This is a genomic window from Kineococcus sp. R86509 (genome assembly GCF_042466365.1).
GTDB lineage: Bacteria > Actinomycetota > Actinomycetes > Actinomycetales > Kineococcaceae > Kineococcus.
The window spans coordinates 1718246-1833588 of record NZ_JAXHCE010000001.1 but is presented as its reverse complement, the minus strand read 5'-3'; the positions used below and the strand labels follow the sequence as shown (position 1 = coordinate 1833588).

Sequence of the window (115343 nt, the reverse complement as noted above, 5' to 3'; positions counted from 1 at the left end):
CGCCGTCCGGCACACCCCGGGGGTCACCGGCTTCGTGGGCAACACCCACCAGCCGGTCCCGCTGTCCAACGACGAGATCTTCTCCATGCTCGCGCCGACGTTGCCGTCCAGCGAGAAGGCCGGCGAGAAGAGCGCCGGTGGTGGCGCCGCCGCCGCCCCGACGAAGACCGTCGACTTCGAGGTCGGCGAATCGGTCACCGTCATGGAAGGCCCCTTCGAGACCCTCCCCGCGACGATCTCCGAGATCTCCACCGACCGCGCGAAGCTCACGGTGCTGGTCTCGATCTTCGGCCGCGAGACGCCGGTCGAGCTGAACTTCAACCAGGTCGCCAAGATCTGACGCACCGCTCTCCCGCGAGACGCCCTCACCCCGAGCCGGGGTGGGGGCGTCCCGTTTTGGGGGCAGGGGGAGTCCTCCCGTAGACTGATCGACGGCCACAACACGTCGTCGCCCGAACCGCGGGCACCGAACGGCCGTCACGCATCCGAGGAAGGGATCGCTCATGCCCCCCAAGAAGAAGGTCTCCGGGCTCATCAAGCTCCAGATCAAGGCCGGCCAGGCGACCCCGGCCCCGCCGATCGGGCCCGCGCTCGGTCAGCACGGCGTGAACATCATGGAGTTCTGCAAGGCGTACAACGCGCAGACCGAGTCCCAGCGCGGCAACGTCATCCCGGTCGAGATCACGGTCTACGAGGACCGCTCGTTCACCTTCATCACCAAGACCCCGCCGGCCGCCGAGCTCATCAAGAAGGCTGCGGGCGTGGAGAAGGGCTCCGGCGAGCCCCACGTGAAGAAGGTCGCGAACCTCACCAACGCCCAGGTGCGTTCGATCGCAGAGCAGAAGCTGCAGGACCTCAACGCCAAGGACGTCGACATGGCCGCTCGCATCATCGCGGGCACCGCTCGGTCCATGGGCATCACCGTCTCCGACTGAGCTGTCGCACCCGGCACTCAGCGGTAGTTCCAGTGGCAGGGCCGCGCGCGGTCCGTTCGACCACGACCCTCAACGATCCAGAGGAGCAGAAGTGAAGCGCAGCAAGGGTTACAAGGCCGCAGCCGAGAAGATCGACTTCGACGAGCTGTACGCACCGCTCGACGCCGTCAAGCTCGCCCGCGAGACGTCGCTGGTGAAGTACGACGCCACCGTCGAGGTCGCGTTCCGCCTCGGTGTGGACCCCCGCAAGGCCGACCAGATGGTCCGCGGCACCGTCAACCTGCCGCACGGCACCGGCAAGACCGCCCGCGTGCTGGTCTTCGCCGTCGGTGACCGCGCCGCGCAGGCCGAGGCCGCCGGCGCCGACATCGTCGGTGGCGACGAGCTCATCGACGAGGTCGCCAAGGGGCGCCTCGACTTCGACGCCGCCGTCGCGACCCCGGACCTCATGGGCAAGGTCGGTCGTCTGGGCAAGGTGCTGGGCCCCCGTGGTCTGATGCCGAACCCGAAGACCGGCACCGTGACCATGGACGTCGCCAAGGCCGTCACGGAGATCAAGGGCGGGAAGATCGAGTTCCGCACCGACAAGCACGCCAACCTGCACTTCGTCATCGGCAAGGCGAGCTTCGACGACACCCAGCTCGTCGAGAACTACTCCGCCGCGCTCGACGAGGTGCTGCGCCTCAAGCCGTCCTCCTCCAAGGGCCGCTACCTGCGCAAGGCCACCATCACCACCACGATGGGCCCGGGCGTGCCGGTCGACCCCGCGCTGACCCGCAACCTCACCGGAGAGGCGACCGTCAACTGACGCGTCGCTGAACCACCCCGCAGGGGCGGGATCCCGTTCCGGGGTCCCGCCCCTGCGTCGTGCGGTCAGGACCACCCGTCCACGGCGTGTAGTCTTGTCCAGTACCGAAGACCGCCGGTCGCTACCCACACCTCTGGTGCAGAACCTCTGGTGCTGGTAGCTGAAGGCCCCGCAGTGCGGGCGACCTGCGCAGGTGAGCAAGAGCTTCGATCGTGGCCCTGGTGGCCGCCCTCCGACGCCCCGCGCACCTGCGCCGGGGCGTTTCGTGCTTTCGGGGTCGACCGGTTTCCCCCGAGACGAGGAAGGAGGGCACACATGCCGAAGCCCAGGAACATCGCCGCCGTGAAGCAACTCACGGCTCTGTTCCAGGAGTCCAACGCCGCGGTGCTCACCGAGTACCGGGGGTTGTCCGTCGCGCAGCTCACGAACCTGCGGACGGCGCTGGGTCCTGACACGACCTACGCGGTCCTGAAGAACACGCTGACCAGCATCGCCGCGAAGGAGGCCGGAGTCACGGCCTTCGAGGGGCAGCTGTCCGGCCCCTCCGCGATCGCCTTCATCACCGGTGACCCGGTGGAGGCGGCCAAGGGTCTGCGTGACTTCGCCAAGGCCAACCCCCAGCTGATCGTCAAGAGCGGCGTGCTCGACGGCCGCGCGATCAGCGCCGACGACGTCAAGGCCCTGGCCGACCTGGAGTCCCGCGAGGTTCTCCTCTCCAAGGTCGCCGGTGTCCTCAAGGCCACCCAGTCGAAGGCCGCGTCGCTGTTCCAGGCGCCGCTGTCCAAGACCGTCCGCACCGTGGAAGCGTTGCGGGAGAAGCAGGCTGCGGGCGCCCCCGCAGAGGCTGCTGCGGACGAGGCCCCCGTGGCCGAGACCGTGGACGCCTGAGCTCCCAGCTCCCACCCCCCTGCCCGCGCAGCGAACCGCGGGACCCACACACTCAGGAAGGACCGCCCTCATGGCGAAGCTCAGCACCGACGAGCTGCTCGACGCGTTCAAGGAACTCACCCTCATCGAGCTCTCCGAGTTCGTGAAGAAGTTCGAGGAGACCTTCGACGTCACCGCCGCCGCCCCCGTGGCGATGGCCGGTGGCCCGGTCGCCGGCGCGCCGGCCGAGGCTGCTGAAGAGCAGTCCGAGTTCGACGTCATCCTCGAGGCCGCTGGTGACAAGAAGATCGGTGTCATCAAGGAGGTCCGCGCGCTGACCTCCCTCGGCCTCAAGGAGGCCAAGGACCTCGTCGACGGTGCCCCCAAGCCCGTCCTCGAGAAGGTCGCCAAGGACGCTGCCGAGAAGGCCAAGGCCCAGCTCGAAGCCGCTGGCGCCACCGTCACCCTCAAGTGACCCCCGCCCGGGGCTGACCCGGGTCGCTACGCCCCAGGGGCGGTCGGACCTCGGTCCGGCCGCCCCTGCGGCGTTCCCGGACGACTTCCGGGGCTGGTTCGGCGAGTTGCCCACACGCCCGGGGGGTCGCCTTGACGCGGACGCGTCGGGGGGACATCCTCATCTCGGTCGTCAACACGACCGCCTGCTCGTCCCGACACCGTCGTCGGGGCCGACGTCGCTGTCGGGGGGCTCGCGGTCACCGGCGCGCGGCGCCCGGATCGCCAGATCCGGGGGTTGGACAGTCGTGCCCATCGGGGGTACTCTGCTGTTTTGCGCTGCCCAGAGTCATATAGCCGGTCGTCGCCGTGGGAACGACCGAGCGGGGCGGGTAGTGCACAGAGTTCGCAGGCCCGTGGAAGGACCACTCTTGGCTGCCTCGCTTCCAGCGTCCGCACCGAACCGCACGTACATCGGCAACAAGGCACCGCGCACGATCTCCGGTCGATACTCCTTCGGCAAGATCCACGAACCACTGGAGGTCCCCGACCTCCTCGCGCTCCAGACGGACAGCTTCGACTGGCTGCTCGGCAACAAGCGTTGGCAGGACCGGGTCGAGGCCTCCACCAACGGTGGGCTCGCCGTCCCGACGACCTCCGGTCTGGAGGAGATCTTCGAAGAGATCTCCCCGATCGAGGACTTCTCGGGCTCCATGTCGCTGTCGTTCCGCGACCACCGCTTCGAGCCGCCGAAGTACTCCCTCGACGACTGCAAGGAGCGCGACCTCACCTACTCCGCGCCCCTGTTCGTCACGGCGGAGTTCATCAACGGCAACACCGGTGAGATCAAGTCGCAGACCGTCTTCATGGGCGACTTCCCGCTCATGACCGAGCGCGGCACCTTCGTCATCAACGGCACCGAGCGCGTCGTCGTGTCGCAGCTGGTCCGCTCGCCGGGCATCTACTTCGAGCGCGTGCCGGACAAGACGTCCGACCGCGACACCTGGACCGCGAAGATCATCCCTTCGCGCGGTGCCTGGCTCGAGTTCGAGATCGACAAGCGCGACACCGTCGGCGTCCGCGTCGACCGCAAGCGCAAGCAGTCGGTCACGGTCCTGATGAAGGCCCTGGGCTGGAGCGAGTCCCAGATCCGCGAGGAGTTCGCCGACTACGAGTCGATGATCTCCACGCTGGAGAAGGACCACACCTCGGGCGTCGAGGACGCGCTGCTGGACATCTACCGCAAGCTGCGTCCGGGTGAACCGCCGACGCAGGAGGCCGCGCGCAACCTGCTCGACAACCTGTACTTCAACCCCAAGCGCTACGACCTGGCCAAGGTCGGCCGCTACAAGGTCAACAAGAAGCTGGGCACCGAAGAGCCGCTGTCCGACAGCGTCCTCTCCGTCGACGACATCGTGCGCACCATCAAGTACCTGGTGAAGCTGCACGCCGGCGAGGTCACCATGCCGGGCGTCAAGAACGGGCAGCCCATCGAGGCGCGCGTCGAGGTCGACGACATCGACCACTTCGGCAACCGCCGTCTGCGCAGCGTCGGCGAGCTCATCCAGAACCAGGTCCGCACCGGCCTGTCCCGGATGGAGCGCGTCGTGCGCGAGCGGATGACGACCCAGGACGTCGAGGCGATCACGCCGCAGACGCTGATCAACATCCGTCCCGTCGTGGCCTCCATCAAGGAGTTCTTCGGGACGTCGCAGCTGTCGCAGTTCATGGACCAGACCAACCCGCTCGCGGGCCTGACCCACAAGCGCCGTCTCTCGGCGCTGGGCCCGGGTGGTCTCTCCCGTGAGCGCGCCGGCATGGAGGTCCGCGACGTCCACCCGTCGCACTACGGCCGCATGTGCCCGATCGAGACCCCGGAAGGCCCGAACATCGGCCTGATCGGTTCGCTCTCGTCCTACGGGCGCATCAACCCGTTCGGCTTCATCGAGACCCCGTACCGCAAGATCAAGGACGGGATCGTCTCCGACGAGGTCGAGTACCTCACCGCCGACGAGGAGGACGCCTTCGTCATCGCGCAGGCCAACGCCCCGCTCGACGAGGACTCCCGCTTCGCCGAGGCCCGCGTCCTGGTGCGCGCCAAGGGTGGTGAGACCGAGTTCGTCCCGCGCGACGAGGTCGACTACATGGACGTCGCCGCCCGGCAGATGGTCTCCGTCGCGACCGCGATGATCCCGTTCCTCGAGCACGACGACGCGAACCGCGCGCTCATGGGCGCGAACATGCAGCGTCAGGCCGTCCCGCTGGTCAAGTCCGAGGCGCCGCTGATCGGTACCGGCATGGAGTTCCGTGCCGCGGTCGACGCCGGTGACGTCGTGGTGGCCTCCAAGGCCGGTGTCGCGACGGACGTGTCCGCCGACATGATCACGACGACGAACGACGACGGCACCTCGACGACCTACAAGGTCGCGAAGTTCCGCCGCTCCAACCACGGCACCGCCTACAACCAGCAGGTCGTCATCAACGAGGGCGACCGCGTCGAGGTCGGGACGGTCCTCGCGGACGGTCCCTCGACCGAGGGCGGCGAGATGGCGCTCGGACGCAACCTGATGGTCGCGTTCATGCCGTGGGAGGGCCACAACTACGAGGACGCGATCATCCTGTCGCAGCGCCTCGTGCAGGACGACGTCCTCTCCTCGATCCACATCGAGGAGCACGAGGTCGACGCCCGCGACACCAAGCTCGGGCCCGAGGAGATCACGCGGGACATCCCGAACGTGGCCGAGGAGGTGCTGGCCGACCTCGACGAGCGCGGGATCATCCGCATCGGCGCCGAGGTCCGTGACGGCGACCTGCTCGTCGGCAAGGTCACGCCCAAGGGCGAGACCGAGCTCACCCCGGAGGAGCGCCTGCTGCGCGCCATCTTCGGCGAGAAGGCCCGTGAGGTCCGCGACACCTCGCTGAAGGTGCCCCACGGCGAGACCGGCACCGTCATCGGCGTCAAGGTCTTCGACCGCGACGAGGGCGACGAACTGCCCCCGGGCGTGAACCAGCTGGTCCGCGTCTACGTGGCGAACAAGCGCAAGATCACCGACGGTGACAAGCTCGCCGGTCGTCACGGCAACAAGGGCGTCATCTCGAAGATCCTCCCCGTCGAGGACATGCCCTTCCTCGAGGACGGCACGCCCGTCGACGTCATCCTCAACCCGCTCGGTGTCCCGTCCCGCATGAACGTGGGTCAGGTCCTCGAGCTCCACCTCGGCTGGATCGCCAGCCGCGGCTGGAAGATCGAGGGCGAACCGGACTGGGCGAAGCTCATCCCCGAGGAGATCCGCTCGGCCCCGGCCGGCTCCCGCATCGCGACCCCCGTCTTCGACGGTGCGCGCGAGGAGGAGATCACCGGTCTGCTCAGCTCGACCATCCCGACCCGGGACGGGGACCGTCTGGTCCAGGGCGACGGCAAGGCGCAGCTGTTCGACGGTCGCTCCGGGGAGCCCTTCCCGGAGCCGGTCGCGGTCGGCTACATGTACATCCTGAAGCTCCACCACCTGGTCGACGACAAGATCCACGCCCGTTCGACCGGTCCGTACTCGATGATCACCCAGCAGCCGCTGGGTGGTAAGGCGCAGTTCGGTGGACAGCGCTTCGGCGAGATGGAGGTCTGGGCCCTCGAGGCCTACGGCGCCGCCTACGCCCTGCAGGAGCTGCTGACGATCAAGTCCGACGACGTGCTCGGCCGCGTGAAGGTCTACGAGGCCATCGTCAAGGGCGAGAACATCCCCGAACCGGGCATCCCCGAGTCCTTCAAGGTGCTCATCAAGGAGATGCAGTCGCTCTGCCTGAACGTGGAGGTCCTCTCCTCCGACGGCATGGCCATCGAGATGCGCGACAGCGACGAGGACGTCTTCCGGGCGGCCGAGGAACTGGGCATCGACCTGGCCCGGCGCGAGCCCAGCAGCGTCGAAGAGGTCTGACGGGGTGCGGGCCGGGGGAGTACCCCCGGCCCGCCACCGCCGGACGAACGGAGCCCCTGAGGGGTTCCACGGACAGAGTCAGACCTCGGAACACACGACAGAAAGAAGATTCCGTTGCTCGACGTCAACTTCTTCGACGAGCTGCGCATCGGGCTTGCCACCGCGGACGACATCCGCACGTGGTCGCACGGTGAGGTCAAGAAGCCCGAAACCATCAACTACCGCACCCTGAAGCCCGAGAAGGACGGACTCTTCTGCGAGAAGATCTTCGGCCCCACCCGGGACTGGGAGTGCTACTGCGGCAAGTACAAGCGCGTCCGCTTCAAGGGCATCATCTGCGAACGCTGTGGTGTCGAGGTCACGCGCGCCAAGGTGCGTCGTGAGCGCATGGGCCACATCGAGCTCGCCGCTCCCGTCACCCACATCTGGTACTTCAAGGGTGTCCCGAGCCGTCTGGGCTACCTGCTCGACCTCGCGCCGAAGGACCTCGAGAAGGTCATCTACTTCGCCGCGTACATGATCACGTCGGTCGACGACGAGGGACGTCAGCGCGACTTCTCCTCGCTCGAGGCCCAGATCGAGGTCGAGAAGCGTGAGGTCGAGAACCGTCGCGACTCCGACGTCGAGACCCGCGCCAAGACGCTCGAGACCGACCTGGCCGAGCTCGAGGCCGAGGGCGCGAAGTCGGACGTGCGCCGCAAGGTGCGCGAGTCCGCCGAACGCGAGATGGCGCAGATCCGCCGTCGCGCCGACGCCGAGATCGACCGTCTGACCACGATCTGGGACCGCTTCCGCACCCTCAAGGTCCAGGACCTTGAGGGTGACGAGGTGCTCTACCGCGCCATGCGCGAGCGCTTCGGCCTGTACTTCGAGGGCGGCATGGGTGCGGCGGCGCTGCAGAAGCGTCTGCAGGACTTCGACCTCGAGGCCGAAGCCGAGTCCCTGCGAGAGACCATCGCCACCGGCAAGGGTCAGCGCAAGACGCGTGCGCTCAAGCGCCTCAAGGTCGTCTCGGCGTTCCTCACCACCCGGAACTCGCCCGAGGGCATGGTCCTCGACTGCGTCCCGGTCATCCCGCCGGACCTGCGCCCGATGGTGCAGCTCGACGGTGGCCGCTTCGCGACGTCGGACCTGAACGACCTCTACCGCCGCGTCATCAACCGCAACAACCGGTTGAAGCGCCTGCTCGACCTCGGGGCTCCCGAGATCATCGTGAACAACGAGAAGCGCATGCTGCAGGAGGCCGTCGACGCGCTGTTCGACAACGGCCGCCGCGGCCGGCCGGTGACCGGGCCGGGCAACCGCCCGTTGAAGTCGCTGTCCGACATGCTCAAGGGCAAGCAGGGCCGGTTCCGCCAGAACCTGCTCGGCAAGCGCGTCGACTACTCGGGCCGTTCGGTCATCGTCGTCGGCCCGCAGCTGAAGCTGCACCAGTGCGGTCTGCCCAAGCAGATGGCCCTGGAGCTCTTCAAGCCCTTCGTCATGAAGCGGCTCGTCGACCTCAGCCACGCGCAGAACATCAAGTCGGCCAAGCGCATGGTCGAGCGCGCCCGCCCGGTGGTCTGGGACGTCCTGTCCGAGGTCATCACCGAGCACCCCGTGCTGCTCAACCGCGCGCCCACGCTGCACCGCCTCGGCATCCAGGCCTTCGAGCCCCAGCTGGTCGAGGGCAAGGCCATCCAGATCCACCCGCTCGTCTGCACCGCGTTCAACGCGGACTTCGACGGTGACCAGATGGCCGTGCACGTGCCGCTGAGCGCGGAGGCGCAGGCCGAGGCCCGCATCCTCATGCTGTCGTCGAACAACATCCTCAAGCCGGCGGACGGTCGCCCGGTGACCATGCCCACCCAGGACATGATCATCGGTCTGTACCACCTGACCGCCGACCGGGACGACGTCGCCGGTGAAGGCCGTCAGTTCTCCTCGCTGGCCGAGGCGATCATGGCCTTCGACGGCAAGCAGATGAACCTCAACGCCAAGGTGCGCATCCGCCTCTCGGGTGTCGTCCCGACGGCGAACATGGCGCTGCCCGAGGGCTGGGAGCAGGGCCAGGACCTCGACGTGGAGACCACGCTGGGTCGGGCGCTGTTCAACGAGACGCTGCCCGTCGACTACGAGTACGTGAACGTCGTCGTGGACAAGAAGCAGCTCTCGACGATCGTCAACGACCTCGCCGAGCGCTACCCGAAGGTTCAGGTGGCGGCGACGCTGGACGCCCTCAAGGAGGCCGGTTTCCACTGGGCCACCCGGTCGGGCACCACCGTCTCCATCGCCGACGTCGTGACCCCGCCCAACAAGCAGGCGATCCTCGAGCGCTACGAGGCCAAGGCCGAGAAGGTCCAGCAGCAGTACGAGCGCGGTCTGATCACCGACGACGAGCGTCGCCAGGAGCTCATCGAGATCTGGACCCAGGCCACCAACGAGGTCGCGAAGGACCTCGAGGCGGCGATGCCGACGCACAACACGATCCACCGCATGGTGAGCTCGGGTGCGCGAGGCAACTGGATGCAGATGCGTCAGCTCGCCGGCATGCGTGGCCTGATGGCGAACCCGAAGGGCGAGATCATCCCCCGCCCGGTCAAGGCCTCGTTCCGCGAGGGCCTGACCGTGGGTGAGTTCTTCATCACCACGCACGGCGCCCGCAAGGGGCTGGCGGACACCGCGCTGCGGACCGCCGACTCCGGGTACCTGACCCGTCGTCTCGTCGACGTCTCCCAGGACGTCATCGTCCGTGAGGACGACTGCGGCACCTTCCGCGGTCTGGCCATGCCCATCGCGGAGAAGAACTCCGACGGCACCCTGCGTCGCCACGACGACGTCGAGACCAGCGTCTACGCACGCACGCTGGCCACCGACGTCACCGTCGACGGCGAGGTCGTGCTGCCGGCCGGTTCCGACCTCGGTGACGTGGTCATCGACGCCCTGGTCGCCCAGGGTGTCGAGAGCCTCAAGGTCCGCTCGGTGCTCACGTGCGAGTCGCGCGTCGGGACCTGCGCCCGTTGCTACGGCCGTTCGCTGGCCAGCGGCAAGCTCGTCGACATCGGCGAGGCCGTCGGCATCGTCGCGGCCCAGTCGATCGGCGAGCCCGGCACCCAGCTGACGATGCGTACCTTCCACACCGGTGGTGCCGCGTCCGAGGCCGGTGACATCACGCACGGTCTGCCGCGCGTGGTCGAACTCTTCGAGGCCCGTACCCCCAAGGGGAACGCGCCGATCTCCGAGGTGTCGGGACGCACCCGCATCGAGGACACCGACAAGGGTCGCAAGATCGTCGTGACCCCCGACGACGGTGCCGAAGAGGTCGAGTACCCCGTGACGCGTCGTCAGCGGCTCCTGGTCGAGGACGGCACGCACGTCGAGGTCGGGCAGAAGCTCGTCCAGGGTGCGGTCGACCCCAAGCAGGTGCTGCGCATCCTCGGCCCGCGCCGGGTGCAGATGCACCTGGTCGACGAGGTGCAGGAGGTCTACCGCTCCCAGGGCGTGTCGATCCACGACAAGCACATCGAGGTCATCGTCCGCCAGATGCTCAAGCGGGTGACGATCATCGAGCAGAACGGCTCCGAGCTGCTGCCCGGTGAGCTCGTCGAACGTGCGCGCTTCGAGGAGGAGAACCGTCGGGTCATGGCCGAGGGCGGTCAGCCGTCCTCCGGTCGTCCGGAGCTGATGGGGATCACGAAGGCGTCGCTCGCGACGGACTCGTGGCTCTCCGCCGCCTCCTTCCAGGAGACGACGCGCGTCCTCACCAACGCCGCCATGGAGGGCAAGAGCGACCCGCTCCTGGGCCTCAAGGAGAACGTCATCATCGGCAAGCTCATCCCGGCCGGCACGGGGCTTCCCCGCTACCGCAACGTCCGGGTCGAACCCACCGAGGAGGCCAAGGCGCAGATGTACTCGGTGCCCGGCTACGACGACGTGGACTACGCGCAGTTCGGTGTGGGCTCCGGCCAGGCCGTCCCGCTCGAGGAGTTCGACTACGGCTCCAGCGACTACCGCTGAGCAGTCCCACCGGGCCGTTCCCCTCCCCCCGCAGCGGGGGAGGGGAACGGCCCCTCGGTGGGGGCTGCCCGAGCGTCCCCCACCTCGTTTTGACCATCGCCAGACGCGGCGGGTAGTCTCGTGTCCGCTTGACACGAGCGCGCCCGCAGCCCGGTGACAGGACGTCACCACCGCGGGACCTCGACCGAACGACACGCCCGACCTCGTGGGTCGGCGGGGGTCGAGCGCCGCCCACGACGGGTAGCGCGTCCCGATGACATCAGCCGACACACAAGATCGAAAAAGACGGAGACAGGGTGCCCACCATCCAGCAGCTGGTCCGCAAGGGCCGGGAGGACAAGGTCGTCAAGACCAAGACGCCCGCCCTGAAGGGCAGCCCGCAGCGACGCGGCGTGTGCACGCGCGTGTACACAACGACCCCGAAGAAGCCGAACTCGGCTCTGCGCAAGGTCGCCCGCGTCAAGCTGACGAGCGGCATCGAGGTCACCGCCTACATCCCGGGCGTCGGCCACAACCTCCAGGAGCACTCGATGGTCCTGGTGCGTGGCGGTCGAGTGAAGGACCTCCCCGGTGTCCGCTACAAGATCGTCCGCGGGTCGCTCGACACGCAGGGCGTGAAGAACCGCAAGCAGGCCCGCAGCCGCTACGGCGCGAAGAAGGAGAAGAGCTGACATGCCGCGCAAGGGCCCCGCACCCAAGCGTCCCCTCGTGGTGGACCCCGTCTACCAGTCTCCCCTGGTGACGCAGCTCGTGAACAAGATCCTCCTCGACGGGAAGAAGTCCGTCGCCGAGTCCATCGTCTACGGCGCGCTCGAGGGCGCCCGTGAGAAGACCGGTGGCGACCCCGTCGTCGTGCTGAAGCGAGCGCTGGACAACGTCAAGCCTGCGATCGAGGTCAAGTCCCGCCGCGTCGGTGGTTCGACCTACCAGGTGCCCATCGAGGTGCGCCCCACGCGTTCCACGACGCTGGCGCTGCGCTGGCTCGTGGGCTACTCGCGTCAGCGTCGCGAGAAGACGATGACCGAGCGTCTGCTCAACGAGATCCTGGACGCCTCGAACGGCCTCGGTGCCGCGGTGAAGCGTCGCGAGGACACCCACAAGATGGCCGAGTCGAACCGGGCCTTCGCGCACTACCGCTGGTGACCCCAGCGCCTGGCACGGTCGGTTCGTCCGACCGTGCCGGCCGACTCACCCCCTCGATCCCAGGGAAGAGGCAGTAAACCGTGGCACAGGACGTGCTGACGGACCTGACCAAGGTCCGCAACATCGGCATCATGGCTCACATCGACGCCGGCAAGACCACGACGACGGAGCGGATCCTCTTCTACACGGGGATCAACTACAAGATCGGCGAAGTGCACGACGGCGCGGCCACGATGGACTGGATGGCGCAGGAGCAGGAGCGGGGCATCACCATCACCTCCGCAGCCACCACCTGCTTCTGGGAGGGCACCCAGATCAACATCATCGACACCCCGGGCCACGTGGACTTCACGGTCGAGGTCGAGCGCTCGCTGCGCGTCCTCGACGGCGCGGTCGCCGTCTTCGACGGCAAGGAAGGTGTCGAACCGCAGTCCGAGACGGTGTGGCGGCAGGCGGACAAGTACGACGTCCCCCGCATCTGCTTCGTCAACAAGATGGACAAGCTGGGCGCCGACTTCTTCTTCACCGTCGACACCATCAAGGACCGCCTCGGTGCGGAACCCCTCGTGATGCAGCTCCCGATCGGTGCCGAGAACACGTTCTCCGGCATGATCGACCTCGTCTACATGCGTGCCCTCACGTGGCACGGTGAGGTCCAGATCGGTGCGGACTACACCGTCGAGGAGATCCCGGCCGACCTGCAGGAGCAGGCCGAGGAGTACCACGCGAAGCTCGTCGAGCGCGTCGCGGAGACCGACGAGGCCCTCCTGGAGAAGTACCTCGGCGGCGAGGAGATCACGCCCGAGGAGATCAAGGCTGCGGTTCGCAAGCTGACGATCAACTCCGAGCTGTACCCGATCTTCTGCGGCTCCGCGTTCAAGAACAAGGGCGTGCAGCCCATGCTCGACGCGGTCATCGACTACCTGCCCTCGCCGCTCGACGTGAAGCCGATGGTGGGTCACAAGGTCGGCGACGAGTCCGTCGAGATCATCCGCAAGCCCGACGCGACGGAGCCGTTCTCGGCTCTGGCGTTCAAGGTCGCGGCACACCCCTTCTTCGGCAAGCTGACCTACGTCCGGGTGTACTCCGGCGTGGTCGCGGCCGGCTCCGCGGTCGTGAACTCGACCAAGGGGAAGAAGGAGCGCATCGGGAAGCTCTTCCAGATGCACTCCAACAAGGAGAACCCCGTGGACGAGGCCCGTGCGGGTCACATCTACGCGATGATCGGCCTGAAGGAGACGACGACCGGGGACACCCTCTCCGACGCCGCCCAGCAGGTCGTCCTCGAGTCGATGACCTTCCCGGAGCCCGTGATCTCGGTCGCCATCGAGCCGAAGACCAAGGGCGACCAGGAGAAGCTCGGTACCGCGATCCAGCGCCTGGCCGAAGAGGACCCGACCTTCCAGGTCGAGCTCGACCAGGAGACCGGTCAGACGATCATCAAGGGGATGGGCGAGCTCCACCTCGACATCCTCGTCGACCGGATGAAGCGCGAGTACAAGGTCGAGGCCAACGTCGGCAAGCCCCAGGTGGCTTACCGCGAGACCATCCGTCGGGCGGTCCTCAAGGAGGACTACGTCCACAAGAAGCAGACGGGTGGTTCGGGCCAGTACGCGAAGGTCCAGGTCTCGATCGAGCCGATGGACACCGCTGACGGCACGTTCTACGAGTTCGTGAACGCCGTCACCGGTGGCCGTGTCCCGCGTGAGTACATCCCCTCCGTGGACCAGGGCATCCAGGAAGCCATGCAGGAGGGTGTCGTCGCGGGTTACCCGCTCGTCGGCATCAAGGCCTCCCTCAACGACGGTGCGGCGCACGACGTCGACTCGTCGGAGATGGCCTTCAAGATCGCCGGCAAGATGGTTCTGCGCGAAGCTGTCCGCAAGGCGCAGCCCGTGCTCCTCGAGCCGGTCATGGCCGTCGAGGTGCGCACGCCCGCCGACTACATGGGCGAAGTCATCGGCGACCTGAACTCCCGCCGTGGGCAGATCGAGTCCATGGACGACGTCAGCGGGGCCAAGCTCGTCAAGGCCACCGTCCCGTTGTCGGAGATGTTCGGCTACGTCGGCGACCTCCGGTCCAAGACCCAGGGCCGCGCGGTCTACTCGATGCAGTTCTCCAACTACGCTGAAGTTCCGCGGAACGTGGCGGAAGAGATCGTCAAGAAGGTCCGCGGGGAATGACCCGCTCCTGACAGACCCGGGGGAGCGGTCCACCAGGACCGCTTCCCCACCCTGCACGACCCCTGGACCACCACCGCGTGGGCCAGTGACCAGCCAGGTCACCCACCCACCCGTTGACCGGGTCGGGAAGAAAACGATAGTCCGAGGAGGACCCCCAGTGGCGAAGGCGAAGTTCGAGCGGACCAAGCCGCACGTCAACATCGGCACGATTGGTCACATCGACCACGGGAAGACGACGTTGACCGCGGCGATCACCCGCGTGCTGCACGACAAGTTCCCGGAGCTGAACAAGGCCTCGGCGTTCGACCAGATCGACAAGGCCCCTGAGGAACGTCAGCGCGGCATCACGATCTCGATCGCACACGTCGAGTACCAGACCGAGGCGCGTCACTACGCCCACGTCGACTGCCCGGGTCACGCGGACTACATCAAGAACATGATCACGGGTGCGGCCCAGATGGACGGTGCGATCCTCGTGGTCGCGGCGACCGACGGCCCGATGCCGCAGACCAAGGAGCACGTCATCCTGGCCCGCCAGGTCGGCGTTCCCTACATCGTGGTCGCGCTGAACAAGGCCGACATGGTCGAGGACGAGGAACTCCTCGAGCTCGTCGAGATGGAGGTGCGTGAGCTCCTCACGTCCTACGAGTTCCCCGGTGACGACCTCCCCGTCGTCCGCGTCTCGGCGCTGAAGGCGCTCGAGGGCGACGCCGAGTGGGGCGAGAAGCTCATGGAGCTCATGGACGCGGTCGACACTGCGATCCCCGAGCCCGAGCGCGCCATCGACCAGCCGTTCCTGATGCCGATCGAAGACGTCTTCACGATCACCGGCCGCGGCACCGTCGTGACCGGGCGCATCGAGCGTGGCGTCCTGAACGTCAACCAGGAGGTCGAGGTCGTCGGCATCCGTCCGACGTCCGCCAAGACCACCGTGACCAGCATCGAGATGTTCAACAAGATGCTGGACAGCGGCCAGGCCGGCGACAACGCCGCCCTGCTCCTGCGTGGCCTCAAGCGTGACGACGTCGAGCGCGGCCAGGTCGTGGTCAAGCCCGGCAGCATCACGCCGCACACCGAGTTCGAGGGCCAGGCGTACATCCTGTCCAAGGACGAGGGTGGCCGTCACACGCCGTTCTACAACAACTACCGTCCGCAGTTCTACTTCCGGACGACCGACGTCACCGGCGTCGTCTCGCTGCCCGAGGGCACCGAGATGGTCATGCCCGGCGACAACACTGAGATGAAGGTCGACCTCATCCAGCCGATCGCCATGGAAGAGGGCCTGAAGTTCGCCATCCGTGAAGGTGGCCGCACCGTCGGCGCCGGCCGGGTCGTGAAGATCCTCAAGTGAGTTGATCCGTCGGGGGAGGTCCACCCTCTCCCGACGGGACGCTCCGCCAGACGGAGGGGCGGGTCCACTCGGACCCGCCCCTTCGTCGTGCAGCGCAACGCGTTGCAGACCACGCAGTAGCCACCACCGTTGCTGCCGCTGACTCGATTCGCCAACGGCCCCCTCCGTCTGGCAAACTGTCGGAGTTGCCGCGCCGCTGGTCCGCGCCTGGATCACGATTCCACCCGATCCGGGGACCGGACCAGGACCACGGAGCGTCAACCGCGAACGTCGAACGTCTCGTACGGGCGGCGGACGGTTCACCTGGACCTCCAGGGCAACCTGAACAGGACGACAGGACCAATCCGGGCAACCGGGAGACGGTGAAGATCGTGCGAAAGCGCGACACGCCCGACCTCGGGGGTCGGAGCACCAGCAGGTGCACCGCGCCGTGCGCGAGTCAGTAGCGGTACGAAGAGAGAGAGTCAGACGACGCCATGGCGGGACAGAAGATCCGCATCAGGCTCAAGGCCTACGACCACGAGGTCATCGACAGTTCGGCGCGCAAGATCGTCGACACGGTGACCCGGACGGGCGCATCGGTCGCTGGGCCCGTGCCGCTGCCGACCGAGAAGAACGTCTACTGCGTCATCCGCTCGCCGCACAAGTACAAGGACAGCCGCGAGCACTTCGAGATGCGCACACACAAGCGCCTCATCGACATCATCGACCCCACGCCGAAGACCGTCGACTCGCTCATGCGACTCGACCTCCCGGCCGGTGTCGACATCGAGATCAAGCTCTGAGGGATTCCAACACCATGAGCGACAGGCAAGTGCGAGGGGTGCTCGGCACCAAGCTCGGCATGACGCAGCTGTGGGACGCGGACAACCGCATCGTCCCCGTGACCGTCGTCAAGGTCGAGCCCAACGTCGTCACCCAGATCCGCACCACTACCGACGACGGCTACGAAGCCGTCCAGCTGGCCACCACGGCCATCGCGCAGCGCAAGGCGAACAAGCCTGCTGCCGGCCACTTCGAGAAGGCCGGCGTCGCGCCGCGCCGTCACCTGGTGGAACTGCGCACGACGGACGCCGCGGAGTACTCCCTGGGACAGGAAGTCACCGCTGAGGCCTTCGCGGCCGGCGCCACCGTCGACGTGGTGGGCACCACCAAGGGCAAGGGCTTCGCCGGTGTCATGAAGCGTCACGGCTTCCACGGCGTCGGCGCCTCCCACGGTGCGCACCGCAACCACCGCAAGCCCGGGTCGATCGGCGGCTGCGCCACCCCGGGTCGCGTATTCAAGGGCATGCGCATGGCCGGCCGCATGGGTGCGGCTCGCCAGACCACCCAGAACCTGACCGTGCAGGCCATCGACGTGGAGAAGGGTCTGCTGCTCATCACGGGCGCGATCCCCGGTCCCCGCGGCGGCCTCGTGCTCGTCAAGAGCGCGTCCAAGGCGCGCGTGAAGGAGGCCTGAGCCTGATGACAACCGAAACCGCTCAGACCGAGGCCATCACCGTCCCGCTGCGGACCGTCGACGGCGGCAGCAACGGCACCGTCGAACTCCCCGCGAAGGACTTCGGCCGCCAGGCGAACATCTCGCTGATCCACCAGGTCGTGACCGCGCAGCTCGCGGCGGCACGTCAGGGCACGCACTCGACCAAGCGTCGTGGCGAGGTCCGTGGTGGCGGCAAGAAGCCGTACAAGCAGAAGGGCACCGGCCGCGCCCGTCAGGGTTCGCTGCGCGCCCCCCAGTTCACCGGCGGCGGGATCGTCCACGGGCCCAAGCCCCGTGACTACTCCCAGCGCACCCCCAAGAAGATGAAGGCGGCCGCTCTGCGCGGTGCCCTCTCCGACCGGGTGCGTCACGACCGTCTGCACGTCGTCGAAGGCCTCGCCTCGGGTGACGCCCCCTCGACGAAGACCGCGCGGACGCTCATCGCCACGCTGTCGGGTCGCAAGAACGTGCTCGTCGTGCTCACCCGCGACGACGAGGTGGCGGTCAAGAGCCTCCGCAACCTCGACAACGTGCACGTCCTGCCCCAGGACCAGCTGAACACCTACGACGTCATGAAGAGCGACGACGTCGTCTTCACCCGCGCGGCGCTCGACGCCTTCGTCGCGGGGCCGCCGACGGGTCGCAGCGCGACCGCGGTGGCAGCGGAGTCGGAAGGGAGCACCCTGTGAGTGCCATCGGTGGAACCCAGAAGGACCCGCGCGACATCCTGCTCGCGCCGGTCGTCTCGGAGAAGAGCTACGCGCTCATCGACGAGGGGAAGTACACGTTCCTGGTCGACCCGGGCGCGAACAAGACCGAGATCAAGGTCGCGGTCGAACGCGTCTTCGGCGTCAAGGTCTCGTCGGTGAACACCGCGAACCGGCAGGGCAAGAGCCGGCGCACCCGGTACGGCACGGGTAAGCGCAAGGACACCAAGCGGGCCATCGTGACGTTGCGCGAGGGCACGATCGACATCTTCGGCGGCTCGGTCGCCTGAGCCTGCGGGCTCGCACGACTGCCGTAGACAACCTTCGAACCCGAGGAAACGCTGCAATGGGAATCCGCAAGTACAAGCCGACGACACCGGGCCGCCGCGGCTCGTCCGTCGCCGACTTCGTCGAGATCACGCGGAGCGAGCCTGAGAAGTCGCTCGTTCGCCCGCTGTCCAAGACCGGTGGTCGCAACTCGTCCGGCCGCATCACCACCCGCCACATCGGTGGTGGCCACAAGCGCGCCTACCGCGTGATCGACTTCCGTCGTCACGACAAGGACGGCGTGCCGGCCAAGGTCGCGCACATCGAGTACGACCCGAACCGCACCGCGCGCATCGCGCTGCTCCACTACGTGGACGGTGAGAAGCGCTACATCATCGCGCCGGCCAAGCTCAAGCAGGGCGACCGGATCGAGAACGGCCCCGAGGCCGACATCAAGCCCGGCAACAACCTGCCGCTGCGCAACATCCCCGTCGGTACGGTGATCCACGCGATCGAGATCCGTCCCGGTGGGGGAGCGAAGATCGCCCGTTCCGCAGGCGCCAGCGTTCAGCTGGTCGCCCGCGAGGGCCGCTTCGCCCAGCTGCGCATGCCGTCCGGTGAGATCCGGAACGTCGACGTCCGCTGCCGCGCCACCATCGGCGAGGTCGGCAACGCCGAGCAGTCCAACATCAACTGGGGCAAGGCCGGCCGCATGCGCTGGAAGGGCAAGCGCCCGACCGTCCGTGGTGTCGCCATGAACCCGATCGACCACCCCCACGGTGGTGGTGAGGGGAAGACGTCCGGTGGTCGTCACCCCGTCAGCCCGTGGGGTCAGCCTGAGGGCCGTACGCGGCGTCCGGGCAAGGAGAGCGACAAGCTCATCGTTCGTCGCCGCCGCACCGGCAAGAAGCGCTGATAGGGAGTTCAGGCCATGCCTCGCAGCTTGAAGAAGGGCCCGTTCGTCGACGACCACCTTCAGAAGAAGGTGGACGCTCAGAACGAGGCCGGTACGCACAACGTCATCCGGACCTGGTCCCGCCGTTCGGTCGTCACGCCGGACTTCCTGGGCCACACGTTCGCGGTGCACGACGGCCGCAAGCACACCCCCGTCTTCGTCACTGAGTCGATGGTGGGGCACAAGCTCGGCGAGTTCGCGCCCACGCGCACGTTCAAGGGCCACGAGAAGGACGACCGCAAGGGTCGTCGCCGCTGAGCCTCCCGGCTCCGCGAGACAACCTTTCGAGACCGAAACCAGGAAGCAGGACAAGGATGGAAGCCAAGGCGCAGACGCGGTACCTCCGCGTCACGCCCCAGAAGGCGCGCCGAGTCGTCGACCTCGTCCGGGGCAAGCAGGCCACTGAGGCCGTCGCTGTGCTCTCGTTCGCCCCGCAGTCCGCGGCGGAACCCGTTCGCAAGCTCGTCGAGAGCGCAATGGCGAACGCGAAGTTCCACGCTGACAAGCACTCTGAGGCGTTCGACCCGGCCGAGTACGTCGTCAAGGCGATCCACGTCGACGAGGGCCCGACGATGAAGCGCTTCCGTCCCCGTGCCCAAGGGCGCGCGGGGCGCATCTTGAAGCGCACCAGCCACATCACCGTGGTCGTCGCACCCGCCGTCAAGGGCGCCAAGAAGACGAGGAGGACCCGCTGATGGGACAGAAGGTCAACCCGTTCGGGTTCCGACTGGGCATCACCACCGATCACCGCAGCCGGTGGTTCGCCGACTCCACCAAGACTGGTCAGCGTTACGCCGACTACGTCAAGGAAGACGTCGCGATCCGCAAGCTCATGGCCAAGGGCATGGAGCGGGCCGGCATCTCCAAGGTGGAGATCGAGCGCACCCGTGACCGGGTCCGCGTCGACATCCACACCGCACGACCGGGCATCGTCATCGGTCGTCGTGGGGCGGAAGCCGACCGCATCCGGACCGAGCTGGAGAAGCTCACCGGCAAGCAGGTGCAGCTGAACATCCTCGAGGTGAAGAACCCCGAGACCGATGCTCAGCTCGTCGCCCAGGGTGTCGCCGAGCAGCTCGCCAGCCGCGTCTCGTTCCGTCGCGCCATGCGCAAGGGGATGCAGACCACGATGCGTTCCGGGGCCAAGGGCATCCGTGTCCAGTGCGCCGGTCGTCTCGGCGGCGCCGAGATGAGCCGTTCCGAGTTCTACCGCGAAGGCCGTGTGCCGCTGCACACCCTCCGCGCGAACATCGACTACGGCTTCTACGAGGCCCGCACCACCTTCGGCCGCATCGGCGTGAAGGTCTGGATCTACCACGGCGACATCACCAGCCGTGAGCTCGCCCAGTCGCAGGCCGCCAACCCGCGCGCCCCGCGTCGTGGCGAGCGCAGCGACCGCCCCGACCGTGGTGCGCGTCGTCCTCGTCCCACCAGCGACGCCCCCGCGGCGGAGGCGGCCCCGGCCGCTGCCGCAGCGCCGGCGACCACCGGATCGGAGGCCTGAGTCGTGCTCATTCCGCGCCGAGTCAAGCACCGCAAGCAGCACCACCCCACGCGGCGTGGTGCGGCCTCCGGCGGCACCCGGGTCACCTTCGGTGAGTACGGGATCATGGCCGTCGAGGGCGGTTACGTCACCAACCGGCAGATCGAGTCCGCTCGTATCGCCATCACCCGCCACATCCGTCGTGGCGGCAAGGTCTGGATCAACATCTACCCGGACCGGCCGCTGACGAAGAAGCCCGCCGAGACCCGCATGGGTTCCGGCAAGGGCTCGCCGGAGTGGTGGATCGCGAACATCAAGCCCGGACGGGTGATGTTCGAACTGTCCTTCCCGACCGAGAAGATCGCTACGGAGGCGCTGACGCGCGCCATCCACAAGCTCCCGGTCAAGTGCAAGATCGTGCGTCGCGAGGGTGGTGAATGATGGCCGTCGGGACGAAGGGCCTGGGCGCCGACGAGCTGCGTGAGTTCGAGGACGCGAAGCTGGTCGACGAGCTCAAGAAGGCCAAGGAAGAGCTGTTCAACCTGCGCTTCCAGTCGGCGACCGGTCAGCTGGAGAACAACTCCCGGCTGAAGGCCGTCAAGCGGGACATCTCCCGCATCTACACGACGATGCGCGAGCGCGAGCTCGGCATCACCGAGGCGCCGATCACGAAGGAGGCTGCGAAGTGAGCGAGCAGACCAGCGCCGCCAGCACCACCGATCGTGGCGACCGCAAGACGCGCCGCGGTTACGTCGTCAGCGACAAGATGCAGAAGACCGTCGTGGTCGAGGTCGAGGACCGCGTGAAGCACCCGCTCTACGCGAAGGTCATCCGCCGCACCACGAAGGTCAAGGCGCACGACGAGGTCGAGACGGCCGGTGTGGGCGACCTCGTCCTCATCGCCGAGACTCGTCCCACGTCGGCGACCAAGCGCTGGCGCGTCGTCGAGGTCCTCGAACGCGCGAAGTGATTCGCGCGCTCTCGAGCGCAGCGACTGACGTCGGGTGGGCCGCTGTCGCGGCCCACCCCCAGATTCCATGTCCGTTCGGCCAGGCTCGCCCCCTCAGCGGGTGGTCGAGAACCGGCGCGACGAAGGAGTAGAGAGTGATCCAGCAGGAGTCGCGGCTCAAGGTCGCCGACAACACGGGTGCCAAGGAGATCTTGTGCATCCGCGTGCTCGGTGGCTCCGGCCGCCGCTACGCCGGCATCGGTGACGTGATCGTGGCAACGGTCAAGGACGCCATCCCCGGTGGAAACGTCAAGAAGGGCGATGTGGTCAAGGCCGTCATCGTCCGTACCAAGAAGGAGCGTCGGCGCGCCGACGGTTCGTACATCCGATTCGACGAGAACGCTGCGGTGATCCTCCGCGCGGACGGCGACCCGCGTGGCACCCGAATCTTCGGGCCCGTCGGTCGTGAACTGCGCGAGAAGAAGTTCATGCGCATCATCTCGCTGGCGCCGGAGGTGCTCTGACCATGGGGAAGACCCGCATCAAGAAGGGTGACCTGGTCCAGGTCATCACCCGCGTTCGCGGTCGTCGCAACGAGGACGGGACCAAGACGTCCGACCTCGGCAAGCAGGGCAAGGTCCTGGACGTCAACGGGGAGACCCAGCGCGTCCTCGTCGAGGGTGTGAACCGCATCAAGCGTCACACCAAGGCTCGTCCGGGCACGGAGGGTGGCATCGTCGAGCGCGAGGCCCCCATCCACATCTCGAACGTGCAGCTCGTCGACCCGGAGACCAAGAAGCCGACCCGTGTGGGCATCCGCACGGAGCAGGTGGAACGCGACGGTCGCACCAAGACCAACCGCATCCGCGTCGCCAAGCGTTCCGGCAAGGACATCTGATGACCACGACGACTGAAACCCGTGCGTTGCCGCGTCTGAAGCAGCGCTACCGCGAAGAGATCAAGGGTCAGCTGCACGAGCAGTTCGCCTACCCGAACGTCATGCAGATCCCCGGCCTGGTCAAGGTCGTGGTGAACATGGGTGTCGGCGAGGCGGCTCGTGACTCCAAGCTCATCGACGGCGCTGTCCGCGACCTGACGGCCATCACCGGTCAGAAGCCGCAGGTCACCAAGGCCCGCAAGTCGATCGCGCAGTTCAAGCTGCGCGAGGGCATGCCGATCGGTTGCCACACCACGCTGCGGGGCGACCGCATGTGGGAGTTCCTCGACCGTCTGACGTCGCTGGCGCTCCCGCGCATCCGCGACTTCCGTGGTCTCTCGCCGAAGCAGTTCGACGGGAACGGCAACTACACCTTCGGTCTCAACGAGCAGTCCATGTTCCACGAGATCGACCAGGACAGGATCGACCGCGTCCGCGGTATGGACATCACGGTCGTGACGACGGCGAAGACCGACGACGAAGGCCGTGCGCTGCTGCGTGCTCTGGGCTTCCCGTTCAAGGAGAACTGACCGTGGCGAAGACCGCTCTGATCACCAAGGCCGCACGCAAGCCGAAGTTCAAGGTTCGTGGCTACACCCGTTGCCAGAAGTGCGGGCGTCCCCACGCCGTGTACAAGAAGTTCGGCCTGTGCCGAATCTGTGTGCGCGAGATGGCACACGCGGGCGAGCTGCCCGGTGTGACCAAGAGCAGCTGGTGAGTGGGATCGACCTGCTGGTGACTTCTGACATCATTTCGACGACGCCGAAGGTCCGGAGCGCACACCGCGCACCGGAAACCCCGGCGAGGAAGGGCGGACGAGCCCGATGACGATGACTGACCCCATCGCCGACATGTTGACGCGCTTGCGTAACGCCAACTCGGCGTACCACGACACCGTGTCCATGCCGTACAGCAAGCTGAAGTCGCACATCGCCGAGATCCTGCAGGCCGAGGGCTACATCGCCTCCTGGTCCGTGGAGGACGCCGAAGTCGGTAAGAAGCTGTCCATGGAGCTGAAGTTCGGCCCCAACCGCGAGCGTTCGATCGCCGGCCTGCGCCGTGTGAGCAAGCCCGGTCTCCGGGTGTACGCGAAGTCGACCAACCTGCCCCGCGTTCTGGGCGGCCTGGGCGTGGCGATCTTGTCCACCTCCTCGGGTCTCCTGACCGACAAGCAGGCCAACAAGAAGGGCGTGGGTGGGGAAGTCCTCGCCTACGTCTGGTGAGGGAGGAGGACTCATGTCGCGCATCGGTCGACTCCCGATCACCGTCCCCACGGGCGTGGACGTGACCATCGACGGCCTCGCCGTCACGGTCAAGGGCCCCAAGGGCGAGCTGAACCACACCATCGCGTCCCCGATCTCCGTCGAACGTGGCGAAGACGGCACGCTGCTGGTCAAGCGTCCGGACGACGAGCGCGTCTCGCGCTCGCTGCACGGACTCACCCGCACCCTGCTGGCCAACATGGTCGAGGGTGTGACGAAGGGCTACGAGAAGAAGCTCGAGATCGTCGGTACCGGTTACCGCGTGACGCCGAAGGGTTCGGACCTCGAGTTCGCCCTCGGCTTCAGCCACCCGGTCGTGGTGAAGGCTCCGGCCGGCATCACCTTCGCCGTCGAGAACAACACGCGCTTCTCCGTCGCCGGCATCGACAAGCAGCAGGTGGGCGAGATCGCCGCCAACATCCGCAAGCTGCGCAAGCCCGACCCCTACAAGGGCAAGGGCGTTCGCTACGCCGGCGAGCAGATCCGCCGCAAGGTCGGAAAGGCTGGTAAGTGACGATGGGTCTCTCCACTCAGCGCACCACGAAGGGCAAGGCGGCTTCGCTCAAGCGCCGTCACACCCGAGTGCGCAAGAAGGTCGTGGGCACCGCAGTGCGTCCGCGTCTCGTCGTCACCCGGTCCGCCCGGCACGTGTTCGTCCAGGTCATCGACGACGCACAGGGTCACACCCTCGCGTCGGCCTCGACCATGGAGACGGACCTGCGCGCGAGCAGCGACGACAAGTCGGCCAAGGCGAAGGCTGTCGGCGTCCTCGTCGGCGAGCGGGCCAAGGCGGCCGGCATCGAAGCCGTGGTCTTCGACCGCGGTGGGAACCGGTACGCGGGTCGAGTCGCGGCCATCGCCGACGGCGCCCGGGAAGCCGGGTTGGCCCTGTGACCCGAGCACTCGAAGAGATGAGGAACGTCTGATGCCTGGACCCCAGCGCCGAGGCGCCGGTGGCGCCGGTGCGGCCGGCGGCAACAACGACAACCGTGGTGGCGGCAGCGGCGACAACCGCGGCCGTCGCGACAACGCCGGTGGCGGTCGCGATCGCGGACAGGGTGGTGCGGGCGACCGCAGCAACTTCGTCGAGCGCGTCGTGACCATCAACCGCGTCGCCAAGGTCGTCAAGGGCGGCCGTCGCTTCAGCTTCACGGCCCTCGTGGTCGTGGGTGACGGCGACGGAACCGTCGGTGTCGGCTACGGCAAGGCCAAGGAGGTGCCCGCGGCGATCGCCAAGGGTGTCGAAGAGGCCAAGAAGAACTTCTTCCGCGTCCCACGGATCCAGGGGACCATCCCGCACCCCATCCAGGGTGAGAAGGCGGCCGGCGTGGTCATGCTGCGCCCGGCTTCCCCGGGTACCGGCGTCATCGCCGGTGGTCCCGTCCGCGCGGTGCTCGAGTGCGCGGGTATCCACGACGTCCTGTCGAAGTCCCTCGGCAGCAGCAACGCCATCAACATCGTGCACGCGACGATCGAGGCCCTCCGTGGCCTCGAGCGTCCCGAGCAGGTGGCGGCGCGTCGTGGTCTGCCCGTCGAGCACGTCGCCCCGGTCGCGCTGCTGCGCGCCCAGGCTGCGGGGGTGACCTCCTGATGGCTCGTCTCAAGGTGACCCAGATCAACTCGGGCATCGGCCGCAAGCAGAACCAGCGCGAGACGCTGCGCAGCCTCGGCCTGCACAAGATCGGGCAGTCGGTCGTCAAGGACGACAAGCCCGAGTTCCGCGGGATGGTCAACACCGTCTCGCACCTCGTGACCGTGGAGGAGGTCGACTGATGGCCAACCAGGGTGAACACGTCCTGAAGCTGCACCACCTGCGTCCGGCTCCGGGTTCGAACACCGCCAAGACCCGTGTGGGTCGCGGTGAGGGCAGCAAGGGCAAGACCGCCGGTCGTGGGACCAAGGGCACCAAGGCTCGTTACTCGGTGCCCGAGGCCTTCGAGGGCGGCCAGATGCCCCTGCACATGCGCCTGCCGAAGCTGCGCGGGTTCAAGAACCCGTTCCGCGTCGAGTACCAGGTCGTCAACCTCGACAAGCTCGGCTCCCTCTTCCCCGAGGGCGGCACCATCGGTGTCGACGAGCTCGTCGCCAGTGGCGCGGTCCGCAAGGGCCAGCTCGTCAAGGTGCTGGGCACGGGGGAGATCTCCGTGGCTCTGCAGGTGACGGCCGACAAGTTCTCGACGTCGGCGGCCGAGAAGATCGCGGCTGCGGGCGGTTCCACCACCGTTCGCTGACCCAGCGACGACACAGCCCACGCGGCGGTAGCGACGAGTGATCGTCCGCTACCGCCGCGTGTGCGTTTGTGGCGGGGTAGGGTCCTCTGTGGGCTGCGTGCGTGCGACGTGTCGCACGTCCGGCCCAACCGTCCGATCTGTCAGTGACGAACCCGCCCTCCCCGCGCACCGCGGGGGAGTGCGGTGCAGGAGGTTGTAGTGCTCACCGCAATCGGTCGCGCCTTCCGGACGCCCGACCTGCGCCGCAAGCTGCTCTTCACGCTGGGGATCATCGTGCTGGTGCGGCTCGGCTCGTTCGTCCCGGCCCCAGGGGTCTCCTACAGCGCCGTCCAGTCGTGCATCAAGGCGTCGCAGTCGGGCAACGACCTGCTGGGCCTGGTGAACCTGTTCTCCGGCGGCGCGCTGCTGCAGCTGAGCATCTTCGCGCTCGGGATCATGCCGTACATCACAGCGAGCATCATCATCCAGCTCCTGACGGTGGTCATCCCGCGCTTCGAGGACCTCAAGAAGGAGGGCCAGCAGGGGACGACCAAGCTCACGCAGTACACGCGGTACCTGACGATCGGTCTCGCGGTCCTGCAGTCGACCACCTACGTGACCATCGCCAAGGACCCCTCGCGGCTCTTCGGCACGGCGTGCAACGCCCAGGTCCTCCCCGACCAGAGCGTCCAGACGATCGTGCTGATGGTCATGACCATGACCGCCGGCACCGGCCTGATCATGTGGATGGGTGAGCTCGTCACCGAGCGCGGCATCGGCAACGGCATGTCCCTGCTGATCTTCGCCCAGATCGCCGCGGGCTTCCCCTCCGCGCTCTGGGGCATCCAGAACCAGCAGGGCTGGGGCACCTTCGTCGCGGTCCTCGCGATCATCGTCGTGGTGGTCGCCCTCGTCGTGGCCGTCGAGCAGTCCCAGCGCCGGGTGCCCGTCCAGTACGCCAAACGGATGATCGGCCGCCGCATGTACGGGGGCACCTCGACCTACATCCCGCTCAAGGTCAACATGGCCGGCGTCATCCCGGTGATCTTCGCGTCGTCGCTGCTGTACCTGCCGGCGCTGGTGGGCCAGTTCAGCGACCCGAACGCGGGCTGGGTCATCTGGATCAACGACAACCTGACCAAGGGTGACCACCCGCTGTACATGGTCACGTACTTCCTGCTCATCATCTTCTTCGCGTACTTCTACGTCGCGATCACGTTCAACCCGGACGAGGTCGCCGAGAACATGCGCAAGTACGGCGGTTTCATCCCCGGGGTGCGCGCCGGACGGCCCACCGCCGAGTACCTGGACTACATCCTCACCCGCATCACCCTGCCAGGATCGCTGTACCTGGGACTGATCGCCCTGCTCCCGCTCATCGCTATCGTGCTCTTCAACGCCAGCACGAACCTGCCCTTCGGGGGCACGTCGATCCTGATCATCGTCGGGGTCGGGCTCGAGACGGTGAAGCAGATCGAGTCCCAGCTCCAACAGCGCAACTACGAAGGGTTCTTGCGATGACTCGTCTCGTCCTCCTCGGTCCGCCGGGTGCCGGCAAGGGCACCCAGGCCAAGCTCCTCTCCGCCCGCCTGGGGGTGCCGGCCATCTCCACCGGCGACATCTTCCGGACCCACGTCGCGGAGCAGACCGAACTGGGCAAGACCGTCCAGGAGTACCTGGACGCCGGCAAGTACGTGCCGGACACCGTGACCAACGCGATGGTCCACGACCGCCTCGAGCAGCCCGACGCCACCGAGGGCTTCATCCTCGACGGCTACCCCCGCACGACGGACCAGGTCCGCGAGCTCGACGAGATGCTCTCCGGGTTCGGCGTGAAGCTCGAGCACGTGCTCGAGATCACCGCGGACACCGACGAGCTCGTCCGTCGGCTGACGCACCGCGCGCTGGAGCAGGGGCGCAGCGACGACACCGAAGAGGTCGTCCGCACCCGCCAGCAGGTCTACCTGGACCAGACGGCGCCCCTCGTGAAGGTCTACTCCGACCGCGGGCTGCTGCGCAGCGTCGACGGCCTCGGCGGGATCGCCGAGGTCACCTCGCGCCTGGTCGCCGCCCTCGGCCTCCCGAACTGACGCGCCGCCACCGTGCTCGGACGTGAACGGGTCGAGATCAAGACCCCCGAACAGATCCAGAAGATGCGTGCGGCGGGGCTGCTGACGTCCGCGGCCCTGGAGTCGGTGCGGGCCGCCCTGCGGCCCGGGATCACTCCGAAGGAGCTGGACGCCATCGGCGCGGAGGTCATCCACGCGGGTGGTGGGACGTCCAACTTCCTCGGTTACCACGGCTACCCGGCCACGCTCTGCATCTCGGTCAACGAGGTCGTCGTGCACGGGATCCCCGGCGACACCCCGCTCGTGGCGGGCGACGTCGTCTCGATCGACGGGGGAGCGGTGGTCGACGGCTGGCACGGCGACTCCGCCTTCACCGCGATCGTGGGTGAGCCGGACGACGCCGGCGACGCGGAACTGGTCGAGATCACCCGTCAGGCGCTCTGGGCGGGCATCGCAGCCCTCGACGCACGCGGGAGGGTCGGCGACGTCGGCGCGGCCGTGGAGGACGCCGTGGACGGCCGCCTGGGCATCGTCGACGGCTACACCGGCCACGGGATCGGCACGGCCATGCACATGGCGCCCGACGTCCTGAACTACCGGGTCCGCGAGAAGGGCCCCAAGGTCCGTCCCGGCATGGTGCTGGCCATCGAGCCGATGTGCACCCGTGGGGGGATCGAGACCGACGTCCTGCCGGACGACTGGACCGTGGTCACCTCCGACGGCACCCGCGCCGCGCACTGGGAGCACACCGTGGCCGTCCTCGACGAGGGCCTCTGGGTGCTGACCGCACCCGACGGGGGCGCCTCGGAGCTCGCGGCGTTCGGGGTCCAGGTCCCTTCCGCCTGACCCCGCCAGGGGCTGCGGCGCCGCCCCCCGCGGTCGGGTGCTGGAGCCGGCGCGCAGCGCCGGACGCGTCTTGTGTTGCGCCCCAGCCCACTTCAGCGGCATCATCGCCCGATTTCGTCTCAGGCGCGCCGTCACGTAAGCTTGCCCGTCGGTCCGCCATGCCTCCTCGTTCGCACGTTCTGTGCTCACGAGGGCCGGGCTGATCCCGAACCGACACTTGATGGAAAAGCGGAGGACATGCCGAAGAAGGACGGCGTCATCGAGATCGAAGGCACCGTGATCGAGGCCCTGCCGAACGCGATGTTTCGCGTCGAGCTGAGCAACGGTCACAAGGTGCTCGCCCACATCTCGGGGAAGATGCGCCAGCACTACATCCGCATCCTCCCGGAGGACCGGGTGGTCGTCGAGCTCAGCCCCTACGACCTGTCCCGCGGGCGCATCGTCTACCGCTACAAGTGACCCACCCACTGGCCGCCGATCCCCGCTCCGCGCGGGCGGGGTCAGCACGACCGGAGAAGCGATGAAGGTCAAGCCGAGCGTCAAGAAGATCTGCGACAAGTGCAAGGTGATCCGCCGTCACGGTCGGGTCATGATCATCTGCGACAACCTGCGTCACAAGCAGCGTCAGGGCTGAGCTCCGGCTCACCCAGCAGTCGATCCACGGAAAGGCCACCGCACGCAGACGGTGGCACCCAGCGCAGGACCCTCCGACCGCAGCACGAGCCGCGGTCGGTGACACCCCCGGTCGGAGGCCGGGGACCCGCAGGAGACGGCGGGGCAGGTCCTGCACCAGACCTCCGCGACAGATAGGGACCATCCCGCATGGCACGTCTCGTCGGCGTCGACCTCCCCCGCGAAAAGCGGCTGGAGATCGCGCTCACGTACATCTACGGCGTCGGTCGCACGCGAGCCCAGGAAACCCTGGCCGCGACGGGCGTGAGTCCGGACCTGCGCGTCCGCGACCTCACGGACGACGACCTGGTCGCGCTCCGCGACCACATCGAGGGCAACTACCGCGTCGAGGGTGACCTCCGCCGCGAGGTGGCCGCCGACATCCGCCGCAAGGTGGAGATCGGTTGCTACCAGGGCCTGCGGCACCGCCGCGGTCTGCCCGTCCGCGGGCAGCGCACCAAGACCAACGCGCGCACCCGCAAGGGCCCGAAGCGCACCGTGGCCGGCAAGAAGAAGGCCGGTCGCAAGTAACCGTCGCAGTCTGACGGCGCGGTCCGCCAGCGGGCCGCCTCGCGAACCCACGGGTTCGCCCTCGATCTCAGTCGCCGCAGTACACCAGGAGCCCGGAGAGCATGCCTCCCAAGAGCCGTACGGCCACGGCGACGCGCAAGCCGCGTCGCAAGGAGAAGAAGAACGTCGCGCACGGTCACGCGCACATCAAGTCGACGTTCAACAACACGATCGTCTCGATCACCGACCCGACGGGCGCGGTCATCGCGTGGGCGTCGGCCGGTCAGGTCGGGTTCAAGGGGTCCCGCAAGTCGACCCCGTTCGCTGCGCAGATGGCCGCCGAGGCGGCCGCGCGTCGTGCGCAGGAGCACGGCATGCGCAAGGTCGACGTCTTCGTCAAGGGACCGGGTTCCGGCCGCGAGACCGCGATCCGTTCCCTCCAGGCCACCGGCCTGGAGGTCGGCGCGATCCAGGACGTCACCCCCAGCCCGCACAACGGCTGCCGGCCGCCCAAGCGTCGGCGCGTCTGACGTCGGTGCGGTCCCGCAGGCCCAGGCCTGCGGGACCCACCTGATCGGACCAGTTCTCTGATCGAGTCAGACCCCGTCGGCGGACCGATGCTGACGGGCGTGCGGGGCGTCATATGGCGGACGCCCGCGGGAAGGAACCTCCGTGCTGATCGCACAGCGCCCCACCCTCACCGAGGACGTCGTCGACGAGTACCGCTCGCGCTTCGTCATCGAACCCCTCGAACCCGGCTTCGGGTACACCCTCGGCAACTCGCTGCGCCGCACGCTGCTGTCGTCCATCCCGGGCGCGGCCGTGACGAGCCTGCGGATCGACGGTGTGCTCCACGAGTTCACCTCCGTGCCGGGGGTCAAGGAGGACGTCACCGAGATCGTCCTCAACGTCAAGAACCTCGTGGTCTCCTCGGAGCACGACGAACCCGTCGTGATGTACCTGCGCAAGCAGGGGCCGGGCGCGGTCACCGCGGCCGACATCGCCCCGCCCGCGGGGGTCGAGGTCCACAACCCCGACCTGCACATCGCGACGCTCAACGGCAAGGGCAAGCTCGAGCTGGAGCTGACGGTCGAACGCGGCCGCGGCTACGTCTCGGCGGCGCAGAACAAGACGGGTGAGCAGGAGATCGGCCGCATCCCGGTCGACTCGATCTACTCCCCCGTCCTGAAGGTGACGTACAAGGTCGAGGCGACCCGCGTCGAGCAGCGGACGGACTTCGACCGTCTCGTCGTCGACGTCGAGACCAAGCACGCCATCACCCCGCGCGACGCCGTGGCGTCCGCGGGCAAGACGCTGACCGAGCTGTTCGGTCTGGCCCGTGAGCTCAACGTCGAGGCCGAAGGCATCGACATGGGTCCCTCGCCGACCGACGCCGCGCTGGCGGCGGACCTCGCGCTGGAGATCGAGGCGCTGGACCTCACCGTCCGGTCCTACAACTGCCTCAAGCGCGAGGGCATCCACACCGTCGGGGAACTGGTCTCGCGCAGCGAGGCCGACCTGCTCGACATCCGCAACTTCGGGCAGAAGTCCATCGACGAGGTGAAGGCCAAGCTGGTCGGCATGGGCCTGCACCTCAAGGACTCCCCGCCCGGGTTCGACCCGAGCGCCGTCGTCAACGACTTCGAGGACGACGACGCGTCGTTCGCCGAGGACGAGCAGCTCTGACCGTCCGTCGCCCCTCCCCCCGCTGACGCGGGGGAGGGGTAAAACCGAGGAGACAACAACATGCCCACCCCCACCAAGGGTCCGCGGCTCGGCGGCGGGCCGGCCCACGAGAAGCTGATCATCGCCAACCTGGCGACGGCCCTCTTCGAGCACCGCAGCATCACCACCACCGAGGCCAAGGCCAAGCGGATGCGTCCGTACGCCGAACGTCTGATCACCTTCGCGAAGAAGGGTGACCTGGCGGCCCGCCGCGAGGTCATGAAGACGATCCGCGACAAGTCCGTCGTGCACTTCCTCTTCACCGAGATCGCGCCGGCCATGGCCGAGCGCAACGGTGGGTACACCCGCATCGTCAAGATCGGGCCCCGCAAGGGCGACAACGCCCCCATGGCGGTGATCCAGCTCGTCATGGAGCCGGTCAGCGCCAAGCAGGGTGTCGTCCGCGAGGCGGAGCGCGCCGCCGCGGCGACCGCTCCGGCGGCCGACGAGGTCGTCGTCGGTGACGAGGCCCCCGCGGCCGAGTCCACCGACGCGAACCAGGTCGAGGCCGGCAGCGTGGACCAGCCCGACACCCTCCCCGACGCGGACGCCCCGGCGACCGCTGACGAGGGTGTCGAGGTCGACGCCGCCGAGGCCGACCCGAGCGACGAGAACACGAAGGACCAGGCCTGAGCGCCTCCCTTCACCCCGACGAGCCCGTCCTCCCCGACACCGGGGAGGGCGGGCTCGTCCGCGTTCCCCCCGGCGTCGTGCGGGTGCGACTGGACCTCGGCTACGACGGCACCGCCTTCTCCGGCTGGGCCGAGCAGCCGGGGTTGCGCACCGTCCAGGGCGAGCTGATCGCCGGGCTGGCCCGGGTCCTGCGCCTGGACCCCGCCCCCCGGCTCACCGTGGCGGGGCGCACCGACGCCGGGGTGCACGCGAACGGCCAGGTGGCCCACGTCGACGTCCCACGCGCCCGCTGGGACGCCGTCCCGGGCCGGTCGGGCACGGAGCCCGCAGCGGCCCTCGTGCGGCGCCTGGCGGGCGTCCTGCCGCCCGACGTGCGGGTGCACCGGGCCGGGCTCGCCCCCGAGGGTTTCGACGCCCGCTTCAGCGCCCTGCGCCGCCGCTACGCGTACCGCGTCTGCGACGACCCAGCGGGGCTCCCGCCGTTGCGGCGCTTCGACGTCCTGCACCACCGCCGCCCCCTCGACCTGGGCGCGATGGACCTCGCGGCGCGCAGCCTCGTCGGCCTGCGCGAGTTCGCCGCGTTCTGCCGGCCCCGGGAGGGCGCCACGACCGTGCGGACCCTGCTGGCGTACTCGTGGACCCGGGACGGTGACGGTCTGCTCGTGGCCGACGTGCAGGCGGACGCCTTCTGCCACTCGATGGTGCGCGCCCTCGTCGGCGCCGCGCTGGCCGTGGGTGACGGCCGTCGCGACGTCGCCTGGCCCCGGCTGGTGCAGGACGCCGCGGTGCGCGACCCCACCGTCGCGGTCGTCGCAGCGCAGGGACTGACCCTCGAGGAGGTCGTCTACCCCGCCGACGGGGACCTGGCCGCGCGCGCCCACGAGGCCCGTGCGGTGCGCACGCTCCCCTGAGCGGGTGGCCCGGGCGGCGCGCCCGGGTGGTCGTGGGGCAGGGTGGTGGGTGTGCCCACGCTCGTCGTCGTCCGCCACGCGAAGGCCGATTCGCCGGTAGGACTCCAGGACATCGCCCGCCCCCTCGCCGAACGGGGGAAGGCGGACGCCGTCGAGGCCGGTCGGTGGCTCGCGGAGAACGTCGGTGGCTGCGACCTGCTGCTGACCTCGCCCGCCCGCCGGACCGAGGAGACCACCGCGCGCCTGCTGGACGGGTGGGGCGTCGCTCCGGTCGTCGTCGACGAGGAGCGGCTCTACGAGGCCTCGCTCGGTGACCTGCTGCGCATCGTGCGGGGTCTGGACACCGACCGCCCCGACGCGACCGTCGTGATCGTCGCGCACAACCCCGGCGTGAGCTCCCTCGTCGAGGCCCTCACCGGTGAGGTGAGCCAGCTGCGCACCGGGGGCATCGCCGTCGTCGCGGTGCAGGGGGAGTGGGCCGACGCGGACACCACCAGCTGCAGCCTGACCCACCAGCACACCGCCCGCGCGGAAACCGGCGGCGAGCACTAGCCACCGCACGGCAGACTGGTCGCCCGTGGCGGGATCTGGGAACAGCGGTGGGCACGTCGACGTCTCGGGGGTCGGGCACGAACTGCCGGACGGGCGCCCCCTCCTCGACGGGGTGTCGTTCCGCGTCGCCGACGGGTCGACGACCGCGCTGATCGGTCCCAACGGCACCGGCAAGACCACCCTGCTGCGGCTCATCGCCGGGGACGAACCGGTGCAGGAGGGCGCGATCGCCCGCAGCGGCGGGCTCGGCGTGATGCGTCAGTTCGTCGGTTCCGTCCGCGACGAGACCTCGGTGGCCGAACTCCTCGTCTCCGTCGCCCCCGAGGCCCTGCGCCGAGCGTTCGCGGCCGTCGAGACCGCCGAGACCGCGATGGTCGAGGAGGAGTCGGAGAAGTCCCAGATGCGCTACGCGCAGGCCCTGGCCGACTTCGGTGACGCCGGCGGGTACGAGCAGGAGGTCCTCTGGGACGAGTGCACCTCGGCTGCGCTGGGGATGTCGTTCGAGGCCTGCCGGTACCGGCCGGTGCGGACGCTCTCCGGCGGGGAGCAGAAGCGCCTCGTCCTGGAGGCGTTGCTGCGCGGACCCGAGGGCGTCCTGCTGCTCGACGAACCCGACAACTACCTCGACGTCCCCGGCAAGCGCTGGCTGGAGGAACAGCTCCGCGCCACGACGAAGTCGGTGCTGCTGGTGAGCCACGACCGGGAACTGCTCTCCGCTGCGGCGGAACGCATCGTGACGCTGGAACCCGGTGCGCTGGGTGCGGTCTCCTGGACCCACGGGGGTTCCTTCGCCGACTACGGCGCGGCCCGCCAGGCCCGCGGGGAACGGCTGGAGGAACTCCGGCGGCGCTGGGACGAGGAACGCGTCAAGCTCCGCACCCTCGTCGTGACCCTGCGGGAGAAGTCGAAGTTCAACGACGGCATGGCCTCGCGCTACGCCGCCGCCCAGACCCGGCTCGCGAAGTTCGAGGAGGCCGGTCCGCCGCAGGCGCCCCCGGCGGCCCAGGACGTCCGGATGCGGTTGCAGGGCGGGCGGACCGGCAAGCGCGCCGTGGTCGTGGAGGGCCTGGAGCTGACGGGCCTCATGAAGCCCTTCGACGCCGAGCTGTGGCTGGGGGACCGGGTCGCGGTCCTCGGGGCGAACGGTTCCGGCAAGTCGCACTTCCTGCGGTTGCTGGCCGCCGGCGGCTCCGACCCCGACGCCGAGCACCGCCCGGTGGACGAGCACGTCCCCGACCCCGTCGCGCACCGCGGTTCCGCACGCCTCGGGGCGCGGGTGCGGCCGGGGTGGTTCGCCCAGACCCACGAGCAGCCCTCGCTGGTCGGCAAGACCCTGCTGGACGTCCTGCACCGCGGAAACTCCCACCGCTCCGGCCTGGACCGCGAGGCGGCCTCGCGGGCGCTGGACCGCTACGGCCTGGCCGAGGCCGCGGAACAGCGCTTCGAGCACCTCTCCGGGGGTCAGCAGGCCCGGTTGCAGATCCTGCTGCTGGAGCTGTCCGGGGCGACGCTGCTGCTGCTGGACGAACCGACCGACAACCTCGACCTGCACTCCGCGGAGGCGCTGGAGCAGGCGCTGGGGGTCTTCGAGGGGACGGTCGTGGCCGTCACCCACGATCGCTGGTTCGCCCGCGGTTTCGACCGCTTCCTGCTCTTCGGCGAGGACGGCCGGGTCGTGGAGACACCAGAGCCCGTGTGGGACGTCAGCCGGGTCGAACGGGCGCGCTGACCACGCGTCGACCACGCGCTGACCCCGCGCCGACCACGGCCGCGGCGGAGCCGTTTTGACCCGCGGCGTGGACGACAGGTACCGTCGGGAGTCGTTGTGCCCACGCAGTGCCTGCCGTCAGCGCCCGGTCTCATGACCTGCGCGCTGCAGGATCTCGAGCGCGGGCCGGTCCGCAATTCGTCTCGAGGAGATGGGCAACCCCCGTGCGCACGTTCACCCCGAAGCCAGGCGACATCGATCACCGCTGGCTCGTCATCGACGCGGAGGACGTCGTGCTGGGCCGCCTCGCGGTGCAGACCGCGACGCTCCTGCGCGGCAAGCACAAGGCGACCTACGCGCCGCACGTCGACGGTGGCGACTTCGTCATCATCGTCAACGCCGCCAAGGTGGCCCTCACCGGCTCCAAGCGCGAGCAGAAGGTCGCCTACCGCCACTCGGGCTACCCGGGCGGTCTGAAGGCCACCAGCTACGTCGACCTGCTGGAGAAGAACCCGGAGAAGGCCGTCGAGAAGGCCATCCGCGGCATGATCCCCCGGAACTCCCTCGGTCGTCAGGTCATGAGCAAGCTCAAGGTCTACGCCGGCCCGGAGCACCCGCACGCGGCTCAGCAGCCCGTGCCGTACACGATCCACCAGGTCGCGCAGTGAGCCGCGGCAGTCACACCGCCGCACACCCGGCAAACTGAGCGAGGAGCATCGTGAGCACCGATTTCACCCCTGAGGTCGTCGAGGACATCACCGAGTCCGACGAGTTCACCGGCACGTACACCTCCGAGTCGTCCACCCCGGCGACCGGTGGCAACAGCATCATCGCTCCCGGCGGGGCCACCGGCCGCCGCAAGGAAGCCGTCGCCCGCGTCCGCATCGTGCCGGGTACCGGCAAGTGGACGATCAACGGTCGTGAGCTGGACAACTACTTCCCGAACAAGGTGCACCAGCAGCTCGTCAACGAGCCGTTCCGCGTCACCGCGCTCGAGGGGTCGTTCGACGTCATCGCCCGCATCCACGGTGGTGGCTCCTCCGGTCAGGCCGGCGCGCTGCGTCTCGGTGTCGCCCGCGCGCTGAACGCGATCGACCTCGAGGCCAACCGCCCGTCGCTGAAGAAGGCCGGGTTCCTGACCCGCGACCCGCGCGCCATCGAGCGCAAGAAGGCCGGGCTCAAGAAGGCCCGCAAGGCGCCGCAGTTCAGCAAGCGCTGATCCAGCGCTCAGCGAGTACCGTCACGACGGCCCCGGGAGTCCTCCCGGGGCCGTCGTGTCACGTCCGGCCGCCTGCGGCCGTGTGGGGGAGGAACTAAGGGTGGCGCGGCTCTTCGGGACCGATGGTGTGCGGGGGCTGGCGAACGTCGACCTCACCGCCGACATGGCGCTGGGACTGGCGGTCGCCGCGGTGACCGTCCTGGTCGAACCGGGTGGGAGCGCGCACCCGCGGGCGCTCGTGGCCCGCGACCCCCGCGCGTCGGGGGAGTTCCTCTCCGCCGCGGTCGTGGCCGGTCTCGCGAGCGCCGGGGTCGACGTCCTCGACGTCGGTGTCGTGCCGACGCCGGCGCTGGCCCACCTGGTGGACACCTCCGGCGCCGACTTCGGCGTGATGCTGTCCGCCTCGCACAACCCCATGCCCGACAACGGGTTGAAGATCTTCGCCCGCGGCGGGGTGAAGCTCCCCGACGACGTCGAGGACGCCGTGGAGCACGCCTACCGCGAGGGCGGCGGGCGTCGTCCGACGGGGGCCGCCGTGGGCCGGGTCCACGCGGGACCGGACGTGGAGCAGGACGCGCAGGACACCTACGTCGCGCACCTGCTCTCCACCCTGCCGGGCGGACCGGGGTCGCTGGCCGGGCTGCACGTGGTCGTCGACTGCGCCAACGGCGCCGCCAGCGCGATCTCCCCGCGGGTGCTGGCCGAGGCCGGCGCCACGGTGACGACGCTGTACGCCGCGCCCGACGGGCTGAACATCAACGACGGCTGCGGCTCCACGCACCTCGAACCCCTCACCGAGGCCGTCCTGGCCCACGGTGCGGACATCGGCCTGGCCCACGACGGCGACGCCGACCGCTGCCTGGCCGTGGACGCCGCTGGTCACACGATCGACGGCGACCAGATCATGGCCGTCCTGACCCTGGCCCTGCGCGACCGCGGGCAGCTCGTCGAGGACACCCTCGTCGCCACCGTCATGAGCAACCTCGGTCTGCGCCTCGCGATGCAGCGCGAGGGAGTCACGATGATCGAGACCGGCGTCGGCGACCGCTACGTCCTGGAGGCCCTGAGCGCGGGGAAGTGGAGCATCGGCGGCGAGCAGAGCGGCCACGTCGTCCTGCCCGAGCACGCGACGACGGGCGACGGCGTCCTCACCGGTCTGCACCTGCTGGCGCGGATGGCCGAGACCGGCCGCACCCTGGAGGACCTCGCCGGCGTCGTCCAGCGGTTGCCGCAGGTCCTCATCAACGTCCGCGGGGTGGACAAGTCCCGCGCCGGCAGCGACGCGGAACTGCTCGCGGCCGTCGGCGACGCCGAACGCGAACTCGGCGAGACCGGCCGGGTGCTGCTGCGCCCCAGCGGGACCGAACCCCTCGTGCGGGTCATGGTCGAGGCCGCGCACACCGAGCACGCCCAGGACGTCGCCGGTCGTCTGGCCGAGGTCGTCCGGAAACGACTCGCGCTCTGAACCTCCGGTCTGGCTGACTGGACCGCGTGGAGCTCACCTCGACGACGAACGCCGCCCCCGACCGCGCCACGTGGGCGACGGAGTACTTCGACGACTGGTACGACGTCCTCGCCGCGGCCGAGGCGCAGGACCGCCCCGATCCCTCGACCTGGCGGCGCGGTGAGCTCCGGGCCGAGCTGGAGCGGGGGAGCACGGAGGAGGAGGTCCACCTCGTGCTGGCCCGCGAGGGCGGTGTCCCCGTCGGCGTCGCCGAGGTGCGCTTCACCCTGCTGGACAACACCCGCACCGCCTGGGTCCAGGTCGGCGTCGTGGCGGACCAGCGGCGACGCGGGGTCGGTACCGCGCTGCTGGAGCACGCCCTCGACCTCGCCGAGGCCGCCGGCCGCAGCACGGTGCGGATCTCCGTCGACCGTCCGGTGACCCACCCCGAGGAGACCTGGCCGGGGTCACGCGCCGCGCGGGCCTGGGGTTTCACCCGCGGTCAGCTCGAAGCCCGTCGCCAGCTCCCGCTGCCGGTGCCGCCGGAGCGACTGGCGGCGTTGGCGGCCGCGGCCCGCCCGCACGCGGCGGGGTACCGGCTGCGCAGCTTCGCCGGCTGGGTTCCCGAGGCGGACCTCGACGTGATGGCCGCCCTCACCGCGCGGATGAGCACCGACGCCCCGATGGGTGACCTCGAGGTCGAACCCGAGGTGTGGGACGGTGACCGGATCCGCGAGGTCGAGGCCGCCCGGGCGGCGCAGAGCCGGCACCAGTGGGTGGCGGTGGCCGAGGACCCGGCCGGTGCGGCCGTCGGCTACAGCGTCCTGGTGCGCTCCGACCACGAACCGGAACGGCTCATCCAGCTGGACACCCTGGTGCTGCGCGAGCACCGCGGACACCGGCTCGGGATGCTGCTGAAACTCGAGTGCCTGCGCACCGCACTGGCGGACAACCTTGCGGCGCAACGGGTCTCGACGTGGAACGCGGTGTCGAACACGCCGATGATCGCGGTCAACGAGCAGCTCGGTTTCGTCCTCGACGAACTCGTCGAGGAACTCGAGGCGCCCGTGACCGAGATCCGTCACACCCTGCGGGATCACACCTCGCGGGATCACACCTTGCGCAACCGCACCTGACGCACCGAGTGGTCGGGCCCCTTCTGCAGCACGCAGGTGGCCCGGCCCCGGGTGGGCAGGACGTTCTCGGCGAGGTTCGGACCGTTGATGTCGTTCCAGATCCGGCGGGCGCGTTCCACGGCCTCGTCGTCGGTGAGCGAGGCGTAGCGGTGGAAGTAGGACTGCGGCTTCGAGAACGCCGTCCGCCGCAGTTCCAGGAACCGGTCGACGTACCAGTTCCGCACGTCCTCGCTGCGGGCGTCGACGTAGAGCGAGAAGTCGAAGTAGTCGCTGACCGCGACGCCCTGCGTCCCGTCGGCGCGGACCCGGGCCGGTTGCAGGACGTTCAGGCCCTCGACGATGAGCACGTCGGGGCGGCGCACGACGACCTCCTCGCCGGGGACGATGTCGTACACGAGGTGGGAGTAGACCGGCGCCCGGACCTCGGGGACCCCGGACTTCACCGCCGCGACGAAGCGCAGCAGCGCCCGCCGGTCGTAGCTCTCCGGGAAACCCTTGCGGTGCAGGATCCCGCGACGTTCCAGCTCGGCGTTGGGCAGCAGGAACCCGTCGGTGGTGATGAGCTCGACCCGGGGGGTCTCGGGCCAGTGCGAGAGCAGTTCGCGCAGCACGCGGGCCGTCGTGGACTTGCCCACGGCCACCGACCCGGCGATCCCGATGACGAACGGGGTCCGCGCCACGGCTTCGCCCAGGAAGGTCGACGTCGCGGCGTGCAGCGAACCCGCGGAGCGGTCGTAGAGGGTCAGCAGCCGCGACAGCGGGAGGTAGACCTCCTCGACCTCGCGCAGGTCGACCCGGTCGCCGAGACCGCGCAGCCGGGTGACGTCCTCGGCCGTGAGGGTCAGCGGGGTCGAGGCGCGCAGCGCGCTCCAGTGCTCGCGGTCCAGGACCACGTAGGGGTTGGCGGAGCTCGGGTGTGAGTTCACGGGGACGTGCGTGGGTGCGCCGGTGCTCACCGGCGTGAGGGTACCGGGTGACGCGTCCCGTTCGGGTGACCAGGACTGCGCCGCCCGGACCGTACCCTCGATCCCATGTGCGGAATCGTCGGGTACGTGGGGGCAGCGCAGCACGGGAGCGAGGTCGTCCTCGAAGGGCTGCGTCGGCTGGAGTACCGGGGCTACGACTCCGCGGGCATCGCGGTGCTGACCCCCGGTGGTGTGCAGACCCGCAAGAAGGCCGGGAAGTTGGCCAACCTCGTCGAGCTCCTCGACGCCGACCCGCTGCCCGCGGCGGGCACCGCGATCGGGCACACCCGCTGGGCCACCCACGGCGGCCCCACGGACGGCAACGCCCACCCCCACGTCGGGCAGGGCGGCCGGCTCGCGCTCATCCACAACGGCATCGTCGAGAACTTCGCGACGCTGCGCACCGAGCTGCTCGGGGCCGGTGTCGAGTTCACCAGCGAGACCGACACCGAGGTCGTCGCGCACCTGCTCGCCCGGGCCTACGACGCGGACGCCGCGGGGGACCTGACCGCCGCCATGCGGGCCGTCTGCGCCCGCCTCGAGGGCGCGTTCACGCTGCTCGCGGTGCACGCCGACGAACCCGGCACGATCGTCGGCGCCCGCCGCAACTCCCCGCTGGTGGTGGGGCTCGGTGAGCACGCGAACTACCTCGGCTCCGACGTCGCGGCGTTCATCGCCCACACCCGCGAGGCGCTGGAGCTGGGCCAGGACCAGATCGTCACCATCACCCCCGACGACGTCGTCGTCACCGGCTTCGACGGCTCGCCCAGCCAGGGCCGTCGCTTCCACGTCGACTGGGACGCAGCGGCCGCCGAGAAGGGCGGGTTCCCGTCCTTCATGGCCAAGGAGATCCACGACCAGCCGCAGGCCATCGCCGACACCCTGCTCGGGCGGACCGACGCGAACGGCCGGCTGCAGCTGGACGAGATGAAGATCTCCGAGGCGCAGCTGCGCAGCATCGACAAGATCGTCGTCATCGCCTGCGGGACGGCCGCCTACGCCGGCCAGGTCGCGAAGTACGCCATCGAGCACTGGTGCCGCATCCCCGTCGAGGTGGAACTCGCCCACGAGTTCCGCTACCGCGACCCCGTCGTGTCCGAGCGCACCCTCGTCGTCGCGATCTCGCAGTCGGGGGAGACGATGGACACGATCATGGCCGTCCGCCACGCCCGCGAGCAGGGCGCGAAGGTGCTGGCGATCTGCAACACCAACGGCTCGACCATCCCGCGCGAGTCCGACGCGGCGCTCTACACCCACGCCGGACCGGAGATCGCGGTCGCCTCGACGAAGGCGTTCCTCGCCCAGATCACCGCCTGCTACCTGCTCGGCCTGTACCTGGCCCAGTTGCGCGGCAACAAGTTCGCCGACGAGATCGCCCAGGTCCTCGCGGAACTCCAGGAGATCCCGGCCCAGGTCCGCCAGGTCCTCGACGGGCTGGAGCAGGTCCGCGAGATCGCCCGCTACATGGCCGACACCCGCTCGGTGCTCTTCCTCGGCCGCCACGTCGGCTACCCGGTGGCGATGGAGGGGGCGCTGAAGCTCAAGGAACTCGCCTACATCCACGCCGAGGGTTTCGCGGCCGGTGAGCTCAAGCACGGGCCGATCGCGCTGGTGGAACCCGGGACCCCCGTGTTCGTCGTCGTGCCCAGCCCGCGCGGGCGGGACTCCCTGCACGCGAAGGTCGTCTCCAACATCCAGGAGGTCCGGGCCCGCGGCGCGCGCACCCTGGTCATCGCCGAACAGGGCGACACCGCCGTGGAACCCTTCGCCGACGTCGTGATCCGCATCCCGCAGACCTCGACGTTGCTGTCCCCGCTGCTGGCCGTGGTGCCGCTGCAGGTGTTCGCCTGCGAGCTCGCGACCGCCAAGGGCCTCGACGTCGACCAGCCCCGCAACCTCGCCAAGTCCGTCACCGTGGAGTGACCCCCCGCCGTCGGGCGTCACCCGCCCTCGTGGGACGGTGACGCCCGGCGGAGGGGGATCAACCAATGATCATCGGAGTGGGCATCGACGTCGTCGACGTCGCGCGCTTCAAACGTCAGGTCGAACGGACACCGTTGCTGCTGGAACGCCTCTTCGGCGACGGCGAGCGGAACCTGCCCGCGGAGTCCCTCGCGGCGCGGTTCGCGGCCAAGGAGGCCGTGGCGAAGTCGCTCGGCGCGCCCGTCGGGCTCGTGTGGCGCGACGTCGTCGTCGAACGCGAGGACGGCCACCGGCCGGAGATCATGGTCCGCGGGAGCGCCAAGAAGATCGCCGACGAGGCGGGAGTGTCGGTCTTCCACCTCTCGCTCTCCCACGACGCCGGGATCGCGACGGCCATGGTCGTGGCCGAGAGCCGCTGACGTGATCGCCGCGCACCGCGTCGCCGACGTCCGCGCCGCCGAGCGGGCGACGATGGCCGGGCTCCCCGAGGGCGCGCTCATGCAGCGGGCCGCGGCGGCCCTCGACGTCGAGTGCGCGCGGATCCTGCGCGAGGCGACCGGCGGGGTCAGCGGACGCTCGGTGCTCGTCCTCGCGGGCTCCGGCGACAACGGCGGCGACGCCCTCTACGCCGCGGCCCGCCTCGCCGCTCGTGGGGTCGGGGTCACCGCGCTCACGACCTCCGACCGCGTCCACGACGACTCGCTGCGCTCGGCCCGCCGGGCGGGCGTGCGCACCCGGCCGTGGCGAGCGGGCGACGAGGACGTCTGCGCCGCAGCGGACCTGGTCCTCGACGGGATCGCCGGCATCGGCGGTCACGGTGGTCTGCGCCCGGACTTCGAGGGGCTCAGCGCCCTCGACGGACCGGTCGTCGTGGCCGTCGACGTCCCCTCCGGTCTCGACGCCGACACCGGCGCGCTCACCGGCGAGCTGATGGCCGCCGACGTCACCGTCACCTTCGGCACGGCGAAGCCCGCGCACCTGCTGGCCCCGGCTGCGGCCCGCTGCGGCCGGCTCGTCGTCGTCGACCTCGGCACCTCCCACCACCTCCCGGAACCGGCGGTCCGGCGGGTCGAGCCGCAGGACGTCGCCGCCCGCTGGCGCCGCGCCGCCCCCGGCGACGACAAGTACTCCCGCGGCGTCGTCGGCGTCGTCGCGGGCGGGCCGGACTACACCGGCGCCGCGGTCCTCGCCGTCGAGGCCGCCGTCCGGGCCGGGGCCGGGATGGTGCGCTACCTCGGTCCGCGCCACCCCACCGAACTCGTCCGGCAACGGCGTCCCGAGGTCGTCGCGGGTCCGGGCCGGGTCCAGGCCTGGGTGCTGGGGCCCGGGGTCTCCCCGGACGACCCGGAGCAGCAGGACCGCATCCGCGACGCGCTTGCCTCGGGCGAACCCGCCGTCGTCGACGCCGGCGCCCTCGGCGGCCTGCCCGACACCCTCGGCCCGCAGCACGTCCTCACCCCCCACGCCGGGGAACTGGCCCGCCTGCTCGGGGCCGAGCGGCGCGACGTCGAGGCCGACCCGCTGACCCACGCCCGCCGCGTCCACGAGCGCACCGGGGCCACGGTCCTGCTCAAGGGCTCGGTCACCACCGTCGTCGGCGCGCACGGCGTGTTCACCGCCGCGTCCGCGCCGACCTGGCTCGCCACCGCCGGGGCCGGTGACGTCCTCGCCGGGATCCTCGGCGCAGCCCTCGCGGGTCGCCCCGACGAGGACCCCGCGCAGGTCGCCGCGGACGTCGCGGTGCTGCACGGCCGGGCCGCCGCCCTCGCCTCGGCCGGTGGTCCGCTCGCCGCCCTCGACGTCGCCGACGCCGTCCCCGCGGCGCTCACCTCCCTGCCTGGCTGGTGAACCGTGGGCGGGTACCGTCGAGTCGTGCAACCACGACCCGGGGTGCCCGCGGAGGCCGTCGTCGACCTCGATGCGATCGCGCACAACGTCGCCGTCGTGCGTGAGCAGGTCGGTCGCGGCGAGGTGATGGCCGTCGTGAAGGCCGACGCCTACGGCCACGGGCTCGTCCCCGTCGCCCGGGCGGCGCTCGCGGGCGGGGCGACGTGGCTGGGGGTGGCCCACGTGCACGAGGCCACGGCCCTGCGCGAGGCGGGCGTCGACGCCGACCTCCTCGCCTGGATCCTCACTCCCGGAACGGACCTCGTCCCGGCCGTGCGGGCCCGGGTGGACCTCTCAGTGGCCGCGGTGTGGGCGCTGGAGATGGTCGTCGAGGCGGCCCGCACGACCGGGACGACGGCCCGGGTGCACCTCGAGGTCGACACCGGGATGTCGCGCGGGGGAGCCTCCCCGGCCGAGTGGCCGGCGCTGCTGGACGCCGTGGCCAAGCACGTCGCGGACGGGACCGTCCAGGTCCGCGGGACCTGGGCGCACTTCGCCAGCGCCGACGTCCCCGGTGACCCCTCCGTCCCCGCCCAGCTCGAGGCCTTCGAGGCGGCGCTGCAGACCGCCCGCGACCACGGGGTCGACCCGGGCCTGCGACACCACGCGAACTCCGCCGCCGCGATGTTCGTCCCGGAGTCGCGCTACGACCTCGTCCGCGTCGGCCTCGCCGTCTACGGGCTCTCGCCCGCTCCCGAACGGGCCACCGGGGCCGAGCTGGGGCTGGTCCCCGCCATGACGCTGGCCGCCCGCCTCGCCCACGTCCGCCGCGTCCCCCGCGGGGCCGGTGTCTCCTACGGCCTGACCTACACCGCCGGGGCCGACACCACCCTCGGGCTGGTCCCGCTCGGCTACGGCGACGGCGTCCCGCGGCACGCCTCCTGGAACGGTGCCGGGTCGGGGGAGGTCCTCGTGGCCGGCGCCCGGCGGCGGATCGCGGGCCGGGTCTGCATGGACCAGGTCGTCGTCGACCTCGGCGACGACGTCGCCGCCCCCGGTGACCCCGCGATCGTGTTCGGCCCCGGCCTGGACGGGGAGGCCACCGCCGACGACTGGGCCCAGGCGGCCGGGACGATCTCCTGGGAGATCGTCACCCGCATCGGCTCCCGCGTCCCGCGCCGCTACACCGGCCGGCTCGCCGAGGTGCCCGCGTGAGGGCGGCGCTGCGTCCCGCCCGCCGGCACCGCCCCACGGTGCGCGGCGAGGAACTCCAGTCGCTGACCGGCGAACCCGTCGAGGTCGAGACCGACGACGGGGTCCGGCTGCACGTCGAGGTCGACCCCGCGGACCGCCCGGACGCGCCCACCGTCGTGTTCCAGCACGGCTACGCGCTGACCGCGGACAGCTGGCACTTCCAGCGCCTGGCGCTGCGCGGGCGGTACCGCCTCGTGCTGCCGGAACTGCGCGGGCACGGCCGCTCCGCCCGCGGCCCGGCCGGCCCGGTCACCATCGCCCGCCTCGCCGACGACCTCGGACAGGTCATCGACGCGGTCGCCCCGGAGGGGCCCGTCGTGCTCGTCGGGCACTCCCTCGGCGGGATGACGGTCATGGAGCTGACCGTCCGCCGCCCCGACCTGCTGGACCGCCTCGAGGGGGTCGCCCTCGTCGCCACCAGCGCCGGCGGGATGGCCGCCGTCGACCACGGACTGCCGATGCTCGGCCACCACCTCGTCCGCTGGGCCGAACTGGCCCTGGAACGCGCCGCGGGCCGGACCGACGTGCTCGAACGCAGCCGCCGCGTCGGCGGGGACCTCGAGCAACGTCTCGTGCGGCACTGGAACTTCGCCGGACCGGTCACCCCGGAACTCCTGCGGCTCGCGGCCCGGATGATGGCCGGGACCCCCGTCGACGTCATCGCGGACCTGCTGCCCGCCTTCGGCACCCTCGACGAACGCGAGGCGCTCGCCAACCTCGCCGGTCGTCCCGTCCTGGTGCTCGCCGCCGAACGCGACCTGATGACCCCCGCGGCCCACGGCCGGGAGATCGCCGAGGCCGTCCCCGGCGCCGAGCACGTCCTGGTCCGCGGGGCCGGGCACCTGTTGATGCTCGAGCACCCGAGCGTGGTCACCGCCCGGTTGGAACGGTTGCTGGAGCGGGTCGGGACCCGGCGGGGCCTGCCCGCCGACGAGGTCGTCGTCCCGGTGCCCGCACCCCGCACCCGCCGGAGGCGACGGTGAGCCAGCGGTGAGCGACGTGGAACTCGTCCTGGCCGCCCCGGAGGACACCGTCGCCTTCGGCGCCCGGGTGGGCGGCGCCCTGCGGGCCGGTGACCTCGTCCTGCTCTCCGGGGACCTGGGCGCGGGGAAGACGACGTTCACCCGCGGTCTCGCCGACGCCCTCGGCGTCCGCGGTCCGGTGACCTCGCCGACGTTCGTCATCGCCCGCGTGCACCCCTCCCTCGTGGGCGGGCCGGAACTCGTCCACGTCGACGCCTACCGGCTCGGCTCGCTCGCCGAGGTCGACGACCTCGATCTCGACACCGACGCGCAGGACGCCGTCACGGTGGTCGAGTGGGGCCGCGGGCTCGTCGAGGGGCTCACCGGCGACCGACTCGAGATCGACCTGCTCCGCCCGCACGGAGGGGTTCCCGGCGTCGAGGGCGAGGAACCCGTCGAACCGCGCCGGGTCCGCGTCCGGGCCGTCGGTGCCCGCTGGGTCGGGGTGGACCTCACGTGAACCTCAGCGAGACCACCGACGACGACCGCGTCCGGGGGTTCTCCCGCCGCCACGCCGCACGCCCCCGCGTCGGGGTCCTCGTCGTGCACGGGTTCACGGCGACCCCGCTGACCGTCGCCGGCTGGGCGGAGGAGTTCCACGCGGCCGGGTTCGACGTCGAGGTGCCGCTGCTGCCCGGCCACGGCACCACCGCGCACGACTGCGACGCGAGCACCTGGGCCGACTGGCTCGGTGGGGCCGCGGCGGCCCTGGCCCGGCTGGAGAACGAGTTCGTCGTGGTCGCCGGGATCTCGATGGGCGGCGGCCTCGTGCTGCGGTTGGCGCAACTGCACCCCGACCGCGTCCACGCCGTCGTCCTGGCCAACCCGGCCGTCGGGCTCGACCCGCTGCGGGCGCTCGCCGTCCAGACGCTGGGACGGGTCCTGCCGACCTGGCCCGCGATCGCGGGGGACCTCGCGGACCCCTCGGTGCGCGTCCTCGCCTACGACAGCACCCCGTTGCGGGCGTTGGTGTCGCAGGCCGCGGGCTGGCGCGACGTGCGCCGCGACCTGGCCCGGGTGCGGCAGCCGGTGCTGCTGCTGCGGTCCCGAGTCGACCACGTGGTGCCCGCGTCGTCGTCCCGGACCGTCCTGGCCGGGATCTCCTCCCGCGACGTCACCGAGGTGGTCTACGCCAACAGCTTCCACGAACTCACGTCGGACGTGGACTCGCCGTCGGTGTTCGCGGAATCGGTGCGGTTCGCTCGACGCGTCGGCGGCTGAGGCGTTCCAGGGGGAGGAACGCGGCCCAGCAGACGACCGTCGGCAGGAAGTGGATGCCGAGGGTCAGGTAGGTCGAGAGGTGGAACACCACCACGGCCCCCAGGGCCGCCCAGAGCAGTCGGCGCCGCAGGAAGAGGGCGACCGGGGCGAGGAACTCGCAGCAGAGCACCACCCACTGCACGGCGACGAGGAACTGCGGGACCTCCAGCAGCAGGCGCGACACCGCGTTCCCACGGCGGGTCAGTGCCCACACCGTGACGGCGCCGTCGGCCCACGCCGCGGGGGTCCCGCTGCGGACCCACTTGCTCACCGCGGAACCGGTGTAGGTCATCACCGTGGCGATCTGCACGCACCGCACCGCCCACCCGGCGCTCCGGCTGGGGCGCAGGTCGTCGGCGTCGGCGCGCCCCACGCTCAGCAGCGCGAACACCGCCACGACGATCGCCATGTGGTCGTGGGCGACGTAGCCGAACCCCATGCTCCAGAACACCCAGGGCAGGTAACCGACGGCGGTGCAGACCCATCCGATGTGCCCCAGCCGACGGGTGAGGCTCAGGGCGAAACCCGCGGCCATGAGGACGAGGGCGGTCGTGGCGGTCAGCGACGTCGGCGGCGGCAGGTGCAGGGTGCGCCCGACGATCCCCGGGTGCCAGAACGCGGCGACGTGGACGTGCTGCAGGACGTGGTTCGTGAGCAGCGTCGCGTCGAGGAGGACGAACCCCGCCAGGATCCGGCGCAACCACGCGACCCGGGCGGCCGGGACGGCCGGGACCAGCCAGTCGAGGACCGTCACCGCGACCACTGCGCCAGGACCGTCAGCTCCGGCGCGCCGGAGGCGGTCGCGTCGCGCAGCCGCTGGGAGGAGCGGACGAGCCGCAGCCCGTCCAGCAGCGGGGCCGAGGGGTGCAGGGCCGCGCGGGAGCGCGCGAGGTCGCCCAGGAGTTCCGGGTGGTCGATGACGCGCAGCTGCTGGCTCTCCAGTTCGGAACGGGAGAGCCCGACCGACCCGGGGCTGAGCGCGACCCGCACGACCTCGCCGTCGGCGGTGATGCCCTCGAGGTAGGTGGAGACGACGGTGCCGTCGCTCGCCCGGGGGGTCGCGTACTGCGACAGCGAACCGAGCGGGAACCAGTCGTTGGTGTCGCGCAGCTGCGCGCCGAGCAGGACGGCGAGGCCGACGACGAGGACGAGCACCCGCCACGCCGAACGCGGGACGGACAACCGCGGCGGACCCTCGACCACGAAACCCCCTGCTGCTGCTGCGTTCCCGACCGAGTTGCCGACCGAGCGGCCACTGTAGTGACCCGGCTACCCTGCTCGCGTGCTCCTGCTCGCGATCGACACGGCCACCGCCGGCGTGGCGGTCGCCGTCCACGACGGCGACCGGGTCCTGGCCGCCGCCCGCGCGGGGGACGCGCGCCACCACAACGAGGTGCTCGTCCCCACGATCGCCGCCGTCCTCGAGGAGGCCGGCCGGGAGCGGACCGACGTCACCGACGTCGCGGTGGGGGTCGGTCCCGGCCCCTACACCGGGCTGCGGGTGGGGCTGGCGACGGCGCGCACGCTGGCCCTGGCCTGGGGGGCCCGGATCCACGGGGTCTGCTCGCTCGACGTGCTGGCCGCGCAGGCCGTCGCCGAGGGATTGACCGGGGAGTTCCTCGTCGCCACCGACGCCCGCCGCCGCGAGGTCCACACCGCGCGCTACCTCGCCACGACCGAGGGGGTGCGGCGGACCGCCGGTCCCGACGTCGTCGCCCCGGCGTCGCTGACCCCCGACGTCCCCGTCGTGGGCGCCGGCACGCGGCTCTACCCCGACGTCCTCGGACCCGCCCGGGCCCCCTTCGACGCCGACGGTGCTGCGCTGGCCCACCTGGTCGTCGACACCCTCGCCGGCCGGGCGACGTGGGAACTGCTGCCCCCGGAACCGCTGTACCTGCGACGTCCCGACGCCGTGGAGCCGGGAGCGCGCAAGCGCGTCACAGCGTGACGGAGTACGACTCGGCGTAGCCTGTCGATCGATACAGCGGGAAGTCTCGACGAGGAGGTCTCCATGCCAGCGACGACGCCGGCCGCACCGTCCGGAACCGTGCTCGCCTCGGCCGTCAGCCGGGCGACCAGACGGCTGATGCCGATGATCGTGATCCTCTACGTCGTCGCGTTCCTGGACCGCACCAACGTGGGGTTCGCGACGAAGGGCCTCGAGCTGGACCGCGGCATCTCCACCGCGGCGTACGCGTTCGGGGCCGGGGTGTTCTTCATCGGCTACGCGATCTTCGAGATCCCCAGCAACCTCGCCCTGCAGCGGTTCGGCGCCAAGCTGTGGCTGGCCCGCATCGCCATCACCTGGGGCCTGGTGTCGGCGTCCTTCGCCTTCGTGCAGGGCGAGAAGTCGTTCATCGCCCTGCGTTTCCTGCTCGGGGTGACCGAGGCCGGGTTGTTCCCCGGCATCATCATGTACCTCTCGGAGTGGTTCCCCAACCGCGACCGCGTGCGGTTGTTCGCCATCTTCTACCTGGCCCAGCCGTTCTCGCAGATCATCGGTTCCCCGCTCTCGGGAGTCCTCATCGACGTGGGGAACGCCTCGGCCGGCGGCGTCACCGGGTGGCAGCTGATGTTCGCCGTGGAGGGCGCGCTGGCCGTGATCGCCGGCGTGGCCGCGATCTTCCTCCTGGTGGACTCCCCGGAGAAGGCGACGTTCCTGTCCGCGCCGCAGAAGACGGCCCTGCGCGAGGCGATGGCCGGTGAGGACGAGCTGCGCCGCAGCGACGGGCCCAGCGGGGTGTGGGCGGCCATGCGCAACGGCCGGGTCTGGTACTTCACCGTCATCTACTTCTGCCTGCAGATCGCGGTGTACGGGGTGACGTTCAACCTGCCGGACCAGGTGTCCAGCCTGGTGGGCCGCGACGTCGGCTGGCAGGTCGGGCTGATCGCCGCGATCCCGTGGACCGTCGGCATCTTCGCCTGCTACTTCACCGGCAAGAACGCGGTGACCGTGGCCCGCCGCCGGGTCTGGGGCGCGCTGCTGTTCGTCAGCACCGGGATCTTCGTCTTCGGTTCCGCGTGGGCCGGAGCCAACGGGTACGCGCTGCTGGGCATCCTCTTCATCACGATCGCGGTGTCGTCGTTCCTCAGCATCGGCCCCATCGCCTGGTCCTTCCCGACGGCGTTCCTCACCGGGCCGGCCGCCGCGGCCGGCATCGGGCTCATCAACTCCTTGGGCAACCTCGGGGGTTTCGTCGCCCCGAACCTTCGGGAGGGGATCGTCGGCGCCACCGGCTCCGACGCGCTGGGGATCGCCGCGCTGGGCGTCCTGCCGTTCCTGGCCGCGGTGATGATGCTGGGCACCAAGCGGTTCCGCACGAGTTCCGACCGGTTGCTGGTGGACGTGCGCGGGGAGCGTGCGGACCGCAAGGCCTGACCGGGAGGAGGGGAACGTTCGGCGGCCCGGACCGCCCCGGGAGCCGCCGAACGTTCCCCTTCCCGGACCGCGTCAGTGACGCGCGTCCCACCACTGCAGCACCCGGGTCCCGAGGAACGTGAGCCAGCGCGAAGGTTCCCCGACCTCGCCGTCGACCTCGAACCACGACCGCCCGGGGTGGCGGTGCTCCAGCAACCACGTCCCGTCCCCCCGGCGGTCCGCACGCACGACCTCGACGGCCTCGGCGAGTCGGGGGTCGGGGGCGCCCCCGTCGTGCAGGTTGGCCGCGCGGAAGTAGTCGGTGGCGCTGAGGGCGTTGTACTCCCAGCGCAGCGGGAAGGCGAAGCGGCTCACCCAGGGACCGACGCGTTCGCCGGTCGAGAGCCGGTGCAGCAGCCGGCGCTCCAGCAGGTACTCCTCCCCGGCGTGGCGGGCCGACCGGAGTTCCTCCGACCCTCCGGTGGCCTGCTCGTGGGCCAGCAACCCCTTGAGCGAGTTCAGCGTCGAGTGGAAGGAGGAGCGGGTGGAACCGTCCACCCAGGCGCAGTTCCAGCCGCCGTCGGGCAGTCGGTGCTCCACGAACCACCGCGCGATCCCGGACACGTCGGCGCCGAGCCACGCCCCGTTGGCCAGCGTCCACGCGTTGACGCAGCAGTCGACCTCGCCGCCCCAGTAGGCCAGGCCCTGGTACTCCCAGCGGGAGTTCTCGGCGAGGGCGTCGGCCGTGCCGGTCAACGCCGAGGCGTCCACCCCCCACTCGCGCAGGTCGTTCAGCGCCCACGTCGTGGCCGTCCAGGGTTGTCCGTCCTCCGCGGGGCTCGCGTCCGCCGGGAAGTACGCCCCACCGGCCCACTGCCCGTCGGCGTCCTGCGCGGCCAGCAGGCGCGCGCCGAAACCCTCGGTCGGCACCCGGTCGCGGGTCGCCTCCCAGACCTGCGGTGGAGCGTCGAGCAGGTCGCGTTCGACCTGCCAGCGCAGGGCGGGGTCGGAGTCGAGCAGCCAGTCCAGCGTCGCCCGGGGCAGCACCATGCGCCCAGGCTAGTCAGCGGGGCTCAGCCGGCGAGGCGACGCGCGGTGGCGAGGTGGAGGGCGCCCATCACGGCGGGGGCCAGCGCCATCCCGGGGTTGCGCCGCTGGATCCCCAGCAGGGAATCACCGAGCTGCACCGCACCGGCGATCGCCAGCAGGGTCGGGGTGGACCGGTCACCGCGGGCCAACGACACCAGCAGGGGGACGGCGACGGCCGCGGTGCGGACGGCCGAGGACGCGGCCCAGAACGATGCCAGCGGGTCGGCTGACCTGTTCGGCTGCACGTACTCCGGCCGCAGCGCACCCCGCACGGCGAAGCCCGCGGCCGCGGCAGTACCCATCGCGTTGAGCGCCAGGACCGATCTCCGCACCGAGGACACCCCGGGATCCAACCACCTACCCTGACCCGGTGGGAACCGTCGAACTGCACGAGATGCGCTGGTGGCACGTCGCCGACGTGCACGTCCTCGAACAGGACCTCTTCGGCTCGACGGCCTGGTCGCTGGAGTCGTTCTGGGGTGAGCTGGCGCAGCCGAACCGGAGCTTCCTCGTCGCCCTCGAGGACGGGCGTGTCGTCGGCTACGGCGGGGTCGTGGTGACCGGTGCCGACGCCGACGTGCAGACCCTCGGCGTCGCCCGCGACCAGCAGGGCCGGGGGACCGGCCGGACGCTGCTGCGGGCCCTGCGCGACGAGGTCGTCGCGGCCGGCGCGACGCATCTGCTGCTGGAGGTCCGCGCCGACAACACCCCGGCGCAGAACCTCTACCTCAGCGAGGGTTTCGTCCAGATCGCCCGCCGGGCCCGCTACTACCAGCCCGACGACGTCGACGCCCTGATCCTGCGGGCCGACGTCAGGCGTCCTGGGAACTGACCCGCGAGTGGTGGCGGCGGGCCTTCATCCGGTTGCCGCACACCGCCATCGAGCACCAGCGTCCCGTCCCGGCCCGGGAGCGGTCGACGAAGAACAACCGGCACTCGGAGTTCGCGCAGGGCCGCAACCGCCCCGGGCGCTCGCGTTCGAGGGTGTCCCAGGCCAGGACGGCGCGCACCACCGACGGGTTCGTGCCGGTCGTCCGCAGGACGCGCTCGATGCCCCGGGGGCCTACGGAGGCCGTCCAGGTGACGCCGACCAGCAGTTCCTGCAGCAGGGACGCGTCCCCGTCGCCGCGGACCACCGACTGCAGCAGGTCCCGCGCCCGCACCAGGGCGGGTCGTTCGCCCGCGTCCGTGGTGAGCAGGTCCTGCGGCCGGCCGTCCACCACCGGGGTGCTGTTCAGCAGGCCGAGCAGCAGTTCCTCGTCCGGATCGGTCATCTAACCTCCCTTATCGACTTGACAGGTTAGCAGTGCTGGGCAACTCTAACCGCTCCAGACCACGAAAGGGGTTAGATGATGACCACGCACCACCGCTACGCCGAGGTCGACGGGTTCCAGCTCTTCTACCGGGAGGCGGGCGCTCCCGACGCGCCCGTGGTCGTGCTGCTGCACGGCTACCCAACGAGCTCGTTCATGTTCCGCGAGCTGATCCCCCGCCTCGCCGACCGGTACCGGGTCATCGCCCCCGACCTGCTCGGGTTCGGGCTCTCCGACGCCCCCGCGGTCGAGGAGTTCGACTACTCCTTCGCCGCACTCGCGGACCTCACCGGCCGCCTGCTGGACCGTCTCGGCGTGACCCGGTTCGCGGTCTACGTCCAGGACTACGGCGCCCCCGTCGGCTGGCGCCTGCTGCTGGAGCGCCCGGACGCCGTCACGGCCGTCGTCAGCCAGAACGGCAACGGCCACGAGGCGGGATTCGTCGAGGAGTTCTGGGCGCCGATCTGGGCGCACGGCGAACTCCGGACGCGCGAGACGGAGGAGGCGCTCCGCCCGGCGCTGGGCGTCGACGCGATCCGCTGGCAGTACACCCACGGGGTTCCCGACCCGAGCGTGGTGAGCCCGGACACCTGGCACCACGACGCGGCCGCGCTGGCCCGTCCCGGCAACGACCGGGTGCAGTTGGCGTTGTTCGCCGACTACGCGAGCAACGTCCCCCTCTACCGACACGTCCAGGAACTCCTGCGCGCCCGGGGGATCCCGCTGCTGGCCGTGTGGGGGCGCGACGACGAGATCTTCGGGCCGGCCGGGGCCACGGCGCTGGCCGAGGCGGTCGGCGGAGAGGTCCGACTCGTCGACGGCGGGCACTTCCTGCTCGAGAGCGCCCTCGACGAGGTCACCGACCACGTGCGGGAGTTCCTCGCCCGCGTCACGGGGTGACGGGTTCCACCACCAGCACGCTCTGCTTCCCCGCGATCCGGGTCAGCACGATCGTCGCGGTGCGCGAGCCCTTGAGCGCCAACTGCCTGCGGAACTGGTCCGGGTCGACGGCCGTCCCGCGCTTCTTCACGGTCAGGGTTCCGACGTCGAGTTCGCGCAGCCGGGCGCGCAGGGGCTTCAGCCCGAACGGCATGACCTCCAGCACCCGGAACGCCCGGGTGAACGGCGAGGTCCGGGACGAGTCCGTGCTCACGTAGGCGATCGTCTCGTCGACCAGTCGCCCGTCCAGGTCGGCCGCGACCTTCGCCACCAGCCCCGAACGGATCACCGCCCCGTCGGGTTCGTGCAGGAACTCACCGACCGGCCCGACCGGGGCCACCGGGAGGTCGACGTCGTCGATCTCGTGGGCGGTGGCACCCCGCACGACGCGGGCGCTGCGCACGAGACCCGGCCGGGCCAGCGGTCCGCACCACAGCGCGCACTCGACGACCTCCCCGTCCACCGACGTCCACTGCGCCTCGGCGCCGGCCGGGACCAGCTCGTGCGGCAGACCGGGGGCGAGCTTCGCACCGGTCGCCGGGACCCGGGCGGCCGTGGCGAGGACGAAGGAGAGCGGGGGAGAGGTCGCCTCGGGGTCGAAGAGGCGCCGCCCCCCGGAGGTCCGCCGCGCCGGGTCGAACCAGGCGCCGTCCCCGGGACCGAGCTCGTCGACGACCCCGGCCGTGACGTCCGCGCAGCGGACCTCGCGCCCCAGGTTGTGCGCCGCCACCGCGACCGTCGTGGGGTCGGCGTCGACGGGCAGGACGTCGAGCCCGGCGTCCAGGAACGCCAAGGAGTCCGCGCCGATCCCGCAGCCCAGGTCCGCGACCCGGTGCACCCCGGCGGCGGCGAAGCGGCGGGCGTGCTCGGCCGCCACCACGGCACGGGTGGCCTGCTCGGCGCCGGCCGCCGTGAAGAGCAGCCCGTCCGCTCGGGGCCCGAACTTCGCGGCGGCCTTCGCGCGCAGTCGCGACTGCGTCGTGGCGAGCGCGGCGAGGGCGGGATCGTGCCCCGCGCGGCGCAACCGGGCGGCCAGCGCGACGGGGTCCTCGCCGGCCGTCCCCGCCAGCTCGGCCAGCAGGGCCCGTCCCTGCGGGGAGGTCAGGGCGTCGACGTCGGAAACGTTCACCCGGTCGATGCTGCCAGGAGGGGCACCGGATCTGGCACTCACCCGCCCTGAGTGCTAGCGTCTTGCGCAGCGTCGGTGGCACTCCCCCCTGGAGAGTGCCAACCGGGGCAGCGGCCGTCCGGCACCCGCGACGACGGTCGTCCGCTCCCCGAACCGACCGTCCGTGCCAGTTCGCTGAAGCAGAAGGGGAGGGCCGCACCAGTGTCGGTCTCCATCACTCCGCTCGAGGACCGCATCGTCGTCAAGCCGCTCGACGCGGAGCAGACGACCGCATCCGGTCTCGTCATCCCGGACACCGCCAAGGAGAAGCCCCAGGAGGGCGAAGTCCTGGCTGTCGGTCCGGGCCGCGTCGACGACAACGGCAACCGCGTGCCGATCGACGTCGCCGTCGGCGACAAGGTCATCTACTCCAAGTACGGCGGCACCGAGGTCAAGTACGGCGGCGACGAGCTGCTGATCCTCTCGGCGCGCGACGTGCTCGCCAAGGTCGCCAAGTAAGCGACTGACAGGTCCAGACGCCCCGGGCGCCCGCACTCCGGGTGCCCGGGGCGTCTCCTGTTCCCGCCCCGAAGCTCGCCACTGAACGGAAAGGTCCGCACACATGGCCAAGCAGCTGCTGTTCGACGACACCGCCCGCAAGGCGCTGGAGCGTGGCGTCGACGCGCTCGCCAACGCCGTCAAGGTCACCCTGGGGCCCAAGGGCCGCAACGTCGTGATCGACAAGAAGTGGGGTGCGCCGACGATCACGAACGACGGCGTCACCATCGCCCGCGAGATCGAGCTCGACGACCCCTACGAGAACCTCGGCGCCCAGCTCGCGAAGGAGGTCGCCACCAAGACGAACGACGTCGCCGGTGACGGCACCACCACCGCGACCGTGCTCGCCCAGGCCCTCGTGCACGAAGGTCTGCGCAACGTCGCCGCCGGTGCGGCCCCCTCGGGCCTCAAGCGCGGCATCGACAAGGCCGTCGACGCGGTGAGCGAGAAGCTCCTGTCGATGGCCCGCGAGGTCGACGGCAAGGGTGACATCGCGCACGTCGCGACCATCTCCGCCCAGGACGCGAGCGTCGGCGAGCTGCTGGCCGACGCGTTCGACAAGGTCGGCAAGGACGGCGTCATCACGGTCGAGGAGTCCTCCACGACCGCGCTGGAGCTGGACTTCACCGAGGGCATGCAGTTCGACAAGGGCTACATCTCCCCGTACTTCGTGACCGACGCCGAGCGCCAGGAAGCGATCCTCGAGGACGCCTACGTGCTGGTGCACCAGGGCAAGATCTCCACGGTCCAGGACCTGCTGCCGCTGCTCGAGAAGGTCCTCAAGGCTTCCAAGCCGCTGCTGATCATCGCCGAGGACGTCGACGGCGAAGCGCTGTCGACCCTCGTCGTCAACAAGATCCGCGGCACCTTCAACGCCGTCGCGGTGAAGGCTCCCGGCTTCGGGGACCGCCGCAAGGCGATCCTGCAGGACATCGCCACCCTCACCGGCGCGCAGGTCGTCGCCGAGGAGGTCGGCCTCAAGCTCGACCAGATCGACCTCGACGCGCTGGGCACCGCCCGCCGCATCACCGTCACCAAGGACGACACCACCATCGTCGACGGTGCCGGTACGTCCGAGGACATCTCGGGTCGCGTCGCCCAGATCAAGGCCGAGGTCGAGCGCACCGACTCCGACTGGGACCGCGAGAAGCTCCAGGAGCGTCTGGCGAAGCTCTCCGGTGGTGTCGTCGTCATCAAGGTCGGCGCGCACACCGAGGTCGAGCTCAAGGAGAAGAAGCACCGCATCGAGGACGCCGTCTCCGCGACGCGCGCCGCGATCGAGGAGGGGATCGTCGCCGGCGGCGGTTCCGCTCTCGTCCACGCGGTGTCCGTGCTCGAGGACAACCTCGGTCTCGTCGGTGACGAGGCCACCGGTGTCGCCCTCGTCCGCAAGGCGGCCTCCGAGCCGCTGCGCTGGATCGCCGAGAACGCGGGCCTCGAGGGCTACGTCGTCGTCGAGAAGGTCCGTGCGCTCGAGGCCGGTCACGGCCTCAACGCCCAGACCGGCGAGTACGTCGACCTGCTCGCCACCGGCGTCCTCGACCCGGTCAAGGTCACCCGTTCGGCCCTGCGCAACGCCGCGTCGATCGCGTCGATGGTCCTGACCACCGACACCCTCGTCGTGGACAAGAAGGAAGAGGACCTCGCCGTCAACGGCGGCGGCCACGGTCACGGCCACGGCCACTGACCGATCTCCCTGAACGACGAAGGGCCCGGCTCCCCCTCGGGGAGCCGGGCCCTTTCACGTTCTCCGCACGCCGCACCACACCGCGCACGGGTGGAGCAGGAGTCAGCTGGCGATGCGCAGTCCGCGACGACGTTCGGTCGCGTAGACGGCTTCGCGGTCGTCCTCGGTGAGGCCACCCCACACGCCGTAGGGCTCACGGACCTTCAGGGCGTGCTTGCGGCACATCTCCAGGACGGGGCAGCCACCGCACACGGCCTGGGCCGCAGCGTCGCGGTTGCGGCGGGCCGGGCCACGCTCACCCTCGGGGTGGAAGAACAGGTTCGGGTCGGCCTCGCGGCAGGCTCCGTCGAGCTGCCACTCCCAGACGTCGGCGACGGGTCCGGGGAGGCGGGAGATCTCGGCCATGGTGCGCTCCTGGTTCGGGAGGGATCTTGCTGACTGGTCATGAACGTACAACCGCGTCAGAAGTTGTTCAAGCCCCTGGTCGGAACTTGTTCACCCAATCTGCCCGTGCGGGGGCGACCGGGACGTGGCGCGGGGGTGAACAACCTCTGCCCAACACGCTGAACAAGGTGCAGATCCCCGGTGCCTCCGCCACCCGAACGCTCTGAACAAGGCTGGACAACCCTGACCAATGGCGCGAGTGGCGGGCGGCCCCCGACGTTGGGACACTGCAGCCATGTCCCCCGCCGCACCCTCCCAGGGAGCTGCCGTGCCTCCGGCCCCGCGCATGACGTTGACGGTGGCCGCCGTCGCGCGCCGCCTCGGGGTGGCCCCGGCCACGCTGCGGACCTGGGACCGGCGGTACGGCCTCGGCCCCTCCGAGCACACCGCGGGCGCGCACCGCCGCTACTCCTCCTCCGACCTGGCCCGCCTCGTCGTGATGCGCCGGCTGACCCTGGAGGGCGTCGCGCCGTCCGAGGCGGCGCAGCTGGCCGCGACCACCGCCGTCGCCGACGGGGGTTTCGCGCTGGCGAGCGTCTCGACGATCCCGGCGGCGGTCATCGAGGCCGCCGTGACCGACGCGGTGGCCATCGCCGGCCCCGGTTCCGGGCTCGACCCGGCCCGCGAGGTCACCACGGCGGAGGAGGCGCCCGCGCTCTCCGGGCCCGACGAGTCCGAGGACGCCGAGAGCCTGCCCGGGCACCACGGACGACCCACCGACGCCGTGGACTGGGCCGTCAGCAGCCTCGCCGACCGCTTCGCCGAGGAGATCCGCACCCGGGGGGTCGCGCCGGCCTGGGACGCCGTCCTGCGTCCCGCGCTCGCCACCCGCGACGCGGCCATGCACGCGGCCGTCGCCCGGGCGCTGGCCGCGCTGCCCGTCGCGACCGGGGACCGCGCGGTCCTGCTGGCCGCGCTGCACGACCCGGCCGCCCAGGTGGCCCGCGGTCCCGTGCTGCTCGCCGCGGCCGCCGCCCTGGCCGAGGCCGGCTCCGGTGCGCGCAGCGTGGGGGAGGGGGTCCCCGTGCGGATGCTCGCCGCCGCGGTGCGTCGGGTGCGCCCGCCCGCCCTCCTCCTGCACACCGACGCCGAACCCGCCGCCGACGTCGTCGAGGACCTGCTGGCCCTGGCCCGGGTCCGTCCCGCGCCGCTGGTCGTCCTCCTGGGGGACGGGTGGACGCCTGCGCTCAAGGACCGGCTGCGCGGCGCCGAGGTGGCCACGGGGCTCGCCGACGCCGTCGCGAGGTGCGTCGGGGCCTCGACCGCCTGACCAGCGGGTTCACCGGGACCGCCGTGCACCTGAACGCTCAGGTCGGCGCTCCCGCGTGCCGACAACTCTTCCTGTGGGGCACCCGACGTGCTTCACGGCGGGGCCACGGACGGCCGCGCTCCACCCACACAGGGAAGAGGTTTGTGGTGGCAACGGTTCTGGTCTGCGATGACCTTCCGCTGGCGCGCGAGGCCATGCGTCGCATGGTGGCTGCCGTCCCCGGCGTCACTCGGGTCGTGGGTGCGAGCTCGGGCGAAGAAGCGCTCCAGCGCTGGCCCGTCGAACGGCCCTCGCTGGTGATCATGGATGTCCGGATGCCCGGGATCGGCGGTGTCGAAGCAGCGCGCCGGCTGCTCGCCCGTCACCCCGAGGCGAACGTGCTCATGGCCACGATGGCGGAGGACGGTGACGGAGTGGCTCGCGCGGTCGCGGCCGGAGCCCGCGGGTACCTCGTCAAGGACGTCTCGCGCGAGGAGCTCGCCACCGCGGTGCTCCAGGCGCTGCAGGACGTCAGCCGTCGTCGTGGCGGCAACCGCACGCGTGCGGTGCTCACGGGCCGGGCGCCCGTGCTCACCGAGCGGGAGCAGCAGGTGCTCGTCGGCATGAGCCGCGGGCGCAGCAACGCGGAGATCGGGCGCGAGCTCTTCCTCTCCGAGGACACGGTCAAGACCCACGCTCGTCGGCTGTTCCGCAAGCTCGAGGCGGCCGACCGCGCTCAAGCGGTGGCTGTGGGATTCCGCTGGGGTCTCGTACGGTAGGTGGGTGAGCCCCGGGGGCGACGAGTCAGTCGGAGTTGGTGCCGGCGGCCGGCCCGACGCAGACGCCAGCAGGCGTGACGTCGGTGCTGCCGTCGCTCCCGACGTCCCCCGGGTCCAGTTCTCGGGGGACGACGACGCCGTCGCGCGCCCCGGGGCCGGTCCCACCGACCTCCGCACCGATCTTCCGGGTGACCTCGGCGACGCCGCCGAGGCCCCTGGCGGGGGCGACGGAACCAGGGCGGCGCAGGGTGTAACACCCTCGCGGCCTGCAGCGATGAACAGTTCGGATGCCGGGGGGCTCCAGGAACTGGCGACGCGCGCGTTGACGGGGGAGCAGGGCGCCGTCGCCGATCTCCTGGCAGCGGTGCGCCGCCTCGTCCACCGTTACTGCCGGGCCAAGCTCGGGCGACTGCCCGGAGCTGATCACGCCGCAGAAGATGCGGCACAGGAGGTCTGCATCGCCGTGTTGACGGCCCTGCCCCGCTACAAGGACACCGGACGTCCCTTCGAGGCGTTCGTGTACCGGATCGCGGCCAACAAGGTTGCGGACGCCCAGCGGGCCTCCTACCGCTCCCCGGTCCCGACCGAGGACGTCCCGGACGGCGCCAGCGCCGAACCGGGTCCCGAGCAACTCGCTCTCGACGCCTTCGACGCCGAGACCGTCGGCAAGCTGCTCGACACCCTGCCGCCCAAGCTGCGCGAGATCATCACGCTGCGCGTGGGGGCCGGGATGTCGGCCGAGGAGACCGGACGTGCGTTGGACATGACCGCCGGCGCCGTGCGCGTCGCCCAGCACCGCGCGATGCAGAAGCTGCGCAAGATCGCCAGCGAGGACCTCACGTTGCGGGTCGCCCCGTGAGCGACGACGACCGCCCGGGCCACGGGCCCGACGACGAGACCACCGCCGGCACCGGCGGGCGGGGACACCTGCGCGACGGTCACCTGCGGGCCGGGCACCTCCGCGGTGTCCGCGGCTCCGCTACGAACGACGCGAACGACGCGAACGACGTGAACGACGTGAACAGCCAGGGAGCGGGGGACGTGGACGACGCCTCCGTCTCCGTGCCCGACCTGCTGGCCACGGACGCCCTGCTGGACCGCCTCGGCAGCCACGACACCACCGACGCCGACCTGCGCGACGCCGTCGCCCGGCTGCTGGACTCCTACGCGCTGCACGCCGATCCCCTGACCGCCGGGGTGCGGCCGGTGCAGGTGCCCGACCTCGCCCTCGAGGTCGAGGGCCTCCCGGCCCCGGTACCCGCCCCGCGGGTGCTGCTCGCCTCCCGTCGCACCCTGCGCCGGATCGGTCACGGCGGTGCCGCCGCGGCCGCCGTCCTCGCCCTGCTCGGCGGTACCGCCGCCGCCGCGGCGACCGGCGCGGGCTCGATCGCGGGCCCGGACGGCCGGACCGGCAGCTCCGCGGCCGCGCAGCTGCCGGGCTGGTTCCCCGACACGGTGTTCCGCGCCTTCGGCGGCACTCCCGAGCAGCGGGTGGAGCGCGAGGTCGCGCAGGCGAAGCAGGAGGCGAGTGCGGGCGACAGCGAGGCCGCCATCGCCCGGATGACCAACCTGGCCAAGCAGATCGACGCGTCCGGCGACGTCGACCCCGCCGTCGCGGCAACCGTCACCCAGACGCTCACGGCCCTGCAGTCCGACGTCGACGGTGTCGCGGTGGCTCCGACGAGCGCACTCACGCCCTCGCTCGCCCCGCCCACGCCGACACCGTCGGGGACCTCGCTGACGGATGTCGTGAACGCCGCGTCGCCGACGGCCTCGCCGAGCTCCACGCCCTGGGTCCCGACCCAGACCCCGGTGCCCACCACCGCGCCCACCGGCGCCACCGGGACGGCGACGGGGACCTCGGGCGGCGCTCCCGGGGGCTCCACGTCCTCGCCGGGCCGGGGTTCCGGTTCCTCCTCGTCCTCTTCGTCGTCCTCGAACCCCGTGGTCCCGCCCTACGTCCCACCCGTCGTCACCGAGGTGCCGTCGGGCAGCGTCACCACGCCGCCGACGGTCACGCCGCCCCCGACGGACACCCCGACGCAGAGCCCGAGCGATCCCTCGACGGGCTCGCCGAGCGACCCGGGGACGTCGACGGCCCCCACGGAGACCACCACCAGCCCGGAGGCACCGCCGTCCACGACGACGGACCCGGTGGTCCCGCCGCCCTCGGACCCGGTGACCGACACCGCCTCGCCCGTGGTGACCGATCCGGTCGAGGTCGTGACCCCGACGCTGCCCGTCGTGGTGGAGCCCTCGCCCAGCGCGGGAGCCGAGCCGAGCCCCGGCGTCGTCGATGCCTCGGGGACGGCGTCCGGGACGGCGTCCGCCGGGTCGTAGCATCGGGGGGTGAGCGTGCGGTCCGAGGACAACCCTTCCGTCGAATCCCCTGCCGAGCACCACGACCCCTTCGGGTTCGTGGGTCTGACCTACGACGACGTCCTGCTGCTGCCGGGCGAGTCGGACGTCATCCCGTCCGAGGTCGAGACCTCGACCAAGGTGTCCAAGCGCGTCAGCCTGCGGATCCCGCTGCTGAGTTCGGCCATGGACACCGTCACCGAGTCCCGGATGGCCATCGCGATGGCCCGTCAGGGTGGTCTCGGCGTCCTGCACCGCAACCTCTCCGCCGAGGAGCAGGCCGCCCAGGTCGACCTCGTGAAGCGGTCGGAGTCGGGCATGGTCACCCAGCCCGTCACGACCACCCCGGACGCGACCCTCGCCGACGTGGACGCCCTCTGCGGGCGCTACCGCATCTCCGGCGTGCCGGTCGTGGACGCCGACGGCCGGCTCGTCGGCATCGTCACCAACCGCGACCTGCGCTTCGAGAGCGACTTCTCCCGCCCCGTGCACGAGGTCATGACGAAGCCGCCGCTGGTCACCGCGCCCGTCGGCATCTCCACCGACGACGCGATGCAGCTGCTGCGTCAGCACAAGATCGAGAAGCTCCCGATCGTCGACTCCCGCAACCGCCTGACCGGCCTGATCACGGTCAAGGACTACGTGAAGTCGGAGCAGTACCCGCTGGCCACGAAGGACGACGACGGCCGGCTGCGGGTCGCCGCCGCGATCGGCATCTTCGAGGACGCCTGGAAGCGCGCGATGGGCCTCGTCGACGCGGGTGTGGACGTGCTCGTGGTCGACATGGCGCACGGGCACTCCAAGGCCGTGCTCGAGATGATCTCCCGGCTCAAGAACGACAGTGCCGCCGCGCACGTCGACGTCGTCGGCGGCAACGTCGCGACCCGCACGGCCGCGCAGGCGCTCGTGGACGCCGGGGTCGACGGCATCAAGGTCGGTGTCGGCCCCGGGTCGATCTGCACCACCCGCGTCGTCGCCGGGGTCGGTGTGCCGCAGGTGACCGCGATCTACGAGGCCTCGCGCGCCGCGAAGCCCGCCGGGGTCCCGGTCATCGGCGACGGTGGTCTGCAGTACTCCGGCGACATCGCCAAGGCCCTCGTCGCCGGTGCCGACACCGTGATGCTCGGCTCGCTGCTCGCGGGGTGCGACGAGAGCCCGGGCGACCTGGTGTTCATCAACGGCAAGCAGTTCAAGAGCTACCGCGGCATGGGCTCCCTCGGGGCCCAGCAGACCCGGCAGGGTGGACGTTCCTTCTCCAAGGACCGCTACTTCCAGAACGACGTCGCCTCCGACAGCCTCTTCGTCCCCGAGGGCGTCGAGGGCCAGGTCCCCTACCGCGGCCCGCTCTCGGCCGTAGCGCACCAGCTCGTCGGCGGGCTGCGCCAGTCGATGTTCTACGCCGGTGCGCGCACCGTCCCGGAGCTCCAGCAGGTCGGGACCTTCGTCCGGATCACCCCGGCCGGGTTGAAGGAGTCGCACCCGCACGACATCCAGATGACCGTCGAGGCACCGAACTACGGCGGTCGCTGACCCGCCCGACCGGCAGGGGCCCCGCGGCGCGGATCGTCGCGGGGTCTCCAGCGGGTAGCCTTGCCGCGTGTCTGAGATCGAGATCGGCCGCGGTAAGCGGGGGCGTCGCGCCTACAGCTTCGACGACATCGCCGTCGTCCCCAGCCGCCGTACCCGCGACCCCGAAGACGTCTCCACGACGTGGCAGATCGACGCGTACCACTTCGACATCCCCGTGATGAGCGCGCCGATGGACTCCGTGGCCTCGCCCGCGACGGCCGTCGCCCTCGGCAAGCTCGGGGGCCTCGGCGTCCTCGACCTCGAGGGCCTCTGGACCCGCTACGAGGACCCGGAACCGCTGCTCGCCGAGATCGCCGCCCTCGACCCCGCCGTCGCGACCCCGCGCATGCAGGAGATCTACGCGGAACCGGTGAAGCCGGAACTCATCACCAGCCGGCTCGCCGAGGTCCGCGCCTCCGGGGTCACCGTCGCCGGTGCGCTCTCCCCGCAGCGGACGCAGGAGTTCTGGAAGGTCGTCGTCGACGCCGGGGTCGACCTCTTCGTCATCCGCGGCACGACGGTCTCGGCCGAGCACGTCTCGGGCAGTAGCGAACCGCTGAACCTCAAGCGCTTCATCTACGAGCTCGACGTCCCCGTCGTCGTCGGCGGCGCCGCCGGGTACACCGCGGCGCTGCACCTCATGCGCACCGGTGCGGCCGGGGTCCTCGTCGGCTTCGGTGGGGGAGCGGCCCACACCACGCGCAAGGCGCTGGGCATCCACGCGCCGATGGCCTCGGCCGTCGCCGACGTCGCCGCCGCCCGCCGCGACTACATGGACGAGTCCGGTGGCCGCTACGTCCACGTCATCGCCGACGGCGGCGTCGGGACCTCCGGCGACATCGTCAAGGCCATCGCCTGCGGTGCGGACGCCGTCATGCTCGGCGCGTCGCTGGCCCGGGCCACCGAGGCTCCCGGCCGCGGCTGGCACTGGGGCCCCGAGGCCCACCACGCGGTGCTGCCCCGCGGTGAGCGCGTCCACGTCGGCACCTCCGCGCCCCTGGCCGAGATCCTCAACGGCCCGGGTCGCGTCGCCGACGGCACGACGAACCTCATGGGTGCGCTGCGCCGCTCGATGGCCACGACCGGGTACTCCGACCTCAAGGAGTTCCAGCGCATCGAGGTCGTCGTCTCGCCCTACCAGCCTGCCTGAACCGACCTCCTGACCGAACGGAACCCACTGTGCCGCAGCAGGACACCGCCCCCTGGACGCCCGACGCCATCGGCCGGCAGGAGGGGCGGACGGTCCTGGTCACCGGCGCGAACAGCGGGCTCGGTCTGCAGGTCGCGACGGAGTTCGCCCGCCGCGGCGCCGACGTCCTGCTGGCGTGCCGCAACGCCGAACGCGGTCGGGCGGCGCTCGCGCAGCTGACCGCCGAGGTCCGCGACTCCGGCGTGGAGCCGACCGTCGAGGTCATCCCGCTTGACGTCGCCGACCTCGCCAGCGTCCGCCGGGCCGCCAGCGACGTCCTGCACCGCCGGTCCAGCATCGACGTCCTGGTCAACAACGCCGGGGTCATGGCGCCGCCGTTCGGGCGGACGGTGGACGGTTTCGAGACCCAGGTGGGCACGAACCACCTGGGGCACTTCGCCTTCACCGGCCTGCTGCTGCCTGCGCTGCTCGCGGGCGGCGGGGCCCGGGTCGTCTCCGTCGCGAGCGTCGCGCACAAGTTCGGCCGGCTGAACCGGAAGAACTACCAGAGCGAACGCAGCTACCAGAAGTGGTTCGCCTACGGGCAGTCCAAGCTCTCGAACCTGCTGTTCGGGTTCGAGCTGCAGCGCCGGGCGCTCGCCGTCGACGCCGGCATCGTCTCGGTGGCCGCGCACCCGGGGTTGTCCGACACCAGCCTGTGGAAGAACACCCCGCTGGGCGGCAACCGGTTCGGCGAGGCGCTGGGCTCGGTCTTCGGCCGGGCGATCGGGCAGCCGCCGGCGCAGGGGGCGTGGCCGTTGCTGCGCGCCGCGACCGACCCCGACGTCCTCGGTGGGGAGTACTTCGGCCCGGACGGGCGCAACGAGTGGCGCGGTTTCCCCGTGCTGGTGGCGGCGAGCGCCGCGGCCTACGACACCGCGGACGCCGCCTGGTTGTGGGCCCGGTCGGTGGAGTGGACCGGCGTCGACTACGCCGAGCTCACCGCCTGACGCGACCCCCCACTTCCCCACGGAAACAACACTTTCCGCCCTCGAACGCGCTCTGAGAGGGCGGAAAGTGTTGTTTCCGCCGGTCAGCGGCGGGTCGGGGCGAGCGGGGCCAGCACCAGCAGCAGCACGGCGGCCGCGGCGACGACGGTGAACCCCCACGCGGGGCCGAACCCCTCGGCGAGCGCGCCGCCCAGCGCTGCGCCGGTGGCGATGCCGAGCACCACCCCGGAACTGAGCAGGGCCATGAGGAACGCCCCGCGTTCGGCGTCGACGAGCGTGGCGGCGATGGTGTTGACCGTGACCAGCGTCGGGCCGACGAAGACGCCCATCACGAGGACGGCGAGGGACAGCGCGCCGAGCGAGTCCGCGGCCAGGGCCATGAGGCCCGCCCCGAGCAGCAGTCCCGCCCCGCAGACGGCCCAGCGTGCGCGCAGGCCGAAGGTCCTGGGCAGCAGGACGAGGCAGACCGTCGTCGCCGTCGACCCGATCGCGGAGAGGGCGTAGACCAGCGAGCCGGTCGAGGGGGAGCCGACCGCCTCCGCGGCGGCCGTGACCCCGGTCTGGGTCGCGCCGAAGACGGCGCCCATCGCGAGCATCGCGAGCACCGGGACGAGCACGACGCCGGGGACCCGCGCGGGTCGGGGACGTCCTGCTCGGCGCACGGGGGCGGTGATCCGGTGGCTGCGGTGGCAGGCGAAGGCCGACACGAAGACGGCGCTCAGCCCGGCGGTGGCGAGCAGCGCGGCCGTCGGGCTGATCAGCACCCCGATGATCCCGACGAGGGCGGGACCGAGGATGAACGCCGCCTCGTCGACGGTGCCCTCGAAGGCGAACGCGGTGGAGCGCTCGTCGCCGTCGGCCGTCATCCGCAGCCAGCGGGCGCGGGAGAAACCGCTCACCGAGGGCAGGGTGAGACCGACGCCGGCCGCGGCCAGGGGCGTCCACGGGCCGCCGGAGGCCAGGGCGGCGAACAGGCCGCCGAGCGCGAGGAGGTGCAGGGCGACGACGCTCAGCAGCACGGCCCGCTGCCCGCGCCGGTCGGCGAGCGCGCCGACGACGGGTACGCCGAGGGCTTCACCGAGGGCGGAGCAGGCGCTGGCGATGCCGCCGACGGCGACGGAGCCGCTGGTGGAGGTGACCAGCGCGAGGATCGCGAGGGGGGCCATCGCGACGGGGAGTCGTCCGAGGGCGGTGGTGGCCAGGTAGGTGCGACCGGCGATCTCGGGCAGTCGCGAGTAGCGCGAGCGCAGGGAGACGGGTGGGCTCGTCACAGGGCAGGCTCCAGTGGTGCGGGTGCGCCTCCCCACCTCTGACGCACCGGAGCCCTGAGAGTGAACGTCCCGATCGTAACGCGGCGGGGTCAGGCCTCGCCGTGCCAGGAACGCCACAGGTCGGCGTAGGGACCGCCGGCGTCGACCAGTTCGTGGTGGGTGCCGAGCTCGGTGATCCGGCCGCCCTCGACCACCGCGATCCGGTCGGCGTCGTGGGCGGTGTGCAGGCGGTGGGCGATGGCGACGGTCGTCCGGCCCTCGAGCACCGCGGCGAGGGAGCGCTCGAGGTGGCGGGCGGCGTTGGGGTCGAGCAACGACGTCGCCTCGTCGAGGACGAGGGTGTGCGGGTCGGCCAGCACCAACCGGGCGAGGGCGACCTGCTGGGCCTGCGCGGCCGACAACGTGAGGCCGTTCTCGCCGACGGGGGTGTCGAGCCCCTCGGGCAGGGCCTCGACCCAGCCGAGGGCGTCGACCGCCGCGAGCGCCTCGCGGACGACGGCGTCGGAGGACCCCGGGGCGGCGAGGGCGGTGTTGTCGCGCAGGGTCGCGGCGAACACGTGCCGTTCCTGGGTGACCAGGGCGATCCGCGAGCGCAGTTCGTCCAGCGGCAAGCCGGTGACCTCCGCGCCGCCGACCTGCACCGAACCGTGGGTGGGCGGGTTGATCCCGGCCAGCAGGCGGCCCAGCGTGGACTTGCCGGCGCCGGTGGGCCCGACGATGGCGAGCCGTTCGCCCGGTTCCAGCGCCAGCGAGACTCCGTGCAGCACAGGGCGTCCGGGGCTGTACTCGAACCCGACGGCGTCCGCGGCGATCTCGTCGTGGACGGGGCGGTCGGAGCTCTCGACCCGGTCGGCGTCGACGGCGCTGAGCCCGACGACCCGGGCGAAGGAGGCCTGCCCGACCTGCAGCTCGTCCCACCAGGCCAGCAGTTCGTTGACGGGTCCGACGAGCTGGCGCAGGTAGAGGACGACGGTGGTGACCTGACCGACGCTCTGCAGGTCGTGCCGGACGAGGAAGCCGCCCCAGAGCAGCGCGACGACGACGGGCAGCAGGTAGGACATCTCGATGCTCGGGAACCACACGGTGCGCAGCGACAGGGTGTAGCGCTCGCGCCGCACGGTGGCGCCGATGACGTCGTCGACGAGGTGCACGCGGTGGTCGGCGAGGTTCAGCGCCTCGACGGTGCGGACGTTCTCGACGTTCTCGCCGAGCGTGGTGGAGATCCGGCCCCACTCGGCCCGTTCGGCGGCGTAGCCCTGCGGGGCGCGCTTGAGGTACCAGCGGGTGGCGAACCACAACCCGGGGATGCCGGCGACGATCGCCAGGGCCACCAGCGGTCCGGAGAACACGGCGGCGATCACGGTGAGCACCGACGTCACCGACGCGACGAGGATCGCCGGGGCGCCGTAGCGGACGGTGTAGCTCAACGCGTCGACGTCGTTGGTGGTGCGCGACACCAGGTCTCCGGTGCCGGCCTGTTCCACCACGGACAGCGGCAGCGCCGTGGCGCGGGTCAGAAACTCCTCGCGCAGCTGCGCGAAGACCCCCTCGGCCAGCACGAGCGAGCGCTTCCGGGCCAGCCGCGCGAGCACGGCCTGCACGACGACGGCACCCACGAGGACCGCCACGGCGGTGTCGATCGTGGCGGTGACGTCGGCCAGCGGCGTCCGCGCGCCCAGGGCGGTGACGACGTCGTCGACGAGGCGGCCCAGCAGGAACGGCCCGGCCAGGCCGGCCAGCGCGGCGAGGGCGTGCAGGCCGAGCATCCGCAGGCCCGGCCCGCGGTGCTGGGTCATCAGGCGCTTCACGTCGCGCAGCACCTGCGCGCGGTCGGCGACGGGCAGCGTCGTCGGCTCGGTGGTCGGTTCGCTCATGCCATTCCCTCCACGTCGGACGTCGCGCCCCGCGGCACGGGGACACCCGCGTCGCGGGTGACGAAACGCCGGTACCGGGCGTCGCGGTCGAGCAGCTCGGCGTGCGTCCCACGGGCGACGACGTGGCCGTCGCGCACCCAGCAGACGCTGTCGACCTGCGGCAGGACGAGCGGGCTGGCCGTCGCGACGACGGTCGTCCGTCCGGCGCGGGCGGTGCGCAACCGGCCGGCGATCCGGGCCTCGGTGTGCGCGTCGACGGCACTGGTGGGTTCCACCAGGACCAGGGCCTCTGGTTCGCGCAGCAGCACCCGGGCCAGGGCGAGGCGCTGGCGCTGTCCACCGGACAGCGAGCGGCCGCGTTCGGTGACGGTCCCGGCGAGGCCGCCGTCGACGAGGTCGAGGATCTCGACGGCGTCGGCGATCCGCAGGGCGTCGAGCACCTCGGTGTCGGCGTGGACGTCCTCGGGGTCGACCTGCTCGCGGATCGTCCCGCTGAAGAGCTGCGCGTCGTCCTCGGCCAGCAGCACGCGCCGGCGGACGTCGGTGACGGGCATGTCGAGCAGGGCCGTCCCGCCGAAGGTGGCGCGGGTGTCGTCGTCGAAGCGGGTGAGGCGGCGGGCCAGGACCGCGGCGTCCTCCGGCGGGTCGCAGACGACCGCGGTCAGGTGACCGGCGTCGGCGACGACCCCGGACTCGGGATCGGCGAGGTCCCCGCCGGGGCTGACGGCGTGCCCGGTGTCGTGCACCGCGGGCGGGACCTCGAGCAGCGTGATGAGGCGCCGGGCCGCGACGAGCGCGCGAGCGTACTTGTCCGCGGCCTCCACCAGCATCCGCAGCGGTGAGGTGAGGAACGCGGCGTAGCCGTAGAGGGCGACGAGGTCCCCGGGGGTGATCTCGCCCCGGACGGTGGCCCGCGCCCCGGCCCACACGAGCGCGGCGACGAGGAGGCCGGGCACGAGGATCTGCAGCGCCTCCAGCGCCGACTCCCAGGTCGCGACGCGCACGCCCGCCGCGCGGACCTGCTGGCTCTTGGCCCGGTAGCGGCCGAGGAAGACCTCCTCGCCACCGATCCCGCGCAGGATCCGCAGACCCCGCACGGTGTCGGTGCCGATCGACGTCAGTTCACCGGACAGCTTGCGGTGCAGGCGCTGACGTTCCTGCAGCGGCCGCAGGAGGAGGAGCAGGAACGCCATGATGACGGGCACCCCGACGAGGACGACGAGGCCGAGGGGCACCGAGGTGCGCAGCACCAGGACGGCGACGACGGCGACGGCCGCGAGCGAGGCGACGGCGCGCTGGGTGACGTCGAAGGCGTCGGCGAGGCGGGGCCCGTCGGAGGCGATGGACGCGAGCACCTCGCCCTGGGGGAGCTTCTCCGTGACGGCCGTCCCCGCGTGCGCGGTGTGCCGCCCGACCTGCTGCAGCGTGCGGAAGCAGGCGGTCAGCCAGTTCGTCACGCCGTAGCGGTGGCGCACGATCGCGGCCGTCGCGGTGACGACGGCGAGGCCCAGGACGACCAGCGCCCACCGGGTGAGCGCGGTGGGGTCACCGGCGACCACGCCCTCGTCGATCGCCTTGCCGATGGCGGCGGGGAGGACGGCCTGGGAGAGGAGCCACACGGTCCCGACGCCCGAGCCGATCACCATCGGGGCCCACTGCAGCGCCGCGGTGTGCAGCAGGAAGCGCAGGGGGGAGGTGACGTCGGGGGTTCCGGGATCGCTCAGCGGGAGGGAGCGCACGAGCAACGACGGTAATCGCATTCCCGCACCCGTGCCCACACGTTAAACCGGCGTCCACGATCGCGGGGGAGGAGCGGGGGCCCGCACGCGGCTACCCTTGGGTCGTGACGCCGGATGCGCCCGAGAGCCAGCCCCAGGACCAGCCTGAGATCGAACTCGCCGAGGTGGGTGCGGAACGCGCGCACCGCCCCGTGCTCGTCGTCGACTACGGAGCCCAGTACGCGCAGCTCATCGCGCGCCGGGTCCGTGAGGCGGACACCTACTCCGAGATCGTCCCCAGTTCCATGCCGGTGGCCGAGATCCTCGCGAAGAACCCCGCGGCGGTGATCCTCTCCGGCGGCCCGTCCAGCGTGTACGCCGAGGGCGCCCCGCAGGTCGACGCCTCCCTCTTCGAGGCCGGGGTCCCCGTCCTGGGGATCTGCTACGGCTTCCAGGCCATGGCCAAGGCGCTGGGCGGTGAGGTCGCCCAGACCGGTCAGCGCGAGTACGGCGGCACCGTCGCCAACCTGAGCGACGCCGCCGACTCGACGTTGCTGCACGACCAGCCGACCGAGCAGTCGGTGTGGATGTCCCACGGGGACAGCGTGTCCCGCGCACCCGAGGGTTTCCGGGTGACCGCGTCCTCGGCCGGTACCCCGGTCGCGGCCTTCGAGGACGACGAGCGTCGCCTCTACGGCGTGCAGTGGCACCCGGAGGTCAAGCACTCCACGCACGGCCAGGACGTCCTGGTGAACTTCCTGCGGGGCGGTGCCCGCATCGACCCGGACTGGACGACCGGCAACGTCATCGAGGAGCAGGTCGCGCGGATCCGCGCGCAGATCGGTGACGGCAAGGTCATCTGCGCCCTCTCCGGTGGCGTCGACTCCGCGGTCGCCGGGGCCCTGGTGCAGCGCGCCGTGGGCGACCAGCTGACCTGCGTCTTCGTCGACCACGGCCTGCTGCGCGCGGGGGAGTCGGAGCAGGTCGAGAAGGACTTCGTCGCCTCCACCGGGGTGAAGCTGCACGTCGTCGACGCGGTCCAGCGCTTCGCGGAGGCGCTGGACGGGGTCAGCGATCCCGAGCAGAAGCGGAAGATCATCGGCCGCGAGTTCATCCGCGTCTTCGAGCAGGCCGCCCGCGACGTCGTCGAGGCTGAAGGTGCGGCCGGGGGCGAGGTCAAGTTCCTCGTGCAGGGCACCCTGTACCCCGACGTCGTCGAGTCCGGTGGCGGCACCGGCGCGGCGACGATCAAGAGCCACCACAACGTCGGCGGGCTGCCGGACGACCTCGCCTTCGAACTCGTCGAACCGCTGCGGGCGCTGTTCAAGGACGAGGTGCGCGCGGTCGGCGTGCAGCTCGGTCTGCCCGAGGCGATGGTCTACCGCCAGCCGTTCCCCGGTCCAGGACTCGCGATCCGCATCGTCGGGGCGGTGACCCCGGAACGCCTCGAGATCCTGCGGTCCGCCGACGCCATCGCCCGGGCGGAACTCACCGCGGCCGGTCTGGACCGCGACATCTGGCAGTGCCCCGTCGTGCTCCTCGCCGACGTCCGCTCGGTCGGGGTCCAGGGTGACGGCCGGACCTACGGCCACCCGATCGTGCTGCGTCCGGTGTCCTCGGAGGACGCCATGACGGCGGACTGGACGCGGCTGCCCTACGACGTGCTCGCGAAGATCTCGACCCGGATCACCAACGAGGTGCCCGAGGTGAACCGCGTGGTGCTCGACGTCACGAGCAAGCCGCCGGGCACCATCGAGTGGGAGTGAGCCTCCTGCGGTCCCGGACGTGAGGAGGGGCTGACCCCGGGAGGAGTCAGCCCCTGCCGTTCTCGAACGTCACTTCTCGTCGAGGGCGTCCTTGGTCTTCTCGACGTTCTGACGCGCAGCGCCCATCCCCTGGTCCTTGTGGCCCTGCGCCGTCAGCTCCGCGTCGTCGGTCTTCTTCCCGACGGCTTCCTCGGCCTTGCCGACGGTCTGCTGCACGACGTTCTTGGCCTTGTCCGCGATGGACATGTCCGCTCCTTCTCCACGATGGTCACCGGTGGTCCCGGTACCCCGAACGGTAGGAAGCCCGGCGCCTTCCTGCCCGTTGAAACCGTCAGCCGGCCGTCACGGGGTCAGGAACCCGGCGATCGCAGCGGCGAACCGGGGGTCGGTGAGGGCTGCGCCGTGGTCACCCCGGACCAGCTGGAGCCGGGCTCCCGGGACGGCGGCGACGAGGACCTCCGGGCGCTGCGCGAGGGGGTCGGCGTCGCCGGCCACCACGAGCGTGGGCGCGGTGATCCGGTCCAGCGCGAGGGGGGAGGCGTGCACGGCGTCGGCCTGGGCGGCCAGGGCCGGCAGGTCGTTGCCGGTCTGCTCGGCGAACTCGCGGAACCCCCGGACCATCGGGTCGGTGATCGTGGCGGGGTCGGGTGAGCGCAGCGCCTCGGCGAGGCGGGCGGAGGAGAGGGCGCGGGTGTCCACGCCGCCCACCTCGACGATCCCGGCGCCGACGCCGCCCACGGCGAGGCGGTGGACGCGGTCCGGGTGGGTCGAGGCCACCAGCAGCGAGACGACCGACCCCATCGAGTACCCGACCAGGTCGACCTGCGCCAGGTCCAGGGCGTCGAGGACGTCGATCACGTCGGCGGCCATCCGGGCCTCGCCGTAGCGTGCCGCGTCGTGGGGCTTGTCCGACGCCCCGTGACCGCGGGCGTCCACCGCGACGACCCGGCGCCCGGTGGCGAGCAGGGCGTCCAGGACCCCGGAGCGCGGCCACTCCACGGACGTGCTGGAACTGAAGCCGTGGTGCAGCAGGACCGGGTGGGCCTGCGCCCCGGCGCCGGAACCGTCCCAGCCGTGGACGGCGAGCGTGAGCCCGTCGCCGGTGGTGATCCGCCGGGTGTGCCCGGTCGGGGCCACCTCAGTTCTCCTGCGCGGTGAAGTCGGCGGGCAGGTCGCCGGGGGCGACGGAGACGACGGTGTCGTCGTCGGTGCCGACGTGCTCGAAGAACGTGATCCGGGCGAACTCGGGGACGACGAGGATCGGGTAGGTGGGCCCGGCGTCGCGGTAGCGCCGCATCAGGGGCAGGTGGTCGTTCTGGAACAGCACGGTCCTGGACCCGTCCTCCTCCACCCAGCGGGGGAAGAAGATGGTGCCGTGCAGGCGGCGCCGTCCCGGCATGACGTTGACCACGACCGACGTCCCGGTCGGTTCGTTCCAGGAGAGCTTGAAGCTGTCCTCGTCGAGCTGGACGAGGTCGACCTCCTGGTCCTTGACCCACCGCCCGCCGACCATCCCGGAGTGGATGCGGTAGTCGATGGTGCGCTCGTTCTTGACGTACATCTCGTACTGCCAGCCGTTGGCGTAGGTGTAGACGAACCGGTGCCCGACCAGTCCGTCGAGGTCCTGCGGGGGTGTGGGGTCGCTGGGCGTGGGCGTGGGCGTGGGCGTGGGCGTGGGCGTGGGCGTGGGCGTCGGCGTCGGCGTGGGCGTCGGCGCGCGGTGAGTCGTCACGCGATGATTTTGCGTGCAAAAGTAGTTGGGGTCAAGCGGACCGCCGGGGCAGGATGAGGGCGTGCGCGACGACACCTCCACCGCGGCCGGTCTCTCGGTCCTGCTGGGACCGTTGCGCCGCAGGGTGTTGCGGCGCAGCCGCGAGCTGGCCGACCTGCCGGACCTCCCCGAGGCCCAGGTCGAGCTGCTGCGCGTCCTGACCGACCGTGGCCCGCTGACCCCGAGCCAGTTGGCCGAGACCCTGCACCTGGCGCGGTCCACGATCAGCAACCTGCTGCGCGTCACGGGGGTCGCCGGTCTCACCGAGCGGTCCTCCGCCGGCGGTGACCTGCGGGTGGTCAACGTCAGCGCGACGGGTTCCGCGCGGTCGCTGCTGGCCCGTTACGACCGGGCGAGCGCGACGACCCTGGCCACTGCGGCGAACCGTCTGAGCCCGCAGGACCAGGCGGCACTGCCCGGGGTCGTCGCCGTGCTGGGACGGCTGCTGGCGGCCCTCCAGGACGAGGACGAGAGCGACGAGGGCGACGAGGGCGACGAGGGAGTGGCCTCGCCGCCGGTCGCCGGTTAGACCCGGAAGGTCGTGACGAGCGCGGTGAGGTCCCCGGCCGCCCGGGAGACCTCCGCCGCCGCCGTCGCCGTGGCCCCCGCGCTGTCGGTGGTGCGCGACGCGGCCGCGGCGATGCCGGAGATGTTCGTGGAGATCTCCTGCGACCCGGTCGCGACCTCGTTGACGTTGCGGACCATCTCCGACGTGGTCGCGGACTGCTCCTCCACGGCGGCGGCGATGGTCGCCTGCAGGCCGTCGATGCGGGCGATGACCTCGGCGATCTGCCCGATGACGACCGACGCGGCCTCCGCGTCGGTCTGCGTCGCACCCACCCGGGACACGATCTCCTCCGTCGCCCGCGCCGTCTGCTGCGCGAGTTCCTTGACCTCGCCGGCGACCACGGCGAAACCCTTGCCCATCTCCCCGGCCCGGGCGGCCTCGATGGTCGCGTTCAGGGCGAGGAGGTTCGTCTGCTCGGCGATCGAGGTGATGAGCTTGACGACGTCACCGATCTCCCGGCTGGAGGTGCCGAGGCGCTGGATGGTCGCGTTGGCCTCGTCGGCGGAGGCCACGGCGGTGCTCGCGGTGGAGGACGCCTCGGCGGTGGCGCTGGAGATCTCCCGGATCGCGGACGTCATCTCCTCCCCGGCGGCGGCCACCGTGGCGATGTTGGCGGAGATCTCCCCGGTGGCGGCGGAGACGACCTGGGCCTGCGCGGCGGACTCCTGCGCCCCGTGGGACAGCTCGCCGGCCACGGACGTCAGCTGCTGCGAGGACCCGGCCAGGTCGGCCGCCGAGGAGGCCATCCGGGAGACCACGGAACGGATGCCGTCGCGGGCGCGGTTGACCGCCCCGGCCATCGCCCCGAGCTCGTCGGCGGAGTGGACCTCGGCGGCGACGGTGAGATCGCCCTCGGCGACGGCGTCGAGGGCGGTCGCGACGCTGTCGAGCTGGCGGCGGATCAGCCGCACGACGGCCAGGCCGATGGCCCCGGAGAGCAGCAGCCCGCCGACCAGCACGGCGAGGACGATCGTCCTGGCCCGGCTGACGGCCTGTTCGGCGGCGGCCCGACCGGCCGCGGCCTGGCGGGTCTCGTCCGCCTGCAGGGTGGCGATGGCGGCGTTGAAGCCGTTCTCGGCCCCGCCGAAGCGGGCCCCGATCTGATCACCCGCGGGCATCTGGAAACCGCTGGGCGGCGCCTGCTGCAGCACCAGGACGTCGCGCAACGTGGCGTACTCGCCGTAGGAGGTGCGCAGCTCCGCGACCGCCTTCGACGACGCGCCGACGGAGCCGCGGGCCTCGTAGCTGTCGAGGGCCTTCGTGAGCGCCGCGTCCGCCTCGTGGGCCGACTGGACGGAGGCCGGGACGTCGGCGCCGGGGATGAGGGCCAGGAACTCCGCGCGGTACTGGGCGGCGATCGCGCCGCGCGCGGTGGAGATGTCCGCCATCCCCGCCACGTGCTGGTCGCTGATCTTCGCGACCTCGTCCTCGGCGCGCTGCATGCCGACCAGACCCACGGCGCCGACCCCGACGGCCACGGTCGACGCGGCCAGGACGGCGGCGGCGATCTTGGTCGTCATCGACCGGTCGGCGAGCAGCCGTCGGGTTGCGGGGTTCTGAGCGGGCGCGGGTTCCTCCTGGGGGTGAACCCTCCGCATCGGCGGCCGAACGGGTGACCTTGAGCGGGACCGGGCGGGGCATGCTGAGACCGTGACGACGCGCCTGACCACCCCGTGGTGGCTGCCCCGGGACCCCGACCCCGCCCGGGAGGCGACGGGGAGTCGTGAGCCCACCGCTGTCCTCGACCACTCCGCCGAGGCGGTGCGGAACCTCGCGGCGCGGACCCGTGGCGGGGACGAGCGGGAGCGCCTGCGCTCGGCCCACGCTCTGGTCTCGGTGGCCGTCCGCCCGGTCTACGCCCTCGACGAACTGCAGCCCGCGTCGGTGACCCTGCGCAGGGGCAGGGGATCGTGCAGCCAGCGGATGGCCGTGCTCGAGGCGACGGCGCGCTCGCTCGACATCGCGACCCGGTGCCGCGGGCTGCTCGTCGACGGGCGGTTCTGGTACCCGAGGTTCCCGCGCCTGCACCGGTTCGTGCCGGACGTCGTCGTCCTGGCCTGGCCGGAGTTCCGGGTGGAGGGTTCCTGGGTGCCGGCCTCGCACCTCTTCGCACCCCCGGGCGCCGGGGTTGCGGCCTTCACGAACCGGGACGGCGAGACGCTCTTCGAGGCCCTCGCCCGCGGTGCCGTCTCGCTGGAGGACTGCACCGGGGGCTGCACGCGCGACGGTCACGACGAGGCCGCCGGGTTGGCCGACCGGGTCGTCGCCGACCTCGGCCGGTTCGACTCCCGCGACGAGTTGTTCGCCACCCACGGCCAGACCTTGTGCCCCCTGGTCCGTCGGGTCGTGGACCCCGTCACGAGCCGGTCCTCGGCCGGTCAGAGCTCGCGCTTCATCCCGACGTGCGACGCGACGAAACCCAGCCGTTCGTAGAACCGGCGGGCGTCGACGCGTCGCGCGTCGCTGGTCAGCTGGACGTGTCCGCACCCGCGTCGGCGGGCCTCCTCGATCGCCCAGCCGATCAACTGCGACCCGAGACCACCGCCCCGCCGTGCGGAGTCGATGCGCACCGCCTCGAGTTGCGCGCGGTCCGACCCGCGTCGGGACAACCCCGGCAGAACGTTGAACTGCAGCGTCCCGACGAGCGTGCCGTCGGCGTCGGTCAGGACGAACAGTTCCGAGGACGGGTCGGCCTCGATCCGCGCGAACGCGGCCAGGTAGACCGCCTCGTCTTCGGCCTCGTCCTCGGTCTCGCGCACCGAGTCGCGGTCCGCGGCGATCTGGTCGTCGTGCAGCATCGCCACGATCCCCAGGACGTCGCCCGCCCGCGCGTGGCGCAGCTCGACCGGACCCGTGGGGGTCTCGAAGGTCGCGAGGTTCACGCCTGCGCCGTCCGGCGGGAGCGGCGCAGTCCGAGCACACCCGCGAGAACACCGACGAGGACACCGAACGTCGCGCCCCAGCCCGTGCTCCCGCTCACGACGCCGGAGTGGAGGACTCCCGCGAAGAACGCGAGCAGCAGCACCAGGTACGGGACCACGCGCCACCGCGCGATCCGGGTTCCGCTGCCGGCGTGCACCCCCAACCGTGCGGCGTAGAGGAGGACCACCCAGCTGATCGCGCCGAGCAGCAACATCAGGGTGAGGGCGTATGGGAAACCCTGCGACCCACCGATCCACACCATGACGGTGGCGGCGGCCATCCCGGCCCACAACGTCAACTGCATCCCGACGGCCGAGGCCTCGTTCCACACGTCCCGTTGCCGTTCCTCGCGGTAGAACGGGTTCCCGAGGTCCCCGACACCGGCGGCCAGCCGGACGAACACGCTCTCGCGCGGATCCTTCTCGCCGTGCTCGTGGTTCTCGTGGTTCTGGTGGTTCACGTCGTCGCCTCCTCCGCGTCGAAGAGTTCTTCGACGCTCCGTCCCAGGTGCCGTGCGATGTCGAGGGCCAGGTAGACCGACGGGGCGTAGTTCCCCGCCTCGATCGCGACCACCGTCTGCCGCGTCACGTCGGCCGCCGTCGCGAGTTCCGCCTGCGTCAGTCCGCGGACCGTCCTCGCCGCCCGGACGCGGTTCCCTCGGCCCTGTGCCGATGTCCTGCCCATGACCACGAGTGTCAAGTAGACCTGACACGATGTCAAGGGAACCGGACACGGACCTCAGAGCGAGTCGGCGAGGATCCGCACCGCGGCGTCGATGTGCTGCTCGGGGATCGCGGCGAAGCAGAGCCGGAGGTGGGCGGCGTCCTCCTCGGCCACGACGAAGTGGCGTCCCGGCCCGACGGCGAGACCCCTGGTCAGGGCGCGGCGGGCGAGTTCGACGTCGTCGGTGCCGCGCGGCAGGCGCACCCAGGTGGAGAACCCGCCGCGCGGGCGGACGAAGCTCCAGTCGGGCAGTTCGCGGGACAGGGCGGTCGAGAGCTTCGTGGCCCGCGCGCCGAGGGCGGCCGACAGCGAGCGCAGGTGCGCGTTCCAGCCCGCCCCGGTCACGAGTTCCACCGCGGCCTCCTGCAGCGGCCGGGACACGATGAGGTGGTCCACCACGGCCAGGCCGGTGATGCGTTGCGCCACCGGGCCTCGCGCGACGATGCACCCCACCCGCAGGCTGGGTCCGGCGGCCTTGCTGAGCGAGTTCACCGTGATGACCCGGCCGTCGGTGTCGTCGCGCAGCAGGGACGGCGGCGGTGTCGGTCCGTGGCTGAGCCACCGGGCGAAGTCGTCCTCGACGATGAACGCCCCGGCGCGGGCGGCGATCTCCAGGACGGGGCGGCGGCGTTCCGCGGCCAGGACGTGGCCGTCCGGGTTGGCGTAGGTGGGCTGCAGGTACAGCACCCGGGAGCCGGTCTGCTCGAAGGCACGTTCCAGCAGTTCGGGGCGGACGCCGTCGGTGTCCGTGGGGACGGGGATCGGGACGAGACCGGCGCTGCGCAGCAACGCGATCGCCCCCGGGTAGCTCGGGACGGCGACGAGGACGGGACTGCCGGCCGGCACGATCGAACGCAGCACCGTCGAGAGCGCGCCCTGGCCGCCGGGGCTGACGAGGACGTCGTCGCGGTCGGCGCCGAGCTGCTGGGCGAACCAGGTCCGCAGTTCCGGCATGCCCTGCAGCGGTGGGGTCGTCCACGCCTCCGGCCGCCGGGCTGCGCGGGCCATGGCCGCCGACAACCTGGACGACGGTTGCAGCGACAGGTCGAGGTAGCCGCGGGACATGTCCAGGACGTCCTGGGAGGGGATCGCCAGCGAGGCGAGCACTCCCTCGGTCCGGACGGGGGAGGCGCCGAGGGCCACCCGCTGCCAGTCCGTGTCGACGGTCTGGGTCCGGCTCGCGCGTGCGACGAAGGTGCCCGCGCCCGGCCGGGTGGCGACGGTCCCGTCCGCGACGAGCACGTCGATCGCCCGCTGGACGGTGACCGGCCCGACGCCGAGGTCGCTCACCAGCCGGCGACTGCTGGGCAGTTTCGTGCCCGCGGGCAGGGTCGCCGCGAGGTCCCGCAGGCTGGCGGTGACGCGCTGCACACTGCTACCGTGGTCCATGAGAAGAGAGAATAGCGCTTTCGTCAGCCAGTCCGGTAGCGGTTCACAGGGCGAGTGGTGATCCTGATGGGCGTCCTGATCGTCCTCTGCGTGCTCCTCGCTCTCGCGCTGACCGCTCCGTTCCTCGGTGCGGACACCCGCTTCGACGGATCCGGTACGCAGCCTGACCGTCCCCGTCGGGGAAAGCGCTACCAACGCCTCTGGGATTCCGCTATCGCCGAGGAGGTCCATCGGGACCAGTTCGAGCGGACGAGCTGAGGGACTTCCCAGGTCCGCCACGTAGCCTGGGCGGGTGTCAGATCCCCGTCGCGGCCTCAACGGCCGGCTCGCCGGACTCGGCCTGGTGGCCCTGCTCGTCGTGGTCGTCTGCAGCGGCCTCGGGGTCTGGCAGTGGCACCGCGGGAACGTGGTCGTCACCGAACCCCCTGCGGCCCAGCCGGTCGTCCCGATCTCGACGGTCGTCGACGCCGGGGCCTCGGGTGCCGCGGCCGTGCTCTCCGGTGACGAGGTCGGCCGCCGCGTCGAGGTCCACGGCACCTTCGACCCGGCCCTGGACCTGCTGGTCCCCGGGCGTGAGCTCGGCGGGACCGTCGGGTCCTGGGTCCTCGGTGTCGTCGTGCTGGCGGACGGGTCCGGGGTCCCCGTCGTGCGGGGCTGGGTCCCGCAGGGGCAGGCCGCGCCGCCCCTGCCGAGCGGCGTCGTCGACCTGACCGGGACGCTGCAACCCCCCGAGAGTTCCGACCTCGCACCCTCGACCGCCGTCCTGCCCGAGGGGCAGACGTGGATCGTCAGCGCCGCGGACCTGATCAACCGCGTGGACTACGGCGTCGCCAACGCCTACGTCACCGACGCCGCGCCGGCCGCCGGGTTGAGCGCCGTCCCGCCCGCCGATCCCGGGCAGGCCTCGCACCGCCTGGACTGGCGAAACCTCGCCTACGCCGCGCAGTGGTGGGTGTTCGGGTTGTTCGCGATCGTGATCTGGGTGCGGGTCGTGCGCGACGAGCACGCCGCCGCAGGAGAGGATGACGGCGACGCGAGCTCGGACGAGCACGTCGACGGTCACGGAGGACGAGACATGAGTGGTGCCCGGTGAGTGCTGAACGAGGTGCGCGAGGTGCGCGAGGTCTGCGTTCGGTCCCCAAGGTCCGGTCCGCGCTGACGCGCTACCGCGTCATGGCCTGGCTGACCGGCATCGGTCTGGTCGTCCTGGTGCTGGTCGGCATGCCGCAGAAGTACTTCGGTGCCTTCGGGGGCGGGGACCGCGTGGTCGAGGTCGTCGGTGTCGCCCACGGCTGGCTCTACGTCGTCCTGCTCATCACGACCTTCGACCTCGGCAACCGGCTCCGGTGGTCCTGGCAGCGGATGGTCCTGACCGCCCTGGCCGGGACGATCCCGTTCCTGTCCTTCTACGCCGAGCGCAAGAACGCCCGGTTCGCGCGGATCCACCTCGACGCCCGCCAGGCGCCGCGCGCCACCGCGTGAGGGCGCTGCAACGCGTCGCGGTCCACGCCGCGGTCGTCGAGGAGGGCGGCGCGGACGACCGGCTGCTGACCCTCGACGGTTCGCTGCCCTGGACGGTCCTCGCCCACGGCGAGACCCCGACCGCGGCGCTGCGGCGCGTCCTGGGGGAGCACGCCCAGGTCGGGGGACTCCTGGCCGTCCACGACGGTCGCCGCACCCAGGGCGACGTCGACCTGCACACCGTGCACCTGGTCCTGGCCGTCTCGGTCGCCGAACCCCCGGCGGGGGAGTGGCGGCCGGTCGGGGCGGAGTGGCCGCTCGTCGCCGACGCCCTCGTGGCGCTCGAGGAGGCGGAACTGCGGCGCACGGCACCCGCGGAGGACCCCGACGTCCCCGTCGTCCGGCAACGCCTCGCCTGCTACGCCGTCGTCGTCGCGGACGGGTCCCTGCTGCTGACCCGGCTCAGCACCACCACCCCGAGCCCGGGGCGCTGGACCTTGCCGGGAGGCGGTGTCGACCACGGCGAACACCCCATCGCCGCCGTGGTCCGCGAGGTGCACGAGGAGACCGGCATGGACGTCGTCGTGACCGGTCTGGCCGAGATCGGTGCCGAGCACTTCACCGGGCGCTCGCCGCGGGGGGTCCTGGAGGACTTCCACGCCGTGCGCATCCTGGTGACGGCCACGCCGGTCGAGGTGAAGGTTCCGCAGGTCCTCGACGTCGGCGGCAGCACCGATCTCGCGCAGTGGATCCCGTTGTCCGAGGCGGAAGGCGTCGGCCTCGTTGGAGTTGCGCAACGTGGGCTCACGATCGCTCTCAGTGAGAACTCGCCGGGGACACCGCCCGCCGAAACCTGATGTTCACGTGTGGAGTGACCCAGGGGTTCCCTGGACGTCACTGTGACTGGCAGACTCCGGCGCCAGTCACCCACCTCGTGGAAGCGAGCTCATGCGCACAGGTCGTCCCCTCGTCCGGTTCCTCAGTTCGGGAGCCGTGCTCACGGTCCTGGCGACCCCACTGCTCGCGGCCCCCGCCGAGGCGGCCACCCCCGGGCAGATCCCGACGCTGCTGCCCGCCCCCGCACCCGGCCAGACGCAGATCCAGATCGGCGCGTTCAACGACTTCCACGGTCGCCTCGAGGCCCCCGACGAGACCGACGACGGACAACCCGTCGGTGGGGCGGCCCAGCTGGCCGGTGCGCTGGACGTCATGCGCGCGCAGAACCCCAACACCATCGTCGTCTCCGCCGGTGACAACGTCGGAGCCTCGACGTTCACCTCCTTCATCCAGGAGGACGCCCCGACGATCGCCGCGCTGAACCAGATGGGCGTCGCCGTCTCCGCGGTCGGCAACCACGAGTTCGACCAGGGCTACGCCGACCTCACCGACCGCATCGGGGTGATCGGTCGCCAGGGCACGAACGGTGCTGACCCGCTGGCGGCGTTCCCCTACCTCGGCGCGAACGTCGTGAAGGCCGACGGGACCCCGGCCCTACCCGCCTACGCCACCACCGAGGTCGGTGGGATCCGCGTCGGGTTCATCGGGGTCGTGACGCAGCAGACGTCGAGCCTCGTCGCCCCGGCCGGCATCGCCGGGTTGCGCTTCACCGACCCCGTCGCCGCCGCGAACCGGGTCGCCGCGCAGTTGTCGGACGGGAACACCGCCAACGACGAGGCGCAGGTCATCGTCCTGCTCGCCCACGAGGGTTCGTCCGGGACCGACTGCGCCGCGGTCGGTTCCGAGGGCGCCTTCGGGCAGATCGTGCAGAACTCCTCCCCGCAGATCGACGCCATCGTCTCCGGGCACACGCACATGCTCTACGACTGCGAGTTCCCGGTCGCGGGCAAGGCCGTCGCCCGTCCCGTCGTCTCCGCCGAGAGCTACTCGGTCGCCGTGGACAACCTCGTGCTGAACGTCGACGACGCCACCGGTGACGTCGTCGCCCAGGCCCACCAGGTCGTCCCGGTGGAGGGTTTCACCCCCGACCCGGCCGTCCAGAAGATCGTCGACGACGCGGTGGCCTTCGCGGACCAGGTCGGCACGACGCCCGTCGGTTCGGTCACGGCCGACATCACCCGCGCGTTCTCCGGCGCCGACGACGACCGTGGGACGCAGTCCCCGCTCGGGAACCTCATCGCCGACGCGCAGTTGCAGCAGACCGAGGGCGCCGGTGCGCAGATCGCGTTCGAGAACCCCGGCGGCATCCGCGACGACCTGGAGTACGCGGCCTCGGGCAGCGAGGGCGACGGTGTCGTCACCTACGCCGAAGCCGCTGCGGTGCAGCCGTTCGCGAACTCCGTCGTGACCCTGACCCTCACGGGTGCGCAGGTCCGCGAGGTGCTCGAGCAGCAGTGGCAGCCCGCGGGTTCCTCGCGGCCGTTCCTGGCCCTCGGGGTGCCGAAGGGATTCTTCTTCACCTACGACGACGCGGCCCCGGCCGGACAGCACGTCAAGTCGGTGACCCTCGACGGCGCGGAGCTCGACGCCACCGCGCAGTACCGGGTGACCGTCAACAGCTTCCTGGCCTCCGGCGGCGACAACTTCACGACCCTGGCGGAGGGGACCGACAGGGTCGAACTCGGGAAGACCGACCTCGAGGCGTTCACGGCCTACCTGGGCCTGCCCGAGAACGCGCGGCTCGCCCCGGACCAGGAACCCCGTTCCGCCGTCGCGACCGAGATCCCGCCCCCGGTCGTGGAGTCCCCGGCGCCGACGGCGACGCCCACGGTCCCCGCCGTGGCCGTCCCGACCCCGTCGGCCACGACCTCGAAGCCGGCCGCCGCGGCGGTCGCCGAGGAGGACCTGGCGACCACCGGCGCGGACATCGCGCCCTGGATCACCGTCGGTGCGGCGCTCGTCCTGGCCGGTGGTCTGCTGATCACCGCGGCGGCGCGCCGCCGCCACGCCTGAATCCTCCCCACAACGGAGAACGCGCCCACCGGGAGACCCGGTGGGCGCGTTCTCGTCGTGGGGTCCTACTTCCCCAGGGTGCTCGCCAGGGTCCTGGCGAACGTCGCGCCGGGACGCCCGAGACCCGTCACGGGGTCCCAGCCCTTCGCGAGTCCGAGGGTGGAGTCCCGGCCCCAGGTGCGGACGGTGTACGACGTCCCGCCGCTGGGGTCCAGTCCGTTGACGTAGTTCGCGCGGACCACGCCCTTGACCGTGGAGGCCTGGACGTCGGTGTAGGCGCCGCGGGCGATCGAGTACAACGCGGGGTTCGCGAGTCCGGCCCGCTTGCCCTTGCGCTGCACGGCTTCCGCGATGGCGCCCGCCGCCAGCGGCGAGGCCAGGCTCGTCCCGCCGATGCGGTACTCGCCGTAGCGGACCCCGTCCGGGAAGGTCTGGGTCTGGCCCACGAGCATCCCCGTCTGCGGGTCCGCGACGCTGGAGATGTCCGGCACGGCGCGCCCGGTGGGGGCCGTGTTCGGCACGGTGCCCGCCTGCCAGGCGGGCCGCGGGAAGAGGGTGGAGTACCCGCCGCCGGCGCCGTAGAGGAACCCGCCGTCGACCCAGTCGGTGCCCTTGTCGTTCAGGGCGTAGACGCCGGTTCCCCAGCCGGTCTCGGCGACGACGTTGCGCACGCCGTTGCCGAGGCCCGTCGAGGTCCCGCCGACGGAGGTGACGTAGGGGTCGCTGGTCGGGTAGTCGACCTGCTTGGTGCCGGTCGAGGCGATCTCGTCGCCGTTGTCACCGGAGCTGAAGAGGAACGTCTGTCCCTGCAACGCGCCCTGCAGGAAGATCTGCTCGTAGGCGAAGACGTCGTCCGCGCCGGTGTCGGTCTCCAGACCGCCCCAGGAGTTCGTGACGACGTCGGCGCGGTTCTCGTCCACGACGGCCGCCAGGGCGTCGATGAGCCCACCGGCGCAGTTCGAGGCCGCGTAGTAGCGGATGCGGGCCGCGGGGCGCATGGCGTGCACGGCCTGCACGTCGAGGGTCTGCTCACCCGTCCAGCCCGAGGCGTCGCACGCCTCCTGGTCGGTGAACTTCCCGGCGCTCCAGGTGGAGTACTGGTTGCGGGCGAGGGTGGGCCAGCCGTAGGCGCTGGAGTAGGTGTTCGTGTCCGCCACGATCGTCGAGGAGTTGTACGCGTCGACGACTCCGACGGTGACACCGCCACCGGAGGTTCCGGTGTCCCCGCCGAGCCCGTTGAACAACTGCGGGGCGGTGTACCCGCAGAGGGCGTAGGACGGCGTCTGCCCGTGGAAGGCGGGCAGGGGGGTCTTGTAGTCCGCCTGGTACTTCGCCTGGAGGCCGCCGTAGAACTGGCTGCACGGTCGGCCGACGACCGAGGCGGCCGGCGGTGCGACGACCGGCTGGGCGACCCCGGCGGCGGACGCGGCGGCCGCGGTGCGGTTCGCGGTGGTGTCCGCGGCCGTGGTGCCCCCGGTCTCGGCGATCCGCTGCGACGTCATGCGTTGCACGCTGGTGTCGAGGCCGCTGATGGTCATCACGTCGGCCGCCACGTCGGTCGGCAGCGACGCGGCGGTGGTGGGAGCCACGACGTCCGCGCCGTCGTGGGTGAAGGAGGCCAGCGTGACGCCGAAGGCCCGCTGGAGCTGTTGCCGGGTTCCGGTGGCAGCCACGTAGCGTCGGCTCGCCTCGACGGAGTCGACGTGCAGACCGGCGGAGGCCAGGTAGTTCGAGACCGTCGTGGCGGCGGCCTCGGTCGGGCCGAAGGAGGCGGCGTACTGCGCTCCGTCGAGGTAGTGCCCGTAGGTGGGGGAGCCGGGCGTTGAGACGCCGGCGACCGCGGCCTGCAGAGCGCTCAGCCCACCGCGCGGCGCGAGGTAGACGCGGACGGACTGCGGGGTGTCGACCGGGGCCGAACGGAGGGCGAGGCGTGCGGCGGTACCGCTCGGCAGCCACCGCGGCAGCGTGCCCGCGATCGTCGTGGTCCGGGCCGGGGCGGCGTGGGCCGCACCGCCGGTCGCGACGAGGGCGGTGGCACCGACAGCGGCGGTGAGGAGCCTGAATGAGAGTCGTGCGGAAGAATGCTGGGAATTGCTTGAACGCGGCATTCGTGGTCCTTTCCACGGGGTGGTGCCGCGAACATAGACCTCCGCAAAACCCCCGTGGAAGCACCCCCCCGACTCGGTGTCACGAGTCGTCACAGGAAGGGTTGGTGGTCGCCCCGAGCGTCGCCTCACGGCGAGTGGCCGCTCGTAGCGGCAGGGTTGAGGCCCGGGGACACGTACCGGGGCGACCAGCCATCACAACCATCGGCTGCCACCGCCCATTCCTTGAGGGGTGCACCCGTCACGACCTGCCGTCCTGCCCGACCCGTCCGGGCATCCGAACCGCTACCGCTCCCGCTGGGCCCAGCACGATCTCCTCGCCCAGGACGTCCCCTCCGACGTCGTCCAGGTGCGCCAGGACCTGGTGTCGTCGGGGACCAGCCGGGCGCTGGCTCGGCCGGCCACGGTGATGGTGACCTCCTCGCCCGCTTCGACGCGGCGGACCAGGTCGGAGGCGTGCTGGCGCAGTTCGCCGAGGCCGACGACGGGGATGAGGGCGAGGCAGCGCTTGTGCCACTAGAGGTTCCGGTCCGCGCGACGCTGGATGACGGAGCGGTCGACAGTGCCAGGCCCGCCCCGGGCTACGTCTCGGGCAGCTGGTACCGGGCTCGGCGCTGCTGGCCCCACGCGAAGGCCGTCTCGCAGATCCAGTCCTCCAAGCGGTCGCCCAGGTGAGCGGCGATCTGCGCAGCACTGGTGGGGACCTCGACGTCGCAGGGGTCCGCTACCCACCACGGCGACAGCAGCAGCTCCTCGTGTCGCTGGTCGGGGACGTCGAGGCGCACCCACACGTCCCCCTCACGACCGTCCACGCCCCAGTGCACGCTCAGGTGCTCGAGCTCCTCGGCCGTCAGGACGCTGGTCACCACCGGTTCGACGACCCGCCGGCGCAGCCGGGCCAGCTGCTCGTCGTCGGCGTCGGCGTCGGTGACCGGCCCTGGTCGCGGTGCCCGCTCACCGGGGAGCGCAGTGGTGTTCACCTGGGTCCGCGCGGACGGGTGAGCACGGGGGCGGTAGCGGCGGTGTTCTTCCACGGGTTCAGGGTGTCTGACGGCCGAAGTCCGCGAAGGCGTGTTGGGTCCGGGGCCTCGCGGTGCAGGTGCCCGCGCACGGCGGGACGACCGTGACGTCGGTGATCGCGGCGAAGGACGTCCCAGGAGGGGCGCGCGGCCATGATGGTGCGGTGAGCTCACCAAGCAGAACCATCCTGCCGCTGCGTCTGCGCGACCTGGTCGCCGACGCCGGCGGCGGTAACCCGTACCTGCAGATCATGCGGTTCGCGGCGGTGGCCGGTCTGGTGGCCGCCCTTCTGCTGCTGGTCTCGGGGATGACGACGGGCAGCACACCCCTGCTGGTCTTGGCGGTGGTGGCGTTCCTGTGGACGGCGATGGTGCAGGTGGGGTGGTGGGTCGTCGCCGCGTTGGTGTGGGAGCGGACTCAGGACTGACCCTCCCCGGCCGAGTCATGGCCGATGAGTGCGTCCTGACGCCGGCGCAGCATCGCCACGACCGCACCAGGGACTGGAGCAGGGGCAGGGTCGAGCCATGGCGGGCAGCTCATCACCTGCGCAGCGACTGCCCCCTCGGCCAGGTCAGCCACTGATGATCTGCGCGGCGCTGGGCCCGTGACGCTGACCGGAGAAGAAGTTCATCGTCGTCCCCCTCTCTGTCAGCCTGGAGGAAGAGCACGCCGAACGCGACGTGCACCCCTCAGACCGCCTCGACGTGTTGATCCAGGCCGGCGTCTTCTCCCGCACCGCGGACGTTGCCGATCCCGCCAACGGGGCCGAGGGGACCATCTGGTGTCTCACGCCGTCCACCGGTGGGGGTCAGCCAGTGGTGGTGGTCAGCTGGAGATGCTGACTCGGAGGGGCAACGCTGCATGGCAGCGCCCGCAACGAATGCCGGGAGCCACGTCGGAGACCAGGCTTGGATGCGGTCATCCGGCCATTTGAGGACAGCCACGGCGGGTCTGCGACGGCACGGTCATCCCGCGGTGCGCGTGACGTTGCCCCACGGCGTAGCACGGTCTCAGTCCGGCTCGGCGGGCTCATCGACGTCTCGTTGACGCTCCTGTCCGGTGTCGAAGAACCGGTCCAGGTAGGCCGTCGGAGGAAGATCGCTCGTCCGCATCAAGCTGAACACCTCCGCCCCGTCCACCGGCTCGTCGAACAGCGCGTAGGCCTGGACGAGCCCCAGGTACTCCGTCACCCGATCCGGCGGCCACGTCGTCTCGCTCGCGTATGTCTGCGCCTCCGCCTCAGCCCTCTCGATGGCGCGGTCCATGTCGGCTTCCCGCCACAACGTCACACGCTCCTCGTCGACGACCTCAGCACCGTGGTGCTCGGCCTGGCTGCGGAAGATGCAGCGGACCGCGACCCACCCGGAGCTCTCCATCCGGGCAGCGTCTCAGGGAGGTCCACGGGTTTCGGTGACTTCACGGTCATCCCGCGGTGCGTGCGGTCACCCGAGCCGGCGACGTCCGGTCGTGGCGATGGCCACGCGATCGCACCGCACCGTCCCGCAGGTCCGAAGTGGGGTGCTGCACGCAGGACAGTGCTCCACGACGACTCGTGCGACCGGCGCGACCTGGGCTCAGCTTCCAGCGACCACCGCGGAGACAGACCCCTACGCTGTCGTGAAGGTTCATCACAGGCGGTGAAGGAGGCGGGCAGTGGGTCCCTGGCCGCTGTTCATCACGCAGGTCCTGCTGTACTCCACGTTCCCCTTCGCGTTCGCGCTCTTCCGCAAGCCCCTGCGCCTGCTGCTGTCGTACACCTACATCGCCGTGGTGCTCGTCTTCGGGGGCTTCATGGGCTCCATCTACGCGCTTCCGCTCGCCGATGGTCTGGTCGTGTCGGCCGGCAGCATCCTGTACGGGGCGCTGGTGCTCGCCAGCCTGCTCGCCGTCGTCACCGCCCGCGACAGCCACGTGGTGCGCAACATCATCAAGATCGTGATCGCGGTCAACGTCATCAAGGTCGGGGTCCTGGCGGTCACCGCGGCCGCACTGCGCAACACCGCCGTGGTCAACCGCTTCGACACCTCACCCGACGTCTTCGACGTGTCCCTGCTCGTCGTGGCTCTCGGCGGCATCCTCATCATCACCGAGCTGGTCCTGCTGCTCATGACGTTCGAGGCCTTGAAGACGCGCGTGCGCAGCGGCCTCACGTTGGCCCTCGCGTGTGTCGTCTTCTACATCGCGGTGCTCTGCCTCGACGGTGTCCTGTTCCCGATCCTCGCAGCGCCGACCTCACCTGACCTCTCGCCGGCGATCAGCGCCGGCCTGAAGTCGAAGCTCGTGATCGCCGTCGCGTTCAGCGGGCCGCTCCTGCTGTACCTGCTCGTCTTCCGGCGCGACATGGCCGCCTACCGCGAGGTACCGCTCCGGCTGCAAGAGCTGTTCCTCGCGCCGCGGACCGACCTCGTGGAGGAGCTGGAGCGGCAGAGCGAGGTCATCGCCCAGAGCGCCGAGCGCTACCGCCAGCTCGTCGAGTCGACCGCCGACGCGGTGACGTCCATGACCGTCGACGGCGTGATCACCGGTTGGAACCGGGCCGCGGCAGAGCTCTACGGCCACCCCACCGAGGGCGCCACGGGCCGCCCGGTCACCGATCTCGTGCCCGCGGACCGCGCCGAGGAGGTCCTGGGCATCCTCGCCGCCGTCGCCCGCGACGGAGTCGTGCTGTCGTCGGAGTGGACCGCGCAGCGACCGGACGGGTCCACCGTCGACGTCGCCCTGACCATCTCGCCCGTCCTCGACCCCCAGGGGCAGGTGGTCGCCGTGTCGACGATCGGTCGCGACGTCAGTGAGCGCCGCCGGTTCCAGCAGAGGCTCGAACACCAGGCGCTGCACGACTCCCTGACGGGGCTGCCCAACCGAGCGCTGCTGCTCGATCGCCTCCAGCGCCTGGAACACACCTCGCGGGAGGGGGCAGCGCTCGAACCCGCCGTCGCTGTGCTGTTCGTCGACCTCGACCAGTTCAAGATGGTGAACGACGCCTCGGGCCACCACGCCGGCGACGTGCTGCTCGTCCAGGTGGCCCGGCGGCTGTCGCAGGTGGTGTCCTCCGGCGACACCGTCGCCCGCTTCGGTGGTGACGAGTTCGTGGTCCTGTGCACCGACACCGGCATCGACCAGGCGCTCACCCTCGCCCGCGCCGTGCTCGCCGTGCTGTCCGAGCCGTTCGAGGTCGTGGGTCGTCGCTCGTACGTGTCCGCTTCGGTGGGGGTGGCGGTGGCGGCGCCGAGCCGCAGCAGCGACCTCATCCGGCAGGCCGACGTCGCGATGTACGAGGCCAAGGTGCGTGGCCGCGGGCGCGTGCAGCTCTTCGACGACAGCCTGGACGCCCACACGCAGGGGCGGCTCGCGCTGGCGGGCGACCTCCGGGACGCCCTCACCGCCGGTGACCTCGCCTTGCACTACCAGCCCGTCGTCGACCTGCGCACCGGGACGGTGCGAGGCGTCGAAGCCCTCATCCGCTGGACTCACCGCGAGCGCGGCACGGTCCCGCCCAACGTCTTCATCCCCTTGGCCGAGGACACCGGCCTCATCACCGCCATAGACCAGTGGGCGCTCGTGCGCGGCTGCCGAGACGGTGCACGTCTGCTGTCGGCGGGCGTTCTCCCTGCCGGCGCCCACATCGCCGTCAACCTCTCGGCGCACGACATCGCCGACTCCGCGGTCGAGCTGACGATCGACTCGGCCATCCGCGCCGCCGGCCCTGCGATGACGCACCGCAACCTCATGGTGGAGGTCACCGAGACGGTCGTGATCCGCGACCTCGCGCACTCGAGGCGCGTCCTGAACGCCATCCGCGCGCTGGGCTGCGACATCGCCATCGACGACTTCGGGACCGGGCACTCGTCCCTGACCTACCTGCGTCTCTTCCCCGCCCAGCACGTGAAGATCGACCGCAGCTTCATCCAGGGCATCGCCGAGAACCCCCAGGACCTGGCCATCGTGAGGTCGGTGGTGCAGCTGGCCCACGCCATCGGCCTGAAGACCATCGCCGAAGGGGTCGAGACCCAGGAGCAGTGCACCCTGCTGACGCGCCTGGGATGCGACGCAGCGCAGGGTTACCTGTGGAGCCCAGCCCTCCCCATCGACCAGCTCTGCACTCTGGTGAAAGATCTCCCAGACGGCCACTTCACCACGGTCGTTGCGCAGTGACCGCTGAAGCAGTCCCAGGCGATGAGGTCCTGACGATCCATGGCCTTCTGCGCTGCCGTCACCGCCGTCCGAGCGCGGCTGGTGCGTCCCGCGTTCTGCAGAGTCCGACATCTGGAGACTGTGGTCGCTTGCAGACCTGCTCTCACACACCGAAGGCGACGGCCGACACGTGGTGCAGGAGGTAGCCGAAGCAGCGCGGTACAGGCCTGCGCTGCGCGCGGCGTCGAACGCCGTCGTCCTGCCGCCACAGGTCAGGGCCCACTGCGCGAGCTCGGCGTGCCGGTGCGGCTGCTGCCCCCGTCGACAGCCCGCACTGGAGCCGAGGCTCATCGACCCGGACAGTCAGCGCCGCACGGCCGTCCCGCGGTGTGCTCGGCGCACGCTCATCCCGTGTTGTGCGCGAAGCGCACGGTCATCCCGTGTTGTGCGCGGTCACCCCGGCGTTGGCGACCGGATCTGCTTGATATGTGGGTGATCGGAGGCCACGGGCCAGTCGAGCGTGCCAAAGTGATGATCATGACCTCCTCTGACGACGGCTCCGACGTCGAGCGTCTCCGCGAGGTCTCGGAGCACTCCCCGCCGGAGAACTTCGAGGAGCCGTTCCACCCCGACGACTACCCCTTCCTCGTGCGCACCGACTTCAGCCACCCCCAGCAGTGGGCTGAGGTGTCCAACCTCATCCGCTCGGCGCAGGCGAACTTCACGACCTACCTAGCCCTGGTCGACGACCCCCGCTGGGAGAACGCATCGGACACCGACCTCTTCGAAGCGTTCCCCGACACGAGCATGCTCGTCATCGCCGACGCTGAAGCGCTGTCCGCCCCCGAACTGCCCCTGCTCGTGCTCCACGTCACCACCGACGACGAAGGCGACGACGTGGTCCAGGAGATGCGGGTCCTGGCGAACCAGGTGGCAGCCGTGGAGGCGAACCTGACCCTCGGCAACCGTGACTGGGAGGAGTACGTGGACGAGGCTGACCCGGACGGGGTCTACCGCGGCTAGCAGCATCCCCAACCGTGCGCACTCACGGCGGCCCTGCGGGCGACGTCGCGCTTGGGGCGTGTTGCGTGCGACGTCACGGTCATCCCGCACTCCGCGCGTGAACCCTTCGCCCCTGCCCATGACGCCGCCGACGACCGTGCTGGTCTCGACGCTTCAGAAGCACCACCCCGTCGGAGGGCTACCAGCCAGGGTGTCCTGCAGCAGAGCAGTACAGCCGTACAGCAGGTAAGAAGTGGCGAGCAGAGCCGGCGCCCACGCCCAGCGACGCCAGCGCCGCGGCGCAGCCCGACGCACCAGCAGGTAGGGCCCGGCCCCCACCACCAGCACGGTGACCAAGGTGGCGAACACGAACGGGGCCCGTCCCGAGGCAGACTCCTCCGGGCGGCACGGCAAGGTGGCGAAGCCGACCCAGGCCCACACCAGTGGACTGAGCGCCAGCGCGAGCACGGCCAGGATCCAGCCGCCCCACACGGCGCTGGGACTACCTGCTCCCGCATCGGACTCCACGCTGTGGCATCGGCGCACGGGTCAGTAGTCGTGAGCAGTGCTCACCCCATCGCCACCGCACCGCGTAGGGAAGTTCTCGTGCTTCGACGGGTGTCGGCACACCCGGTCATCCCGCAATGTGTGCGCTGTCGCTGGTGGCCGACGACCTCTCCTGCCGATCTGCGTGAACCTCAGCGCACTGTCGAGGCGAGCTGCGCTGTGATCCCCTGACTCGGTTCAGCTGACCCTGTGGTCCCCACCGCCACCTCCCAGCCCGCTCCGCAACGCGCCGAACACCTCATCCAGACGCGCACGGTGGTCCGCACCCACCGCCTCCACCGACTCACCCGCCAGCCGGCGACGGGCGTTGCCCACCAGCACGGTGGAGTAGCCGGCGACGACGAGGGCGGCGAACAGCGTCGCGTTCCCCGCGAACCCCTCATCACGCTCCAACTCCTCGACGAGGGTGTCCTGCAGGTCCGCGGCGATCTCACGGGCCCGGGCGATCAACGCAGGCGAGGACGCCACCGTCCGGAAGAAGGGCGCGGACCGCTCGTCCAAGCCGGCGAGGACGTGGCGGGCCGCGAGCAGTCCGAGGCTCACCTCGTGCAGGGAGGTCAGCACATCGGTCCCCGAGGCCCGTTCGCGCACCGCGGTGCGCAGGAGCTCGACCGCGTCGTCGGCACGGTCGAGGTAGAGGTCCTCCTTGCGCGGGAAGTGCTTGAACACCGTGACGCTGGAGACCCCCGCCTCTCGGGCGACCTCAGCGACGGTCACCGCGTCGAAACCGCGTTCGGCGAAGAGCCGGGCAGCGACCTCGGCGATCCTGGCGCGGGTCTGCGGCCCGCCGCGCTCACCTGTTCGGGGCATCACGGCCTCACTCTCTTGTGTGACTCTGCTTAGTCAGTTAACTTAGTCGATGTGACCACCCCTCAGACTGCCATCCGCAGTGAGCCCCGCCCCGCGCCCCGCTCGCTGCGCGAGGCGTGGATCGCCCTCGCCGGTCTCTCCGCCGTCTTCCTCTTCGAGATGCTCGACAACTCCATCCTCAACGTCGCCCTCCCCACGATCGGGCGCGACCTGCACGCCACGACGAGCTCGCTGCAGTGGATCGGCGGGGCCTACTCCGTCCTCTTCGGCGGCGCCATGCTGCTCTTCGGAGCCATCGCCGACCGGTTCGGGCGACGCCGGGTGATGCTCACCGGACTGGTCCTGCTCGCCGCGGCGAGCCTGGCCACCGCGTTGGTCTCGACCACCGGTGAGCTGATCGCCGTGCGGGCGGTGATGGGCGTGGCCGCGGCCATGACCACGCCCGGCTCGATGGCCCTGGCCTTCCGGCTCTTCTCCACCGACGACCTGCGCGTGCGGGCCCTCACCGTCATCTCCACCGCCGGCCTGGTCGGACTCGCCGTGGGCCCCACGGCAGGTGGTCTCGTCCTGACCGTCGCACCCTGGCAGGTGTTGCTGCTGGCCAACGTCCCCATCGCCGTGCTCGCCCTCGTCGGCATCCGCCTCGGTGTCGCCGCCGACACCGGCGCGGGTGTCGGCGCGGGTGTCGGCGGGGACCTGCACACCGACCCGATCGACGTCGCCGGCGCCGTGCTGGGCACCGCGACGATCGTCGCGGCCCTGCTCACCCCCACCCTCTTCGTCGCCGACGGCACCCGCTCGTGGGTGCCGTGGGTGGCCACCGCCCTGACGGTCCTGGCCGCGACCGCCTTCGTCCTGCGTGAACGGACCGCCGCTCACCCGCTGCTGGACCTGGCCCTGATCGCCCGCCCGCTCGTCGCCAGCGGACTGGCCTACAAGGCCGCCGCCGGCCTCGCCGTCGCCGGCCTGAGCTACCTGGTGACGCTGCAGTTGCAGTTCGCCTGGGGCTGGTCTCCTACGGCCGCGGCGCTGGGGATGCTGCCCCAGGTCGCGGTGCTGCTGGCCGGTGGCCGCTTCGTCGGACCCTTCGTCGCCCGCGTCGGACTCGAGCGGGCCGCCTGGCTCAGCGCCACCGCCGTCGTCGCCGGCCTGGCCGTCTTCGCCCTCGCCGGCAGCCACGGCTACCCCGTCGTCGTCGCCGCCCTCGTGCTCGTGGCCGCCGGGATGCGCGTGGTCGGGGTCGTGGCCGGCAACAACGTCTTGCGCGGTCTACCCGCCGATCGGACCTCCGTCGGCGCGGCCCTGGTCGACACCTCCAGCGAACTCGCCACCGGCATCGGCATCGCCGCCACGGGCACGATCCTCGCCGCGCTGTTCACCGGTTCCCTCACCGCACCGACCTGGAGCACGACCCAGGTCGGGCAGTTCCAGCAGGCCCTCGAGATCGCCGGGCTCACCCTCACTCTCGCCGCTGCCGCCCTGGTCGCCCTCGGCGTCCACCGCTCCCGACGCGGCGCCGACAAGACCTCCACCACCCCCTCCGAAGAGAAGAGCGTCCAGTCGTGACCGCACCCAGCGCCCACCCGCCGTTCGACCCGGAGCTGGCGGTCTTCCTCGCCGCGATGCAGGCTCGCGGCCCGTTCACCCTCACCACCGAGATGCTTCCCCGGATGCGGGCTCTGGAGATCAGCCAGGACCAGCTCGACGCGGACCTGCGAGCCAAGGGCCTGGAGCGGCGCAGCGTCACCGTCCCCGGCCACCTCGGCGAACCCATCGACCTCGCGATCGTCCAGCGCGCCGGGCGCACCGGAACCGCCCCGTGCTTCTACGCCATCCACGGCGGCGGCATGATGTTCGGTCACCACCTCGGCAACCTCGACTCCTACGACGACTGGCTGCTCACCCACGACGTCGTCCTGATCAGCGTCGACTACCGCCTCGCCCCCGAACACCCCGACCCCTACCCCGTCGAGGACTGCTACGCCGCACTCGCCTGGACCGCAGCCCACGCCGAGGAGCTGGGGATCGACCCCGACCGCATCGTGCTCGTCGGGCAGAGCGCCGGCGGCGGCCTCGCTGCGGGAACCGCCCTGCTGGCCCGCGACCGCGGCGGCCCCGCGGTCCTGGCCCAGGTCCTGATCTCCCCGATGCTCGACGACAGCGACTCCACCGTCTCCACCCACCAGATCGACGGCGTCGGCGTCGCCGACCGCGCGATGACCCGCTTCGGGTGGAACGCCTACCTCGGAGAGCGCCGCGGCGGGAACGACGTGTCCGTCTACGCCGCCCCCGCCCGAGCCGACGACCTGTCCGGCCTGCCCCCGGCCTACCTCGACTGCGGCAGCGCAGAGGTGTTCCGCGACGAGACGGTCGCCTACGCGAGCACGTTGTGGGCCGCGGGGGTCCAGGCCGAGCTGCACGTCTGGCCCGGCGCCTTCCACGGCTTCACCAGCATGCAGCCGCGTGCCGCGTTGTCCCGGACCGCGGTTGCGGCACTGGCCACCTGGACCACCCGGCTCCTCGAACGCTGACGACGCCCGAGAACCTCACGGTCATCCCGCGAAGTGCGTGTCTGGCGAAGAGCGAGCGATGTGCTGGTGGCGAGCTGGCCGATGGTGATGGGTGGCACAGCCGTCAGCCCGCGGCGCTGCCACGGGGCTACTCGACGCCCAGGCTCACGGCGCTTCGAGCCATCGCACGCTCCAGTCCGCGCAGTTCACGACCTGCACACCTTCAGCCGTGATCACGATCAACGTTCTGCCTCCGCGCATCGTCGCCGTACCGCCGACGCGAAGGTCCCAGGGACGTTGCTCCAGAACCTCCCCGTCGTCGCTGAGCCGGATCAGGGAGTTCTTCCCCTCGAAGGTCTCACCGACCGCGACCCAGGTCCCCGTCACCGGGTCGTGGAGGACGAGACGGAAGTGCTCAGGCACCCTCGCTCGTTCTCGCCCGTCGGAGTCGAGGATCCGTAGAAACCCGTTGTCGGTGAACGCCAGGTGCTCCCCGTCGCCAGCCGCGAACCAGACCGGACCCGGTCCGGTCGCGATCCGGGGCCCCAGCGGATCCAGCGAACCGTCCAGCAGGCGGCACCAACCACCACCCACTCCCAGCGAGAGGTCCGAAGTCAGCGCGATCACCCTCAACACCCCTCGCAGGGAACGCACCTCCTCCCCGGTGGCTGCCTCCAGCACGCGGGTGGCCCTGCGGAGGTGAGTGACGACCACACGACCTCCAGCCAGAGCAGTCACGGCCTCCACGTTCGTGCGGCTGCGGTCCTGCCACAGCCGCTGACCCGTCAGGTCGTAGCCGCACACACCGTGGCGTTCCCAGGCGCCGGCGACCACCACGGGGTGCTCACCGGGTACCAGTGCACCCCGCCAACCGCCGTAGTCCCAGATGGTCTCGAACGTGGCGCAGTGCGCGGCACGTTCCAGCGACCAGACGTCCACGAGCCCCTTGTGGCGGGCGGTGACCAGGAGGTCCTCTTCCCACGGCGCCGCGGCGACCTGGCGCAGGTCGATCACCAGCGTTCACCGTCTGCGAGCCCGTTGAAGATCATGCCGGTGAGTCTGTCCGAGGGGTCCGACAACGAGGTCGCCGCGGAACTCGAAGCTCTTCCTCGACCATCGAGGTGCGCCGGCGGGACGGGCCGCGGTTCCACCGGTGCAGCGGACTTCAGGGTCGTTCCGCGGTACGGGCGGGCGTCGGAGGCCGGGAACCTCGCGCTCACGCCGAGGAGCAGGGAATGCGGGTGAGGGAAGCAGCCCCGTCTGCCAGCCTGGTCACTGTGATCCACGACGACGGAGCAGTCCGACCCGCGACCGCAACGGCCAGCCCGGGGCCGCGTGGATGAGCACCGCCCACGACCTCGGTCCAGCACCGACCCGCCTCAGCGTCGAGACCGACCTGGTCCACCAGCTCATCGCCGAGCAGTTTCCCCACTGGGCCGACCTGCCCGTGCGCCCGGTGGCCGACGGTGGCTGGGACAACTTCACCTTCCACCTCGGTCCGGACATGTCGGTGCGCCTGCCCAGTGCCACCGAGTACGCCCTCGCCGTGGACAAGGAGCACCGCTGGTTGCCCCGCCTCGCAGCGCAGCTCCCGTTGCCCATCTCCACTCCGCTGGCACGAGGCCGACCCGGCCACGGCTACCCCTTCGCCTGGTCGGTGTACCGGTGGCTGCCCGGGGACCCGGTGACCGCCGCCCGCATCGCTGACGGCGGCATCGGCGCTGAGGGCGACCCGGTCCGCTTCGCCCTCGACCTCGCCGACTTCCTCACCGCCTTGCAGCAGATCGACCCCACCGACGGGCCGGCTCCCGGCACCCACAACTGGTTCCGCGGCGGCACGCTGCGCACCTACGACGCGACGACCCAGAACGCGCTGCAGACCCTCGAGGGTCGCCCCGACGTGGACATCGACGTCGAGTTGGCCCGCGCCGTGTGGGCCAGTGCGCTCGACGCACGGTGGAACCGCGTGCCGGTCTGGTTCCACGGCGACATCGCTGCCGGCAACCTGCTGCTGCGTGAGGGCCGGCTGGGTGCGGTCATCGACTTCGGCACCTGCGGGGTCGGTGACCCCGCCTGCGACCTCGCCGGGGCGTGGACGTTGCTGGGCACCGCAGCCCGGGTGGCCTTCCGCGACCGGATGGACGTCGACGAAGGTACGTGGGCTCGAGGGCGCGGCTGGGCGCTGTGGAAGACCCTGGCCACCTACGTCGGAGTCCTCGACGAGGATGCAGGAGCAGCCGCCGGGGCTCAGCGCGTCCTCGACGCGATCCTCACCGAGTACGGGGTCACCAGCTGAGCCCTTGCAGGCGCGCATGGGCTGACGACCTCACGGTCATCCCGCGATCTGGGCAGGATCACGGCTGTTCGCGATCCGCCGGGCAGGTCCCAGGCACAGAGGGGCCGCCAGCGACCGCTCACGCAGCCGACCTCGCCGTCAGGGCCGTGCCCTCGACGTCGAGGGTCGGCAACCACCGCAACCACCGCGGCATCCACCACGCCGCCCGGCCGAGCAACGACAACGCCGCCGGCACCGCGACCATCCGGACGACCACGGCGTCGGCGAGGATCCCGACGGCCAGCGCGAAGGCGATGGGTTTGATCGTCGAGTCGCCCTGCGGGACGAACCCCGCGAACACCGCGAACATGATCGCCGCGGCGGCCACCACGACGGGTGCCGCCTGCCGGAACCCGGTGCGGACGGCCTGCACGGGATCGGCGCCGTGGGCGTGCGCCTCGTGCATCCGGGAGACCAGGAACACCTGGTAGTCCATCGCGAGGCCGAAGAGGATCCCGACGACGATGATCGGCGCGAGGCTCAGCAGGGGGCCGGTGCTCTCGGCCCGCACGACCTCCTTCAGCCAGCCCCACTGGAACACCGCGGTCGTCGCGCCGAGCGCGGCGCCGATGGTCAGGAGGAACCCCAGGACCCCGACGACGGGCACCAGGATCGAGCGGAAGACCAGCACCAGCAGGACGAACGCGAGCCCGACGACCAGCACGAGGTACACCGGCAGTGCGTCGGACAGCGTGCTGGAGACGTCGACGCTCACCGCGGTCTGGCCGGTGACGTAGGCGGTGGTTCCCGAGGGGTCCCCGGCGATGAGGTCGCGCATGCGGTGCACGAGGTCGGTCGTCGCCGTGTCGTCCGGGGCGGTGGTGGGGACGACGGTGACGAGGGCGGCGCTCCCGTCCCGGTTCGGGGTGGGCGGTGCGGCGAAGGCGACTCCCGGCAGCGCGCGGAGTTCCGTGCTCAGCGCGGTCGCGCGGTCGACCACGCCGGCTCCCTCCCCGTCGCCGTGGACGAGGACGACGATCGGTCCGCTGACCCCCGCGCCGAAGCGGTCGGAGAGGATCTGCTGCGCCTTCGCCTGGGTGCTGCCGTCGGGCCACGCGGTGCTCAACGTGGTCTGCATCGAGGTGACCGGGATCGCGACGACCCCGAGGGCCACGACGGCCAGCACCAGGCTGACCCAGCGCCGGGTCGTCACGGTCCGACCCCACGTCGCGAACAGCCCCGTGCGTTCGGTGCCGTCCGGGACGTGCGGTGGCGCCACGTGGCGGCCGCCGCTGTGCTCGAGGGCCTTGCGGGCCGAGCGCGGTAGCGCCCGCAGCCCGACGAACCCGAGCGCCGCGGGGACGAGGGTGAGGGCGATGAGCACCGCGACGACGACCGTCGCGGCGGCGGCGATCCCCATCTCGGTGAGGAACGGGATGCCGGCCACGGCGAGACCGGCGAGCGCGATGACCACGGTCACCCCGGCGGTCAGGACCGCCGACCCCGCGGTCCCCACGGCCAGCGGGACGGCCTCGGCCACGCTGCGCCCGTCGAGGAGTTCCTGCCGGAAGCGGGTGACGATGAACAGCGCGTAGTCGATGCCGACGGCGAGGCCCAGCATGATCGCGAGGATCGGCGTCGTGGACTGCAGGTCGACGAAACCCGTGAGGGTGGTGATCCCGAGCGCGCCGATCCCGACGCCGACGACGGCCGTCAGCAGGTTCATCCCCGCGGCGACGAGCGAGCCGTAGGTGATGGCGAGGACGACGAGCGCGACGACGACACCGATGACCTCGGCGGGTCCGCCGAGTTCGGAGACCCCCTGCGTGACCTCGCCCGTCACCTCCGCGTCCAGGCCCGCGGCCCGGGCGTGCGCGACGGCGGCGAGCAGTTCCTCGCGTTCGGACGCGGTGACCTCCGACGCCTGCACCGGGTAGCTGACCGTGCTGTAGGCGGCGCGCAGGTCGGGGGAGACGACGGGGTTCGCGGCGTCGAGCGGGTTGCTCGCGCCCGCGACCCCGTCGAGGCCGTTGAGCTCCTGGACGGCGGCGAGGACCTTCGCCGAGTTCTCCGCCGAGGTGATCTGCTGACCCTCGGGCACCTCGAAGACGACCTGGGCCGATCCGCCGTTCGCGGTGTCGCCGAACTCCTCCCCGATGAGGCGCAGCGCGGTCGTCGACTCCTGGCCGGGGATCTCGAAGGAGTTCACCGTCTTCCCCGACAGGGTGGCGGCGCCGACCCCGGTCAGGGCGAGGAGCAGGACCCAGACGGCCACGACGAGGCCGCGGCGGCGGAACGCGCCGGCTCCGAGGCGGTGCAGGAAGGTCGCCATCTCAGTTCTCCTCGGCGGTGTGCCCGAGCGCGGCGAGCGCAGCGGTGATCAGGTGGGGGCGGACGGTCGCGGCGTCGAGGTCGCGGAAGGCGAGCGAGGTGACGGCGAGCCCGCTGACGGCGGTGGTGATCCGGACGCCGCGGTCCAGGACGGCGGCGCTGGGCGGTTGCTCGCTCTTGACGATCTCCGTGCCGAAGGAGCGGAACAGCACCTCGCCGAGGTGGTCCAACCGGTCGGAGGACAGCGCCCCCTGGCTGATCGTCGTCAGCATGAAGGAGACGAGCCCGGGACGTCGCTCGGCGAGGGCGACGAGGGCTTCGACCACGGTCCGGTCGCGCCCGGGACCGGTCGGGAGGTCCGTCACCTGGGTGGCGATGCGCTCGAAGTGCCCGACCGTGTGCGCCACGGTCGCCTCCTCCAGCGCCTCCTTGCTCGGGAAGCGGTGCAGCAGACCGGTCTTGGAGTAGCCGACCGCGTCGGCCACCCGCTGCACCGAGGTCTGCTCGATCCCGTGGCGGGCGAACAGCGCCGCCGCCGCCTCGAGGATCTCCTCGTCGATCTGTTCCTTCGTCAACCGGGGCACCCGACCACTGTAGACCGGTGTGGACCGATTCGGTCGCACAGGGACCGGTTCGGTCCATCGCGGGCGGTGGGTCGTGTCGGAGGTGAGGCCTACCCTTGACCCACGATGAGCACTCTCTTCGACGACCTCCCGCTGGGCCCCTCCTCGAGCGGCGACCCGAACGGCGGCAGGACCGCGCCGACCCCGCGCCGGGGGGCGGACCCGGCTGCCCTGCTCGAGGGGCTGAACCCGCAGCAGCACCAGGCCGTCGTGCACGCGGGGTCGCCGCTGTTGATCGTGGCGGGCGCCGGCTCGGGCAAGACGCGGGTCCTGACCCACCGCATCGCCTACCTGCTCGCCGAGGGCCGCGCCACGGCCGGGCAGGTCCTCGCGATCACCTTCACCAACAAGGCCGCCGCCGAGATGCGCGAACGCGTGGCCGCCCTGGTGGGTGACCAGGTCGGTGTGAACGTGGGGATGGGGTCCCGCAGCATGTGGGTCTCGACCTTCCACTCCGCCTGCGTGCGCATCCTGCGCCGCGAGGCCCAGCACCTGGGGATGCGGACGTCGTTCTCGATCTACGACTCCGCCGACTCCCAGCGGCTCATGGCGATGGTCGGCCGCGAGCTGCAGCTGGATCCGAAGAAGCACGCGCCGCGGGCGATGTCGACGATGGTGTCGAACCTCAAGAACGAGCTCGTCGACGAGGAGACCTTCTTCGACCGGGCGAACTCCGAGAGCGGCAACGAGACCGAACGCGTCCTCGCGAAGGCCTACCGGATGTACCAGCAGCGGCTGCGCCAGGCCAACGCCATGGACTTCGACGACCTGATCATGTCCACGGTGCACCTCCTGCAGGCCTTCCCGGACGTCGCGGAGCACTACCGCCGACGCTTCCGCCACGTGCTGGTCGACGAGTACCAGGACACCAACCACGCGCAGTACATGCTGGTGAAGGAACTCGTCGGCACCGGTGAGGGCCCCGTCCCGCGCGGGGAGCTGACCGTCGTCGGTGACGCGGACCAGTCGATCTACGCCTTCCGCGGCGCGACGATCCGCAACATCGTCGAGTTCGAGCAGGACTACCCGGACGCGACGACGGTGCTGCTGGAGCAGAACTACCGCTCGACGCAGAACATCCTGACCGCGGCCAACGAGGTCATCAAGCTCAACGACGACCGCCGGCCGAAGAACCTCTGGACGGCCTCGGGCGCGGGGGAGCAGATCGTCGGGTACGTCGCCGACGACGAGCACGACGAAGCCGCCTTCGTCGCCGAGGAGGTCGACCGCCTCCACGACGCGGGATCGCTGAAGTACAAGGACGTCGCCGTCTTCTACCGGACGAACGCGCAGTCGCGTTCGCTGGAGGAGGTCTTCATCCGCACCGGGCTGCCCTACAAGGTGGTCGGCGGGACGCGCTTCTACGAGCGCAGGGAGGTCAAGGACGCCGTCGCCTACCTGCGCGTCCTCGACAACCCCGACGACACGGTGAACATGCGCCGCGTCCTCAACACCCCCAAGCGCGGGATCGGCGAACGGGCCGAGGCCGCGATCGTGGTGCTGGCCGAACGCGAACGGATCGGCTTCAACGCCGCGCTGGACCGCGCCGACGAGGCGATCGGTCTGGTGTCGCGCTCCCTGAACGCGATCCAGGGTTTCGCCCAGCTGATCCACGACCTGCGCACGCTGGCGGAGTCGGGCGCCGCCCCCTCCGTCGTGCTCGAGGCGATCCTGGAGCAGAGCGGTTACCTCGCCGAACTCCGGGCGAGCTCGGACCCGCAGGACGAGTCCCGGGTGGAGAACCTCTCCGAACTCGTCGCGGTGGCCGAGGAGTTCTCCGAGGACAACCCCGAGGGGACCCTCTCGGACTTCCTGGAACGCGTCTCCCTCGTGGCCGACGCCGACCAGATCCCGGCCGGTGCCGAGGACGACGGTGTCGTGACGCTCATGACGCTGCACACGGCGAAGGGGCTGGAGTTCCCCGTCGTGTTCCTCACCGGCATGGAGGACGGGACCTTCCCGCACATGCGCTCCCTCGGGGACCCCGACCAGCTGGCCGAGGAACGTCGCCTCGCCTACGTCGGCCTGACCCGGGCGCGCGAACGGCTCTACCTGTCCCGCTCGGCCGTCCGGAGCGCCTGGGGCGCACCGCAGCAGTACCCGCCGTCACGGTTCCTCGACGAGGTCCCCGCGACGCTGGTCGAGTGGAAGCGTGCGCAGTCGGCGTTCCAGAACGTTGCCTCCCCGAGCGCCGCGTCGCGGATCTCCCAACGCCCGGGGGTGCGTTCCGCCGGCAACCGGCCGGTCATCGCCCTGAACCCCGGCGACCGGGTGACGCACGACTCCTTCGGCCTCGGCACCGTCGTGCGCATGGAGGGCGAGGGCGACAAGACCATCGCGCACATCGACTTCCGGTCCGAGGGGACGAAACGGCTGCTGCTCAGGTACGCGCCGGTCGAGAAGCTCTGACCACGGACGCCACCTCGCGGGGACGTTCCAGCGGCAGCAGGTGACCCGCCCCGGGCAACGTCACGAACGTCGCCCGGGGGTAGGCCACCCCGTTCAGCTCCCGCTGGGCGTTCTCGCCCAGGTCACCGTCCGCACCGCCCGCCACGAGGACCGCGGGCAGGTCGAGGACCCCGACCCGCTCGGACCAGTCCTCCCGCGACCCGAACTCCAGCCAGTTCCGCCAGGCCAGCGGGGAGGAGCGGAGCAGGTCGGTGACGGCGCGTTCCGCGGCCGCGAGTTCCAGGGGTCCGCCCACGTTCGTCGCGACGAACTCACTGGCGGCGGCGGCGTCCAGCGGGCCGTCCTGCACCCAGGACAGCATGAGCGCCCGGCGTTCCTCCGCCATCGGCTCGGGGACCGGCGGGGAGCCGGCGAGCAGGAGCACCCCCGAAGGGGGTGGGAGTTCCCCGGCGAGCGCCCGCGCCGCGACGACGGATGCGATCTTCCCGCCCATGCTGTGCCCCAGCAGGATCCAGTCGTCGTCCACCGCCGAGAGCCGCTGCACGACGTGGTCGGCCATCGCCCGTACCGAGGTCCCGAGTTCCACCGGTGCGTCGCCGAAACCCGGCAGGTCGAGCGCGCGGAGCTCGAACTCCGGACCGAGTTCCGCGGCCAGCGCGTCGAAGGCGAGGCGGCTCGACCCGAGGGCGTGCAGACAGACGACAGTGGTGCTCACAGCGCCCATCCTCGGGGCGGAACGGGTGACCGGCGCGTCGGAGCGGCGCTGCGGGCTACTGCCCGAACGTGTACCGCAGGTTCGCGTTGATCAGCTGGTTCACCCGGCGACGCAGGTGCCCCAGCGACGACGGCTCGGGGAGCTGGTCCTCGACCAGCAGGGTCCACCGCAGGTCCGTCCCCTGGTGAGCCGCGTCCCACGGCAGCTCGAAGCGGAGCCGCGCGTCGGGTCGGACGGGCCACAGCGACGACCACACGAGGAGGTGGGGCGCGTCGAGGGTCAGGACCTCGGGTCGCTGCTCGTCGTGGAGCAGCTCCAGCCAGGGGCGGTGCGGGTCGCGGTCCGGAGCGAGCAGCGCCTCGCAGACGACGTGCGGGGGTGCGGGCTGGTTCCTGCGGCGGGATCCGGCCTCGAGCACCCTCCTAGCTGGGGTGGGTGCGCCGGAGGGCATCGTGTCGCAGCGCCGCGTGCACGCCCCACGTCTCGTTCGCGACCTGGGTGATGCGCAGGTCCACGCAGGCGCTGAGCAGGGCGAACGTCGTCGAGCGGTCGAGGTCGAGTTCCGCGGCGACCCACGTCACCATGTCGTCGAGCGCCGCGTCCGTCGCGGCGTTGAGGTCCGCGTCGAAGCCGAAGGTCAGCCGCTCGGTCGGGGTCGTGGCGTGCACGGAGGGGAGGGCGGGCACCGCGATGACGGAGACCGTGAGGTCGGTGGTCGTGCCGCACTCCACGGCCGTCCCGCAGACCTCGCCGTCGCCCTGGGCCGCGTGCCCGTCGCCGAGGCAGAGCAACGCGCCGGGGACGTGGACGGGCAGGAACAACGTCGAGCCGGCGACGAGGGAGCGGCAGTCGATGTTGCCGCCGTGCCCGGGGCGCGGCGGGGTCGTCGAGTGCGGGCCCGGTTCGGCCGGGGTCGTGCCGATGACCCCGAGGAACGGGGCGGTGTCCACCGTGAACCCCAGCTGGTTCGTCGCCGTGCGCGCGTCGTCGTCGATGTCCCACAGCAGGTCCGCGCGCTCCGTGATGCCCAGGCGCACGTTCAGCGGGCTGTCCACCGCGCCGGCGGACGTCCACCCCCACCCCGACGTGGTGATCGAGTGCAGGGTGACGGCCAGGACGTCCCCGGGGCGCGCACCCCGCACGGAGACCGGCCCGACGAGGCAGTGCCCGCGCGCGCCCTCGAGGCGACGGGGCGTGGGGGCCCCGGGGTGTTCCGGTCGCCGGAGGTAGCCGCGGGCGTCGAGCGCCTCGACGGTGAAGCGTTCGCCGTCGTCGACGACGAGCGCCGGTTCGAGGGCGGGGTCGAAGACGTCGGTCGGGGTAGCGTCCACGCATGGATCTTCCCCCCGAACTGCTCGTCCTGCTCCGTGAACGCGCCACCTGCTACCTCGCGACGACGATGCCCGACGGCTCGCCCCAGCTCACCCAGACCTGGGTCGACACGGACGGGACGAACATCGTCATCAACACCGTGCAGGGCTTCCAGAAGCTGCGCAACGTCGAGCGGGACGGCCGGGTCGCGGTCACCGTGGCCGATCCGGCGAACCCGAGCCGCTACTTCTCCGTGCGCGGCCACGTCGTGGCGTCGACCACGGAGGGAGGAGTGGAGAGCATCGAGGCGCTGTCGCAGAAGTACCTGGGCGCCCCCTACCCGTGGTTCGGGGGCCGCGACCAGGTGCGCGTCGTCCTGACGATCGCCGCCGACCGGATCCACGCCGTCGGCTGACGCGTCGTCCTCGCCGGGAGGGACGGTCCGGCTCAGGCGGTGGTCGTCCGGATCCCCGCCAGGACCGGTCGCGCGCGGAACCGTTGGAGCACCACGTCGACCCGGTCGGCGAGCACGTCCGGGACGTCGAGGATCCGCAGGTGACCGACGACACCGGCGCCGCCCCGCCACACGACCTGCCCGGACAGCGACAGTTCCACCGTGAACTCCTCGATGCGCTGACCGTGGTCGAGGTCCTCGGCGAGGTCCACCGAACGCAGCCGCAGCGGGGCGGCGAAGGTCAGCGTGGTCCGGGGCCTCCCGTCGACCTCGGAGGTCGAGACCACGGCCTCACCGGAACGGTCGGCGGCCCGGTGGGCGCGGATGAGCTCGCCCAGCCCGTGCAGGGACGCCACGTCGGGGGCCGCCAGCACGCCGTCGGCGCGCGGGGGGACGTTGAGCAGGAAACCCGCGTTCCCGCCGACCGAGGCCCGCCACAGGTCGAACAGTTCCGCCGCGCCGCGCACCTGCCCGTCCTCGCTCGGGTGGTGGAACCAGCCGGGCCGGATGGAGGTGTTCACCTCGGCGGGGTACCAGACGCACTCACCGGCGTAACCCTCCAACGCGGCGCGGCTGCCGAGGTCGACCTCGTCGGAGCGGACCGCCCGGGAGAACCCGCCGTCGTCGGCCCGCTGCGAGCGGGACGCGACCCGTTCGGCGTCGCGGAGTTCGTGGGGGACGACGCTCCACTCGTCCGGACGGGTCTGCCCGGCCTCGTTCCCGCACCAGCGGACGTCGGGGCCGCAGACGCTGATGACCGCGTCCGGTTGCAGGGCACGGATCACCCGGTGGTAGCGGTCCCAGTCGTAGGACTGCCTCCGTCCGTCCGGACCCTCGCCGTCGGCGCCGTCGAGCCAGACGCAGAACACCTCGCCGTAGCCGGTGAGCAGTTCCGTGAGCTGGGCGACGAAGTAGTCGTCGTAGTCGGTGCCCGTGCCGTACCGGGCGTCGGTGCGGTCCCACGGGGAGAGGTAGACGCCGAACGCCAGACCGTGCGCGGCGCACGCGGAGGCGACCTCGGCGACCAGATCACCACCACCCCTGCGCCACGGGCTGGCGGCGACGGTGTGGGCGGTGTGGGCGCTGGGCCACAGGCAGAACCCGTCGTGGTGCTTGGCCGTCAGGACCACCCCGCGCATCCCGGCGGCCGCCATCGCCGTGACCCAGCCGTCCGCGTCGACGTGGGCGGGGTCGAACAGCGCCGGGTCCTCGTGGCCGAGCCCCCACTCGCGGTCGGTCACGGTGTTCATGCCGAAGTGGACGAAGCCGTAGAACTCCAGTTCTTGCCAGCGCCGCTGCCGGGCGGAGGGACGGACGCCGGCGAGGTAGCGCAGGTCGAGGCTCACCCTGTCCGCCGCCGGGGTCGGGGGGCGCGGACGGCGTGGTCCTCGGGGATGTGGTGGGTCAGCGCGCGGGCGGCGCTCGCCCGGTCGTAGGTGAGTTGCGCGACCCGCACGTAGAGGCAGTCGATGACGAACAACTGGGCGTGCCGGGCCGCGAAGGGACCCTCGCGGAAGGTCGTCCCGCCCGGTGCGACGGTGAGCACCACGTCGGCGGAGCGGGCCAGGGGGGACCCGGGTTCACCGGTGACGGCGATCGTGGTGGCCCCGCGCCGGGCGGCCAGGGCGGCGGGTTCCACGACCTCCCGGGTGGCGCCGGACACCGAGACGGCGATGACGACGTCGGCCGGGGTGAGCAGCGCCGCCGACGTGGTCGCCGCGTGGACCTCGGTCCAGTTCCGCACCGGAACGCCGATGCCGAACAACCGCGAGTCCGTCTCCGCGGCCATCGCCGCGCTACCGCCCACGCCGTACACGTCGACGCGACGTGCCCGGGCCACGGCCTGCGCCGCCCGTTCCAGCGCGACCAGGTCGAGGCGGCGGGCGGTGTCCTGCAGGCTGCGGACGTCCGCGGCCGCGACGACCGCGACGACCCGTTCGAGGTCGTCGTGGGGGAGGATGTCCGGCCCCACCTCGGCGCCGCCCCAGACGGGGTCGCCGGCGCGGCGTCCCTGTTCGCGGGCCAGCAGCAGGACGAGTCCCTGGTACCCCTCGAGCCCGATGGTCTGGCAGAAGCGGGTGACCGCGGCCTGCGAGGTCCCCGCACGACGCGCGAGTTCCGCCGCGGAGCAGCGCTCGACCGCCTCGGGTTCGGCGAGCACGAAGTCGGCGACCTTGCGCAACGACGGCGGCAGTTCCGCGTGGACGGCGAGGATGCGCTGGGCCGGGTCGGGACCGTGGGTCGACACCGTCACCTCCGGTTCTCCACTGGTTGACCGATGCACCAGCACGGTCGTGCGACGGAGAGTAGCAGCGGATCCCGGTGCGGCTCGGGATCTCCGGTGTCCGATCACACAGCCTGCCACGCAACACGAACGTAACCAGGATGTGACGGGAAGCCCTTGACTTCACCACCTCCGTGGATGAAACATTCATCCACCCGATGTCGACTCGCTGAATCACCGACCCAGGAGTTCCGCTGTGGCAGCCTTCCCGCAACACGTCGACGAGTTCCAGCGGGAAGTGGTGTCCCGTCTCGAGACGCTCTCCGCGCTCGCCGGTTCCGGTGGTCTCGACGCAGCGATCGACCTGCTCAGCACCTGCATCTCCACCGGCGGGGTGGTCCAGGCCTTCGGCACCGGGCACTCCGAGGGGTTCGCCATGGAGATCGCCGGCCGGGCGGGCGGGTTGATCCCGACGAACAAGGTCGCCCTGCGCGACGCGGCGCTCGTCGGGAACCACGCGATCGCCGAACTCACGGGGGAACCCCCGCTGGAACGCGACCCGAACATCGCCCGGGACGTGTTCGCGACCGTGGTCCGCGACCCCCGCGACGTCTTCGTCATCGCCTCCAACTCCGGGGTCAACGGTTCCGTCGTCGGGCTCGCCCTGCTGGCCCAGGAGCACGGTCACCCGGTGATCGCGGTCACCAGCCTCGCCCACACCCACGCCGTGCAACCCCAGCACCCCAGCGGGAAGCGCCTCGCCGAGATCGCCGACGTCGTCATCGACAACCTCGCCCCCTTCGGCGACGCGACGCTCGACTCCGTCGGGGACGTCACCGTCGGTGCGGTGTCCTCGCTCACCTCCGGCTACATCGCCCAACTGCTGACCATCGGCACCGTCGCGACCCTCACCGCCCGTGGCGAGGAGGCCCCGCTCTACGTCTCGGCCAACGTCCCCGGTGGGCACGACCGCAACCTCACCTTCGAGGCGAGGTACGGAGACCGTCTGCGCCGCAGCGCTTGAACCCATCGTCCGCAGTCCGAGAGGAAGCACCGTGAGCGAGTCCCCGTTGTTCCAGCGTCGCCGGTTCCTGGGTCTGGTCCTGGCCGGAACCCTCGTGCCCGTCGGCCTGAGCGCCTGCGCCGCCGGCGGCGGCAGCGACACCCCCGCCGACTCCGCCCCCACCGGTGAGGTCAGCGACACGAACCCCTTCGGCGTCGGCGAGGGCGCCGCCGTCGAGGCCGTCATCTTCGACGGCGGGTACGGCACGGACTACGTCAGCGCCGTGGCCGCCGCGTACGCCGACCTGCACAAGGGGGGCAAGCTCACCGTCGCACCCTCCACCCAGATCTCCCAGCAGATGCAGCCGCGCTTCGTCGGCGGAAACCCCCCGGACCTGCTCGACAACTCCGGGGCCAACGCCATCGGGCTCGCCACGATCGCGAAGCAGCTCGAGGACCTCGCCCCGCTCACCAAGGCCAAGAACACCGAGGGCACCGTCATCGCCGACACCCTCTACCCGGGGATGCTCGACGACGGCTACTACGACGGTCGCCTCGTCCAGCTGAACTACGTCCTCACCGTCTACGGCCTCTGGTACTCCAAGTCGCTCTTCGACGCCAACGGCTGGAAGGCCCCGACGACGTGGGACGACGTCCTCGCGCTGGGCGCCCAGGCCAAGACGGCGGGCAAGTACCTCTTCTGCTGGGGCAAGGAGGCCGCGTCCTACTACCTCACCCTCGCCGTCGAGTCGGCGATCAAGGAGGGCGGCGACGAGGTCCGCGTCAAGCTGGGGAACCTCGACGCCGACGCCTGGAGCCACCCCGCCGTGCAGGCGGTGTTCGCGAAGATGGAGCAGGCCGTGCAGGCCGGGTACTTCCTCCCGGGCGGCGCCGGGACCCAGTTCACCGCCGCGCAGGCGCAGTGGACCCAGGGACAGCAAGCGGTGCTCTACCCCTCCGGTTCCTGGATCGAGAACGAGATGAAGAGCCAGACCGCTGCGGACTTCCAGATGACCGGGTGTCCCGCGCCCGCGGTGTCGAGCGGGGCGGCGATGCCGGCGGAGTCCTTCCACGCCAGCGCCGGGGAGCCGTTCGTCGTCCCGAGCCAGGCGAAGAACAAGGCCGGCGGCATGGAGACGCTGCGGCTGATGCTGTCGAAGGAGGGCGCCACCAACTTCGCCAAGGCCAAGCTCTCCTCGACCATCGTCAAGGGCACCGTCCCCGCGGACGCGTTCGGTTCCACGGCCCTGGCGTCCCAGGTCGCCATGCTCGACGCGGCCGGCGAGAACACCTTCACGTTCAACTTCAACGACATCTACGGCTTCACCAGCCAGAACAACGTCCTCTGGAACAGCTTCCTCTCGGGTGAGCTCGACGCCGCCGGTCTCACCAGCGGCCTGCAGAAGCAGTTCGACGACACCCGCGCGGACGACTCCGTGGTCAAGGTCAAGGTCTCGTGAGGACCCGCCGCAGGCTGACGTTCGACCGCGTCAGCCTGATGGTGGTGTTCCTCGGGATCCCCGTCGCGCTCTACCTGGCCTTCGTGCTCTACCCGTTCACCCAGGCCGCCTGGTACTCGCTGACCTCGTGGTCGGGGTTCACCTCGACCCAGCAGTTCATCGGCCTCGACAACTACGTGCACCTGGCGCAGGACGACCTGTTCCTCAAGGCCGTCGGCAACAGCCTCGTGCTCCTCGTGGTGGTGCCGATCGTCACCCTGGTGCTGAGCTTCGCCCTCGCCTGCCTGCTGACGTTCGGCGGGTCCTCCACCGGGGCCGTGCGGGGACTGTCGGGGTCGTCGTTCTACCGGATCGTGTCCTTCTTCCCCTACGTCGTGCCCGCGATCGTCATCGGCATCATCTGGGGCCGCGTCTACGACCCGAGTGCCGGGTTGCTGAACGGCGTCCTCACCGGACTCGGCCTCGAGCGCTTCGACAAGTTCGCCTGGCTGGGCCGTTCCTCGACGGCGATGCCCGCCACCGTCGCCGTCATCGTGTGGACGTTCGTCGGCTTCTACATGGTCCTCTTCGTCGCGGCGATCCGCGGGATCCCGGCCGAGACGTTCGAGGCCGCCCGCCTCGACGGCGCGGGCCGCTTCCGCACGGCGGTGTTCATCGCCGCACCGGGGATCTCGGGCGCGCTGCGCACGGCCTACGTCTACCTCGGGATCTTCGCCCTCGACGCGTTCGTGTTCCTGGCCGCGCTGAACCCCGACGGCGGTCCGGCGAACTCGACCCTGGTCATCACCCAGCAGATCTTCAGCACCGCGTTCAAGGACGGCCGCTTCGGGCTGGCCTGCGCCATGGGCGTCGTCCTGGCGCTGGTGACGTTCGCCTTCACCGGTCTGGTGTTCGGCGTCGCCCGGTGGCGGGAGAAGCGCGCGTGAGCGGGGTGACGCAGCGCCCGCGGGTCCAGCCGGCGCCCACGGCCCGACCGGTCCGCGGGACGGGGCGCGGGGAGCGCGCCGTCGCCGTCAGCTCGCACACCGTGCTGGGGATCTGGTCCCTGCTCGTCCTGGTACCGCTGCTCTGGACCATCGTCTCCAGCTTCAAGACGACGAACGAGATCTTCGCGTCACCGTTCTCGCTGCCGCAGGAGTGGCAGTTCCAGAACTACGTCAACGCCTGGCGGACCGCGGGTATCGGGACCTACTTCCTGAACTCCGTGATCGTGGTGTCGTGCGCGCTGGTGCTGACCATGGTCATGGGGTCCATGTCGGCCTACGTGCTGGCCCGGTTCCAGTTCCGCGGCCGCACGCTGATCCGCTACCTGGTCGTCGCGGGTCTCACCTTCCCGGTGTTCCTCGCGGTCGTCCCGTTGTTCTTCATCCTGCGCCAGCTGGGTGTCCTCAACACCCTGCCTGGTTTGATCATCAGCTATGCCACCTACGCCTACCCGTTCACGGTGTTCTTCCTCACCAGCTTCTTCGAGGAGCTCCCCGGCGAGATCGCCGAGGCGGCCTCCATCGACGGGGCGAGCGAGTGGCGCACGTTCTTCCAGGTCATGCTCCCGATGGCCGGGCCCGGCATGGCGTCGGTCGCGATCCTCAACTTCGTCGGGCTCTGGAACCAGTACCTGCTGCCGGTGGTGCTGAACTCGGACCGGCAGAACTACGTCCTCACCCAGGGGATGGCGTCCTTCGCCTCCGCGGCGGGCTACGACGTGGACTTCGGCGCCCTGTTCGCCGGGGCGGTCACGACCATCGTGCCGGTGCTGGTCGTCTACCTGATCTTCCAGCGACGGTTGCAGGGGGCCGCGTCCGCGGGCGGGCTCAAGTGACGCGGTTCCTGCTCGCGCTCGACGCCGGTGGCAGTTCGACCCGCGCCCTCGTCGCCACCCTCGACGGACGTCCCTGCGGGCGGGCGGTGGCAGGGCCGGGGAACCCGACCGCCGTCGGCGCTGCCGCCGCGCTGGCGGCGGTGCGCAGCGCCGCTTCGTCGGCTCTCGCGCAGGCGGGGCCCGGGGAGGTCGTGTCGGCGGTGCTGGCCGCGGCGGGTTCCGAGCGCGTGGTGGCGTTCGAGGACCTGCGGCGGGTCCTCGACCTGGCGCCGCACGCGCGGTTCCGCCGGGCCTCCGACCTGCTCGCGATGTACTACTCCGCGGCCGTCGAGGACTCCGGGGCGGGCCTGATCGCCGGGACGGGTTCCGTCGCGGCGCGGGTCGTCGACGGGGACCTCGGCCGCGTCGTCGGCGGCAACGGCTGGCTGCTGGGGGACGCCGGGTCGGGGTTCTGGATCGGGCGGCGGGTGGCCCGGGCCGTCGCCGCCGCCCTCGACGGCACCGGACCCGCGACGGAACTGCTCGGCGCGACGTTGGAGACGTTCGGGCTCGACGACGACCGCCGCCCGCGCGAGGGGCGCCCGTACGTGCTCGGCGAACTCGTGGACCTCGTCTACGCCCAGGACCCCGTCGGCCTGGCCCGCCTCGCCCCGGTCTGCTTCGCGGCCGCCGGGGCGGGGGACCGGGTGGCGGCGGGGATCGTGTCGGGCGCGCAGGGCGAACTGGCCACGCTGCTCGACGCCGTCGCCGGGCCGGGACCCCTCGTCGTCGGCGGCAGCGTCTGGCGGTTGGGCATCGAGCGCACCGGCCGGTCGGAGGCGTTGCAGCGTGCGCTGGCCGGGCGGCAGGTCGCCAGCGCCGACGACGGGCTGCTGGGCGCCGCCGTCCTCGCGCTGCGCGAACTCGGGCACCCCCCGACGCGTTTGCGCGAGCAGCTCACGGCGCTCGCAGCAGGCTGACCGCGAGGACCGTCATGATCAGCGCCACCCCGAGGTCCAGTACCCGCCAGGCGGCGGGACGGGCGAAGAGCGGTCGCAGCAGTCTCGCCCCGTGACCCAGGACGGTGAACCACACCAGGCTCGCGAGCATCGCGCCGGCGGCGAACCACCAGCGCGCCCCGCCGTGGGTGGCGGCGACCGACCCGAGCAGGACCACCGTGTCGAGGTAGACGTGCGGGTTCAGCCAGGTGAGGGCGGCGGTCGTGGCGAGCACGGTGCTGAGGCGCGCAGGTTCCCCCGTGGTGTCGGCGCGCAGGGCGCCGGGGCGCCAGGCCCGGCGCAGCGCGAAGGCGGCGTAGGCGAAGAGGAACGCCGCGCCGACCCACCGCACGACCTGGAGGACGTCGGGGGAGCGGGTGAGGAGGGCCCCGGCGCCGCCGACGCCCGCGGCGATGAGGACGACGTCGCTGGCTACGCAGACCGCGACAACCGCCCCGACGTGCTCCCCGCGGATCCCCTGTTTGATCACGAGGGTGTTCTGGGCGCCGATGGCGACGATGAGGGAGAGGCCGAAGAGGGTTCCGGCCAGGAACGTGAGCACCCTCCGACGCTAGAGAGCCGAGCCCGACGACTCCAGCTCAGGATCCTTCACCGGCATTAGCATCGCTGTTCGTGGACCTCGACCTCGGACAGCTGCGGGCGCTGGCGGCGGCCGTCGCCGAGGGCACGTTCGAAGCCGCCGCCCGTGCGCTGCACGTGACCCCCTCGGCCGTGAGCCAGCGGATCCGGGCGCTGGAGTCCTCGGCCGGCCGGGTGCTGCTCGTGCGCTCGAAACCCGTCGTCCCGACCGTGGCCGGCCGGACGGTGCTGCGGCTGGCGCGCGAGGTCGAACTGCTCGCCGCGGACGCGGGACGCGAACTCGGCGAGGCGTCCGGGATGCCCGTGCTGCCCGTCGCGGTCAACGCGGACTCGCTCGCGACCTGGTTCCTCGCGGCCATCGCCCCGCTGGCGGGGGACTTCTGCTTCGACCTGCGCCGCGAGGACCAGGAACGCACCAGCGAACTGCTGCGCGACGGCAGC

The 115343-nt window shown here is 71.3% G+C and carries 122 protein-coding genes and 1 pseudogene (2 of these 123 running past the window's edge); 89 read left to right on the top strand and 34 right to left on the bottom strand.

The window, feature by feature from the left end; translation table 11 throughout:
- The 48 genes from nusG to SJY07_RS08535 all read left to right on the top strand — a co-directional run.
- Positions 1-340, top strand: the end of a protein-coding gene (gene nusG, locus SJY07_RS08770) for a transcription termination/antitermination protein NusG (RefSeq protein WP_380158439.1). The gene continues 611 nt to the left of window position 1, outside the view; 340 of the gene's 951 nt are visible here — the last part of the coding sequence; its start codon lies beyond the left edge, outside the window; the stop codon is at positions 338-340.
- A gap of 163 nt (positions 341-503) precedes the next feature.
- Complete coding sequence (rplK, locus tag SJY07_RS08765; RefSeq protein WP_328294635.1) at positions 504-935, top strand: 50S ribosomal protein L11; 432 nt, start codon at positions 504-506, stop codon at positions 933-935.
- A 91-nt stretch (positions 936-1026) separates the two neighbouring features.
- Positions 1027-1743 (top strand): 50S ribosomal protein L1, encoded by a 717-nt coding sequence (gene rplA, locus SJY07_RS08760; protein WP_328294636.1) that lies wholly within the window; start codon positions 1027-1029, stop codon positions 1741-1743.
- 315 nt (positions 1744-2058) lie between these two features.
- Entirely contained in the window at positions 2059-2631 is a 573-nt protein-coding gene (rplJ, locus tag SJY07_RS08755; protein WP_328294637.1) for a 50S ribosomal protein L10, read from the top strand.
- A 70-nt stretch (positions 2632-2701) separates the two neighbouring features.
- A complete protein-coding gene (rplL, locus tag SJY07_RS08750) occupies positions 2702-3085 on the top strand; it encodes a 50S ribosomal protein L7/L12 (RefSeq protein ID WP_328294638.1) in 384 nt (127 codons plus the stop codon).
- 409 nt (positions 3086-3494) lie between these two features.
- The gene (gene rpoB, locus SJY07_RS08745; RefSeq protein ID WP_328294639.1) at positions 3495-6995 is read left to right on the top strand and encodes a DNA-directed RNA polymerase subunit beta; all 3501 of its coding nucleotides are present in this window, start codon (positions 3495-3497) and stop codon (positions 6993-6995) included.
- Between the two features lie 114 nt (positions 6996-7109).
- Positions 7110-10991, top strand: coding sequence for a DNA-directed RNA polymerase subunit beta' (locus SJY07_RS08740; protein WP_328294640.1), 3882 nt, complete (start codon positions 7110-7112; stop codon positions 10989-10991).
- A gap of 296 nt (positions 10992-11287) precedes the next feature.
- Positions 11288-11662 (top strand): 30S ribosomal protein S12, encoded by a 375-nt coding sequence (rpsL, locus tag SJY07_RS08735; RefSeq protein ID WP_012084987.1) that lies wholly within the window; start codon positions 11288-11290, stop codon positions 11660-11662.
- Between the two features lies 1 nt (position 11663).
- Positions 11664-12134: a 30S ribosomal protein S7 gene (rpsG, locus tag SJY07_RS08730; protein WP_328294641.1), complete on the top strand. Its 471-nt coding sequence runs from the start codon at positions 11664-11666 to the stop codon at positions 12132-12134.
- Between the two features lie 80 nt (positions 12135-12214).
- The gene (gene fusA, locus SJY07_RS08725; protein ID WP_328294642.1) at positions 12215-14317 is read left to right on the top strand and encodes an elongation factor G; all 2103 of its coding nucleotides are present in this window, start codon (positions 12215-12217) and stop codon (positions 14315-14317) included.
- Positions 14318-14474: 157 nt separating this feature from the next.
- Positions 14475-15668 carry an elongation factor Tu gene (gene tuf, locus SJY07_RS08720; protein ID WP_328294643.1) on the top strand — a complete coding sequence of 398 codons (1194 nt, stop codon included), beginning with the start codon at positions 14475-14477 and terminating at the stop codon, positions 15666-15668.
- 476 nt (positions 15669-16144) lie between these two features.
- On the top strand, positions 16145-16453 hold the full coding sequence (gene rpsJ, locus SJY07_RS08715; RefSeq protein ID WP_012084982.1) for a 30S ribosomal protein S10: 309 nt from the start codon (positions 16145-16147) through the stop codon (positions 16451-16453).
- A gap of 14 nt (positions 16454-16467) precedes the next feature.
- Positions 16468-17127, top strand: coding sequence for a 50S ribosomal protein L3 (gene rplC / locus SJY07_RS08710; RefSeq protein ID WP_328294644.1), 660 nt, complete (start codon positions 16468-16470; stop codon positions 17125-17127).
- Between the two features lie 5 nt (positions 17128-17132).
- A complete protein-coding gene (gene rplD, locus SJY07_RS08705) occupies positions 17133-17837 on the top strand; it encodes a 50S ribosomal protein L4 (RefSeq protein WP_328294645.1) in 705 nt (234 codons plus the stop codon).
- Between the two features lie 5 nt (positions 17838-17842).
- Positions 17843-18145: a 50S ribosomal protein L23 gene (gene rplW, locus SJY07_RS08700; RefSeq protein WP_328296261.1), complete on the top strand. Its 303-nt coding sequence runs from the start codon at positions 17843-17845 to the stop codon at positions 18143-18145.
- Between the two features lie 56 nt (positions 18146-18201).
- Positions 18202-19038, top strand: a complete 837-nt coding sequence (gene rplB, locus SJY07_RS08695) for a 50S ribosomal protein L2 (protein ID WP_328294646.1) — start codon at positions 18202-18204, stop codon at positions 19036-19038.
- A 15-nt stretch (positions 19039-19053) separates the two neighbouring features.
- Positions 19054-19335 carry a 30S ribosomal protein S19 gene (gene rpsS / locus SJY07_RS08690; RefSeq protein WP_012084977.1) on the top strand — a complete coding sequence of 94 codons (282 nt, stop codon included), beginning with the start codon at positions 19054-19056 and terminating at the stop codon, positions 19333-19335.
- Positions 19336-19391: 56 nt separating this feature from the next.
- The gene (rplV, locus tag SJY07_RS08685) at positions 19392-19772 is read left to right on the top strand and encodes a 50S ribosomal protein L22 (RefSeq protein WP_012084976.1); all 381 of its coding nucleotides are present in this window, start codon (positions 19392-19394) and stop codon (positions 19770-19772) included.
- On the top strand, positions 19772-20581 hold the full coding sequence (gene rpsC, locus SJY07_RS08680) for a 30S ribosomal protein S3 (RefSeq protein ID WP_328294647.1): 810 nt from the start codon (positions 19772-19774) through the stop codon (positions 20579-20581). Before rplV ends, rpsC begins: the two co-directional genes overlap by 1 nt.
- A gap of 3 nt (positions 20582-20584) precedes the next feature.
- Complete coding sequence (rplP, locus tag SJY07_RS08675) at positions 20585-21001, top strand: 50S ribosomal protein L16 (RefSeq protein ID WP_328294648.1); 417 nt, start codon at positions 20585-20587, stop codon at positions 20999-21001.
- On the top strand, positions 21001-21249 hold the full coding sequence (gene rpmC, locus SJY07_RS08670; RefSeq protein ID WP_328294649.1) for a 50S ribosomal protein L29: 249 nt from the start codon (positions 21001-21003) through the stop codon (positions 21247-21249). Before rplP ends, rpmC begins: the two co-directional genes overlap by 1 nt.
- Positions 21246-21530, top strand: a complete 285-nt coding sequence (rpsQ, locus tag SJY07_RS08665) for a 30S ribosomal protein S17 (RefSeq protein ID WP_328294650.1) — start codon at positions 21246-21248, stop codon at positions 21528-21530. The genes rpmC and rpsQ overlap by 4 nt, the downstream gene beginning before the upstream one ends.
- Positions 21531-21664: 134 nt before the next feature.
- Positions 21665-22033: a 50S ribosomal protein L14 gene (gene rplN / locus SJY07_RS08660; RefSeq protein WP_012084971.1), complete on the top strand. Its 369-nt coding sequence runs from the start codon at positions 21665-21667 to the stop codon at positions 22031-22033.
- A gap of 2 nt (positions 22034-22035) precedes the next feature.
- Positions 22036-22407, top strand: a complete 372-nt coding sequence (rplX, locus tag SJY07_RS08655; protein WP_328294651.1) for a 50S ribosomal protein L24 — start codon at positions 22036-22038, stop codon at positions 22405-22407.
- Complete coding sequence (gene rplE, locus SJY07_RS08650; RefSeq protein ID WP_328294652.1) at positions 22407-22976, top strand: 50S ribosomal protein L5; 570 nt, start codon at positions 22407-22409, stop codon at positions 22974-22976. The genes rplX and rplE overlap by 1 nt, the downstream gene beginning before the upstream one ends.
- Positions 22977-22978: 2 nt before the next feature.
- Positions 22979-23164, top strand: coding sequence for a type Z 30S ribosomal protein S14 (locus tag SJY07_RS08645; RefSeq protein ID WP_328294653.1), 186 nt, complete (start codon positions 22979-22981; stop codon positions 23162-23164).
- A gap of 106 nt (positions 23165-23270) precedes the next feature.
- Positions 23271-23669, top strand: a complete 399-nt coding sequence (rpsH, locus tag SJY07_RS08640) for a 30S ribosomal protein S8 (RefSeq protein ID WP_328294654.1) — start codon at positions 23271-23273, stop codon at positions 23667-23669.
- Positions 23670-23682: 13 nt separating this feature from the next.
- Entirely contained in the window at positions 23683-24222 is a 540-nt protein-coding gene (gene rplF, locus SJY07_RS08635) for a 50S ribosomal protein L6 (RefSeq protein WP_328294655.1), read from the top strand.
- A gap of 2 nt (positions 24223-24224) precedes the next feature.
- Complete coding sequence (rplR, locus tag SJY07_RS08630) at positions 24225-24602, top strand: 50S ribosomal protein L18 (protein ID WP_328294656.1); 378 nt, start codon at positions 24225-24227, stop codon at positions 24600-24602.
- A gap of 31 nt (positions 24603-24633) precedes the next feature.
- Positions 24634-25299 (top strand): 30S ribosomal protein S5, encoded by a 666-nt coding sequence (gene rpsE, locus SJY07_RS08625; RefSeq protein ID WP_380158426.1) that lies wholly within the window; start codon positions 24634-24636, stop codon positions 25297-25299.
- A complete protein-coding gene (gene rpmD, locus SJY07_RS08620) occupies positions 25299-25481 on the top strand; it encodes a 50S ribosomal protein L30 (protein WP_012084962.1) in 183 nt (60 codons plus the stop codon). The genes rpsE and rpmD overlap by 1 nt, the downstream gene beginning before the upstream one ends.
- The gene (rplO, locus tag SJY07_RS08615; protein ID WP_380158424.1) at positions 25481-25939 is read left to right on the top strand and encodes a 50S ribosomal protein L15; all 459 of its coding nucleotides are present in this window, start codon (positions 25481-25483) and stop codon (positions 25937-25939) included. The genes rpmD and rplO overlap by 1 nt, the downstream gene beginning before the upstream one ends.
- Before the next feature lie 198 nt (positions 25940-26137).
- Complete coding sequence (gene secY / locus SJY07_RS08610; protein ID WP_328294657.1) at positions 26138-27439, top strand: preprotein translocase subunit SecY; 1302 nt, start codon at positions 26138-26140, stop codon at positions 27437-27439.
- Entirely contained in the window at positions 27436-28008 is a 573-nt protein-coding gene (locus SJY07_RS08605; protein WP_328294658.1) for an adenylate kinase, read from the top strand. The genes secY and SJY07_RS08605 overlap by 4 nt, the downstream gene beginning before the upstream one ends.
- Positions 28009-28020: 12 nt before the next feature.
- On the top strand, positions 28021-28833 hold the full coding sequence (gene map / locus SJY07_RS08600; protein WP_328294659.1) for a type I methionyl aminopeptidase: 813 nt from the start codon (positions 28021-28023) through the stop codon (positions 28831-28833).
- A gap of 237 nt (positions 28834-29070) precedes the next feature.
- The gene (infA, locus tag SJY07_RS08595) at positions 29071-29292 is read left to right on the top strand and encodes a translation initiation factor IF-1 (protein WP_012084955.1); all 222 of its coding nucleotides are present in this window, start codon (positions 29071-29073) and stop codon (positions 29290-29292) included.
- A gap of 61 nt (positions 29293-29353) precedes the next feature.
- Positions 29354-29467: a 50S ribosomal protein L36 gene (rpmJ, locus tag SJY07_RS08590; RefSeq protein ID WP_106209588.1), complete on the top strand. Its 114-nt coding sequence runs from the start codon at positions 29354-29356 to the stop codon at positions 29465-29467.
- A 188-nt stretch (positions 29468-29655) separates the two neighbouring features.
- Complete coding sequence (gene rpsM, locus SJY07_RS08585) at positions 29656-30036, top strand: 30S ribosomal protein S13 (protein WP_328294660.1); 381 nt, start codon at positions 29656-29658, stop codon at positions 30034-30036.
- A gap of 101 nt (positions 30037-30137) precedes the next feature.
- Positions 30138-30545, top strand: coding sequence for a 30S ribosomal protein S11 (gene rpsK, locus SJY07_RS08580; RefSeq protein WP_328294661.1), 408 nt, complete (start codon positions 30138-30140; stop codon positions 30543-30545).
- Between the two features lie 142 nt (positions 30546-30687).
- Entirely contained in the window at positions 30688-31701 is a 1014-nt protein-coding gene (locus SJY07_RS08575; protein ID WP_328294662.1) for a DNA-directed RNA polymerase subunit alpha, read from the top strand.
- A 60-nt stretch (positions 31702-31761) separates the two neighbouring features.
- Positions 31762-32373, top strand: coding sequence for a 50S ribosomal protein L17 (rplQ, locus tag SJY07_RS08570; RefSeq protein ID WP_380158417.1), 612 nt, complete (start codon positions 31762-31764; stop codon positions 32371-32373).
- Between the two features lie 77 nt (positions 32374-32450).
- Entirely contained in the window at positions 32451-33284 is an 834-nt protein-coding gene (locus tag SJY07_RS08565; RefSeq protein ID WP_380158415.1) for a tRNA pseudouridine synthase A, read from the top strand.
- A gap of 51 nt (positions 33285-33335) precedes the next feature.
- Positions 33336-33836 (top strand): histidine phosphatase family protein, encoded by a 501-nt coding sequence (locus SJY07_RS08560; RefSeq protein WP_328294664.1) that lies wholly within the window; start codon positions 33336-33338, stop codon positions 33834-33836.
- 25 nt (positions 33837-33861) lie between these two features.
- Positions 33862-35565 carry an ATP-binding cassette domain-containing protein gene (locus SJY07_RS08555; RefSeq protein ID WP_328294665.1) on the top strand — a complete coding sequence of 568 codons (1704 nt, stop codon included), beginning with the start codon at positions 33862-33864 and terminating at the stop codon, positions 35563-35565.
- A gap of 203 nt (positions 35566-35768) precedes the next feature.
- On the top strand, positions 35769-36212 hold the full coding sequence (rplM, locus tag SJY07_RS08550; protein ID WP_328294666.1) for a 50S ribosomal protein L13: 444 nt from the start codon (positions 35769-35771) through the stop codon (positions 36210-36212).
- Positions 36213-36298: 86 nt separating this feature from the next.
- Positions 36299-36763, top strand: coding sequence for a 30S ribosomal protein S9 (rpsI, locus tag SJY07_RS08545; RefSeq protein WP_380162235.1), 465 nt, complete (start codon positions 36299-36301; stop codon positions 36761-36763).
- 100 nt (positions 36764-36863) lie between these two features.
- Positions 36864-38228, top strand: coding sequence for a phosphoglucosamine mutase (glmM, locus tag SJY07_RS08540; protein WP_380158411.1), 1365 nt, complete (start codon positions 36864-36866; stop codon positions 38226-38228).
- Positions 38229-38254: 26 nt separating this feature from the next.
- Positions 38255-39343 carry a GNAT family N-acetyltransferase gene (locus SJY07_RS08535; RefSeq protein ID WP_380158409.1) on the top strand — a complete coding sequence of 363 codons (1089 nt, stop codon included), beginning with the start codon at positions 38255-38257 and terminating at the stop codon, positions 39341-39343.
- Here the strand turns inward: SJY07_RS08535 and coaA are convergent.
- Entirely contained in the window at positions 39319-40299 is a 981-nt protein-coding gene (gene coaA / locus SJY07_RS08530) for a type I pantothenate kinase (RefSeq protein ID WP_380158407.1), read from the bottom strand. The genes SJY07_RS08535 and coaA overlap by 25 nt on opposite strands.
- A gap of 75 nt (positions 40300-40374) precedes the next feature.
- Here coaA and glmS point away from each other — a divergent pair, with 75 nt between their 5' ends.
- From glmS to SJY07_RS08495, 7 genes are all read left to right on the top strand, one after another.
- Positions 40375-42231, top strand: a complete 1857-nt coding sequence (gene glmS / locus SJY07_RS08525) for a glutamine--fructose-6-phosphate transaminase (isomerizing) (protein ID WP_328294670.1) — start codon at positions 40375-40377, stop codon at positions 42229-42231.
- 65 nt (positions 42232-42296) lie between these two features.
- Complete coding sequence (locus tag SJY07_RS08520; protein WP_380158405.1) at positions 42297-42650, top strand: holo-ACP synthase; 354 nt, start codon at positions 42297-42299, stop codon at positions 42648-42650.
- Between the two features lies 1 nt (position 42651).
- Positions 42652-44079 (top strand): NAD(P)H-hydrate epimerase, encoded by a 1428-nt coding sequence (locus tag SJY07_RS08515; protein ID WP_380158403.1) that lies wholly within the window; start codon positions 42652-42654, stop codon positions 44077-44079.
- A 24-nt stretch (positions 44080-44103) separates the two neighbouring features.
- Positions 44104-45273, top strand: coding sequence for an alanine racemase (alr, locus tag SJY07_RS08510; RefSeq protein WP_380158401.1), 1170 nt, complete (start codon positions 44104-44106; stop codon positions 45271-45273).
- Complete coding sequence (locus SJY07_RS08505; protein ID WP_380158399.1) at positions 45270-46295, top strand: alpha/beta fold hydrolase; 1026 nt, start codon at positions 45270-45272, stop codon at positions 46293-46295. The genes alr and SJY07_RS08505 overlap by 4 nt, the downstream gene beginning before the upstream one ends.
- Before the next feature lie 16 nt (positions 46296-46311).
- Positions 46312-46794: a tRNA (adenosine(37)-N6)-threonylcarbamoyltransferase complex ATPase subunit type 1 TsaE gene (gene tsaE / locus SJY07_RS08500; protein ID WP_380162233.1), complete on the top strand. Its 483-nt coding sequence runs from the start codon at positions 46312-46314 to the stop codon at positions 46792-46794.
- Entirely contained in the window at positions 46791-47555 is a 765-nt protein-coding gene (locus SJY07_RS08495; protein ID WP_380158397.1) for an alpha/beta hydrolase, read from the top strand. Before tsaE ends, SJY07_RS08495 begins: the two co-directional genes overlap by 4 nt.
- On the opposite strand, the gene SJY07_RS08490 is transcribed toward SJY07_RS08495, so the two are convergent.
- Positions 47485-48348: a hypothetical protein gene (locus SJY07_RS08490; protein ID WP_380158395.1), complete on the bottom strand. Its 864-nt coding sequence runs from the start codon at positions 48346-48348 to the stop codon at positions 47485-47487. The genes SJY07_RS08495 and SJY07_RS08490 overlap by 71 nt on opposite strands.
- A complete protein-coding gene (locus tag SJY07_RS08485) occupies positions 48345-48797 on the bottom strand; it encodes a hypothetical protein (RefSeq protein WP_328294678.1) in 453 nt (150 codons plus the stop codon). The genes SJY07_RS08490 and SJY07_RS08485 overlap by 4 nt, the downstream gene beginning before the upstream one ends.
- A gap of 79 nt (positions 48798-48876) precedes the next feature.
- Between SJY07_RS08485 and tsaB the strand changes: the two genes are divergently transcribed.
- Positions 48877-49542, top strand: a complete 666-nt coding sequence (gene tsaB / locus SJY07_RS08480) for a tRNA (adenosine(37)-N6)-threonylcarbamoyltransferase complex dimerization subunit type 1 TsaB (protein WP_380158393.1) — start codon at positions 48877-48879, stop codon at positions 49540-49542.
- A gap of 63 nt (positions 49543-49605) precedes the next feature.
- Complete coding sequence (locus tag SJY07_RS08475) at positions 49606-50973, top strand: MFS transporter (RefSeq protein ID WP_380158391.1); 1368 nt, start codon at positions 49606-49608, stop codon at positions 50971-50973.
- Positions 50974-51045: 72 nt separating this feature from the next.
- Here the strand turns inward: SJY07_RS08475 and SJY07_RS08470 are convergent, their stop codons facing one another.
- Complete coding sequence (locus SJY07_RS08470; protein WP_380158389.1) at positions 51046-52002, bottom strand: squalene cyclase; 957 nt, start codon at positions 52000-52002, stop codon at positions 51046-51048.
- A gap of 23 nt (positions 52003-52025) precedes the next feature.
- Entirely contained in the window at positions 52026-52382 is a 357-nt protein-coding gene (locus SJY07_RS08465) for a hypothetical protein (protein WP_380158387.1), read from the bottom strand.
- A 29-nt stretch (positions 52383-52411) separates the two neighbouring features.
- On the opposite strand from SJY07_RS08465, the gene rimI reads away from it, so the two are divergent.
- Entirely contained in the window at positions 52412-52873 is a 462-nt protein-coding gene (gene rimI / locus SJY07_RS08460; RefSeq protein ID WP_380158385.1) for a ribosomal protein S18-alanine N-acetyltransferase, read from the top strand.
- On the opposite strand, the gene SJY07_RS08455 is transcribed toward rimI, so the two are convergent.
- The gene (locus SJY07_RS08455) at positions 52854-53315 is read right to left on the bottom strand and encodes a CGNR zinc finger domain-containing protein (RefSeq protein ID WP_328294685.1); all 462 of its coding nucleotides are present in this window, start codon (positions 53313-53315) and stop codon (positions 52854-52856) included. The genes rimI and SJY07_RS08455 overlap by 20 nt on opposite strands.
- A 75-nt stretch (positions 53316-53390) precedes the next feature.
- Here SJY07_RS08455 and SJY07_RS08450 point away from each other — a divergent pair, with 75 nt between their 5' ends.
- Complete coding sequence (locus SJY07_RS08450) at positions 53391-54254, top strand: alpha/beta fold hydrolase (RefSeq protein WP_380158383.1); 864 nt, start codon at positions 53391-53393, stop codon at positions 54252-54254.
- On the opposite strand, the gene SJY07_RS08445 is transcribed toward SJY07_RS08450, so the two are convergent.
- Entirely contained in the window at positions 54244-55422 is a 1179-nt protein-coding gene (locus tag SJY07_RS08445) for a class I SAM-dependent methyltransferase (RefSeq protein WP_328294687.1), read from the bottom strand. The genes SJY07_RS08450 and SJY07_RS08445 overlap by 11 nt on opposite strands.
- Positions 55423-55623: 201 nt before the next feature.
- Between SJY07_RS08445 and groES the strand changes: the two genes are divergently transcribed.
- Together groES and groL are read left to right on the top strand one after the other, a co-directional pair.
- Positions 55624-55920 (top strand): co-chaperone GroES, encoded by a 297-nt coding sequence (gene groES, locus SJY07_RS08440; protein ID WP_328294688.1) that lies wholly within the window; start codon positions 55624-55626, stop codon positions 55918-55920.
- A 103-nt stretch (positions 55921-56023) separates the two neighbouring features.
- Positions 56024-57646: a chaperonin GroEL gene (gene groL / locus SJY07_RS08435; protein ID WP_328294689.1), complete on the top strand. Its 1623-nt coding sequence runs from the start codon at positions 56024-56026 to the stop codon at positions 57644-57646.
- Positions 57647-57748: 102 nt separating this feature from the next.
- Here the strand turns inward: groL and SJY07_RS08430 are convergent, their stop codons facing one another.
- Complete coding sequence (locus SJY07_RS08430; RefSeq protein ID WP_328294690.1) at positions 57749-58051, bottom strand: WhiB family transcriptional regulator; 303 nt, start codon at positions 58049-58051, stop codon at positions 57749-57751.
- A 274-nt stretch (positions 58052-58325) separates the two neighbouring features.
- Here SJY07_RS08430 and SJY07_RS08425 point away from each other — a divergent pair, with 274 nt between their 5' ends.
- The 7 genes from SJY07_RS08425 to SJY07_RS08395 all read left to right on the top strand — a co-directional run bounded on the left by SJY07_RS08425 (position 58326) and on the right by SJY07_RS08395 (position 66184).
- Positions 58326-59360 carry a MerR family transcriptional regulator gene (locus tag SJY07_RS08425; RefSeq protein WP_380158380.1) on the top strand — a complete coding sequence of 345 codons (1035 nt, stop codon included), beginning with the start codon at positions 58326-58328 and terminating at the stop codon, positions 59358-59360.
- A gap of 146 nt (positions 59361-59506) precedes the next feature.
- On the top strand, positions 59507-60118 hold the full coding sequence (locus SJY07_RS08420) for a response regulator (RefSeq protein WP_179750673.1): 612 nt from the start codon (positions 59507-59509) through the stop codon (positions 60116-60118).
- Positions 60119-60392: 274 nt separating this feature from the next.
- A complete protein-coding gene (gene shbA, locus SJY07_RS08415; RefSeq protein ID WP_380158378.1) occupies positions 60393-60977 on the top strand; it encodes an RNA polymerase sigma factor ShbA in 585 nt (194 codons plus the stop codon).
- Positions 60974-62458, top strand: coding sequence for a hypothetical protein (locus SJY07_RS08410; protein ID WP_380158376.1), 1485 nt, complete (start codon positions 60974-60976; stop codon positions 62456-62458). Before shbA ends, SJY07_RS08410 begins: the two co-directional genes overlap by 4 nt.
- A gap of 78 nt (positions 62459-62536) precedes the next feature.
- Entirely contained in the window at positions 62537-64006 is a 1470-nt protein-coding gene (gene guaB, locus SJY07_RS08405) for an IMP dehydrogenase (protein WP_328296264.1), read from the top strand.
- 67 nt (positions 64007-64073) lie between these two features.
- The gene (locus tag SJY07_RS08400) at positions 64074-65195 is read left to right on the top strand and encodes a GuaB3 family IMP dehydrogenase-related protein (protein ID WP_328294695.1); all 1122 of its coding nucleotides are present in this window, start codon (positions 64074-64076) and stop codon (positions 65193-65195) included.
- A 29-nt stretch (positions 65196-65224) separates the two neighbouring features.
- Positions 65225-66184, top strand: coding sequence for an oxidoreductase (locus tag SJY07_RS08395; RefSeq protein ID WP_380158373.1), 960 nt, complete (start codon positions 65225-65227; stop codon positions 66182-66184).
- A gap of 83 nt (positions 66185-66267) precedes the next feature.
- Here the strand turns inward: SJY07_RS08395 and SJY07_RS08390 are convergent, their stop codons facing one another.
- From SJY07_RS08390 to SJY07_RS08380, 3 genes are all read right to left on the bottom strand, one after another.
- Positions 66268-67455 carry an MFS transporter gene (locus SJY07_RS08390; RefSeq protein ID WP_328294697.1) on the bottom strand — a complete coding sequence of 396 codons (1188 nt, stop codon included), beginning with the start codon at positions 67453-67455 and terminating at the stop codon, positions 66268-66270.
- Positions 67456-67544: 89 nt separating this feature from the next.
- Entirely contained in the window at positions 67545-69329 is a 1785-nt protein-coding gene (locus SJY07_RS08385; RefSeq protein ID WP_380158371.1) for an ABC transporter ATP-binding protein, read from the bottom strand.
- Positions 69326-71068, bottom strand: coding sequence for an ABC transporter transmembrane domain-containing protein (locus SJY07_RS08380; RefSeq protein ID WP_380158369.1), 1743 nt, complete (start codon positions 71066-71068; stop codon positions 69326-69328). The genes SJY07_RS08385 and SJY07_RS08380 overlap by 4 nt, the downstream gene beginning before the upstream one ends.
- Before the next feature lie 149 nt (positions 71069-71217).
- On the opposite strand from SJY07_RS08380, the gene guaA reads away from it, so the two are divergent.
- Positions 71218-72813, top strand: coding sequence for a glutamine-hydrolyzing GMP synthase (gene guaA, locus SJY07_RS08375; protein ID WP_380162230.1), 1596 nt, complete (start codon positions 71218-71220; stop codon positions 72811-72813).
- 69 nt (positions 72814-72882) lie between these two features.
- Here guaA and SJY07_RS08370 read toward each other — a convergent pair whose 3' ends face one another.
- From SJY07_RS08370 to SJY07_RS08360, 3 genes are all read right to left on the bottom strand, one after another.
- On the bottom strand, positions 72883-73059 hold the full coding sequence (locus SJY07_RS08370) for a CsbD family protein (protein WP_328294701.1): 177 nt from the start codon (positions 73057-73059) through the stop codon (positions 72883-72885).
- Positions 73060-73155: 96 nt separating this feature from the next.
- Positions 73156-73950, bottom strand: coding sequence for an alpha/beta hydrolase (locus SJY07_RS08365; RefSeq protein WP_328294702.1), 795 nt, complete (start codon positions 73948-73950; stop codon positions 73156-73158).
- A gap of 1 nt (position 73951) precedes the next feature.
- Entirely contained in the window at positions 73952-74425 is a 474-nt protein-coding gene (locus tag SJY07_RS08360) for a phenolic acid decarboxylase (protein WP_380162228.1), read from the bottom strand.
- 181 nt (positions 74426-74606) lie between these two features.
- Between SJY07_RS08360 and SJY07_RS08355 the strand changes: the two genes are divergently transcribed.
- Positions 74607-75113, top strand: a complete 507-nt coding sequence (locus SJY07_RS08355; RefSeq protein ID WP_380158366.1) for a MarR family winged helix-turn-helix transcriptional regulator — start codon at positions 74607-74609, stop codon at positions 75111-75113.
- On the opposite strand, the gene SJY07_RS08350 is transcribed toward SJY07_RS08355, so the two are convergent.
- On the bottom strand, positions 75110-76672 hold the full coding sequence (locus SJY07_RS08350; RefSeq protein ID WP_380158364.1) for a methyl-accepting chemotaxis protein: 1563 nt from the start codon (positions 76670-76672) through the stop codon (positions 75110-75112). The two genes, SJY07_RS08355 and SJY07_RS08350, sit on opposite strands and share 4 nt — an antisense overlap.
- A gap of 130 nt (positions 76673-76802) precedes the next feature.
- Between SJY07_RS08350 and SJY07_RS08345 the strand changes: the two genes are divergently transcribed.
- Entirely contained in the window at positions 76803-77585 is a 783-nt protein-coding gene (locus tag SJY07_RS08345; RefSeq protein WP_380158363.1) for a transglutaminase domain-containing protein, read from the top strand.
- Here the strand turns inward: SJY07_RS08345 and SJY07_RS08340 are convergent.
- The 4 genes from SJY07_RS08340 to SJY07_RS08325 form a co-directional block, all read right to left on the bottom strand.
- Positions 77531-77950 carry a GNAT family N-acetyltransferase gene (locus SJY07_RS08340; RefSeq protein ID WP_380162226.1) on the bottom strand — a complete coding sequence of 140 codons (420 nt, stop codon included), beginning with the start codon at positions 77948-77950 and terminating at the stop codon, positions 77531-77533. The genes SJY07_RS08345 and SJY07_RS08340 overlap by 55 nt on opposite strands.
- Before the next feature lie 80 nt (positions 77951-78030).
- The gene (locus SJY07_RS08335; RefSeq protein WP_380158361.1) at positions 78031-78534 is read right to left on the bottom strand and encodes a hypothetical protein; all 504 of its coding nucleotides are present in this window, start codon (positions 78532-78534) and stop codon (positions 78031-78033) included.
- On the bottom strand, positions 78531-78758 hold the full coding sequence (locus SJY07_RS08330; protein ID WP_328294709.1) for a helix-turn-helix transcriptional regulator: 228 nt from the start codon (positions 78756-78758) through the stop codon (positions 78531-78533). The genes SJY07_RS08335 and SJY07_RS08330 overlap by 4 nt, the downstream gene beginning before the upstream one ends.
- A gap of 54 nt (positions 78759-78812) precedes the next feature.
- A complete protein-coding gene (locus tag SJY07_RS08325; RefSeq protein ID WP_380158359.1) occupies positions 78813-80168 on the bottom strand; it encodes a PLP-dependent aminotransferase family protein in 1356 nt (451 codons plus the stop codon).
- Positions 80169-80478: 310 nt separating this feature from the next.
- On the opposite strand from SJY07_RS08325, the gene SJY07_RS08320 reads away from it, so the two are divergent.
- From SJY07_RS08320 to SJY07_RS08305, 4 genes are all read left to right on the top strand, one after another.
- Positions 80479-81279 (top strand): SURF1 family protein, encoded by an 801-nt coding sequence (locus tag SJY07_RS08320; protein ID WP_380158357.1) that lies wholly within the window; start codon positions 80479-80481, stop codon positions 81277-81279.
- Positions 81276-81668: a DUF3817 domain-containing protein gene (locus SJY07_RS08315; protein ID WP_380158355.1), complete on the top strand. Its 393-nt coding sequence runs from the start codon at positions 81276-81278 to the stop codon at positions 81666-81668. Before SJY07_RS08320 ends, SJY07_RS08315 begins: the two co-directional genes overlap by 4 nt.
- On the top strand, positions 81665-82504 hold the full coding sequence (locus SJY07_RS08310) for an NUDIX hydrolase (RefSeq protein WP_380158354.1): 840 nt from the start codon (positions 81665-81667) through the stop codon (positions 82502-82504). Before SJY07_RS08315 ends, SJY07_RS08310 begins: the two co-directional genes overlap by 4 nt.
- Positions 82505-82595: 91 nt before the next feature.
- On the top strand, positions 82596-84557 hold the full coding sequence (locus SJY07_RS08305; protein ID WP_380158352.1) for a 5'-nucleotidase C-terminal domain-containing protein: 1962 nt from the start codon (positions 82596-82598) through the stop codon (positions 84555-84557).
- Between the two features lie 65 nt (positions 84558-84622).
- Here SJY07_RS08305 and SJY07_RS08300 read toward each other — a convergent pair whose 3' ends face one another.
- From SJY07_RS08300 to SJY07_RS08290, 3 genes and pseudogenes are all read right to left on the bottom strand, one after another.
- The gene (locus SJY07_RS08300) at positions 84623-86665 is read right to left on the bottom strand and encodes a protease pro-enzyme activation domain-containing protein (protein ID WP_380158350.1); all 2043 of its coding nucleotides are present in this window, start codon (positions 86663-86665) and stop codon (positions 84623-84625) included.
- 342 nt (positions 86666-87007) lie between these two features.
- A pseudogene (locus SJY07_RS08295) lies at positions 87008-87154 on the bottom strand (type II toxin-antitoxin system Phd/YefM family antitoxin); the annotation flags it as partial.
- An 89-nt stretch (positions 87155-87243) separates the two neighbouring features.
- On the bottom strand, positions 87244-87696 hold the full coding sequence (locus tag SJY07_RS08290; protein ID WP_380158348.1) for a hypothetical protein: 453 nt from the start codon (positions 87694-87696) through the stop codon (positions 87244-87246).
- 149 nt (positions 87697-87845) lie between these two features.
- On the opposite strand from SJY07_RS08290, the gene SJY07_RS08285 reads away from it, so the two are divergent.
- Entirely contained in the window at positions 87846-88109 is a 264-nt protein-coding gene (locus SJY07_RS08285) for a hypothetical protein (RefSeq protein WP_380158346.1), read from the top strand.
- Between the two features lie 583 nt (positions 88110-88692).
- Here SJY07_RS08285 and SJY07_RS08280 read toward each other — a convergent pair.
- Positions 88693-89058: a hypothetical protein gene (locus tag SJY07_RS08280; RefSeq protein WP_380158344.1), complete on the bottom strand. Its 366-nt coding sequence runs from the start codon at positions 89056-89058 to the stop codon at positions 88693-88695.
- A gap of 277 nt (positions 89059-89335) precedes the next feature.
- On the opposite strand from SJY07_RS08280, the gene SJY07_RS08275 reads away from it, so the two are divergent.
- Positions 89336-91834, top strand: a complete 2499-nt coding sequence (locus SJY07_RS08275) for a putative bifunctional diguanylate cyclase/phosphodiesterase (protein ID WP_380158342.1) — start codon at positions 89336-89338, stop codon at positions 91832-91834.
- 516 nt (positions 91835-92350) lie between these two features.
- Positions 92351-92836, top strand: coding sequence for a DUF6924 domain-containing protein (locus tag SJY07_RS08270; RefSeq protein WP_380158340.1), 486 nt, complete (start codon positions 92351-92353; stop codon positions 92834-92836).
- 153 nt (positions 92837-92989) lie between these two features.
- Here the strand turns inward: SJY07_RS08270 and SJY07_RS08265 are convergent, their stop codons facing one another.
- Positions 92990-93343, bottom strand: coding sequence for a hypothetical protein (locus tag SJY07_RS08265; RefSeq protein WP_380158338.1), 354 nt, complete (start codon positions 93341-93343; stop codon positions 92990-92992).
- A gap of 216 nt (positions 93344-93559) precedes the next feature.
- Positions 93560-94192, bottom strand: a complete 633-nt coding sequence (locus SJY07_RS08260; protein ID WP_328296265.1) for a helix-turn-helix domain-containing protein — start codon at positions 94190-94192, stop codon at positions 93560-93562.
- 159 nt (positions 94193-94351) lie between these two features.
- On the opposite strand from SJY07_RS08260, the gene SJY07_RS08255 reads away from it, so the two are divergent.
- Complete coding sequence (locus tag SJY07_RS08255) at positions 94352-95758, top strand: MFS transporter (RefSeq protein ID WP_380162224.1); 1407 nt, start codon at positions 94352-94354, stop codon at positions 95756-95758.
- Positions 95755-96723, top strand: a complete 969-nt coding sequence (locus SJY07_RS08250; RefSeq protein WP_380158336.1) for an alpha/beta fold hydrolase — start codon at positions 95755-95757, stop codon at positions 96721-96723. Before SJY07_RS08255 ends, SJY07_RS08250 begins: the two co-directional genes overlap by 4 nt.
- A gap of 144 nt (positions 96724-96867) precedes the next feature.
- On the opposite strand, the gene SJY07_RS08245 is transcribed toward SJY07_RS08250, so the two are convergent.
- On the bottom strand, positions 96868-97716 hold the full coding sequence (locus SJY07_RS08245; protein WP_380158334.1) for a hypothetical protein: 849 nt from the start codon (positions 97714-97716) through the stop codon (positions 96868-96870).
- Between the two features lie 325 nt (positions 97717-98041).
- Here SJY07_RS08245 and SJY07_RS08240 point away from each other — a divergent pair, with 325 nt between their 5' ends.
- Positions 98042-98998 (top strand): aminoglycoside phosphotransferase family protein, encoded by a 957-nt coding sequence (locus tag SJY07_RS08240; RefSeq protein WP_380158332.1) that lies wholly within the window; start codon positions 98042-98044, stop codon positions 98996-98998.
- Positions 98999-99116: 118 nt separating this feature from the next.
- On the opposite strand, the gene SJY07_RS08235 is transcribed toward SJY07_RS08240, so the two are convergent.
- Positions 99117-101309: an MMPL family transporter gene (locus tag SJY07_RS08235; protein WP_380158330.1), complete on the bottom strand. Its 2193-nt coding sequence runs from the start codon at positions 101307-101309 to the stop codon at positions 99117-99119.
- Position 101310: 1 nt separating this feature from the next.
- Positions 101311-101892 (bottom strand): helix-turn-helix domain-containing protein, encoded by a 582-nt coding sequence (locus SJY07_RS08230; protein ID WP_328294727.1) that lies wholly within the window; start codon positions 101890-101892, stop codon positions 101311-101313.
- Positions 101893-101997: 105 nt separating this feature from the next.
- Here SJY07_RS08230 and pcrA point away from each other — a divergent pair, with 105 nt between their 5' ends.
- A complete protein-coding gene (gene pcrA / locus SJY07_RS08225; RefSeq protein ID WP_380158328.1) occupies positions 101998-104340 on the top strand; it encodes a DNA helicase PcrA in 2343 nt (780 codons plus the stop codon).
- Here pcrA and SJY07_RS08220 read toward each other — a convergent pair.
- From SJY07_RS08220 to SJY07_RS08210, 3 genes are read right to left on the bottom strand one after another with little or no spacing between them, the layout of a single operon-like run.
- On the bottom strand, positions 104312-105055 hold the full coding sequence (locus SJY07_RS08220; protein ID WP_328294729.1) for an alpha/beta fold hydrolase: 744 nt from the start codon (positions 105053-105055) through the stop codon (positions 104312-104314). The genes pcrA and SJY07_RS08220 overlap by 29 nt on opposite strands.
- A 55-nt stretch (positions 105056-105110) precedes the next feature.
- Positions 105111-105473: a hypothetical protein gene (locus SJY07_RS08215; RefSeq protein WP_380158325.1), complete on the bottom strand. Its 363-nt coding sequence runs from the start codon at positions 105471-105473 to the stop codon at positions 105111-105113.
- A 4-nt stretch (positions 105474-105477) separates the two neighbouring features.
- On the bottom strand, positions 105478-106386 hold the full coding sequence (locus SJY07_RS08210; protein ID WP_380158323.1) for an acetamidase/formamidase family protein: 909 nt from the start codon (positions 106384-106386) through the stop codon (positions 105478-105480).
- Between the two features lie 2 nt (positions 106387-106388).
- On the opposite strand from SJY07_RS08210, the gene SJY07_RS08205 reads away from it, so the two are divergent.
- Complete coding sequence (locus SJY07_RS08205; RefSeq protein WP_380158321.1) at positions 106389-106781, top strand: PPOX class F420-dependent oxidoreductase; 393 nt, start codon at positions 106389-106391, stop codon at positions 106779-106781.
- 32 nt (positions 106782-106813) lie between these two features.
- Here SJY07_RS08205 and SJY07_RS08200 read toward each other — a convergent pair whose 3' ends face one another.
- Together SJY07_RS08200 and SJY07_RS08195 are read right to left on the bottom strand one after the other, a co-directional pair.
- Positions 106814-108166 carry an alpha-L-fucosidase gene (locus tag SJY07_RS08200; RefSeq protein ID WP_380158319.1) on the bottom strand — a complete coding sequence of 451 codons (1353 nt, stop codon included), beginning with the start codon at positions 108164-108166 and terminating at the stop codon, positions 106814-106816.
- Positions 108163-109074 carry a MurR/RpiR family transcriptional regulator gene (locus SJY07_RS08195; protein ID WP_380158317.1) on the bottom strand — a complete coding sequence of 304 codons (912 nt, stop codon included), beginning with the start codon at positions 109072-109074 and terminating at the stop codon, positions 108163-108165. Before SJY07_RS08195 ends, SJY07_RS08200 begins: the two co-directional genes overlap by 4 nt.
- A 226-nt stretch (positions 109075-109300) precedes the next feature.
- Between SJY07_RS08195 and SJY07_RS08190 the strand changes: the two genes are divergently transcribed.
- From SJY07_RS08190 to SJY07_RS08170, 5 genes are read left to right on the top strand one after another with little or no spacing between them, the layout of a single operon-like run.
- Positions 109301-110068 carry a sugar isomerase domain-containing protein gene (locus SJY07_RS08190; protein ID WP_380158315.1) on the top strand — a complete coding sequence of 256 codons (768 nt, stop codon included), beginning with the start codon at positions 109301-109303 and terminating at the stop codon, positions 110066-110068.
- A gap of 31 nt (positions 110069-110099) precedes the next feature.
- A complete protein-coding gene (gene ngcE, locus SJY07_RS08185) occupies positions 110100-111506 on the top strand; it encodes an N-acetylglucosamine/diacetylchitobiose ABC transporter substrate-binding protein (protein WP_380158313.1) in 1407 nt (468 codons plus the stop codon).
- Positions 111503-112432: a sugar ABC transporter permease gene (locus SJY07_RS08180; protein WP_328294737.1), complete on the top strand. Its 930-nt coding sequence runs from the start codon at positions 111503-111505 to the stop codon at positions 112430-112432. The genes ngcE and SJY07_RS08180 overlap by 4 nt, the downstream gene beginning before the upstream one ends.
- 5 nt (positions 112433-112437) lie before the next feature.
- Complete coding sequence (locus SJY07_RS08175; RefSeq protein WP_380162222.1) at positions 112438-113325, top strand: carbohydrate ABC transporter permease; 888 nt, start codon at positions 112438-112440, stop codon at positions 113323-113325.
- Positions 113322-114284 carry an N-acetylglucosamine kinase gene (locus SJY07_RS08170; protein WP_380158310.1) on the top strand — a complete coding sequence of 321 codons (963 nt, stop codon included), beginning with the start codon at positions 113322-113324 and terminating at the stop codon, positions 114282-114284. The genes SJY07_RS08175 and SJY07_RS08170 overlap by 4 nt, the downstream gene beginning before the upstream one ends.
- Here the strand turns inward: SJY07_RS08170 and SJY07_RS08165 are convergent.
- Positions 114262-114864 (bottom strand): LysE family transporter, encoded by a 603-nt coding sequence (locus SJY07_RS08165; RefSeq protein WP_328294740.1) that lies wholly within the window; start codon positions 114862-114864, stop codon positions 114262-114264. The genes SJY07_RS08170 and SJY07_RS08165 overlap by 23 nt on opposite strands.
- Before the next feature lie 71 nt (positions 114865-114935).
- Between SJY07_RS08165 and SJY07_RS08160 the strand changes: the two genes are divergently transcribed.
- Positions 114936-115343, top strand: the 5' end (the start) of a protein-coding gene (locus tag SJY07_RS08160; RefSeq protein WP_380158308.1) for a LysR family transcriptional regulator ArgP. Its footprint extends 447 nt past the window's final position; only the first 408 of its 855 coding nucleotides appear in the window; the start codon lies at positions 114936-114938; its stop codon lies beyond the right edge, outside the window.

Bases quoted from the DNA above. Each gene is read 5' to 3' on its own strand.
- rplK (WP_328294635.1), top strand. From the start codon at position 504: ATGCCCCCCAAGAAGAAGGTCTCCGGGCTCATCAAGCTCCAGATCAAG.
- rplJ (WP_328294637.1), top strand. From the start codon at position 2,059: ATGCCGAAGCCCAGGAACATCGCCGCCGTGAAGCAACTCACGGCTCTG.
- rplL (WP_328294638.1), top strand. From the start codon at position 2,702: ATGGCGAAGCTCAGCACCGACGAGCTGCTCGACGCGTTCAAGGAACTC.
- rpsG (WP_328294641.1), top strand. From the start codon at position 11,664: ATGCCGCGCAAGGGCCCCGCACCCAAGCGTCCCCTCGTGGTGGACCCC.
- rpsJ (WP_012084982.1), top strand. From the start codon at position 16,145: ATGGCGGGACAGAAGATCCGCATCAGGCTCAAGGCCTACGACCACGAG.
- rplC (WP_328294644.1), top strand. From the start codon at position 16,468: ATGAGCGACAGGCAAGTGCGAGGGGTGCTCGGCACCAAGCTCGGCATG.
- rplD (WP_328294645.1), top strand. From the start codon at position 17,133: ATGACAACCGAAACCGCTCAGACCGAGGCCATCACCGTCCCGCTGCGG.
- rplB (WP_328294646.1), top strand. From the start codon at position 18,202: ATGGGAATCCGCAAGTACAAGCCGACGACACCGGGCCGCCGCGGCTCG.
- rpsS (WP_012084977.1), top strand. From the start codon at position 19,054: ATGCCTCGCAGCTTGAAGAAGGGCCCGTTCGTCGACGACCACCTTCAG.
- rplV (WP_012084976.1), top strand. From the start codon at position 19,392: ATGGAAGCCAAGGCGCAGACGCGGTACCTCCGCGTCACGCCCCAGAAG.
- rpsC (WP_328294647.1), top strand. From the start codon at position 19,772: ATGGGACAGAAGGTCAACCCGTTCGGGTTCCGACTGGGCATCACCACC.
- rpmC (WP_328294649.1), top strand. From the start codon at position 21,001: ATGGCCGTCGGGACGAAGGGCCTGGGCGCCGACGAGCTGCGTGAGTTC.
- rplX (WP_328294651.1), top strand. From the start codon at position 22,036: ATGGGGAAGACCCGCATCAAGAAGGGTGACCTGGTCCAGGTCATCACC.
- rplE (WP_328294652.1), top strand. From the start codon at position 22,407: ATGACCACGACGACTGAAACCCGTGCGTTGCCGCGTCTGAAGCAGCGC.
- rpsH (WP_328294654.1), top strand. From the start codon at position 23,271: ATGACGATGACTGACCCCATCGCCGACATGTTGACGCGCTTGCGTAAC.
- rplF (WP_328294655.1), top strand. From the start codon at position 23,683: ATGTCGCGCATCGGTCGACTCCCGATCACCGTCCCCACGGGCGTGGAC.
- rplR (WP_328294656.1), top strand. From the start codon at position 24,225: ATGGGTCTCTCCACTCAGCGCACCACGAAGGGCAAGGCGGCTTCGCTC.
- rpsE (WP_380158426.1), top strand. From the start codon at position 24,634: ATGCCTGGACCCCAGCGCCGAGGCGCCGGTGGCGCCGGTGCGGCCGGC.
- rpmD (WP_012084962.1), top strand. From the start codon at position 25,299: ATGGCTCGTCTCAAGGTGACCCAGATCAACTCGGGCATCGGCCGCAAG.
- rplO (WP_380158424.1), top strand. From the start codon at position 25,481: ATGGCCAACCAGGGTGAACACGTCCTGAAGCTGCACCACCTGCGTCCG.
- SJY07_RS08605 (WP_328294658.1), top strand. From the start codon at position 27,436: ATGACTCGTCTCGTCCTCCTCGGTCCGCCGGGTGCCGGCAAGGGCACC.
- infA (WP_012084955.1), top strand. From the start codon at position 29,071: ATGCCGAAGAAGGACGGCGTCATCGAGATCGAAGGCACCGTGATCGAG.
- rpmJ (WP_106209588.1), top strand. From the start codon at position 29,354: ATGAAGGTCAAGCCGAGCGTCAAGAAGATCTGCGACAAGTGCAAGGTG.
- rpsM (WP_328294660.1), top strand. From the start codon at position 29,656: ATGGCACGTCTCGTCGGCGTCGACCTCCCCCGCGAAAAGCGGCTGGAG.
- rpsK (WP_328294661.1), top strand. From the start codon at position 30,138: ATGCCTCCCAAGAGCCGTACGGCCACGGCGACGCGCAAGCCGCGTCGC.
- rplQ (WP_380158417.1), top strand. From the start codon at position 31,762: ATGCCCACCCCCACCAAGGGTCCGCGGCTCGGCGGCGGGCCGGCCCAC.
- glmS (WP_328294670.1), top strand. From the start codon at position 40,375: ATGTGCGGAATCGTCGGGTACGTGGGGGCAGCGCAGCACGGGAGCGAG.
- SJY07_RS08520 (WP_380158405.1), top strand. From the start codon at position 42,297: ATGATCATCGGAGTGGGCATCGACGTCGTCGACGTCGCGCGCTTCAAA.
- SJY07_RS08475 (WP_380158391.1), top strand. From the start codon at position 49,606: ATGCCAGCGACGACGCCGGCCGCACCGTCCGGAACCGTGCTCGCCTCG.
- SJY07_RS08470 (WP_380158389.1), bottom strand. From the start codon at position 52,002: ATGGTGCTGCCCCGGGCGACGCTGGACTGGCTGCTCGACTCCGACCCC.
- SJY07_RS08455 (WP_328294685.1), bottom strand. From the start codon at position 53,315: ATGACCGATCCGGACGAGGAACTGCTGCTCGGCCTGCTGAACAGCACC.
- SJY07_RS08450 (WP_380158383.1), top strand. From the start codon at position 53,391: ATGATGACCACGCACCACCGCTACGCCGAGGTCGACGGGTTCCAGCTC.
- groL (WP_328294689.1), top strand. From the start codon at position 56,024: ATGGCCAAGCAGCTGCTGTTCGACGACACCGCCCGCAAGGCGCTGGAG.
- SJY07_RS08430 (WP_328294690.1), bottom strand. From the start codon at position 58,051: ATGGCCGAGATCTCCCGCCTCCCCGGACCCGTCGCCGACGTCTGGGAG.
- SJY07_RS08425 (WP_380158380.1), top strand. From the start codon at position 58,326: ATGTCCCCCGCCGCACCCTCCCAGGGAGCTGCCGTGCCTCCGGCCCCG.
- shbA (WP_380158378.1), top strand. From the start codon at position 60,393: ATGAACAGTTCGGATGCCGGGGGGCTCCAGGAACTGGCGACGCGCGCG.
- SJY07_RS08385 (WP_380158371.1), bottom strand. From the start codon at position 69,329: ATGAGCGAACCGACCACCGAGCCGACGACGCTGCCCGTCGCCGACCGC.
- SJY07_RS08370 (WP_328294701.1), bottom strand. From the start codon at position 73,059: ATGTCCATCGCGGACAAGGCCAAGAACGTCGTGCAGCAGACCGTCGGC.
- SJY07_RS08350 (WP_380158364.1), bottom strand. From the start codon at position 76,672: ATGACGACCAAGATCGCCGCCGCCGTCCTGGCCGCGTCGACCGTGGCC.
- SJY07_RS08340 (WP_380162226.1), bottom strand. From the start codon at position 77,950: ATGCTGCACGACGACCAGATCGCCGCGGACCGCGACTCGGTGCGCGAG.
- SJY07_RS08330 (WP_328294709.1), bottom strand. From the start codon at position 78,758: ATGGGCAGGACATCGGCACAGGGCCGAGGGAACCGCGTCCGGGCGGCG.
- SJY07_RS08305 (WP_380158352.1), top strand. From the start codon at position 82,596: ATGCGCACAGGTCGTCCCCTCGTCCGGTTCCTCAGTTCGGGAGCCGTG.
- SJY07_RS08300 (WP_380158350.1), bottom strand. From the start codon at position 86,665: ATGCCGCGTTCAAGCAATTCCCAGCATTCTTCCGCACGACTCTCATTC.
- SJY07_RS08280 (WP_380158344.1), bottom strand. From the start codon at position 89,058: ATGGAGAGCTCCGGGTGGGTCGCGGTCCGCTGCATCTTCCGCAGCCAG.
- SJY07_RS08270 (WP_380158340.1), top strand. From the start codon at position 92,351: ATGACCTCCTCTGACGACGGCTCCGACGTCGAGCGTCTCCGCGAGGTC.
- SJY07_RS08260 (WP_328296265.1), bottom strand. From the start codon at position 94,192: ATGCCCCGAACAGGTGAGCGCGGCGGGCCGCAGACCCGCGCCAGGATC.
- SJY07_RS08255 (WP_380162224.1), top strand. From the start codon at position 94,352: ATGCTCGACAACTCCATCCTCAACGTCGCCCTCCCCACGATCGGGCGC.
- SJY07_RS08240 (WP_380158332.1), top strand. From the start codon at position 98,042: ATGAGCACCGCCCACGACCTCGGTCCAGCACCGACCCGCCTCAGCGTC.
- SJY07_RS08235 (WP_380158330.1), bottom strand. From the start codon at position 101,309: ATGGCGACCTTCCTGCACCGCCTCGGAGCCGGCGCGTTCCGCCGCCGC.
- pcrA (WP_380158328.1), top strand. From the start codon at position 101,998: ATGAGCACTCTCTTCGACGACCTCCCGCTGGGCCCCTCCTCGAGCGGC.
- SJY07_RS08205 (WP_380158321.1), top strand. From the start codon at position 106,389: ATGGATCTTCCCCCCGAACTGCTCGTCCTGCTCCGTGAACGCGCCACC.